The sequence below is a fragment of the Amycolatopsis sp. NPDC051716 genome, from assembly GCF_040681595.1.
GTDB lineage: Bacteria > Actinomycetota > Actinomycetes > Mycobacteriales > Pseudonocardiaceae > Amycolatopsis.
The window spans coordinates 164,589-279,931 of record NZ_JBFAZA010000009.1 but is presented as its reverse complement, the minus strand read 5'-3'; the positions used below and the strand labels follow the sequence as shown (position 1 = coordinate 279,931).

The 115,343-nt window shown below is 72.9% G+C and carries 76 protein-coding genes (2 of these 76 cut by a window edge); 32 read left to right on the top strand and 44 right to left on the bottom strand.

Features of this window, described 5'->3' with window-relative positions; all coding sequences use genetic code 11:
* The 4 genes from AB0M30_RS15295 to AB0M30_RS15280 all read left to right on the top strand — a co-directional run.
* Window positions 1-462 carry the 3' portion of a hypothetical protein gene (locus AB0M30_RS15295; protein ID WP_364584444.1) on the top strand. It extends 399 nt beyond the left edge of the window, so only the last 462 of its 861 coding nucleotides appear in the window; its start codon lies off the left edge, out of view; it ends in the stop codon at window positions 460-462.
* On the top strand, window positions 462-890 hold the full coding sequence (locus tag AB0M30_RS15290) for a phage holin family protein (protein WP_364584442.1): 429 nt from the start codon (window positions 462-464) through the stop codon (window positions 888-890). The genes AB0M30_RS15295 and AB0M30_RS15290 overlap by 1 nt, the downstream gene beginning before the upstream one ends.
* Window positions 887-1,498 (top strand): DUF3618 domain-containing protein, encoded by a 612-nt coding sequence (locus AB0M30_RS15285; protein WP_364584441.1) that lies wholly within the window; start codon window positions 887-889, stop codon window positions 1,496-1,498. The genes AB0M30_RS15290 and AB0M30_RS15285 overlap by 4 nt, the downstream gene beginning before the upstream one ends.
* Window positions 1,499-1,581: 83 nt before the next feature.
* Window positions 1,582-2,388 (top strand): MBL fold metallo-hydrolase, encoded by an 807-nt coding sequence (locus AB0M30_RS15280; RefSeq protein ID WP_364584439.1) that lies wholly within the window; start codon window positions 1,582-1,584, stop codon window positions 2,386-2,388.
* A gap of 229 nt (window positions 2,389-2,617) precedes the next feature.
* Here the strand turns inward: AB0M30_RS15280 and AB0M30_RS15275 are convergent, their stop codons facing one another.
* Window positions 2,618-2,920 carry a hypothetical protein gene (locus AB0M30_RS15275; protein WP_364584438.1) on the bottom strand — a complete coding sequence of 101 codons (303 nt, stop codon included), beginning with the start codon at window positions 2,918-2,920 and terminating at the stop codon, window positions 2,618-2,620.
* 394 nt (window positions 2,921-3,314) lie between these two features.
* Between AB0M30_RS15275 and AB0M30_RS15270 the strand changes: the two genes are divergently transcribed.
* The 3 genes from AB0M30_RS15270 to AB0M30_RS15260 all read left to right on the top strand — a co-directional run bounded on the left by AB0M30_RS15270 (window position 3,315) and on the right by AB0M30_RS15260 (window position 5,540).
* Window positions 3,315-3,974, top strand: a complete 660-nt coding sequence (locus tag AB0M30_RS15270; protein ID WP_364584436.1) for a lytic polysaccharide monooxygenase — start codon at window positions 3,315-3,317, stop codon at window positions 3,972-3,974.
* A 101-nt stretch (window positions 3,975-4,075) separates the two neighbouring features.
* Entirely contained in the window at window positions 4,076-4,666 is a 591-nt protein-coding gene (locus tag AB0M30_RS15265; RefSeq protein WP_364584435.1) for an HD domain-containing protein, read from the top strand.
* Window position 4,667: 1 nt separating this feature from the next.
* Window positions 4,668-5,540 (top strand): NADP-dependent oxidoreductase, encoded by an 873-nt coding sequence (locus tag AB0M30_RS15260; protein WP_364584433.1) that lies wholly within the window; start codon window positions 4,668-4,670, stop codon window positions 5,538-5,540.
* Here AB0M30_RS15260 and AB0M30_RS15255 read toward each other — a convergent pair.
* From AB0M30_RS15255 to AB0M30_RS15220, 8 genes are all read right to left on the bottom strand, one after another.
* A complete protein-coding gene (locus AB0M30_RS15255; protein ID WP_364584431.1) occupies window positions 5,524-6,300 on the bottom strand; it encodes a sugar phosphate isomerase/epimerase family protein in 777 nt (258 codons plus the stop codon). The two genes, AB0M30_RS15260 and AB0M30_RS15255, sit on opposite strands and share 17 nt — an antisense overlap.
* 420 nt (window positions 6,301-6,720) lie before the next feature.
* Entirely contained in the window at window positions 6,721-7,539 is an 819-nt protein-coding gene (locus AB0M30_RS15250; protein WP_364584429.1) for a hypothetical protein, read from the bottom strand.
* 116 nt (window positions 7,540-7,655) lie between these two features.
* Entirely contained in the window at window positions 7,656-8,861 is a 1,206-nt protein-coding gene (locus tag AB0M30_RS15245; RefSeq protein ID WP_364584427.1) for a cytochrome P450, read from the bottom strand.
* Complete coding sequence (locus tag AB0M30_RS15240; protein ID WP_364584425.1) at window positions 8,858-10,111, bottom strand: MFS transporter; 1,254 nt, start codon at window positions 10,109-10,111, stop codon at window positions 8,858-8,860. Before AB0M30_RS15240 ends, AB0M30_RS15245 begins: the two co-directional genes overlap by 4 nt.
* Window positions 10,108-30,066, bottom strand: a complete 19,959-nt coding sequence (locus tag AB0M30_RS15235) for a non-ribosomal peptide synthase/polyketide synthase (protein WP_364584423.1) — start codon at window positions 30,064-30,066, stop codon at window positions 10,108-10,110. Before AB0M30_RS15235 ends, AB0M30_RS15240 begins: the two co-directional genes overlap by 4 nt.
* A 145-nt stretch (window positions 30,067-30,211) precedes the next feature.
* Window positions 30,212-31,570: a serine hydrolase domain-containing protein gene (locus AB0M30_RS15230; protein ID WP_364584421.1), complete on the bottom strand. Its 1,359-nt coding sequence runs from the start codon at window positions 31,568-31,570 to the stop codon at window positions 30,212-30,214.
* Between the two features lie 49 nt (window positions 31,571-31,619).
* Entirely contained in the window at window positions 31,620-31,820 is a 201-nt protein-coding gene (locus tag AB0M30_RS15225) for an MbtH family NRPS accessory protein (RefSeq protein WP_013224966.1), read from the bottom strand.
* A 33-nt stretch (window positions 31,821-31,853) separates the two neighbouring features.
* Window positions 31,854-49,592: a non-ribosomal peptide synthase/polyketide synthase gene (locus AB0M30_RS15220; RefSeq protein ID WP_364584419.1), complete on the bottom strand. Its 17,739-nt coding sequence runs from the start codon at window positions 49,590-49,592 to the stop codon at window positions 31,854-31,856.
* Between the two features lie 2,696 nt (window positions 49,593-52,288).
* Here AB0M30_RS15220 and AB0M30_RS15215 point away from each other — a divergent pair.
* Window positions 52,289-52,687, top strand: coding sequence for an Lsr2 family protein (locus tag AB0M30_RS15215; protein ID WP_364584417.1), 399 nt, complete (start codon window positions 52,289-52,291; stop codon window positions 52,685-52,687).
* Window positions 52,688-52,963: 276 nt separating this feature from the next.
* Window positions 52,964-54,358 (top strand): alpha/beta hydrolase, encoded by a 1,395-nt coding sequence (locus tag AB0M30_RS15210; RefSeq protein ID WP_364584415.1) that lies wholly within the window; start codon window positions 52,964-52,966, stop codon window positions 54,356-54,358.
* Between the two features lie 25 nt (window positions 54,359-54,383).
* On the opposite strand, the gene AB0M30_RS15205 is transcribed toward AB0M30_RS15210, so the two are convergent.
* From AB0M30_RS15205 to AB0M30_RS15145, 13 genes are all read right to left on the bottom strand, one after another.
* Window positions 54,384-56,399 carry an AMP-binding protein gene (locus AB0M30_RS15205; RefSeq protein ID WP_364584413.1) on the bottom strand — a complete coding sequence of 672 codons (2,016 nt, stop codon included), beginning with the start codon at window positions 56,397-56,399 and terminating at the stop codon, window positions 54,384-54,386.
* A 204-nt stretch (window positions 56,400-56,603) separates the two neighbouring features.
* Window positions 56,604-57,500, bottom strand: coding sequence for a substrate-binding domain-containing protein (locus AB0M30_RS15200; RefSeq protein WP_364584411.1), 897 nt, complete (start codon window positions 57,498-57,500; stop codon window positions 56,604-56,606).
* Window positions 57,501-57,760: 260 nt separating this feature from the next.
* Window positions 57,761-58,783, bottom strand: a complete 1,023-nt coding sequence (locus tag AB0M30_RS15195; protein WP_364584409.1) for a LacI family DNA-binding transcriptional regulator — start codon at window positions 58,781-58,783, stop codon at window positions 57,761-57,763.
* 385 nt (window positions 58,784-59,168) lie between these two features.
* On the bottom strand, window positions 59,169-61,133 hold the full coding sequence (locus tag AB0M30_RS15190) for an RICIN domain-containing protein (protein ID WP_364584407.1): 1,965 nt from the start codon (window positions 61,131-61,133) through the stop codon (window positions 59,169-59,171).
* 10 nt (window positions 61,134-61,143) lie between these two features.
* Window positions 61,144-63,276 (bottom strand): beta-galactosidase, encoded by a 2,133-nt coding sequence (locus tag AB0M30_RS15185; protein WP_364584405.1) that lies wholly within the window; start codon window positions 63,274-63,276, stop codon window positions 61,144-61,146.
* Between the two features lie 26 nt (window positions 63,277-63,302).
* Window positions 63,303-64,169, bottom strand: a complete 867-nt coding sequence (locus AB0M30_RS15180) for a carbohydrate ABC transporter permease (RefSeq protein ID WP_364584403.1) — start codon at window positions 64,167-64,169, stop codon at window positions 63,303-63,305.
* Complete coding sequence (locus AB0M30_RS15175; RefSeq protein ID WP_364584401.1) at window positions 64,166-65,041, bottom strand: sugar ABC transporter permease; 876 nt, start codon at window positions 65,039-65,041, stop codon at window positions 64,166-64,168. Before AB0M30_RS15175 ends, AB0M30_RS15180 begins: the two co-directional genes overlap by 4 nt.
* Window positions 65,042-65,046: 5 nt before the next feature.
* On the bottom strand, window positions 65,047-66,426 hold the full coding sequence (locus tag AB0M30_RS15170; RefSeq protein ID WP_364584399.1) for an extracellular solute-binding protein: 1,380 nt from the start codon (window positions 66,424-66,426) through the stop codon (window positions 65,047-65,049).
* 75 nt (window positions 66,427-66,501) lie between these two features.
* Window positions 66,502-67,587 (bottom strand): LacI family DNA-binding transcriptional regulator, encoded by a 1,086-nt coding sequence (locus AB0M30_RS15165; protein WP_364584397.1) that lies wholly within the window; start codon window positions 67,585-67,587, stop codon window positions 66,502-66,504.
* Between the two features lie 239 nt (window positions 67,588-67,826).
* Window positions 67,827-68,699, bottom strand: coding sequence for a substrate-binding domain-containing protein (locus AB0M30_RS15160; protein WP_364584395.1), 873 nt, complete (start codon window positions 68,697-68,699; stop codon window positions 67,827-67,829).
* A 4-nt stretch (window positions 68,700-68,703) separates the two neighbouring features.
* Window positions 68,704-68,955, bottom strand: coding sequence for a hypothetical protein (locus AB0M30_RS15155; RefSeq protein ID WP_364584393.1), 252 nt, complete (start codon window positions 68,953-68,955; stop codon window positions 68,704-68,706).
* A gap of 315 nt (window positions 68,956-69,270) precedes the next feature.
* Window positions 69,271-69,822, bottom strand: a complete 552-nt coding sequence (locus AB0M30_RS15150; RefSeq protein ID WP_364584391.1) for a helix-turn-helix domain-containing protein — start codon at window positions 69,820-69,822, stop codon at window positions 69,271-69,273.
* Window positions 69,819-70,238 (bottom strand): nuclear transport factor 2 family protein, encoded by a 420-nt coding sequence (locus tag AB0M30_RS15145; protein ID WP_364584389.1) that lies wholly within the window; start codon window positions 70,236-70,238, stop codon window positions 69,819-69,821. Before AB0M30_RS15145 ends, AB0M30_RS15150 begins: the two co-directional genes overlap by 4 nt.
* Window positions 70,239-70,412: 174 nt before the next feature.
* Between AB0M30_RS15145 and AB0M30_RS15140 the strand changes: the two genes are divergently transcribed.
* Complete coding sequence (locus AB0M30_RS15140) at window positions 70,413-71,126, top strand: FadR/GntR family transcriptional regulator (protein ID WP_364584387.1); 714 nt, start codon at window positions 70,413-70,415, stop codon at window positions 71,124-71,126.
* Between the two features lie 46 nt (window positions 71,127-71,172).
* Here the strand turns inward: AB0M30_RS15140 and AB0M30_RS15135 are convergent, their stop codons facing one another.
* Genes AB0M30_RS15135 through AB0M30_RS15105 form a run of 7 tightly spaced genes read right to left on the bottom strand, consistent with a single transcriptional unit; the run spans window position 71,173 to window position 80,014 of the window.
* Entirely contained in the window at window positions 71,173-73,446 is a 2,274-nt protein-coding gene (locus AB0M30_RS15135; protein WP_364584385.1) for an alpha-L-fucosidase, read from the bottom strand.
* A gap of 26 nt (window positions 73,447-73,472) precedes the next feature.
* Window positions 73,473-74,330 (bottom strand): aldo/keto reductase, encoded by an 858-nt coding sequence (locus tag AB0M30_RS15130; RefSeq protein WP_364584383.1) that lies wholly within the window; start codon window positions 74,328-74,330, stop codon window positions 73,473-73,475.
* On the bottom strand, window positions 74,330-75,349 hold the full coding sequence (locus AB0M30_RS15125; protein ID WP_364584382.1) for an ABC transporter permease: 1,020 nt from the start codon (window positions 75,347-75,349) through the stop codon (window positions 74,330-74,332). The genes AB0M30_RS15130 and AB0M30_RS15125 overlap by 1 nt, the downstream gene beginning before the upstream one ends.
* Window positions 75,342-76,841 carry a sugar ABC transporter ATP-binding protein gene (locus tag AB0M30_RS15120; RefSeq protein ID WP_364584380.1) on the bottom strand — a complete coding sequence of 500 codons (1,500 nt, stop codon included), beginning with the start codon at window positions 76,839-76,841 and terminating at the stop codon, window positions 75,342-75,344. Before AB0M30_RS15120 ends, AB0M30_RS15125 begins: the two co-directional genes overlap by 8 nt.
* A 25-nt stretch (window positions 76,842-76,866) precedes the next feature.
* A complete protein-coding gene (locus AB0M30_RS15115) occupies window positions 76,867-77,934 on the bottom strand; it encodes a sugar ABC transporter substrate-binding protein (protein WP_364584378.1) in 1,068 nt (355 codons plus the stop codon).
* Window positions 77,931-78,704: an SDR family oxidoreductase gene (locus tag AB0M30_RS15110; RefSeq protein WP_364584376.1), complete on the bottom strand. Its 774-nt coding sequence runs from the start codon at window positions 78,702-78,704 to the stop codon at window positions 77,931-77,933. The genes AB0M30_RS15115 and AB0M30_RS15110 overlap by 4 nt, the downstream gene beginning before the upstream one ends.
* Entirely contained in the window at window positions 78,701-80,014 is a 1,314-nt protein-coding gene (locus AB0M30_RS15105; protein ID WP_364584374.1) for an enolase C-terminal domain-like protein, read from the bottom strand. The genes AB0M30_RS15110 and AB0M30_RS15105 overlap by 4 nt, the downstream gene beginning before the upstream one ends.
* A 191-nt stretch (window positions 80,015-80,205) precedes the next feature.
* Here AB0M30_RS15105 and AB0M30_RS15100 point away from each other — a divergent pair, with 191 nt between their 5' ends.
* The 6 genes from AB0M30_RS15100 to larE are packed head-to-tail and all read left to right on the top strand — an operon-like array spanning window position 80,206 to window position 85,786.
* A complete protein-coding gene (locus AB0M30_RS15100) occupies window positions 80,206-81,057 on the top strand; it encodes a fumarylacetoacetate hydrolase family protein (RefSeq protein ID WP_364584372.1) in 852 nt (283 codons plus the stop codon).
* The gene (locus AB0M30_RS15095; RefSeq protein WP_364584370.1) at window positions 81,054-81,896 is read left to right on the top strand and encodes an amidohydrolase family protein; all 843 of its coding nucleotides are present in this window, start codon (window positions 81,054-81,056) and stop codon (window positions 81,894-81,896) included. Before AB0M30_RS15100 ends, AB0M30_RS15095 begins: the two co-directional genes overlap by 4 nt.
* Window positions 81,893-83,170, top strand: a complete 1,278-nt coding sequence (larA, locus tag AB0M30_RS15090) for a nickel-dependent lactate racemase (RefSeq protein WP_364584368.1) — start codon at window positions 81,893-81,895, stop codon at window positions 83,168-83,170. The genes AB0M30_RS15095 and larA overlap by 4 nt, the downstream gene beginning before the upstream one ends.
* Window positions 83,167-83,853: a nickel pincer cofactor biosynthesis protein LarB gene (larB, locus tag AB0M30_RS15085; protein WP_364584367.1), complete on the top strand. Its 687-nt coding sequence runs from the start codon at window positions 83,167-83,169 to the stop codon at window positions 83,851-83,853. The genes larA and larB overlap by 4 nt, the downstream gene beginning before the upstream one ends.
* On the top strand, window positions 83,850-84,983 hold the full coding sequence (gene larC / locus AB0M30_RS15080) for a nickel pincer cofactor biosynthesis protein LarC (RefSeq protein ID WP_364584365.1): 1,134 nt from the start codon (window positions 83,850-83,852) through the stop codon (window positions 84,981-84,983). Before larB ends, larC begins: the two co-directional genes overlap by 4 nt.
* The gene (gene larE / locus AB0M30_RS15075; protein ID WP_364584363.1) at window positions 84,983-85,786 is read left to right on the top strand and encodes an ATP-dependent sacrificial sulfur transferase LarE; all 804 of its coding nucleotides are present in this window, start codon (window positions 84,983-84,985) and stop codon (window positions 85,784-85,786) included. The genes larC and larE overlap by 1 nt, the downstream gene beginning before the upstream one ends.
* Before the next feature lie 227 nt (window positions 85,787-86,013).
* Here larE and AB0M30_RS15070 read toward each other — a convergent pair whose 3' ends face one another.
* On the bottom strand, window positions 86,014-86,994 hold the full coding sequence (locus AB0M30_RS15070; RefSeq protein ID WP_364584361.1) for a WYL domain-containing protein: 981 nt from the start codon (window positions 86,992-86,994) through the stop codon (window positions 86,014-86,016).
* Between the two features lie 111 nt (window positions 86,995-87,105).
* On the opposite strand from AB0M30_RS15070, the gene AB0M30_RS15065 reads away from it, so the two are divergent.
* Window positions 87,106-87,570 carry a VOC family protein gene (locus tag AB0M30_RS15065; protein ID WP_364584359.1) on the top strand — a complete coding sequence of 155 codons (465 nt, stop codon included), beginning with the start codon at window positions 87,106-87,108 and terminating at the stop codon, window positions 87,568-87,570.
* 36 nt (window positions 87,571-87,606) lie between these two features.
* On the opposite strand, the gene AB0M30_RS15060 is transcribed toward AB0M30_RS15065, so the two are convergent.
* Both AB0M30_RS15060 and AB0M30_RS15055 read right to left on the bottom strand, forming a co-directional pair.
* The gene (locus AB0M30_RS15060) at window positions 87,607-88,548 is read right to left on the bottom strand and encodes a helix-turn-helix domain-containing protein (protein ID WP_364584357.1); all 942 of its coding nucleotides are present in this window, start codon (window positions 88,546-88,548) and stop codon (window positions 87,607-87,609) included.
* Between the two features lie 58 nt (window positions 88,549-88,606).
* Entirely contained in the window at window positions 88,607-89,503 is an 897-nt protein-coding gene (locus tag AB0M30_RS15055; protein WP_364584355.1) for an aldo/keto reductase, read from the bottom strand.
* 85 nt (window positions 89,504-89,588) lie between these two features.
* Here AB0M30_RS15055 and AB0M30_RS15050 point away from each other — a divergent pair, with 85 nt between their 5' ends.
* Window positions 89,589-90,161: a TetR/AcrR family transcriptional regulator gene (locus AB0M30_RS15050; protein WP_364584353.1), complete on the top strand. Its 573-nt coding sequence runs from the start codon at window positions 89,589-89,591 to the stop codon at window positions 90,159-90,161.
* 7 nt (window positions 90,162-90,168) lie between these two features.
* On the opposite strand, the gene AB0M30_RS15045 is transcribed toward AB0M30_RS15050, so the two are convergent.
* The 6 genes from AB0M30_RS15045 to AB0M30_RS15020 form a co-directional block, all read right to left on the bottom strand.
* Window positions 90,169-90,555 carry a hypothetical protein gene (locus AB0M30_RS15045; RefSeq protein ID WP_364584352.1) on the bottom strand — a complete coding sequence of 129 codons (387 nt, stop codon included), beginning with the start codon at window positions 90,553-90,555 and terminating at the stop codon, window positions 90,169-90,171.
* A gap of 91 nt (window positions 90,556-90,646) precedes the next feature.
* Complete coding sequence (locus AB0M30_RS15040; RefSeq protein ID WP_364584350.1) at window positions 90,647-91,339, bottom strand: hypothetical protein; 693 nt, start codon at window positions 91,337-91,339, stop codon at window positions 90,647-90,649.
* Between the two features lie 170 nt (window positions 91,340-91,509).
* On the bottom strand, window positions 91,510-93,216 hold the full coding sequence (locus AB0M30_RS15035; protein WP_364584348.1) for a trehalase family glycosidase: 1,707 nt from the start codon (window positions 93,214-93,216) through the stop codon (window positions 91,510-91,512).
* Between the two features lie 26 nt (window positions 93,217-93,242).
* On the bottom strand, window positions 93,243-94,052 hold the full coding sequence (locus AB0M30_RS15030) for a carbohydrate ABC transporter permease (protein WP_364584347.1): 810 nt from the start codon (window positions 94,050-94,052) through the stop codon (window positions 93,243-93,245).
* A complete protein-coding gene (locus AB0M30_RS15025; RefSeq protein ID WP_360176880.1) occupies window positions 94,049-94,993 on the bottom strand; it encodes a sugar ABC transporter permease in 945 nt (314 codons plus the stop codon). Before AB0M30_RS15025 ends, AB0M30_RS15030 begins: the two co-directional genes overlap by 4 nt.
* Window positions 94,994-95,001: 8 nt before the next feature.
* Complete coding sequence (locus tag AB0M30_RS15020; protein WP_364584345.1) at window positions 95,002-96,249, bottom strand: ABC transporter substrate-binding protein; 1,248 nt, start codon at window positions 96,247-96,249, stop codon at window positions 95,002-95,004.
* A 113-nt stretch (window positions 96,250-96,362) separates the two neighbouring features.
* Between AB0M30_RS15020 and AB0M30_RS15015 the strand changes: the two genes are divergently transcribed.
* Window positions 96,363-97,430 carry a LacI family DNA-binding transcriptional regulator gene (locus tag AB0M30_RS15015; protein ID WP_364584480.1) on the top strand — a complete coding sequence of 356 codons (1,068 nt, stop codon included), beginning with the start codon at window positions 96,363-96,365 and terminating at the stop codon, window positions 97,428-97,430.
* Between the two features lie 632 nt (window positions 97,431-98,062).
* Window positions 98,063-98,221 carry a hypothetical protein gene (locus AB0M30_RS15010; protein WP_364584343.1) on the top strand — a complete coding sequence of 53 codons (159 nt, stop codon included), beginning with the start codon at window positions 98,063-98,065 and terminating at the stop codon, window positions 98,219-98,221.
* A 14-nt stretch (window positions 98,222-98,235) separates the two neighbouring features.
* Here AB0M30_RS15010 and AB0M30_RS15005 read toward each other — a convergent pair whose 3' ends face one another.
* Window positions 98,236-99,474, bottom strand: coding sequence for a GDSL-type esterase/lipase family protein (locus AB0M30_RS15005; protein WP_364584341.1), 1,239 nt, complete (start codon window positions 99,472-99,474; stop codon window positions 98,236-98,238).
* A gap of 164 nt (window positions 99,475-99,638) precedes the next feature.
* On the bottom strand, window positions 99,639-101,195 hold the full coding sequence (locus AB0M30_RS15000; RefSeq protein ID WP_364584339.1) for an alpha-L-arabinofuranosidase B: 1,557 nt from the start codon (window positions 101,193-101,195) through the stop codon (window positions 99,639-99,641).
* Between the two features lie 863 nt (window positions 101,196-102,058).
* Here AB0M30_RS15000 and AB0M30_RS14995 point away from each other — a divergent pair.
* Complete coding sequence (locus AB0M30_RS14995) at window positions 102,059-102,646, top strand: hypothetical protein (RefSeq protein WP_364584338.1); 588 nt, start codon at window positions 102,059-102,061, stop codon at window positions 102,644-102,646.
* Window positions 102,647-102,653: 7 nt separating this feature from the next.
* Here the strand turns inward: AB0M30_RS14995 and AB0M30_RS14990 are convergent, their stop codons facing one another.
* On the bottom strand, window positions 102,654-103,046 hold the full coding sequence (locus AB0M30_RS14990; protein ID WP_364584478.1) for a helix-turn-helix domain-containing protein: 393 nt from the start codon (window positions 103,044-103,046) through the stop codon (window positions 102,654-102,656).
* Window positions 103,047-103,190: 144 nt separating this feature from the next.
* On the opposite strand from AB0M30_RS14990, the gene AB0M30_RS14985 reads away from it, so the two are divergent.
* Window positions 103,191-104,048, top strand: coding sequence for an SDR family oxidoreductase (locus AB0M30_RS14985; RefSeq protein ID WP_364584336.1), 858 nt, complete (start codon window positions 103,191-103,193; stop codon window positions 104,046-104,048).
* A 45-nt stretch (window positions 104,049-104,093) separates the two neighbouring features.
* Here the strand turns inward: AB0M30_RS14985 and AB0M30_RS14980 are convergent, their stop codons facing one another.
* Window positions 104,094-104,315 (bottom strand): hypothetical protein, encoded by a 222-nt coding sequence (locus tag AB0M30_RS14980; RefSeq protein ID WP_230468794.1) that lies wholly within the window; start codon window positions 104,313-104,315, stop codon window positions 104,094-104,096.
* Window positions 104,316-104,487: 172 nt separating this feature from the next.
* Here AB0M30_RS14980 and AB0M30_RS14975 point away from each other — a divergent pair, with 172 nt between their 5' ends.
* The 3 genes from AB0M30_RS14975 to ctaD all read left to right on the top strand — a co-directional run bounded on the left by AB0M30_RS14975 (window position 104,488) and on the right by ctaD (window position 109,628).
* Window positions 104,488-105,354 carry a manganese catalase family protein gene (locus tag AB0M30_RS14975; protein ID WP_364584334.1) on the top strand — a complete coding sequence of 289 codons (867 nt, stop codon included), beginning with the start codon at window positions 104,488-104,490 and terminating at the stop codon, window positions 105,352-105,354.
* Between the two features lie 146 nt (window positions 105,355-105,500).
* On the top strand, window positions 105,501-107,684 hold the full coding sequence (glgX, locus tag AB0M30_RS14970; RefSeq protein ID WP_364584332.1) for a glycogen debranching protein GlgX: 2,184 nt from the start codon (window positions 105,501-105,503) through the stop codon (window positions 107,682-107,684).
* 171 nt (window positions 107,685-107,855) lie between these two features.
* Complete coding sequence (gene ctaD / locus AB0M30_RS14965) at window positions 107,856-109,628, top strand: cytochrome c oxidase subunit I (protein ID WP_364584330.1); 1,773 nt, start codon at window positions 107,856-107,858, stop codon at window positions 109,626-109,628.
* A gap of 91 nt (window positions 109,629-109,719) precedes the next feature.
* On the opposite strand, the gene AB0M30_RS14960 is transcribed toward ctaD, so the two are convergent.
* Window positions 109,720-110,562, bottom strand: coding sequence for an SDR family oxidoreductase (locus tag AB0M30_RS14960; protein WP_364584328.1), 843 nt, complete (start codon window positions 110,560-110,562; stop codon window positions 109,720-109,722).
* A gap of 163 nt (window positions 110,563-110,725) precedes the next feature.
* On the opposite strand from AB0M30_RS14960, the gene AB0M30_RS14955 reads away from it, so the two are divergent.
* Together AB0M30_RS14955 and AB0M30_RS14950 are read left to right on the top strand one after the other, a co-directional pair.
* Complete coding sequence (locus AB0M30_RS14955; protein WP_364584326.1) at window positions 110,726-111,163, top strand: Hsp20/alpha crystallin family protein; 438 nt, start codon at window positions 110,726-110,728, stop codon at window positions 111,161-111,163.
* Window positions 111,164-111,174: 11 nt separating this feature from the next.
* Complete coding sequence (locus AB0M30_RS14950) at window positions 111,175-111,465, top strand: hypothetical protein (protein ID WP_364584325.1); 291 nt, start codon at window positions 111,175-111,177, stop codon at window positions 111,463-111,465.
* Between the two features lie 12 nt (window positions 111,466-111,477).
* Here the strand turns inward: AB0M30_RS14950 and AB0M30_RS14945 are convergent, their stop codons facing one another.
* The gene (locus AB0M30_RS14945) at window positions 111,478-112,695 is read right to left on the bottom strand and encodes a PP2C family protein-serine/threonine phosphatase (protein WP_364584323.1); all 1,218 of its coding nucleotides are present in this window, start codon (window positions 112,693-112,695) and stop codon (window positions 111,478-111,480) included.
* 185 nt (window positions 112,696-112,880) lie between these two features.
* Here AB0M30_RS14945 and AB0M30_RS14940 point away from each other — a divergent pair, with 185 nt between their 5' ends.
* The 5 genes from AB0M30_RS14940 to AB0M30_RS14920 form a co-directional block, all read left to right on the top strand.
* Window positions 112,881-113,306 carry a MarR family transcriptional regulator gene (locus tag AB0M30_RS14940; RefSeq protein ID WP_103339965.1) on the top strand — a complete coding sequence of 142 codons (426 nt, stop codon included), beginning with the start codon at window positions 112,881-112,883 and terminating at the stop codon, window positions 113,304-113,306.
* A gap of 74 nt (window positions 113,307-113,380) precedes the next feature.
* On the top strand, window positions 113,381-114,244 hold the full coding sequence (locus tag AB0M30_RS14935; RefSeq protein ID WP_364584321.1) for an STAS domain-containing protein: 864 nt from the start codon (window positions 113,381-113,383) through the stop codon (window positions 114,242-114,244).
* Window positions 114,241-114,624, top strand: coding sequence for an STAS domain-containing protein (locus tag AB0M30_RS14930; RefSeq protein WP_364584319.1), 384 nt, complete (start codon window positions 114,241-114,243; stop codon window positions 114,622-114,624). Before AB0M30_RS14935 ends, AB0M30_RS14930 begins: the two co-directional genes overlap by 4 nt.
* Window positions 114,614-115,036: an ATP-binding protein gene (locus AB0M30_RS14925; RefSeq protein ID WP_364584317.1), complete on the top strand. Its 423-nt coding sequence runs from the start codon at window positions 114,614-114,616 to the stop codon at window positions 115,034-115,036. Before AB0M30_RS14930 ends, AB0M30_RS14925 begins: the two co-directional genes overlap by 11 nt.
* Window positions 115,033-115,343: the beginning of a SpoIIE family protein phosphatase gene (locus AB0M30_RS14920; RefSeq protein WP_364584315.1), read on the top strand. The gene runs 682 nt beyond the window's last position; only the first 311 of its 993 coding nucleotides appear in the window; it begins with the start codon at window positions 115,033-115,035; the stop codon falls past the right edge of the window. The genes AB0M30_RS14925 and AB0M30_RS14920 overlap by 4 nt, the downstream gene beginning before the upstream one ends.

The window sequence follows — 115,343 nt, the reverse complement described above, 5'->3', positions numbered from 1 at the left end:
CTGGACGAGGTGCGGCGCTTCGCCCGCCGTCGTCCCGGCACGTTCCTGGTCGGCGCGGCCGTCGCCGGTGCCCTCGTCGGGCGGCTCACTCGCGGCGTCGTGGCGCAGCAGAAGGAAGAAAGCTCCCCGAACGGGCAGGCGGGCGCTCCGCAGCCGCCCGCCGCCCCCGCCGCGACCCCGCCCGTGCCGCGGCCGGACGACGCCGGATACACCGCACCGCAAGGCTTTCCGCAGCCGGGCAGTGCCGGGTACGCGGCTCCGGGCGGCTACCCCGCACCCCAGCCGGCCGGCGGTCTCCCGCAGCCGGGCCACCCGGGCGGGTACGCCGCACCGCAGCCGGGCGGCGGCCTCCCGCAGCCGAGCCGGCCGGGCGCGGGGCCCGGTGGGTACACCGCGCCGCAGCCGCCGGACGCCCTGCCGCAGCCGAGCCCGCGCTTCTCCGGGCCGGGGCAGGTGCCGTGATGACGCAGGCACCCGGGCCCGTGCCCCGCGCCGGTGAACCCGTCGACGTCGCCGACGCCTCGGTCGGCGAGCTGATGTCCAACGTCATGAAGGACCTCTCCACCCTGGTGCGGCAGGAAGTGGAGCTGGCGAAGGCCGAAGTGAAGGCCGAGGCGGGCAAGGCCGCGAAGGGCGCGGGCATGCTCGGCGGCGCCGGGTTCGCCGGCTACATGGTCGTGCTGTTCCTCTCGATCGCCCTGTGGCAGGGGCTGACGAACGTCATGGACGCGGGGTGGGCGGCGCTGATCGTCGCGGTCGTGTGGGTGATCGCCGGCGCCGTGCTCTACGCGACCGGCCGGCGCGAGGTCCGCCGGATCAACCCGAAACCCGAACGCACCGTCGAGACCCTGCAGCAGGTCCCCGACGCACTGAAAGGCGAACGACGATGACCGAACCGGAGCGCATCCGCCGCGAAATCGAAGGCACGCAACGCAGTCTCAGCACGGACGTGAACGCCCTCACCGAAAAGGTGACGCCGGGCCGGATCGTCGAACGCCGCATCGGCCGGATGCGCTCGGCGGTGGGCCACGCGCGCGACCGCGTCATGGGCACCGCGTCGGATCACGCGTCGACGGCGGGCGACAAGGTGGGTTCGGTCGCCTCGGCCGCCGGGGACAAGGTGAATTCCGCCGCCGGCGCCGTCAGCGAGGCGCCGCAGACGATCCGCCGCGGCACGCAGGGCAACCCGCTGGCCGCCGGCCTGATCGCCTTCGGCGCCGGCTGGCTCGTGTCGTCCCTGCTGCCCGCGAGCGAGCCGGAGCGCCGGCTCGCCGGCCAGGCGACCGACCTCGCCAAGGAGCACGTGGCGCCGGTGGCCCAGCACGCGGCGGAGGAACTGCAGGAGAACCTGCGCGAGCCCGCGCAGCACGCGGCCGAGTCGGTGCGGTCCGAAGCCGTCGACGCGGCGTCCACGGTCAAGGACGAAGCGCGGTCCGCGACCGGCGACGTCACCGACCGCGCCCAGGAAGCCCGGGAGAACGTGCGCTCGCAGGGCTGAGGCGGCGAGTGCCGGGGCGCGGCTTCACCCGGCCGCGCCCCGGCCCGTGTCATCCGGGCCCCGAAAAGCAGGGAAGGACTCCGATGCCCGCGTACGATCCGCCCGGTGGCGACTCCCTGATGTTCGTCGGGACCGCGACCACGGTGCTCCGGCTGGGCCCGTTCACCCTGCTCACCGACCCGAACTTCCTGCACCGCGGCCAGTGGTCGTACTTCGGGCAGGGCCTGTTTTCCCGGCGCCGCACCGAACCCGCGCTGCAGCCGGCGGACCTGCCGCCGCTGACCGCCGTCATCCTGTCCCACCTGCACGGCGACCACTTCGACCGGATCGCCGCGCGGGAACTCCCCCGCGACACCCCGATCCTCACCACCGGGCACGCCGCCACCCGCCTGCTGCGGCGGGGTTTCCACGCCCCGCTCCCGTTGCCGACGTGGACGACGGAGAACTTCTCGGACGGCGACGCGCGGCTGGCGGTGACGTCCGTCCCGGCGCGGCACGCCCCGGGCCCGGCCCGGCGGCTGCTCCCGCCGGTCATGGGCAGCGTCCTGGAGTACCGCGCGACGCCGGAGGCCGATCCGCTGCGGATCTACGTCAGCGGCGACACCGTGCCGCACGACGAACTCCGCGTCATCCGGGACCACTTCCCCGGCCTCGACCTCGCGGTGGTGCACCTCGGCGGCACGCGCGCGTTCGGCGTGCTGGTCACCCTCGACCATCGCGGCGGGGTGGACCTGCTGAACCTGCTGGAGCCCCGCCGCACGGTGCCGGTGCACTTCGACGACTACGGCCTGTTCCACTCGCCGGTGTCGAACTTCCTGGAGGAGGTCCGGCGTCGGCGGCCGCCGACGCGGGTGCACCTGCTGCAGCGGGGCGAATTCCTTTCCCTGTGATTCCGGCGCGGTCCCGGTGCCGGCGCGCGGCACCGGGACCCGCGGAGGAACCAGCGTGTCGAAACCGTTGTCCGTGTCCTGCGAACTCGACGGCGCCCGGCACGCCGGCGTCGCTGCCGCGGGGATGCGCCTGGAGGCGCGGTGGCCGGGTCCGCGGAGGTCTCACCGGCCGCTGCCGGGGCAGGCAGCGCACACCGGCGCCGGGGGAAACCCGGACGCCGTCACGGCATCACTCCCCTTTCCTCGGTGTCAGTGGGGTTCGGTCCGTGCGGTTCGCCGTCCGAAGCCGCGGAGGGGCTCGCTCCCGCCGTGGGCACTTCGCGGCGAGCAGGCGGACACCCGGTCGCCGCCGCGGCACGCCGAGGACGGCGACCGGCCGGGGCGCACCGGGACGGCGGCGGGTGGCGGGAACCGGTGGCGGCGGCTCGAAGTTCGCGGCCACGATCGCGTCGAACTCGGCCCGGACCCACGCGGGGTCGGCCAGCACCAGCTCGGCGAACCCGTCGGCCGCACGGGTGATCCTGTCCGGCATCGTCGTTCACTCCCCGGATCGTCTCGCGATGTCACCAGGTTCTGCGTTCCCTTATTCGTATAGCACCGGACGGAGATCGGTTCAAGTCCTCAAAGGACCTCCAGCCGGCGGCTCCGGCCGCCCTCCGGTGAGAATTTTTCCGGATGCACCCGTGCGGAGCAGCCGGCCGGTCCCGTGTTCACCGGGCGTCCCCGGCCCGGGACCGATCGGGCGGCCCAGGCCCGCGCCCCTTCCGCCGTTCAGTAATCGTTCAGTCCGGATCAGTTCCGGAAACCGATGCGCCACAACGGTTCCCGGAGGTCGGGCGGTGGCCGGTGGCGGGCGGCGCCGCGTATGGTCGTCCGGCGCCACCTTGGGAGCGCTCCCAAATCCGGCCCCGACGAAGGAGGACAGCGTGGTTCCCCGACGCAAGACCCTGCTTTCCCTGCTGGTGACGGTGGTGACCGCCGTGCTGCTGGGCGGCGTGCTCACCGGCGTCGCCGACGCCCACGGCTCCGCCACCGACCCGCCGTCGCGCAACTACGGCTGCTGGAACCGCTGGGGCAGCGACTTCCAGAATCCGGCCATGGCGACGAAGGACCCGATGTGCTGGCAGGCCTGGCAAGCCGACCCGAACGCGATGTGGAACTGGAACGGGCTCTACCGCGAAGGCGTCAAGGGCAACCACCAGGGGGCGATCCCCGACGGAACGCTGTGCAGCGGCGGCCGCACGCAGGCGCCCCGGTACAACGCCCTCGACACGGTCGGCGCGTGGCAGATGGCGAACAAGGACAACCGGTTCACCCTCACCATCACCGACCAGGCCCACCACGGCGCCGACTACCTGCTGGTGTACATCACCAAGCAGGGCTTCGACCCCGCCACGCAGCCGCTGGGCTGGGGCAACCTGGAACTGGTCGCCCAGACGGGCCGCTACGCCCAGGCCGGGCAGTACCAGGTCGCGGTGAACGCGGGCACCCGGACGGGGCGGCACATCGTCTACACCATCTGGCAGGCGAGCCACCTCGACCAGTCGTACTACTTCTGCAGTGACGTGAACTTCTCCGGCCGCTGACCGGGCTGCACGCACCGGGCCGCGGGGCATCCCCGCGGCCCGGCTCCGCGGGTAAGTTACGTTACATGCATTGGTCGTAATGCAAGGCGTACGCTCGGGGTATGGAACTCACCCTGCCCGGCGGCCCGGCGTGCGGGCACGCCACCGAGGTCGCGGCGGCCTACTCGGCGCCGGCCCTGCTCAACCATTCGATGCGGGTGTACGCCTGGGCGGTCGCGCTCGGCGGCGTCCACCACGTCGACTTCGATCCCGAGCTGCTGTTCGTCGCGGCCATGCTGCACGACGTCGGGCTCGCGCCGGAGTTCGACAGCCGCACCAAGCCGTTCGAGGTGGCCGGCGGCCACGTGGCGTGGGTGTTCGCCGCCGGCGCCGGCTGGCCGCCCGGGCGGCGCGCACGGCTGGCGGAGGTGATCGTCCGGCACATGCGGGCGGAGGTCGACCCGGCCGAGGACCCCGAGGGGTTCCTGCTGTCGCGGGCCGCCGCGGCCGACATCGCCGGGCGCGATGTCGCGGACCTGCCCGCGGACCTGCGCGCTGAGGTCCTCGAGCGCTATCCGCGGCTGGATCTGGTGGCGGAGTTCCTCCGCTGCTTCGGCGACCAGGCGGCCCGCAAGCCGGAGAGCTCCGCCGCGGCCGCGATGCGCAACGACCTCGCCACCCGCATGGCCCGCAACCCGCTCGAGGAGAGCTGACGTGCAAGCCATCACCGTCGCCGACCGGTCCGCCGACCCGGCCCTGACCGAACTGCCGTACCCCCACGCCGCCGAGAACGACGTCATCGTGCGGGTGCACGCGGCCGGGTTCACCCCCGGCGAGCTGACCTGGCCGGCCACCTGGACCGACCGCGCCGGCCGGGACCGGACCCCGAGCGTCCCGGGCCACGAACTGTCGGGCGTCGTCGCGGAGCTCGGCTACGGGACCACCGGCCTGACCGTCGGCCAGCGGGTCTTCGGCATGGCCGACTGGGCGCGGAACGGCTCACTGGCCGAATACACGGCGGTCGAAGCGCGCAACCTCGCACCGCTGCCGGCCGACGTCGACCACGTCACGGCCGCGGCCCTGCCGATCTCCGGGCTGACGGCGTGGCAGGCGCTGTTCGACCACGGCCGCCTCACCGCGGGCCGAACCGTCCTCGTCCACGGCGCGGCCGGCAGCGTCGGGTCGCTCGCGGTGCAGCTGGCACGGGAGGCGGGCGCCCGCGTGCTCGGCACCGGCCGGGCCGCCGACCGCGACACCGTGCTCGGGCTGGGAGCGGAAGCGTACTTCGACCCGCTCTCCCCGGACATCGGCCCGGTGGACGTGGTGCTCGACGTCCTCGGCGGCGAGGTCCTCGACCGTTCCGCCGAGCTGGTGCGCGACGGCGGCACGCTCGTCACGATCGCCGAGCCGCCCCGCGTCCGGCCCGGGATCTTCTTCGTCGTGGAGCCGGACCGGGCCCGCCTCGCGGACCTGGCCCAGCGGGTCCGGGACGGGCGTCTCCGCCCGCGGATCGACACGGTGCGCCCGCTGGCCGAAGCCCCGGCGGCGTTCGGCGCGCGGGGCCGGACGGTCATCCGGGTGGCGTGAGGTACCGGCCGTACCAGGCCGCGGCGGCCCGCAGCGGGACGTCGACGGGTGCGAGATCCGGGTACCAGGCTTTTTCCCATTCGAGTGACACCCAGCCGGACCACGAACGCAGCAGCTCACCGCAGTCATCGAGCGGCACGGCGCCCTCCCCCGGCGGGACGGGCGTCGGCGTTTCCCGGCTCGCCACGTCCTTGACCTGGAAGTAGCCGAGGTAGGGGCCGAGCACCGCCTTGGTGACGGCCGGTGCCTCACCGGCGCCCCAGGGGTGGACGGCGTCCCACAGCACGGCGGCCAGGCCCGGTTCCCCGAACCCGGCGACGAGGCTCAGGGCGGCGGCCCCGGTGGGGTGCGAATCGTGCGTCTCGACGAGCAACCGAACGCCGGCATCCCGCAGCTCCTCGAGAACGGCGGCGATGCGGGGCTGCGCGTCCCCGTCACCGCCGGGGAAGACGCGGATCGCGGGCGCACCGATGCGATGCGCGAGGGCGATCAGGGCGCGGAGTTCGTCGATCACGGGCCGGTCGTCGCCCGGGGAGGCGACTTTGGCGTACCCGGCGAGGCATGAGATGGCGAGGCCTTCGCTCTCCAGGAGCGCCCGGATGGAGCCGGTGGCCGTGGCGGGGAGTCCCAGGTGGACTTCTTCGTCGGGGTGCACGCGCAGTTCGAGGCCGGTGCAGCCGTGGGCGCGTGCGGTGCGGGCGGCTTCGCGGACCGGGATGCCCGGCATGCCCAGCGTGCTCACCGCGAACTGCCGGTCCATCGATGACCTCCCCGATTTGGTTCGGGGCGATTGTAAGCGCTTTCAGGGTGGGTGGGGATGGCGGCTGGGCGGCGGTGGCTCGCGGTCGCGGTGCCGGGCCGGTGGGCGCTTGCCCGCGGCGGGCGCAGGGGCAGGAAGCCTCGCTCTGTCTCGGCCCGCGGGCGGTGGTTCGCGGGGTCGGCAGGACGGGTACGCCGACTTCCGTGGGCCTGGCTCTGCTCTTCGCCCGCAGGCGGCCGTTCGCCCGGCCCGCCGCCTCAGCGCGCCCGCCCCTCACCCGCAGGCCGCTCGCCCGGCACGCCGACTCAGCGCGCCTTACTCCACCTTCACCCGCAAGCGCGGCCGTTCGCACCCCGCCGCTTCCGGGCATGCCGGTGCCCGCGCCCGTGATCACCTCGGGCGCGGGCACCGGCGCGGGGCCTAGTGGGCCTTGTTCTGGCCGCGCCCCGCGGGCGCACGGCCGTTCGCGCCGTCGGCGGCCTTGGCCGCCTGCTGCGCGGGCTTCTCACCCGGCGCCGGGGCCGGCTTGGCCGCCGGCTGCGAAGCCGGGGTCGCCGGCTTGGGTGCGGCCGCCGCCGGCTTGTCCGCCGCGGTCCCTGCGGTCCCGGCAGTCCCGGCCGGCTGGGTCGCCGGCTTGTCCGCCGTCGTTCCGGCCGGCTTGTCCGCCGTGGTCGCCGTCGGCTGCGGTGCCGGCTTCTGGGCCGGAGCGTTCTCGGCCAGCGGGTTCGGCCGCCGGACCTTGACCACCGCGACGACCGCCGCCGCCACCGCGCCCAGTGCCAGCAGCCACGGCCAGCGGGCGCGCTTGGTGCGCTCTCCGCGGGCCACGCTCTTGGCCTCCTGGAGCGCCACCGCCAAGTCGCGCTTCGCCGTGGCCACGGCCTTCCGCCGCTTCCGGCCGGACTCGCCCGCCGAACTCACCACCGTCGCCACCGCCTGGGCCGCCTTGCGGCCCGGGTCGCGCAGCTTCGTCGCGCGGGCCAGGACCTCGTCGCGGGCCGCGCCGGAGTTCGTCAGCACGTCACGGCGGGACGATCGGGTGCTCTTGTCGAGGTCCTTGGTCGCCGCACGACCGACCTTCGTCAATTCGTCCTTGCCTTCGGCCAGCTTCCGATCGGTGATTTCGACCGCCCGCGCGGCCGCGGCCGCCCCCACCCGCGCGGCCTCCGCGGCGAGATCCCGTACGCCGGCCGCCGCCGTCTTCACCGATCGCCCGACCGGGGCGTCGCCCTGGCTCATGTGATCACCTCTCACTCGTCGCAGCAGGCATCACCTGCTCAGCTCACACCTCTGGGCTACCCAGTGAAGGCCCATCCGGAACCTCGGACCACCCATCGGCGTCAGCCGAGGGCCGCTCAGGCCCGCTCCACGTCCAGCGGCAGGTGCCGGACGCTCACGATCACCGACGGGTTCTGGAACACCACCGGCGCGTCCGTCGCGACCGCCAGATCGCGGTAGCGCTCGAACAGCACCTCGAACGCGATCCGGCCCTCCAGCCGCGCCAGCGGCGCGCCGAAGCAGAAGTGGATGCCGTGGCCGAACGTCAGGTGCGGGTTGGGGGTCCGCGCCGGCTCGAACGCGTCCGGCCGGTCGAAGAACGCCGGATCCCGGTTGGCCGCCGCCAGGTCCGCCATCACGATCGAGTTCTCCGGGATGCGGTGGCCGCCCAGCTCGATCTCGCGGGTCGTGCGGCGGCCCAGCTCGGGGAACGGCGGCAGCAGCCGGAGCACTTCCTCCAGCGCCGCCGGCAGGCCGGCCGGCGAGGACCGCAGCGCCGCCGCCGCGGCCGGGTTGCGGTCGAACGTCACGATCGCGTTGCCCAGCAGCGCGGTCGTCGTGATGTGGCCCGCGATCAGCAGCAGCGCGACGAACCCCACGATCTCCTGGTCCTCGAGCCGCTCGCCGTTGAACTCCGCCTCCACCAGCCGGCTCGTCAGGCCCGGGCCCGGGTGGGCGCGGTGGTGCCGGATGTGGTCGAGGATGTAGGCGTTCATCTCGCGGATCGTCGGGGCGATCGCGTCGAGGGCCCGCTGGATGTCCGCCATGTCGGCCGACTCCCCCAGCTGGTCGCCGCTGAAGAGGACCTGGGCCCAGCGGGTGAACAGCGGACGGTCCGCCACCGGGACGCCGAGCAGCTCCGCGATCACGATGATCGGCAGCGGGTAGGCGAGCGCGTCGACGACGTCGAAGCGGGACGCCCCGCCGACCTCGTCGAGCAGCTCACCGGCGATCGTCCGGATCCTCGGCTCGAGGCCGGCCACCACCCGCGGGGTGAACGCCTGGCTGACCAGCGTGCGCAGCTTGCGGTGGTCCGGCGGGTCCATCCCGACGAAGTTGCCCTTGCGGAAGGTCTCGAAGTCCTCCTGGACCGGCGTGAGCCCGCTGAAGTCCGACGAGAACGCCGCCGGGTCGGACAGCACCCGGGAGACGCCCGGGTGGTCGAGCACCCGCCACAGCCCCCGCTCTTCGTCCTGGTGCACCGGGCCGCGCTCGCGCAGCTCCGCCGAGCGCGCCAGCAGGTCTTCGAAGGCGAACGCGAGGTCGGGTTCCTGGGTGGTCATGACGTCTTCTCCTCGGTGGTCGTCGGCTCGGGGGCGGGAACGAGGGTGTCGCTGCGGGGGAACCGGCGCAGGGTCGGGCTGACCGTGACGACCATGGTGACCAGGGCGATCCCGGCGGCGCACAGCACGACGGCGCCGGTGCCGGGGAACGCCTGCACCACCAGGCCGCCGAAGGCGGGCCCGGTCGCCGCGGACACCCCGCCGATCACGCCCATCACGCTGGTCAGCCGGCCGCGCAGCCGGTCCGGGGTGAGCAGCAGCTGGTAGGTCCCGATCGTCGTGTTGGCGGTCGGCGGGAGCAGGGCCATGGCGACGAACAGCGCGCCCAGCAGGTAGCCGTCGTGGATCACGGCCGCCAGCGGGGTCAGCAGGGTCAGCACCCAGAACACGCTCATGATCGACACGTACGGGCTGAGCCGCCGTTGCAGGTAGGGCGCGATCAGCGACCCCACGACCCCGCCGACGCCGAGCATCGCGGCCATCACGCCGATCTCGCCCGAGGTGACGCCCCGCTCCTTGGCCAGCACGATGATGACGATGTAGTAGGCGCTGAAGAAGAAGTTCAGGCTCACCGCGCACGCCACCGTGACGCGCACGTGCCGTTCGCTCCACACCCAGCGCAGCCCCTCGGCCATCTCCCGGCCGAGGTGCCCGCCCTCCAGCCGGGCGGCCTCGCGGCGCGGCGCCCGGACGAAGGTCAGCGCGACCAGCGAGATCAGGTGCACGAGCACGTCGAAGGCGAACGGGACGGCTCGCCCGATGCCGTAGAGGAACCCGCCGACCGCGGTGCCCGACAGCTGGCCGAGCGCGCCGCGCGCGGAGTTCATCGCCACCGCCGTGGGCAGCTGGGCCGGGGGCACCACCCCGGCCAGCATCGCGCCTTCGGCCGGGCCGAACAGCGACCGGCAGCAGCCCATGACCGCCGCCACCGCGATCAGGTGCGGGATGCTCACGCCGTCCCACCAGATCGCCGCCACCAGGCTCGCCACCGCCACCGCGTATGCCGCTTCGCAGCCGAGCAGGATCTTCTTGCGGTCCCACCGGTCGGCCAAAGCGCCGGCGGGCAGCCCGGCGACCAGCTGGGCCATCGCGTCGACGCCGAGCACCAGCCCGGACAGCGCCGGCGAGCCGGTCACCGCCAGCACCAGCAGCGGCAACGCGATCATCGACGCGCTGAACCCGGCCTCCGACAGCGCCTGGCTGCCCCACAGCAGCCCGTAGTTGCGGTTGCGCGAAAGCCGCGTGGTCACCGCCGCTCCTTCCGGCGGCCCGGGGCCTGGCAGTCGGCGGCGATCCGCCGCAGGGCACCCGCGAAGTCGCCGGCCACCGCTTCGACGGTCCGCCGGTCGTGCCGGCCGGGCTGGTAGATCAGCGAGAACACCAGCTCGCCGTCCTGGACCGCACCGACCAGGTCGAGCAGGTGCGGGTGGTGTTCGGCCGGGTCGTGGTCGAGGCCGAGCGAGCCGCAGGCGGCGGCGTAGAGGCTCTCGGACGCCGTCCCGGCGCCCCCGGAGCCGTCCCACTGGCCGAGGTAGTTGAACGAGATCTCCGGCTGCGGCCCGGTTTCCGCGAGCTGCTTCCGGACGTCCGGGTCGCCGAGGTGGCGGAGGGCACCGTAGCCGAACCCGTTGCCCGGCATGGCCCGCAGCTGCTTGCGGACGGACTTGACGAGCGTCCGCCAGTCCGGGGTGCCGGTGTCCTCGAGGGACAGCGCGACCGGGAACAGCGTGGTGAACCAGCCGACGGTCCGGTTGAGGTCGACGCCGTCGAGGATGTCCTCACGGCCGTGGCCCTCCAGGGCGATCGACACGTCCGGGCGGCCGGTCCACCGGGCCAGCGCCCAGGCCAGCGCGGCGAGGAGGACGTCGTTGACGCGCGTGCGGTAGGCCGACGGCGCCGACCGCAGCAGGGCGTCGGTGTCGGCGGCGTCCAGCGCCACGGTGACTTCTGCGGTACCCGTGTCGCCGTCGGTGCCGGTGGTGTCGTGGTCCACCGGCAGCGCGCCCGAGGCGGGCAGGCCGGTCCAGTACGCCAGTTCGTCGTCGAAGCCGCCGGCGCGGACGTGATCACGCAGGCGGTGCGCCCAGTCCCGGAACGACGTCGTCCGCGGCCCGAGGTCGACCGGGACGCCCCGGGCGGCCTGGCGGTAGGCGGTGTCGAGGTCGTCGAGCAGGATCCGCCAGGAGACGGCGTCGACGACGACGTGGTGCGCGGCCAGGAACAGCCGCGGCCGCCACGCCGGATCGGCGGTGACCAGAACGGCCGCCAGCAGCGGGCCTCGTGCGAGGTCGAACCCGGCGTGGACGCCGTCGGCGATCCGCTCCAGCGCGGCCGCCCGGCCGGGCGCGGGTACGGCGGTCAGGTCCTCGCGGCGCAGCCCGGGCACCGGCTCGACGTCGGCGTTGTGCTGGCGCCAGCCCGCTTCGGTGCGGATGAACCGCATGCGCAGGGCGTCGTGGTGGGTCCACACCGCGGCCAGGGCCCGCTCGAGCGCGCCGGCGTCGAAGCCGTCGGCGAGCTCGAGCAGCATCGACTGGTTGAAGTGGTGCGGGTTGACCGTGTGGGTGGCGAAGAACCAGTCCTGGATCGGGGTCAGCGGGACCTCGCCGACGACCGGCCCGTCCGCCGCCGCTTCCTCGGCCACCGCGCCGGCTTCGGGCGCCAGCGCGGCGACGGTCTGGTGCAGGAAGATGTCCTTTGTGGACACCCGCAGCCCGGCCTGCCGGGCCCGGGACACGACCTGCATGCTGAGGATGGAATCGCCGCCCAGCTCGAAGAAGTTGTCGGCGGTGCCGACCCGGTCCAGGCCGAGGACCTGGGCCCAGATCTCGCAGAGCGCGCGCTCGGCCGGGGTCACCGGCTCGACGTGGCGGGTGGCCGGCTCGGCCGCGGCGGCGACCGCGGGCAGGGCGCGGCGGTCGACCTTGCCGCTCGGCCCGAGCGGCAGCGCGGGCAGCTCCAGCAGTGCGGCGGGCACCAGGTGGCCCGGCACCGACCGGCTCAGGAACTCCCGCAGTTCGGCGGCGCCGACCGGGCCGGCGCCCGGTTCGGCGACGAAGCAGGCGACCAGGCGCTTGTGCCCCGACTCGTCCTGCTGGACGGCGGCCACGGCGGCGGCGACCCCGGGGTGGCGGGTCAGCGCCGCCTCGACTTCGCCGAGCTCGATGCGGAAGCCGCGGACCTTGACCTGGTCGTCGGCCCGGCCGGTGAACTCCAGCTGCCCGGCAGCGGTCCACCGGACGACGTCACCGGTGCGGTACATCCGCTCCCCCGGCGCGCCGAAGGGGTTGGCGGTGAACCGGTCGGCGGTCAGGCCCGGCCGGTCGAGGTAACCGCGGGCCAGGCTCGGCCCGGCGACGTACAGCTCGCCGGCCACGCCGACCGGCACCGGCTGGAGCGCGGCGTCGAGCACGTAGCCGCGGGTGTTCGGGATGGGCCGGCCGATGGGTGGCGGCGTGCCCGGTTCCAGGGGGTCGCTCCAGGTCGCGACGATCGTCGATTCGGTGGGGCCGTAGGCGTTGATCATCCGCCGGCCGGGCGCCCACCGGTCGACGAGCTCCGCCGGGCAGGCGTCGCCGCCGACGACGAGGGTGCGCAGGTCCGGCAGATCGGTGGCCGGAACGGTGGCCAGCGCGGCGGGCGGGATCAGGGTGTGGGTGATCCGGTGGGCGGTGAGGAACTCGGCGAGGGGTTCGCCGAGCAGCGGCTCGGGTGGCACCACGACGAGCGCGGCGCCGCTGGGCAGCGCCAGGCAGAGCTCCAGGATGGACGCGTCGAAGCTGGGCGAAGAGTAGGCCAGGACGCGGTCCCCTTCGGTGACCTGGAGGTGCTCGGCTTCGGCGGCGGCGAAGGAGGCCAGCCCGGCGTGGGTGACGACCACGCCCTTGGGACGGCCGGTGGAGCCGGAGGTGTAGATGACGTATGCGGGGTGCTCCGGCCGGACCGGGACGGGCGGGAACGGCTCGGCCGAAACGGCCGACGGCTCAGCCGATGCGGCGGCGGGACCGGCTGGCTCAGCCAAAGCGGCCGGCTCAGCCGATGCAGTGGCAGGAGTGGCCGGCTCAGCCGATGCGGGAGCGGGAGCGGCCGATGTTGCCGCCTCGGCGGCGGGCCGGGCCGAATCCTCGCCCCCGCCTCCCGGCACCGCGATGTCGAACAGCCCCGGGTCGTCGAGCGCCAGCACCTCCACTCCCTCCGGCGCCGGGGGTGCCAAGCCCTCCAGCGTCAGCACCAGGGCCGGGCGGGCGTCGGCGAGCATGAACGTGATGCGCTCGATCGGGTAAGTCGGGTCCACCGGCAGGAACGCTCCGCCCGCCTTCAGGACCGCGAGCTGCGCCACCACGATCTCCACCGACCGCGGCAGGGCCAGGGCCACGATCCGCTCCGGGCCGATGCCGTGCCCGGCCAGCACCCGGGCCAGCCGGGACGCGCGGCTCTCCAGCTCGGCGTAGGTGAGGGTCTCGCCCGCGATGACCGCCGGTGCGTCCGGCGTCCGCCGCGCGCGGGCCGACACCAGCTCGGGCAGCGTGCGCGGCTCCACCGGGACGGCCGTGTCGTTCCAGGCACCCAGGACCAGCTCGCGCTCGGCCGCGCCGATCAGCGGCAGCCGGGCCAGCGGCCGGTCCGGGTCGTCCGCGACGCCCGCCAGCAGGACACCCAGGTGGGTGGCCAGGCGGTCGATCGTGGCCGCGTCGAACAGGTCCGTGTTGTAGGTCAGCGCCGCGCGCAGGACTTCGCCGTCCGGCTGGAACTCCAGCGTCAGGTCGAAGTTCGCCGCCGTCGCCGGCTGCGGGAGCTCCTCGGTCTCCAGGCCCGGCAGCCGGGCCGCTTCGCGGGGGCTGTTCTGCAGCACCACCATCACCTGGAACAGCGGCGTGCGGCTCGGGTCGCGGCCGGGCTGCACCGCGTCGACGACCCGGTCGAACGGCAGGTCCTGGTGGTCGAACGCCGCGCGGACGCCGGTGGCGACCTCGTCGAGGAACGCCGTGAACGCCAGGTCCGGGCGGACCCGCGAGCGCAGCACCAGCGTGTTGACGAAGAACCCGACGAGCCCTTCGAGCTCGGGGCGCTCCCGGCCGGAGGTGACCGTGCCGACGGCCACGTCGTCCTGGCCGGCCCAGCGGCCGAGCAGCACCTGGCACGCGGCGACGAGCGTGGTGAACAGGGTCGTCTCACGCTGCCGGCTCACCTGCTCGAGCCGCGCGGTCACCGCCGCCGGGACGACGATCTCGCGCGTCGCCCCGCGGGTGGTGCGCACCGGCGGCCGGGGCCGGTCGGTGGGCAGCTCCAGCGGGGTGAGGTCGCGCAGGCGCCCGGCCCAGTAGTCGACCTGGCCGGCCAGGACCCGCTCGGCGAGCCGGCCGCGCTGCCAGGCCGCGAAGTCCGCGTACTGCACCGGCAGCGGCGGCAGGTCCGCCGGTTCGCCGCGCAGCGCCGCCGCGTAGAACGCGCCGACCTCCTCGGCGATGAGCCCGTTCGACCAGCCGTCGGTGACGATGTGGTGCACCGCCACGGTGAGCACGTGCTCCTCCGGCGCGAGCCGGATCAGCTTGGCCCGCAGCAGCGGCCCTTCGCCGAGGTCGAAGGGCTGTTCGCCGTCGGCCCGCAGGATGTTCGCGAGCTCCTCCTCGCGAGCGTCGACGACCGGCAGCGGAACCGGCGACGGCGGGTGCACGACCTGGACGCCGTGGCCGTCGGCCGAGCCGAACGTGGTGCGCAGCGGTTCGTGCCGGGCGACCAGCTCGGTGAACGCCTCGGCGAGCGCGCCGACGTCCAGCGCGCCGCGCAGGCGCACCGCGGAACTGGTGACGTACTCGGTGCCACCCGGCTCGAACTCGTCGAGGAACCACAGGCGCTGCTGGGCGAAGGACTGCGGCAGCTCGCCGTCCCGGGGCACGGCCGGGATCGGGTCCTGGGCGGTGGCCCCGACGGTTTCGATCGCGGCGGCGAGGCGGGAGACCGTCGGGTGCGCGAACACCGCCCGCGGCGACAGCGACACGCCGCATTCGGCCAGCAGCCGGGACACCAGCCGGATGCTGAGGATCGAGTCGCCGCCGAGCTCGAAGAAGTTGTCCTGCGCGCCGACCCGGTCGACCCCGAGCAGCCGCTGCCAGATGCCGGCGACGGCTCGCTGGGTCGTGGTGGCCGGCTCGGCGTAGGGCCGCCGGGACGCCACCGGGCCGTCCGGGGCGGGCAGCGCGCGACGGTCGACCTTCCCGTTGCGGTTCAACGGAAGCGCGGCCAGCACGAGTACGACGGCGGGCACCATGTACTCGGGCAGGGACGCGGCCGCGTGGCCGCGCAGCCCGGCGGGGTCCGCGGTCCGGCCGGCGGTGAGGACGACGTGCGCGATCAGCCGCCGCGTGCCGGCGGCGTCCGTGTGGACGGTCGCGACCGCCTGGGCGACCGCCGGGTGGGCGGCCAGCACGGCCTCGACCTCGGCGAGCTCGATCCGGAACCCGCGCAGCTTGACCTGGTCGTCGGAGCGGCCGAGGAACACCAGCTCGCCGTCCGCGCCGTGCCGGACGACGTCGCCGGTGCGGTACATCCGCTCCCCCGGCGCGCCGAACGGGTCGGGGACGAACCGCTCGGCGGTCAGGCCGGGCCGGCCGAGGTAGCCGCGGGCCAGGCCCGCACCGGCCAGGCAGAGTTCGCCGGGCGCCCCGGCGGGCAGCGGCCGCAGGTCGGCGTCCAGCACGTACGCGCGCATGCCGTCGAGCGGCCGGCCGATCGGCACGGGCTCGGGCACGCCCGCCTCGCCGGTCATCCGGAAGGACGTGGCGAAGGTGGTCGTTTCGGTGGGGCCGTAGCCGTCGACCACGACGAGGCCGGGGCAGGCGGCCTGGACCGCCCGGACCACGGCGGGCGGGACGACGTCGCCGCCGGTCCACACCTCGCGCAGGCCGCGCAGGCCGTCCGGGGCGTCCTGGGCGAGCAGCCGGAAGAGCCCGGCGGTCAGCCACGCCGCCGTCACCCCGTGCGCGGAAACCGCGCGCCGCAACGATTCCACGGTCAGGTCGGGCCCGTCGGGCAGGACCGCCGCGCCGCCGTTGAGCAGCGGGACCCACAGTTCGTAGGTGGAGGCGTCGAAGGCCAGCGGCGAGTGCGCGAGCACCCGGGTGTGGGCGCCGCCGGCGAACCGGCCGTCCTGGGCCAGCGCGGTGATGTCGCGGTGGCGCACGGCAACCCCCTTGGGGACGCCGGTGGAGCCGGAGGTGTACATGACGTAGGCGAGGTTTTCGGGCACCACGGCGGATTCCGGCGCGGTCCGCGAGTGCCGCTCGCCGACGGTCAGCACCGGTCCACTGTGGACGGCTTCGGCGGCCGGCACCCAGGTGTCGCCGGAAACCACGACCGAGACGCCGGCCTCGGCGAGCACGGCCCGCAGCCGCTCGTGCGGCGCCCGGGTGTCCAGCGGCACGTAGGCCGCGCCCGCCTTGAGCACGGCGAGTTCGGCGACGACGTGCTCGACCGAGGGCTCCAGCAGCAGCCCGACCCGGTCCTCGACGGCCACACCGAGGCCGGTCAGCCGCCCGGCCAGGTGGTTCGCCCGCTCGTCGAGTTCGGCGTAGGTCAGGGTCCGGTCGCCGGCGAGCACGGCGACGTCGTCCGGACGCCGCCGCACCTGGTCGGCGAACAGCGCGGGCACCGTGGACGGTGTCCCGGCGGCGCGCGGACCGTGGGCGTCGGCGAGCACCCGGGCGCGCTCGGCGGCGGCGACCCACGGCACCCGGGCCAGCGGCCGGTCCGGGTCCGCGGTGACGGCGTCGAGCAGCTGGACCAGCCGGTCGGTCAGGGCCGCGGTGGTGTCGCGGTCGAACAGCGCCGGGTCGTAGGCGAGGTCGAGGGCGAGGCCTTCGTCGAGGGACGCGCGCAGGCACAGCGGGAAGTTCGTGGCGTCGGCCGAGGCGACCTCGACGACCCGGGGCGCGCCCGCGGTCGCGGGTTCGCTGATCGGGTAGTTCTCGAACACGACCATGCTGTCGAACAGGTTCTGCCCCGCCGGAACGTCGCTGAGCGGGCGCAGCCGGGCCAGCGACACGAAGTCGTGGTCGCGAGCCTCGCTCTGCGCCGTCTGCAGCTGCCCGAGCCACTGCCCGACCGGCTGGGTGCCGTCCACGCGGACGCGGGTGGGGATGGTGTTGATGAACAGCCCGATCATCGTCTCGACGCCGGCCAAGTCCGCCGGGCGGCCGGAGACGGTGGTGCCGAAGACGACGTCACGGTCACCGGACAGCATCGCCAGCAGCAGCGCCCAGCCGCCCTGCACGACGGTGTTGACGGTGAGGCCGTGGGTCCGGGCGAACTCCCGCAGCCGCAACGTCGCGGCCGGCGGCAGCTCGATCCGGACCGAATCGGTGGAGCGGGACTGGTGGGCTTCGGCCGGCGGGCGGTCGTAGGGCAACGCGGTCGGCGCGTCGAAGCCGGCCAGGGTGTCCCGCCAGAACGCGTCGGCCGCGGCCTGGTCGCGCCCGGCCAGCCAGCCGAGGTAGTCGCGGTACGGGCGCCGGGTGACCAGGGCCGGGCGGACACCGGCGGTCGCGGCGGCGTACTGCTCGCAGGCTTCGGCGAAGACCTGCGCGGAGCTCCAGCCGTCGAACAGCACGTGGTGGGAGGTCCACACGAGGTCGACCTCGTCGCCGGGCAGCGCACCGATCGTCAGCCGGGTCAGCGGGGCCCGGGTCAGGTCGAACGGGACGGCCCGGTCGGCCGCCAGGGCCTCCCGCAGCGCGGTTTCGCGCTCTTCCGGACCGAGGTCGCGCCAGTCGTGGTGGGTGACCGGCAGGGTCGCGGCGCGGTCCACCACCTGCACGGGCTCTTCGACCCCCGTCCAGACGAGCCGGGTGCGCAGCACCGGGGTCCGGTCGACGACCCGCTGCCAGGCCGCGGCGAGCGCGGCGGGGTCGGTGACGCCGGCGAGGCGGATGCGGACCTGCTCGAAGTAGGCCGGGGAGCCGTCGTCGACCAGGGTGTGGAACACCATCCCGGCCTGCAGCGGCGTCAGCGGGTAGACGTCCTCGACCGCGCGGCCGTCGCCGGCCACCGTGTCCAGTTCGGCCGCGCTCAGCCGGGCCAGGGGGAAGTCCGACGGCGTGCGGCCGCCGGCGTCCGGGCCGGCGCAGTGCCCGGCGATCTCGCGCAGGGCCGTGAGGACCTGCTCGGCGAGGTCGCGCACGGTGTCCTCGTGGTGCACGCCGGGGGCGTAGGTCCAGGCGAGTTCGAGCCGGCCGCCGTCGACGATGCCGACGACGTCCAGCAGGGTCGTGCGCGGCCGCCCGGGGTCGATGTCGTCGCCGAGGTCGCCGCCCCAGCCGCGGTACAGCCCGTCGTCGTCGCCACCGGCGGTCCACTGTCCGTGGTAGTTCAGGGAAATCTGCGGCACGGGACCGTCGTGCAGGGGCGAGTCCGGCGTCAGCCAGCGCAGGGCGCCGTAGCCGAGGCCCTTGCCGGGGACGGCCCGCAGCTGTTCCTTGACGGCCTTCAGCGTCGATCCCCAGCCGTCCTCCGCGCCGACGGTGAGCGCGACCGGGAACTCGGCGGTGAACCAGCCGACCGTGCGGGAGAGGTCGAGGTCGTCGAAGATCTCTTCGCGGCCGTGCCCTTCCAGCGAGATCAGGACGCGCTCGCGGCCGGTCCAGCGGGCCAGCACCCGGCCGAGCGCGCTGAGCAGGACGTCGTTGATCTGCGTGCGGTAGACCTCGGGGACCTGGTGCAGCAGGGCGTCGGTGGTTTCGGGGTCCAGGCCGACCGTGACCGTGCGGGTGCTTCCGGCCGTGTTCTCCCCCGCCGCGTCGACGGGCAGGTCCGGGACGACGCCGTCGAGCACCTCGGTCCAGTACGGCAGCTCGGTTTCGAAGGCGTGCCCCGCGAGGCGGTCCGCCCAGCGGAGGTAGCTGACCGGGGCCGGGCCGAGCTCGGCGGGCCGGCCGGAGACCACCTGGCGGTAGGCGGTTTCCAGGTCGTCGAACAGGATCCGCCAGGACACGCCGTCGACCACGAGGTGGTGGACGACCAGCAGCAGCCGCGGCGGCCGCTCCGGCGACGTGATCAGCACCGCCGCGACGAGGGGGCCGTGCTCGACCCGCAGCCCGGCGCGCGTTTCGGCGGCCACCGCCGCGATGTCCACTGTGTCCGACTCGGACGCTTCGACGTGCCGCAGCGCCGGGATTTCCGCGTCGGGCCGGAACTCCTGCCGCCAGTCGTCGCCGGTGCGGGTGAACCGGGTGCGCAGGGCGTCGTGGCGGCCCAGCACCGCGGCCAGCGCGGTCTCGAGCGCGGGGAGCTCGACGTCCGGGTCGAGTTCGGCGAGCGTGGACATCGTGAAGTGGTCGTGGTGGCCGGTTTCGAAGAACCACCGCTGGATCGGGGTGAGGGGCGCCGAGCCGGTGAACCCGCCTTCGGGTTCGGCGGCCGCTTCGGCGCCGGCGACGAGCGCGAGCCCGGCGATGCTCTGGTGGCGGAAGACGTCCCGGGAGGTCAGGCGCAGGCCGTGGCGCCGGGCCCGCGAGACGACCTGGATGCTGAGGATGGAATCCCCGCCCAGGGCGAAGAAGTTGTCGTCCACGCCCGGGCCCGCGACGCCGAGGACGTCGGCCCAGATCTCGGCCAGCAGCCGTTCGGTGGCGGTGCGCGGCGCGGTCCGGCCCTCGGCCGGGGCCGGGTGGACGGCGGGCGCGGGCAGCGCGCGGCGGTCGACCTTGCCGCTGGTGGCCAGCGGCAGCCGGTCCACGGGAACGAACACCGACGGCACCAGGTGGTCGGGCAGGGTCGACTTCAGCGCCGTCCGCAGCCGTGCCGGGTCCGCGGCGGCCCCTTCCGCGGGGACGACGTAGGCGACCAGCCGGGCGTGGCCGTCGTCGCGGCGGGCGACGACGACCGTGTCGGCGACCTCGGGCAGGGCCCGCAGCGCCGCCTCGACCTCGCCGGGCTCGATCCGGAAGCCGCGGATCTTGACCTGGTCGTCGACGCGGCCGAGGTACTCCAGGTAGCCCTCGGCGGTCCAGCGGGCGCGGTCGCCGGTGGCGTACATCCGGCTGCCGGGCGGGCCGAACGGGTTGGCGCGGAAGCGGTCCGCCGTCAGCCCGGGCCGGTTCAGGTAGCCGCGGGCCAGCTGGACGCCGGCCAGGTGCAGTTCGCCGGGCACGCCGATCGGCGCCGGGCGCAGCCGGTCGTCCAGGACGTAGGTCCGCACGTTCCCGAGCGGGCGGCCGATCACCTCGCGCGCGGTCTCGCCGATCCGGCAGAAGGTGGCGTCGACGGTGCACTCGGTCGGGCCGTAGAGGTTGAACGCGGTGACGCCGTTGCGGTCGCTCAGGTCGCGCCACAATGCTTCGCCGACGGCTTCCCCGCCGACCAGCAGCACCGGCGGGCGGTGGTCCCCGGGCCCGGCGTCCAGCAGGTGCCGGACGAACGACGGCGTCGAGTTGACCAGGTCGATCCCGTGCTCGGCGACGTACCCCGCCAGCACGCCCGGATCGAGCCGGGTCTCGGCGTCGATCACGTGCAGCTCGTGCCCGGCCGTGAGCATCAGCAGCACGGTTTCCCAGGACGCGTCGAACGAGAAGGCCGCGGTCAGCGCCACCCGCAGCCGGTCCTTCCCGGCCGCGGCGGTGAACTGGCCGGCGTGGTCGACGGCGAAGTTGGCCAGCGCGCGGTGGCCGACGAGCACGCCCTTCGGGGTGCCGGTGGAGCCGGAGGTGTAGATCGCGTAGGCGGCGTGGTCCGGGGTGAGCGGCGCCGACCGGTCGGCGTCGGTGAGGTTCGTGTCCGCTTCTTCCGCGACGACCGGTTCGGTGAGCACCAGCACCGGCCGGGCGTCGGCCAGCAGCGCTTCGCGCCGGCGGCCGGGCAGCTCCGGGTCCAGGGGCAGGTGCACCGCGCCGGCCTTGAGGACGGCGAGGATCGCGACGACCAGGTCGGCCGAGCGCGGCAGCGCGACCGCCACCAGCCGCTCGGGCCCGGCACCGCGGGAGACGAGCACCCGCGCGGCCCGGTTGGCGCGCGCGTTCAGCTCCGCGAAGGTCAGCGTCGTGTCGCCGCAGACGAGCGCGGTCGCGTGCGGGGTCCGGGCCGCCTGGGCCTCGAACAGCTCGACGACGGTCGTGTCCGGCACCGGCCGATCGGTGGCGTTCCACGTCTCGACGACGAGGTCGCGTTCGGCGGCGGGCAGCAGCGGCAGCGCGTCGACCGGCCGGTCCGGGTCGGCCACGACGGCGGTGAGCAGCACCGTGAGGTGCTCGGCGAAGCGCCGCATCGTCGCCGCGTCGAACAGGTCGGTGTTGTAGTTCAGCAGGCCGCGCAGCCCGTCGGGCCCCTCCTCGAACTCGACGCTCAGGTCGAAGCCCGCGGTGGTCATCGGCAGCGTCAGTTCGCCGGCGGTGAGCCCGGCGAGGGCGGGCAGGCGGTTGCCGGCGTTCTGCAGGGTCACCAGAACCTCGAACAGCGGGGTGCGGCTGGGGTCCCGTTCGGGGCTCAGCTCGTCGACGATCCGCTCGAACGGCACTTCCTGGTGGGCGAAGGCGTCCAGGACCGTCCGGCGGACCGCGCCGAGCAGCTCGCCGAAGCCCCGCCGACCGTCCACTTGGGACCGCAGCACGACGGTGTTGACGAAGAGGCCGACGAGGTCCTGGACCTCCGGGTGGTCGCGGCCGGAGGTCACCGTGCCGACGGCGACGTCGTCCTGGCCGGACCAGCGGCGCAGCACCAGCTGGCAGGCCGCGACGAGCGCGGTGAACAGCGTCGTGTCGCGGTCGTGGCTCAGCCGGCGCAGCCCGGCGAGGGCCTCGGCGCCGAGGGCGAACTCGTGCTCGGCGCCGTTCGACGTCCGGGTGGCCGGGCGCGGGCGGTCGGCCGGCAGGTCCAGCGGGCGCAGGCCGTCGAGCTCGTGGCGCCAGAAACCGAGCTGCTCGTCGAGGAAGTCGCCGGTGAGGCGCTCGCGCTGCCACGCCGCGAAGTCCGCGTACTGGACCGGCAGCGCCGGCAGGTCGACCCGCTCGTCACCGTAGAGGGTGGCCAGCTCGCCGACGAGGACGCCCATCGACCAGCCGTCGGTGATGATGTGGTGCAGGGACAGCACGAGCGCGTGGTCGCCGGCGGCCAAGCGGACCAGCCGCGCCCGCAGCAGCGGGCCCCGGGCGAGGTCGAACGGCCGGGCGAGGTCCTCGGCCAGCAGCCGCCGCAGCTCCTCCTCCGCCGCCGGACCGGAGATATCGGTGACCGGCAGCGCGAGCTGCCACGGCTCCCCCACGACCTGGCGGGGCCGGCCGTCGACGGCCGGGAACGTGGTGCGCAGCGATTCGTGCCGGGCGATCAGCGTGGTGAGCGCGCGGCCGAGCGCGTCGGGCCGCAGGTCGCCGCGCAGCCGCACACCGAAGACCGTGACGTGGTCGGTGCTGCCGGGTGCGAAGTCGTCGAGGAACCACAGGCGCTGCTGGGCGAAGGACAGCGGCAGCTCGGCGTCGCGGGCCACCGGGGTGATCGCGGCCGTCAGCGGCGTGGCGGACGCGGCCGGCAGCGCGGCCGCCAGGCCGGCCACCGTCGGGTGGTCGAACACCGTGCGCGGGGACACTTCGACGCCGAAGGCCTCCCGCAGCGCGGAGGTGAACCGGATGCTGAGGATGGAATCCCCGCCCAGCTCGAAGAAGTTGCCGTCGGCCCCGACGCGCTCCAGGCCGAGCGTGGTGGCCAGCACGGCCGCGACCGTGCGCTCGGTTTCGGTGCGGGGTTCGGCGAACTCGGCGCTTTCCGGCGCCGCCGCGGCGGGGGCCGGCAGCGCGCGCTGGTCGAGCTTTCCGTTGCGGGTCAACGGCAGTTCGTCGAGCATGACGAACGCCGAGGGCACCATGTAGTCCGGCAGCGACCGGCCGAGGTGCTCCCGCAGCCGCGCGGTGCTCGGCGGCGTGGCCGGCGTCGCGGCGACGACGTAGGCGACCAGCCGCTTGCGCCCGGGCTCGTCTTCGCGGGCCAGTACCGCCGCCGAGCCGACTTCCGGGAGCGCGAGCAGGGTGGCTTCGATCTCGCCCGGCTCGATCCGGAAGCCGCGGATCTTCACCTGCTGGTCGGCGCGGCCGTGGTAGCGCAGGGCGCCCTCGCGGGTGCGGGACACCCGGTCGCCGGACCGGTACATCCGGGTGCCGGGCGCGCCGAACGGGTCGGCGACGAACCGGGCCGCGGTCAGCCCGGGGCGGCCGAGGTAGCCGCGGGCAAGGCCGTCGCCGGCGACGTAGAGCTCGCCGGGCACCCCGGCCGGGACCGGGTTCAGATCCGCGTCGAGGACGTACCCGCGCAGGTCGGGCAGGGCGGTGCCGATGATCCCCGGAGTGTCCACATCGGATGAAAGGTCGTGGTGGGTGACGTGCACGGTGGTTTCGGTGATGCCGTACATGTTCACCAGCCGCGGCGTGCGGTCGCCGTGTCGGGCGAACCAGCCGGCCAGCCGGCGCGTGTCCAGGGCCTCGCCGCCGAAGACCACGTACCGCAGCGCGAGCCGGGCGCCCACCTCCGGGTCGTCCTCGTCGGCCCGGACGAGCTGGTAGAACGCCGACGGCGTCTGGTTGAGCACGGTGACGCCTTCGTCGGCCAGCAGGCGCAGGAACTCCCGCGGCGACCGGGACACCGCGTGCGGGACGACGACGAGCCGGCCGCCGTGCAGCAGCGGGCCCCAGATCTCCCACACGGAGAAGTCGAAGGCGTAGGAGTGGAACAGCGTCCAGACGTCCTCGGCGCCGAAGCCGAACCGGGCGTCGGTCGCGGCGAACAGGCGGGTGACGTTGCGGTGCGGGATCACCACGCCCTTGGGCAGCCCGGTCGAGCCGGAGGTGTAGATGACGTAGGCGGGGTGGTCCGGAGTGCACCGCGGCGGCGGGTCGGTCTCGGGGCCCGTCTCGACGTCGACGTCTTCGGGAGCGAGGACGGCGACCGGATCGGTGTCGGCGAGCATCCGGTCGACGCGTTCGGCGGGCGTGGCCGGGTCGATCGGCAGGTAGGCGGCCCCGGCCTTGAGCACGGCGAGGATCGCGACGACCTGCTCCGGCGAGCGCGGCAGGCGCAGCGCGACGAACCGCTCGGGCCCGGCGCCGAGCTCGATCAGCCGGTGCGCCAGGCGGTTCGCCCGCGCGTTGAGCTCGGCGTAGGTCAGGGAGACGCCGTCGCCGGTGAGCGCGACCGCGTCCGGGTGCGCCGCGACCTGGGCGGCGAACAGCTCGGTGATGGTGGGGGCGGGCAGCGACGGGGGCCGGTCGGCGGTGAGCCCGGCGCGGTCCTCGGCCGACAGCCACGGCAGCCGCGCGATCGGGCGGTCCGGGTTCTCGGCCAGCCCGAGCAGCAGGGTCTCCAGCCGGGCCGCCATCGCGGCGGCGGTCTCCTCGTCGAAGAGGGCCGGGTCGGTACCCAGCTCGAAGCCCAGGCGCCGGTCGACGTAGGCGCGCAGGGTGACCGGGAACGTCGTGGCGTCGAGGGCGGTCACCTCCCGCAGGGTGACACCCGCCTGCGCGGCGGCGTTCTCGTCGAAGGGGTAGTTCTCGAACGCGACCATGCTGTCGAACAGGTTCTCCCCCGGCGGGACGTCGCTGAGGGCGCGCAGCTTCCCGAGCGCGAGGAAATCGTAGCGGCGGGCCTGGTTCTGCTCGTCCTGCAGCCGCTGCAGCCACGGCAGCACCCGCTCGCCGCCCTCGATCGACGTCCGGGTCGGGACGGTGTTGATGAACATCCCGATCATGGTTTCCACGCCCGGCAGGTCGTCGGGACGGCCGGAGACGGTGGTGCCGAACACGACGTCGGACTCGCCGCTGGAGTGGGCCAGCAGCAGCGCCCAGGCGCCCTGCACGAGCGTGTTGACGGTCAGGCCGTGGCGCCGGGCCACCTCCCGCAGCCGCGTTGTGTCCTCAGTGGACAACGACGTCCGGACCGTGCGCGACGAGCGCGTCCGGTGCGCCTGCGCCGGGGACCGGTCCCACGGCAGCGGGGTCGGGGCGGCGAAGCCGGACAGCACCCCGCGCCAGTGGTCTTCGGCCGCGGTGACGTCCTGCGCGGCGAGCCAGCCGAGGTAGTCGCGGAACGGCCGGTGCGCCGGCACCCGCGGGATCCGGTGCTCGGTGAGCGCGGCGTACTGCTCGCACACCTCGGTGAAGATCTGGGCCAGGCTCCAGCCGTCGAGCACGATGTGGTGGGAGGTCCACATCAGCAGCACGCGGTCGTGGGTCAGCGCGATGATCGCCAGCCGCATCAGCGGCGCGGTGGTGAGGTCCAGGCCCGTGGCGGCGTCGCCGGCCGAGAGCCGCTCCAGCTGGGCGCTCTGCTCGGCTTCGGACAGGCCACGCCAGTCATGGCGGGTGATCGGGACGACCGCCCGGTGCCGCACGACCTGCACCGGGTCCTCGACACCTTCCCAGACGAGTTCGGTCCGCAGGACCGGGGTGCGGTCGGCGACCTGCTGCCAGGCCTGCGCGAACGCGTCGGGGTCGCGAACCCCGTCCAGGAGCATCCGCGCCTGGTCGACGTAGGCGTCGGCGGCAGGGTCGAGCAGGCTGTGGAACAGCATGCCCGCCTGCAGCGGGGTGAGCGGGTAGATGTCGTCGACGGCGCGGCCGTCGCCGGCGATTCTGTCCACAGTGGATTGGTCGAGCCGGGCGAGCGGGAAGTCCGACGGCGTGCGGCCGCCGCTGCCGGGTCGCGCGCAGTGGGCGACGATCTCCCGCAGGCCCGCGAGCATCGCCTCGGCCAGCTCGCGGACGGTGCCGGAGTCGTTGACCTGGTCGGAGTAGGACCACGTCAGCGACAGCTCGCCGGATTCGACGACGCCGGTCACGTCCAGCTGGTAGGTGCTGGCCTCGTCCGGGGCGACGTCGGCGCCCGGGCTGTCGTGCCGGCCGCGGAACAGCCCGTCCGCGCCGGCCTGGGCGTCCCAGCGGCCGTGGTAGTTGAAGCAGATCTGCGGCAGCGGGAACGCCTGCAGCGCGTGTCCCGGCGCGCCGGGCTCACCGAGGTACCGCAGGGCTTCGTAGCTCAAGCCGCGGCGCGGGACGGCCCGCAGCTGCTCCTTGACCGCCTTGAGGGTGGCGCCCCAGTCCCCCGACGGCGGCAGGTCGAGCGCCACCGGGAACTGCGTGGTGAACCAGCCGACGGTGCGGGAAAGGTCGACGCCGTCGAGGAAGTCCTCGCGGCCGTGCCCTTCCAGGGCGATCAGGACGCCGTCTTCGCCCGTGCGGTCGGCCAAGGCCCGCCCGAGGGCGCTCAGCAGCACGTCGTTGACCTGGGTCCGGTAGGTGGCGGGGACGCGGTGCAGCAGCGCGTCGGTGTCCTCGGCGCCGAGGGTCACGGTCAGCGTGCGGGTGGAGCCGGTGGTGCCCGCGCCGGCGTGGTCGGCGGCCAGTGCCGCCGGGACCCGGCGCGCCACCCGCGTCCAGTGCTCGAGGTCGTCGTCGAAGCCGCCCGCGCGGACGTGCTGCTCCAGCAGGTGCGCCCACTGGGTGAACGGCGTGGCGGTGGCCGCGAGCCGGACCGGTGCCCCGGCCACGATCTGGCCGTAGGCGGTTTCGAGGTCGCCGAGCAGCAGCCGCAGCGAAACGCCGTCGGCCACCAGGTGGTGCACGGCCAGGAACAGCAGCGGCGGCCGGGTGCCGCGGGCGAGCAGCGCCGCGCCGGCCAGGGTGCCGGTCGCCGGGTCCAGGCCGGCGCGCACCTGCGCGGCCGCGGCCTCGATGCCGGCGCGCTGCCCGGCTTCGCCGAGCGAAGACAGGTCCCGGATCCGCAGGACGCCGGTCGGCGGCTCCGGCGTGATCTCCTGCCGCCACTGGCCGTCGACGGTGAAGAACCGGGTCCGCAGGGCGTCGTGGTGGGCGACGACCGCGTCGAGGGCGGTCCGCAGGGCCTGCTGGTCGACGCCGCCGGGCAGCTCGAGCAGCTGCGACATGGTGAAGTGGGCCAGCGGCCCGTGGGTGGCGAAGAACCAGTGCTGGATCGGGGTGAGCGGGGCCGGGCCGGCGACCGGGCCCGCCGCCGGGGTGTGGATCGCGGTGGTCTGCACCGCGGTCGCGAGTCCGGCGATGGTCTGGTGCAGGAAGATGTCCCGCGAGGTGAGCCGCAAGCCGGCTTGGCGGGCCTGGGCGACCACCTGGATGCTGAGGATCGAGTCGCCGCCGAGGCCGAAGAAGTTGTCCTCGACGCCGATGCGGTCGTTGCCGAGCACTTCGGACCAGATGGCCACCAGCTGGTGCTCGACGGCGGTGCGCGCGGGCACGTAAGCCTGGCCGCTGTCCGACGGCGCGTCGGGGGCGGGCAGCGCCCGCCGGTCGACTTTGCCCTGCGGGGTCAGCGGGATCGCGTCGATCGGGACGAACGCCGAGGGCACCAGGTAGTCCGGCAGCGTGGCCCGCAGGGCGGCGCGCAGCTCGTCGGCGGTGGGCGGCACCGGTCCGGCGCCGACGACGTAGGCGACCAGCCGGGCGTGGCCGCCGTCCGGCCGGTTGGCGACCACGACGGCCGCGGCGACCTCGGGCAGGCGGACCAGCGCGGCCTCGACTTCGCCCGGCTCGACCCGGAAGCCGCGGATCTTCACCTGGTCGTCGAGCCGGCCCAGGTACTCCAGCTGCCCGTCCGCGGTCCAGCGGACCCGGTCGCCGGTGCGGTACATCCGCTCCCCCGGCTCCCCGAACGGATTGGCGACGAAGCTCCCGGCCGTCCGGCCCGGGCGCCCGAGGTAGCCGCGCGCGAGCTGCGCCCCGGCGAGGCACAGCTCGCCGGGCACGCCGGCGGGCACCGGCCGCAGGGCCTGGTCGACGACGTAGGCGCGGGTGTTGGCCAGCGGCCGGCCCAGCACCGGGCGGCCCGTTTCGCCGACCCGGCACGACACCGCGTCCACGGTGTACTCGGTCGGGCCGTAGAAGTTGTGCGCCACGGTGACTTCGGCGCCGGCGAGTTCGCGCCACAGCGTGTCGTCGAGGGCTTCGCCGCCGAGCATGAGGATCTTCGGCCGGTGCCGCGGATCGGTCAGCAGCCCGGCGGGGATCAGCCGGCGCAGGTAGGTCGGGGTGAGGTCGAGGAAGTCGATCCGGCGCTCGGCGATGTGGTCGACCAGGGCGTGGGCGTCGAGCCGGACGTCGTCGCCGATCAGGTGCAGCTCGTGGCCGTCGGCCATGAGCAGCGGGCCTTCCAGGGACGTGTCGAACGACAGGGTGGCGGTCAGCGCGACCCGCAGCCGCCGTCCGGGCGGGGCGAAGTCGTGGCGGTGGTTGAAGAGCAGGTTGGTGAGGTTGCGGTGCGGGACCGCCACCCCCTTCGGGCGGCCGGTCGACCCGGACGTGTAGATGACGTAGGCCGTGTTGTCCGGCCGCAGCGGGGCGAGCCGGTCGGCGTCGGTGAGGTCCGCGCCGGAGTACTCCGGCGGTACGGCCGCGAGTTCGGCGGTCGTGAGGACCAGGGTGGCACCGGCGTCCCGCAGCAGCAGTTCCTTGCGGTCGGCGGGCAGGGCGGGGTCGATCGGCAGGTACACCGCTCCCGCCTTCAGCACCGCCAGGAAGGCCACGATCGCCTCGGCCGTCCGCGGCAGCTCGAGCGCCACCACCCGCTCGGGGCCGGCGCCCAGCGCGACGAGGTGGCGGGCCAGGCGGTTGGCGAGCGCGTTCAGCTCGGCGAAGCTCAGCGCGACGTGCCCGGCGACGAGCGCGGTCTCGTCCGGGCTGCGCTGGGCCTGTGACTCGAACAGCTCGGTGACGGTGGCCGCGGGCACGTCCAGCGCGGTTTCGTTCCACTCGGTGAGCAGCCGGTGGCGTTCGTCCCCGGTCAGCAGCGGCAGCTCGCCGACCGGGCGCGTCGCGTCGGCCGCGATCGCGGTCAGCAGCACGGTGAGGTGCTCGCCCAGCGCGACGGCGGTCCGCTCGTCGAACAGGTCGGTGTTGTACTCCAGCGAGCCTTCGAGGGCGTCCGTGGACGGCTGGAACTCGACGGTGAGGTCGAAGTTGGCGGCGCGGCGGGCCACCTCGACCGGCTCGGCGGTCAGCCCGGCGAAGTCGGCCGGCCCGCCTTGGCTCCCGTGCAGCAGCACCATCGCGTCGAACAGCGGGTTGCGGCTGGCGTCGCGGTCGAGGCGCAGCGCTTCGACGAGCTTTTCGAACGGGGCTTCGGCGTGCTCGAAGGACTCCAGCACGGTCGTGCGGACGGCGTCGAGGAGGGTCCCGAACGGCACGGTCTGGTCCACAGTGGACCGGATGACGACGGTGTCGACGAAGAAGCCGACCGTCCGCTGCAGTTCGGGCCGGTTCCGGCCGGAAACCACGGTGCCGACGGCGATGTCGCCGCGGCCGGTGTAGCGGGCGAACAGCACCTGGCAGGCCGCGACCAGCACGGTGTAGAGCGTGGTGTCGTGGACCCGGGCCAGCTCGGCCAGCCCGGCCGCGACCTCGCCCGGGACGCTGAAGCCGTGCACGGCACCGGCCGTCGTGCGCACGGCCGGGCGCGGCCGGTCGGACGGCAGGTCCAGGGGTTCGACGCCGGCCAGCTGGGTCGTCCAGTAGGCGAGGTGCCGGTCCAGCGCCGGCCCGGCGAGCCGGTTCCGCTGCCACACGGCGAAATCGGCGTACTGGACCGCCGGTTCGGTCAGCTCGGCGGCTTCGCCCCGGACGGCGGCCGCGTACAGCGTGCCGAGCTCGCCGACCAGGATGCCCATCGACTCGCCGTCGGTGACGACGTGGTGGGCGGTGATCAGCAGGACGTGGTGCCCCTCGGCGACCCGCACCAGCAGCAGCCGCACCAGCGGGCCGCGGCGCAGGTCGAACGACCGGCCGTACTCCGCCTCCAGCACCTCGTCCAGATCGGCCGGGCGCAACGCGGGGTCGGTGGTCAGGTCGACGGTCCGCACCGGGATCTCCGGGGCGCCGTGGACGACCTGCACCGGGGTGCCGCCGGCGTCGTCGATGGTGGTGCGCAGGGATTCGTGGCGAGCCACCAGCTGCGCGAGCGCGCCGGTGAGCGCGCTCGTGTCGAGCGGCCCGGTCAGCCGCAGCGCCACCGCGCTGTTGTACTCCGCGTCCCCCGGGCGGAACTCGTCGAGGAACCACAGGCGCTGCTGGGCGAACGACAGCGGCAGGGCGTTCTCCCGCGGCGCCCGGCCGATCACGTCGGACCGCTCCGCCCGCCCGGCCAGCCGGCGCTTGAGCGTCTCCCGCAGTTCCGCGGGCAGCGCGTCGATGCGGCTCTTCCTCGAGGTGGTCATCGCTTTCGTGTCCTCACAACGCAGTTCGGTGTTCCAGGGGCTTGGTTGCCTGGGGTTTCAGCGCCGCGAATGACTCATTCGGGGCGCTGGAGGTCCCCAATGACTCATTCGCGACACTCGCACCTCCGGCCGGCGGGGCGGGAGATCAGGAGGCGCGGCGGCGGCGGCGGGCGACGCGGCCCCCGGCCTGCATGGCGCTGACGGTGCCGGTGGCCGGGTCGGTCAGGAAGCGGCCGCCGATGATCCGCCGGCCGGTGCCGGGTTCGCGCACCGAGAACGACCCGTCGCGCAGCAGCGCCAGCTCCGGGTAGACCTCGCCGTCGACGACGAGCACGGCGCCGCCGTCCGCGCGGACGTCCACCTGGTACTCGAGGTCGCCGTTGGTGTAGCGGCCGGTCAGGTCGGCGGCCGGGCGCGCGGCCCGGTCCAGGTCGCGGGGCAGCTCGTAGTCGCCGACCGGCAGGCCTTCGGCGCGCAGCGCCGCGACCAGGTCCGTCCACAGCGCCGAGCCGGTGCTGCCGTTGGTGGTGAGCGCGACGACCCGGCCGTGCTCGGCGTCGATCCGCAGGTGGCAGGAGGTGCCGTCGGCGGTGCCGTCGTGGCCGGTCCAGTCCGCGTCGGCGCCGCGGTAGCCGGCCAGGCCGAGCCCCCAGCCGTCGGCCAGCCCGAACGGCTCCGCTCCCGGCACCGGGCGGCGCATCAGGTCGATCAGGTCCGCCGGCAGCGGGCCGTCGCCGCCGCAGCACATCAGGCCGAAGGCGGCCAGGTCCCCGGCGCTCAGCGCGAGCGCCCCGGCCGCGGCCTCGGCGGGGGTCAGGGTCTGTGCGACCGGCCGGGCGCGGCCGGTCGCCGCGTGCACGGCGTGCCCGCTGACGTGGGCGGCGGTCCGGCGTCGCGCCCCCGGCTCGACGACGAACGCGGCCTCGATGCCGAGTTCGCCGAGCAGCATCGTGTCCATCGCCTCCCACCAGCTCATCCCGGTGATGGCTTCGACCAGGTAGCCGGTGAGGACGTACCCGACGTTGGAGTAGGAGAAGCCCAGCCCGGGCGGCTGGACGAGCCCGGCGTCGCGGCAGGCCCGCAGGTACCGGCGGGCCGAGCCGCCCCCGTCCGCGTCGGCGCCGAGCGCGGCCGGCAACCCGCCGGTGTGGCTCAGCACCTGCCCGACGGTGGGTCTGCCGACCTGGGGGCCGAGGCCGTCCAGGTGCTCGCCGAGCGGGTCGTCCGGGTCGAGGTCGCCGTCGGCGACGAGCAGCATCGCCAGCGCCGCGGTGAACGCCTTGGTGATGGACCCGGCGGGGAACTTCGCCTCGGCGGTGATCTCGCCGGCCGTGGCCGACGCCGCCCGGCCGCCGTCGTGGACGACCAGCTGGGCGGCCGGGACGCCGTGTTTGTGGGCGAGCCCCGTGAGCAGCCGCTGGAGGCGGCCGTCGGCGGGCGACCGCGGGTCCGGGACGTCCCGGACCACGGGTATGGACTGGGAGAACGTCGAAGGAGAGGGCATCAGAAGGGACCTTCCGCGTGGGTTCGGTGGGCCGGGGAGCGCCGCCGGCTCAGCCGTCGGCGGCCATCTGCCGCTGCAGGCTCAGCGGCCGCATGTCGGTCCACACCTCGTCGACGTGGTCCATGCACTCCTGGCGGCCGCCGCGGAAGCCGTCGGCGCGCCAGCCCGCGGGGACCTCGTTGGCCACCGGCCACAGCGAGTACTGGCCCTCGTCGTTCACCAGCACCTGGAATTCGGCGTCGTCCTGCATGGGGTTTTCACCTTTCCTTTTGGGGGTTTCCGGTCAGTGGTCTTGGCCGGCGGCGAGCCGCTCGAGGTCCTGCAGGACCCGTTCTTCGACGAGCTCCGCCAGCGCCAGCACGGTGCCGGCGGTGAGCACGTCCCTGGGCGTGATTTCCACGTCGAAGGCGGACTTCGTCATCGACGTGATCTGCAGGCTGCGCAGTGAATCGCCGCCGAGGGCGAAGAAGTTGTCCTCGACGCCGACCCGGTCGAGGTCCAGCGCCTCGGCCCAGATGGCCGCGAGGACCTCTTCGGTCTCGGTTTCCGGGGCCGCGTACCCGGCGCTCTCTTCCGGCGCGGCCGGGGCGGGCAGCGCCCGCCGGTCCAGCTTCCCGTTGGCCGTCAACGGAAGGGCGTCGAGCCGGACGAACGCGGCGGGCACGAAGTGGGCCGGCAGGGCCGCGGCGACGTGCTCCCGCAGCCCGCTCCCCGGATCGGCGCTGCCCGGATCGCCCACGACGTAGGCGATCAGCCGCTGGCCGTCCGCGACCACGGCGGCGTCGCGGACTCCCGGGTGCTTGCGCAGCACCGCCACGATCTCTCCGGGCTCGATCCGGAAGCCGCGGATCTTCACCTGGTCGTCGGCGCGGCCCAGGAACTCGAGCGTGCCGCCGGCGCGCCACCGGACCAGGTCGCCGGTGCGGTACATCCGTGTCCCCGGCGCCCCGAACGGATCGGCGAGGAACCGCGTGGCGGTCAGCCCCGGCCGGTCGAGGTACCCGCGGGCGAGCCCGGCGCCGGAGACGTACAGCTCCCCCGCGACGCCGATCGGCACCGGGCGGAGGGCGGCGTCGAGGACGCGGACGCGGGTGTTGCGGATCGGGCGGCCGATCGGCGGGGTGGCCCCGGGTTCCAGGAGGTCGCTCCAGGTCGCCACCACCGTGGTTTCGGTGGGCCCGTAGGCGTTGATCATCCGGCGGCCCGGTGCCCAGCGGGCCACCAGGTCGGCGGGGCAGGCTTCGCCGCCGACGACCAGGGTGCGGAACGCGGGCAGCTCGACGTCGGGCACGCTCGCCATGGCGACCGGCGGGATCAGCGCGTGGGTGACGCCTTCGTCGCGCAGCACGGCGGCCAGGTGCTCGCCGAGCAGCGGCCCGGGCGGCGGCACGACGAGCGCGGCCCCGGCGGGCAGCGCCATGCACAGTTCCAGCACCGACGCGTCGAAGCTCGGCGAGGAGAACTGCAGCACGCGGTCGCCGGGCCGGACGTCGAAGTGGGCGATTTCGGCTCCGGAGAAGCTCGCCAGCCCGGCGTGGGTGACGACGACGCCCTTCGGGGTACCGGTCGAACCCGAGGTGTAGATGACGTACGCCGGTGCGGTCAACGGCACCGACCGGCTCAGTGGCGCGGCCGGGCCGTGCGCCTCCGAGCCGTCGAGGACGAGCACATTCTCCACCGGCAGCGGCGTCCCCGGCCGGGTCACCACGACGACCGGGTTCGCGTCGGCGAGCATGAACGCGATCCGCTCGGCCGGGTAGTCCGGGTCGACCGGCAGGTACGCGGCGCCGGTCTTCAGCACGGCCAGCTGCGCGACGACGATCTCCACCGACCGCGGCAAAGCGAGCGCGACGATCCGCTCCGGCCCGGCACCGCGCGCGGCCAGCAGCCGCGCCAGCCGGTCGGCACGGGCGTCGAGTTCGGCGAAGGTGAGCCGTTCGTCGCGGGACAGCACCGCGACGGCGTCCGGGGTGCGAGCCGCCTGGGCCTCGATCAGCTCGGTGAGGGTGACCGGCGGGACCTCGTGACCGGTATCGTTGAAGGCCACCAGGACCTCGTCGCGTTCGTCGGCACCGAGGACGTCGAACTCCCGCAGCGGCCGGGCCGGGTCTTCGGAGATCGCCGTCAAGAGGTGCTCGAGCCGCCGGGCCAGCCGCCGGACCGTCGTTTCGTCGAACAGCGCCGGGTCGTACCCCAGGCCGAGCGACAAGCGCGGGCCGGGCGCGGCCACGACGCTGAGCGGGTAGTTCGTCGTCTCCATCGCCTGCAGGTCCCGCAGCCGCACCCCGTGCGCGACAGCGCCGTCCACGTCCTCGGCGGTGACCGGATAGTTCTCGAACACCACCAGGCTGTCGAACAGGTTCCGGCCGCCCTCGACCCCGCTCCAGGCCTGCACCGCGGTCAGCGGCACGTGCTCGAACCGGCGCGATTCCGCCTGCGCGGTCTGCAGGCCGCGCAGCCAGCCGGCCACCGGGGCCGCCGGGTCGGCGGTCACCCGTACCGGCAGGGTGTTGATGAAGATGCCGGTGATGTCGTCGACGCCGGCCAGCCCGGCCGGGCGGCCGGACACGGTGGCGCCGAAGCAGACGTCGTCCTCGCCGCTGTGCCGGGCCAGCAGCAGCGCCCAGGCGCCCTGCACGACGGCGTTGACGGTGAGCCGCTCGCGCCGGGCGAACGCCGCCAGCCGGCCGGTCGCCGCTTCGTCCAGGTCGCGGCTGACCCAGGTCGACGAGCTGGATTCGTGCGCGAACGCGGGGACCCGGTCGTAGGGCAGCGGCGTCGGCTCGGTGACGTCGGCGAGCTCGCGGCGCCAGTACTCTTCGGCGCCCTCGGCGGTCTGGCCGCTCAGCCACGTGACGTAGTCCCCGAACGGACGGCGGTGCGGCAGGGCGGGCGGCGTGCCGTCGCGCAGGGCCGCGTAGGCGGTGCAGACGTCGGACAGCACCTGGAAAACGCTCCAGCCGTCCAGCAGGACGTGGTGGAACGTCCAGACGAGCTGGACGGCGTCGCCCGGCAGCCGGGCCAGCGTGACCCGCACCAGCGGCGCGGCCGCCAGGTCGAACGGCTTCGCCCGGTCGCTCGCGAGCAGCTCGCGCAAGGCTTCCTCGCGGTCGCGGTCCCGCCAGTCGAGCTCGGTGACCGGCACCCGCGCTTCACGGTGGACCACGAGCAGCGGCTCGGGGACGTCCTCCCACACGACGCTGCCGCGCAGGACCGGCGTCCGGTCGACGACGTGCTGCCACGCTTCGGCCAGGAACCGCGGCTCGGCCACGCCGTCGAGGACCGCGGTGACCTGTTCGAAGTAGACGCCCTGGGATTCCTGGGAAAGGCCGTGGAAGACCATGCCCGCCTGCATCGGCGTGAGCGGGTGGACGTCGGCCACGCCGCGGCCGTCGCCGGCGATCCGGTCCACCTGCCGCTGGCTCAGCTTCGCCAGCGGGAAATCGCTCGGGGTGCGGCCGCCCGCGCCAGGTTCGGCGCAGTGCGCCACGGCTTCGCCCAGCGCGGCCACCAGTTCGGCGGCCAGCCGCTCGACCGTGGCGGCGCTGTGCGTGTCGCGTGCGTAGTACCAGGTCAGTTCCAGGGCTTCCCGGTCCACCCGGCCGACGACGTCGAGCAGGTGCGCCCGGCCCGCCCCTTCGCCGACCGAAGAGTCGAGGCTGCCGGCGGCGCCGTCGAGCCGGCCCAGGTAGTTGAAGCTGATCTCGGGCCGCAGCGCGGGCGCGGTCCCGGTCAGGTACCGCAGCGCACCGAAGCCCACCCCGCGGCGGGGCACCGCGCGCAGCTGTTCCTTCACCGACTTGAGCAGCGCGCCCCAGCCGTCGTCGATCCGCAGCGCCACCGGGTAGAGCGTGGTGAACCAGCCGACCGTGCGGGACAGGTCGACGTCGTCGAACAGGTCCTCGCGGCCGTGGCCCTCCAGGTCGATCAGCACGCCGTCGCGGCCGGTCCAGCGGGCCAGCACTCGGCCCAGCGCGGCCAGCAGCACGTCGTTGACCTGCGTCCGGTAGGCAGCCGGGATGTCCTGCAGCAGCGCCCGCGTCAGGTCGGGGTCCAGGCGCGTGGTGACCGTGCCGGTGCCCTCGGCCGCATCTTCGGCGTCGACCGGCAAAGCCGTGTCGATCGGCAAGGCAGGGTCGACGGCGAGCGCTTCGCGCCAGTACGGCAGTTCGTCGTCGAAGCCGCCGGCCTCGGCGTGCGCGGCGAGCCGGTTGGCCCAGTCGCGGAAGGACGTCGTCTTCGGCGGCAGCGGGCCACCGCGGTAGGCGGTTTCCAGGTCCTCCAGGAGGATCCGCCACGAGACGCCGTCGACGACGAGGTGGTTGACCGTCAGCCGCAGGACGGCGGGCGCCAGGAGTTCGGCGGTGAGCAGCGGCCCGCTCGTCACGTCGATCCCGGCGCCGAGGATCTCGGCCGGTTCGGCCGGGGCGTTCTCCTGGCCGCCCCCGGTGAACCGCATGCGCAGGGCGTCGTGGTGCCCGGCCAGGGTGGCCAGTGCCGCGCGCATGGTGTCGACGTCGAACGGCTCGGCGCGTTCGATCCGGACCGACTGGGTGAACCCGTCGGGGTCACCGAAGTCCCCGGCGAAGAACCAGTGCTGGATCGGGGTCAGCGCGGCGGGGCCGGTGACCGGCCCCTGCTCGGCCACGGTGACCGCGGCCGAACCCGCCGCGACGGCCAGCGCGGCGACGGTCTGGTGGGCGAACAGGTCCCGCGGGGTGAGCGCGAGGCCGTGGCGCCGGGCCCGGGAGACGACCTGGATGCTGAGGATCGAGTCGCCGCCGAGCTCGAAGAAGTTGTCCTCGACGCCGACGCCGGGCACGCCGAGCACGTCGGTCCAGACCTCGGCGAGCACGCGTTCGGTGTCCGTGCGCGGTGGGACGTACCCGGCCACCGGCTCCGCCACGGGCTCCGGTAGCGCCCGGCGGTCGACCTTTCCGTTGGCGCTCAAGGGAAGCGCGTCGAGCTTCACGAAGGCCGGCGGCACCATGTAGTCGGGCAGGTCGCGTTGCAGCCACGCCCGGAGGTCGGCGGTGCCCGCGGTGGTGACGACGTAGGCGACGAGCCGCCGGTCCCGCGCGACGACGACCGCTTCGGCGACGTCGGGGTGGGCGGACAGGGCCGTCTCGATCTCGCCCAGCTCGATCCGGAAGCCGCGGATCTTCACCTGGTCGTCGGCGCGGCCGACGAACTCCAGCACGCCGTCGCCGGACCAGCGGACGACGTCGCCAGTGCGGTACATCCGCGCGCCCGGCTCGCCGAAGGGGTCGGCCACGAAGCGTTCCGCGGTCAGTGCCGGCCGGCCGAGGTAGCCGCGGGACACGCCGGCGCCGGCGATGAACAGCTCCCCCGTCACGCCCGGCGGGACCGGCCGCAGCCCGTCGTCCAGGACGTAGGCGGCCATGTTGTCCAGCGGCCGCCCGATCGGCATCGCGTCCGGGACCGCGTCTTCGGGAGCCAGGAAGAACCGGCTGGCGAAGGTGGTCGTCTCGGTGGGGCCGTAACCGTCGACGACGGTCAGCCCCGGGCAGGCCGCCCGCACCTGGCGGACGGCGGCGGCGGGGACGACGTCGCCGCCGGTCCACACCTCGCCGGCGCCCCGCAGGCAGCCGGGGTCCTCCTGCGCCAGCAGGCGGAACAGCCCGGCGGTCAGCCAGAGCGCGGTGACGCCCTGCCCGGCGACGACCTCGCGCACGACGTCGGCGTCCACGTCCCCCGGCGGCGCGACGACCACCCGGCCGCCGTTGAGCAGCGGCACCCACACCTCGTACGTCGAGGCGTCGAACGCCTGCGGCGAGTGCAGCAGCACGCTCCGGTGCGCCTCGCCCGCGAACGATCGGTCGGACGCGAGGGCCACGATGTCGCGGTGGGTCACCGCCACGCCCTTGGGCTGGCCCGTCGATCCGGACGTGTACATCACGTACGCCAGGTTCCCGGGCCGCACCACGGCTTCCGCCGCACCGGCCGGCCCGGTCTCGTCCACGCGAACGACATGTCCATCGTGGACGTCCACATCGGACCGATCGGTGACGACCACGGAAACGCCCGCTTCGGCCAGGACCAGCCGCATCCGGCTCGCCGGGGCGCGCAGGTCGACCGGCACGTACGCGGCCCCGGCCTTGAGCACCGCCAGCTCGGCGACGACGACGTCGGCCGACCGCTCCAGCAGCAGGCCCACCCGGTCCTCGGCGCCGACACCCAGCTCGGCCAGCCGGCCCGCGAGCCCGTCGGCCCGGGCGTCGAGCTCCGCGTAGGTCAGGTCGCCGACCGCCGGAGCGTCCGGCGTGCGGCGGACCTGCTCGGCGAACCGGCTCACCACGGTGGCCTCGGCCACCGGGTGCGCGGTGTCGTTGAACGTCCGCAGCACGCGCTCGCGGTCGCCGTCGGTCAGCAGGTCCAGCTCGCCGACCCGCAGGCCGGGGCCCGCGGCGATGCGCTCCAAGGCGAGCAGCAGCTGCCCGGCCAGCCGGTCGATGGTGGCCCGGTCGAACAGGTCCGGGTCGTGGTCGAAGGTCACCGTCAGCCGCTCGCCCGGCGCGACGACGACGCTGAGCGGGTAGTTGGTCGGCTGCAGCTCGCCTTCCTCGTGCAGGCCGATCCCGTGGGCGGCCACGGCCTCGGTGTCGAACGGGTAGTTCTCGAAGACGAGGATGCTGTCGAACAGCGTGGTGCCGCCGGCCCAGGTCTGCAGCTGGGCCAGGGACACGAAGTCGAACCGGCGCGAGCGCGCTTGGCCCGCCTGCAGCTCGCGCAGCCAGTCCGCCACGGTCTGTCCGTCGTGGACGGTCACCGGGGCGGGCAGGGTGTTGATGAACAGCCCGGCCATCGACTCGACCCCGGGCAGGTCGGCCGGCCGGCCGGACACGGTGGTGCCGAAGACGACGTCGGATTCCCCGCTGTAGCGGGAAAGCACGAGGCCCCAGGCGCCCTGCACGATCGTGTTGAGCGTCAGGCCGGCGCGGCGGGCCAGCTCGCGCAGCCCGTCGGCGGGCGCCGACACCCGGACCGACGCGGCGGACCGGGCGCGGTGGGCCTCGACCGGGCGGCGGTCGAACAGCAGCGGCGTCGGCGTCCGCAGACCGTCGAGCTGCTCGCGCCAGTGCGTTTCGGCGGCCGCGGTGTCCTGCTCACCGAGCCAGCGCAGGTACTCGCGGAACGGCGGGCGGTGCCCCGGCGTCGCGGCGCCCGCGTACCGGGCGCACACCTCGCCGAACACCTGCGCGGCGCTCCAGCCGTCGAGCAGCACGTGGTGGAACGTCCACACCAGCAGGACGTCGCCGCCGGGCAGCCGGGCGAACGCCAGCCGCAGCAGCGGCGCGGCCGTCAGGTCGAAGCCCTGCTCCCGGTCGGCTTCGAGGAACCGCTCCTGCTCGCGGGCCCGCTCGTCGTCGTCCAGTGCCGTCCAGTCGAGCTGGACGACCGGGACCGTGACGGCCCGCTCGACGACCTGCACGGGCTCGTCGAGGCCGTCCCAGACGACGCGGGTCCGCAGCACCGGCGTGTCGGCGACGACCGACTGCCACGCCCGGGCGAGGCGCTCGGGGTCGGTGACGCCGGTCAGCCGCAGCCGCACCTGGTTGAGGTAGGTCCCCGCCGCCCCGTCGACGAGGCTGTGGAAGACCATGCCCGACTGCATCGGGGTCAGCGGGTAGATGTCCTCGACCGTCCGGCCGGTGCCGGCGAGGCGGTCCACCGCGGCCTGGTCGAGGCGGGCCAGCGGGAAGTCCGACGGCGTGCGGCCGCCGGCGTCCGGCCGGGCGCAGTGCCCGGCGATCCCGGTGAGCGCGTCGAGGAGCGCGTCGGCCAGCCGGCGGACGGTGGCCTCGGTGTGCACGCCTGCCGAGTACTGCCAGGTCAGTTCCAGCTCGTCGCCGACGACCGCGCCGATGACGTCGAGCTGGTGCGCGCGGGTCTGCTCGGGGTGCGCGGCGCCGCCCAGCCCGCCGCCGTGATCGAAGCGGCCCAGGTAGTTGAAGCTGATCCGCGGGTCGAGGTGCGGGGCGGTGCCGGCGAGGTGGCGCAGGGCGCCGTAGCCGATCCCCCGGCGGGGAATCGCGCGGAGCCGTTCCTTCGTCGTCTTCAGGGCTTCGCCCCAGTCCGCCCCGGACGACGTCAGCTCGACCGGGAAGATCGAGGTGAACCAGCCGACCGTGCGGGAGAGGTCGATCCCGGGGAACAGGTCTTCGCGGCCGTGGCCTTCGAGGTCGACCAGGACGCGGTCGCGGCCGGTCCAGTCGCGCAGGACGCGGCCGAGCGCGGTCAGCAGGACGTCGTTGACCTGCGTCCGGTAGGCCCCCGGCACGTCGTGCAGCACCGACCGGGTGACGTCCGCGGGCAGCCGCACGACCACCGAGCGGGCCGAGCCGTAGGTGTTTTCGCCGGTCGCGTCGACCGGCAGGGCCGGGTCGGCGTCGATCGCCGCCCAATGGGCGAGTTCGCCGTCGAAGAAGCCGTCGGCCGTGTGGCGGGACAGGGTGCGGGCCCAGTCGCGGAAGGACGTCGTCTTGGCCGGCAGTTCGCCGCCGTCCAGCAGGGTTTTCAGGTCCTCCAGGAGGATCCGCCAGGAGACGCCGTCGACCACCAGGTGGTGGGCGGCGAGCGTCAGCGTCGTGCCGGACAGCTCGGCGCGCAGCAGCGGCCCGTGCTCGAGGTCGATCGTGGCGCCGAGGACGTCTCCGGCGTCCGGGGCGTGGTGCGGGCCGTCGGCGGTGAACCGCAGCCGGAGGGCGTCGTGGTGCAGCTGGAGCTCACGCAGCGCGCGGCGCAGCACCGCCGGGTCCGGCGCGGCGGGCAGTTCCACCGAGACGGACTGCACGAACTGTTCGGGGTGCACCGGCCGCGGGTCGAGGTACCAGTGCTGCACCGGCGTGAGCGGCATCCCGCCGGTCACCGGTTCGGCGTCGGCGACGGCCGCGGCGGGCGCGGCCGGGGTGGCGGCGAGGGCGAGCGCGGCGACGGTCGGGTGGTCGAACACCTGGCCGGGCATCAGGTCGAGGCCGGCCCGGCGGGCCCGGGAGACCACCTGGATGCTCAGGATCGAGTCGCCGCCGAGCTCGAAGAAGTTGTCGTCGGCGCCGACCCGCGCCACCCGCAGCACCTCGGCCCAGATGCCGGCGAGCAGCCGCTCGGCGTCCGTGGCGGGCTCGCGGTAGCCGAGCCCGGACACGAAGTCGGGCGCGGGCAGCGCCCGGCGGTCGACCTTCCCGTTTTCGTTCAGCGGCAAGGCTTCGAGCGGCACGAAGACGGCCGGGACGAGGTAGTCCGGCAGCGAGCGCAGCAGGAATTCGCGCAGGTCCGGCGTCCCGGTCGCGACGACGTAGGCCACCAGCCGTTTGGACCCGCCGTGCTCGGCCGCGACGACAACCGCTTCGGCCACGCCCGCGTGGGCGGTCAGCGCGGTCTCGATCTCGCCGAGCTCGACGCGGAAGCCGCGGATCTTCACCTGGTCGTCGGCGCGGCCGACGAACTCCAGCACGCCGGACCGGGTCCACCGCACGAGGTCTCCGGTGCGGTACATCCGCGCCCCCGGCACCCCGAAGGGGTCGGCCAGGAACCGCTCCGCCGTCAGCGCCGGCTGCCCGAGGTAGCCGCGGGCCAGGCCGGTGCCGGCCAGGTACAGCTCGCCGACGGCGCCCGGCGGCACCGGCCGCAGCCCGTGGTCGAGCACGTACGCCGCCGTGTCGTCCAGCGGCCGTCCGATCGGCAGCACGTCCGGCACCGGCTCGCCCGGCGGCAGCGGGTACCGGGTGGCGAAGGTCGTGGTCTCGGTGGGGCCGTAGACGTCCACCACGGTCAGCCCGGGGCACGCGTCCGACACCTGCTGCACCGCGGCGGGGCGCACCACCTCGCCGCCCGTCCACACCTCGCGGACGCCGCGCAGGCAGCCGGGATCCTCCTGCGCCAGCACGCGGAACAGCCCCGCGGTGATGAACAGCCCGGTCACGCCGTGCGTGGTGATCACGCGGCGCAGCACGTCGGCGTCGATGTCCCCCGGCGGCGCGACGACCACGCGGCCGCCGCTGAGCAACGGCACCCACATCTCATACGTCGACGCGTCGAAGGCCAGCGCCGAGTGCAGGAGCACCGTCTGGTGGGCGGGGACGGCGAAGGACCGCTCCCGGGCCAGTGCGACGATGGCCCGGTGACTGACGGCCACGCCCTTGGGCGTCCCCGTCGACCCCGAGGTGTACATGACGTACGCCAGGTTTTCCGGCCGCAGCACGACATCCGGCGTCTCGGACGGTTCGTCGCCGGTTTCGCCGATGGTCACCACCGGTCCACTGTGGACGTCCTGGGCGAGTGCCCGGCCGGCGTCGTCGGTCACCAGCACGCGGACCCCGTCGAGCAGCGCCGTCAGCCGGCTGCGGGGCGCACGGGCGTCCAGCGGCAGGTACGCGCCGCCGGCCTTGAGCACGGCCAGTTCGGCGACGACGACGTCGGCCGAGCGGCCGAGCAGCAGCCCGACCAGGCCGTCGCGCCGCGCCCCGAGGTCGAGCAGGCGGTGGGCCAGCCGGTTCGCGCGAGCGTCCAGTTCCGCGTAGGTCAGGGTTTCTTCGCCCGTGACGGCGACCGCGTCGGGGGTGCGGCGGACCTGCTCGGCGAACAGGGCGGGCACGGTCGTTTCCGGGTACTCCTGCGTGGCACCGTTCCCTTGCGACAGAACGGCTTGCCGCTCGGCGTCGGCGAGCATGCGCAGCCGGGCGAGCGGCTCGTGCGGGCGGGTCGCGAGCTCGGACAGCAGGGTCTCGAGGTGCCCGGCGAACCCGGCGACCGTCTCGGCGTCGAACAGCTCGGGGTCGTAGCCGAACAGGAACTCCAGGCGCTCCTCGCCGGGATAGGCGACGACGCTGAGCGGGTAGTTGGTCGTCTCCACGCCCCGCAGGTCGCGCAGCCCGAGCTCCGCGGTGACCGGGTAGTTCTCGAACACGAGCAGGCTGTCGAACTCCCCGCCCCAGCTCTGCAGGCGCGCCAGGGAAAGGTGGTCGAACCGCCGGGCTTCGGCCTGGGTCTCCTGGAGACCGCGCAGCCAGTCCACGGCGGCCGCCCGCTCGTCGACGTCGGCGACGACCGGCAGCGTGGTGATGAACATGCCGGTGATCTCCCCGGCCCCGGGCAGTTCGGCGGGCCGCCCGGCGACCGTGGTGCCGAAGCAGACCTCCGGCCGGCCGGTGTGGCGGGCCAGCAGCACCGCCCAGGCGCCCTGGACGAGCGTGTTGAGGGTCAGCCCGTGGCGCTGCGCGGCGGTGCGCAGCGGCCCGGCGGGCAGCTCGATCCGCAGCGAGGCCGTCGACTCGACCGGGTGCCCGTCGGCGACGCGGTCGGTACGCAGGCGGGCCTGCTCGGGCCGCCCGGAAAGCCGGGCACGCCAATAGCTTTCCGCTGCCGGCTGGTCCTGTTCGGACAGCCACCGGACGTGGTCGCGGAAGGGCCGGCGGGCCGGCAGCGGGCGCCCGGCGTGCGCCGCCGCGACGTCGGAGAGCACCTGGAAGAGGCTCCAGCCGTCCAGCAGCAGGTGGTGGAACGTCCAGACCACGCGGACCTCGGTTGCCGAGACGCGCGCGAGCAGCAGCCGCATCAGCGGCAGCGCGCCCAGGTCCAGGCCGGCGTCCCGGCCGGCCGCCAGCACGGTGTCCAGGTCCTCCGGGGCGGACGTCCAGTCCCGGAGCTCGACGGGCAGGGTGACCTGCCGGTGGACCACCTGCACCGGGGCGTCGAGGCCGTCCCAGACGACCCGGGTGCGCAGGACGGGCGTCCGGTCCACCACCCGCTGCCAGGCGCGGGCGAGTGCCTCCGGGTCGGGGACGTCGCTCATCACGAACGTCACCTGCTGGAGGTAGGCGTGCCGCCCGCCACCGGTGAGCCGGTGGAACAGCATGCCGGCCTGGGCCGGGGTGAGCGGGTAGATGTCCTCGACGTCGCGGCCGTCGCCGGCGAGCCGGTCCACCGTGGCCTGGTCGAGCCCGGCCAGGGGGAAGTCCGACGGCGTGCGGCCGCCGGCGCCCGGCTCGGTGCAGTGCGTGACGATCCCGGCCAGCCGGCGGACGAGGTCGTCGGCGACCGTGCGGACGGTGGCCTCCTCGTGGAGCTGGTCCGAGTAGAACCAGGTGATCTCCAGGCGGCCCTCGGCGACCCGGGCGACGACGTCGACAGCGTGCGCACGGACGTCGGCGGGGTGCTGCGAGAGCTCGAGTTCCCGCTCGATCCCTTGGTACAGCTCGCCTTCGACCTCGAAGCGGCCGAGGTAGTTGAAGCTGAGCCGGGGCGTCACCGCCGGCGCGGTCCCGGCGAGGTGGCGCAGCACGCCGTAGGACAGGCCGCGGGCCGGGATCGCACGCAGCTGCTCCTTGACGGACTTGAGCAGGGTCGCGATGTCACGGTCCGGGACGTCGAGCGCCACCGGGAACATCGAGGTGAACCAGCCGACCGTGCGGGACAGGTCGACGTCGTCGAACAGGTCCTCGCGGCCGTGGCCTTCGAGGTCGACCAGCACCCGGTCGGCGCCGCTCCAGCGGCGTAAGGCCCCGCCGAGCGCGGCCAGCAGCACGTCGTTGACCTGGGTGCGGTAGGTGCCCGGGACGTCCTGCAGCAGCGCCCGGGTCAGCTCGGCGTCCAGCCGAGTGGTGACCGTGCGGGTGCTCGCCACCGTGTTGGCGCCGTCGGTGTCCAGCGGGATCTGGGTACCGTCGACCGCCCGCCAGTACGGGAGGTCGCCGGCGAAGTCGTGCTCGGCGAGCCGGTTCGCCCAGTCCTGGAAGGACGTGGTCCGGGCACTCAGCTCGCGCCCGTGGTAGGCGTGGCCGATGTCCTCCAGCAGGATCCGCCAGGAGACGCCGTCCACCACCAGGTGGTGCACGGCCAGGCGCAAGGTCGTGCCCTCCAGGTCCGCACGCACCAGCGGGCCGTGCTCGATGTCGATCTCCGCGCCGAAAACGTCGACCTCGGCGGGCTCGGCGTGGAACTGCGTCCAGCCTTCGGTCGTCTTGCGGAAGCGCAGCCGCAGGGCGTCGTGGTGGGCGACGACGGTGTTCACCGCCGCGCGCAGCCGGTCTCCGTCGACGTCGTCGGCGAGCCGGACGCTCAGCTGCTGGACGAAGTGGTCCGGGTCGGCCGGATCGGTGTCGAGGAACCAGTGCTGGATCGGCGTGACGACGACGTCTCCGGTGGCCGCGGGGCGCTCGGCCACCGGCTCGGCCACCCCGGCCGCCGCGGCGAGCGCGGCGATCGTCTGGTGCCGGAAGACGTCCTTGGTGGTGATCCGCAGGCCGGCCTTGGCCGCCTCGGACACCAGCCGGATGCTGAGGATCGAATCGCCGCCCAGCTCGAAGAAGTTGTCCTCGACGCCGACCTCGGGCAGCCCGAGGGCATCGGCCCAGATGGCGGCGAGGAGCCGTTCGGTCTCGGTGCGCGGCGCGACGCGGGTGGTGCCGCCCGTCCAGTCGGGGGCGGGCAGGGCGCGCCGGTCGAGCTTGCCGCTGGGGTTGAGCGGCAGGCGGTCGAGCGGGACGAACGCCGACGGCACGAGGTGCGCGGGCAGCGACGCGCCGAGGAACTCGCGCAGGCCGGCGGGCGCCCCGGGCACGACGTAGGCGACCAGCCGCTGGTGCCCGCCGTCGGTGCGCGCGACCACCACCGCTTCGGTGACGTCCGGGTGCTGCCGCAGCGCGGCCTCGACCTCGCCGGGCTCGATCCGGAACCCGCGGATCTTGACCTGGTCGTCGGCGCGGCCCAGGTACTCCAGCTCACCGCGGGTGGTCCAGCGCACGACGTCGCCGGTCCGGTACATCCGGGCCCCCGGCTCGCCGAAGGGGTCGGCCACGAACCGGCCGGCGGTCAGGCCCGGCCGGCCGAGGTAGCCGCGGGCCACCCCGGCGCCGCCGAGGTGCAGTTCGCCGGGCACGCCGACCGGAACGGGCCGCATGCCGCGGTCCAGGACACAGGCGCGGATGCCGGCGATCGGGCGGCCGATCGGCGGGGTGCGGTCGGTGTCGTGGTACCACGCGGTGGCGTACACGGTGGACTCGGTGGGCCCGTAGATGTTGGCGATCCGGCTGCCGGGCAACGCTTTCCGGATGTCGAGCAGCGCGTGCCGCGTCAGCGCTTCACCGGCCAGGACCACAGTGGACGGCCGCACCGACACCGCGCCCTGGGCCAGCAGCTGGGCGAACGCCGAGGGCACGCCGCTGACCAGGCCGACCGGCCGGCCGGTGTGCTCGCCTTCGCCCAGGGCCAGCACGTCCCGCACGATTTCGACGGTGGCGCCGGTCATCAGCGGCGCGAAGATCTCGAACACCGAGACGTCGAAGTTGAGCGACGTCGAAGCGACCACGGTGGACCCGGGGCGGAAGACGTCTTCGAAGTCGGTTCCGGCCCACGCCATCAGGTTCGCGGCGCTGCGGTGGGCGACCACGACGCCCTTGGGACGGCCGGTCGAGCCGGAGGTGTGGATCACGTAGGCGGGGTGGTCCGGGTTCGTGGCGCGGCCGAGCGGCGCGGCGGAGGCGCCGTCGAACAGGGCCGGGTCGTCGAACGCGAGGGCGGGGACGGCGCCGGGGCCCCGGCCGTCCGGGGTGAGCAGCAGCGCCGGGCCGGCGTCGTCGAGGATCAGTTCCTGGCGGTCGGCCGGGTAGGCCGGATCGACCGGGAGGTAGGCGGCGCCGGACTTGAGCACGCCGAGCAGCGCCACCAGGATCCGTTCGGTGCGCGGCAGGGAGACGGCAACGAACCGCTCGGGCCCGGCGCCCCGCCCAGCCAGCACCCGGGCCAGCCGGTTGGCCTGCTCGTCGAGCTCCCGGTAAGTGAGCGAGCGGTCCTCGCAGACGACCGCGACCGCGTCCGGCGTGCGGGCCGCCTGGGCCTCGAACAGCTGCGGCAGCGTGGCTTCCGGCGCTTCGAGCACCGGCCCGCGGGACAGCCCGGCCAGCTGCGCCAGCTCGGCGTCACCCATCAGCGGCAGCTCGGCCACCGGCCGGTGCGGCTCGGCGACCACCGCTTCGGCCAGCACCCGCAGGTGCCCGGCGAAGCGGTCGATCGTCTCGGCGTCGAAGAGCGCGGTGTCGTACTCGATGGCGACACTGCGGCCCTGCGGCTGGAACTCCAGCACCAGGTCGAACCGGGCCCGGGGGCGGGGCAGATCGTGCTCGCCCAGGCGGAGGGCGCCCGCCTCCCGGGGCCGGACGAGGTCCTGCTGCAGCACCAGCAAGACCTGCACCAGCGGGGTCCGGCTCGGGTCACGGGCCGGCCGCAGGTCGTCGACGACCTGGTCGAAGGGCACTTCGGCGGCGGCGAAGGCCGCCAGTGTCGTTTCCTTGACCCGGCCGAGGAAGGCGTCGAACGGCTGGGCCGGATCGACCGCGGACCGCAGGACAAGCGTGTTGACGAAGAACCCGGCGAGCCGCTCGAGCTGATCGTGGTCACGGCCGGACACCGCGGTGCCGATGGCGACGTCGTCCTGCCCGGTGTAGCGGGACAGCAGCACCTGGACGAGCGCGGTCAGCGTGGTGAACAGCGTCGCGCCGGTGTCGTGGCCCAGTTCGGCGAGGTTTCCGGCCAGCTCCGCGGGCAGCGCGTACCGGCGGATGGCGCCCTCGCCGGCGCGGACGGGCGGCCGGGGCCGGTCGGTGGGCAGGTCCAGCGGTTCGAGACCGGCGAGCTGCTCGCGCCAGTACGCCAGCTGCCGCTCGCGCAGCGGCCCGGCCAGCCGGTCGTGGTGCCAGCGGGAGTAGTCGCGGTAGCCGATGTCCAGAGGTGCGGGCTTCTCCCCCGCGTAGAGCGTGGCGAATTCGTCGACGAGCAGGCCGACGGACCAGCCGTCGGTGATGATGTGGTGCTGGCAGAGCAGGAGCAGGTGGTCGTCCGGGCCACGGCGGATCAGCGTGGCCCGCGTGAGCGGCCCGGCGGCCAGGTCGAAGGGACGGTCCAGTTCGGCCGCGAGCTGCGCGTCCAGGTCCGCTTCGGCGTCGGCTTCGCGCAGCGGGATGGTGCCTTCTTCGGCGACGACCTGGACGCCCTCGCCGTCGACCGTCCGGAACGTCGTCCGCAGCGACTCGTGGCGCGCGGCCAGCCCGTCCAGCGCGGCGAGCAGGGCGTCGCGGTCCAGCGGGCCGGAGAGGGTGAGGCCGACCCCGGCGTTGTATTCGGTGCTGCCGGGGTTCTGCTGGTCGAGCACCCAGAGGCGGCGCTGGACCGGCGAGAGCGGCACCACGGCGTCGTGGGGCACGGGCTCGATCCGGCCGGCCGGGGCACTGGATCGAGCCGGCAGCAGCTCGGCGAGCTTCGCGATGGTGCGGGCGTCGAACACGACCCGCGGGGACAGCTCGGCGCCGAAGCGGGCGCGGATCCGGGCGAGCGCCCGCGCCCCGAGGATGGAGTCGCCGCCGAGTTCGAAGAAGTCCGCGTCGACGCCGATGTCCGGTACGCCCAGGACGTCGGCCCAGATCTCGGCGAGGGCCCGCTCGGCCGGGGTGCGGGGCGCGGTGTGCGCGGCGCGGACCTGGGCCTGCCAATCGGGTTCGGGCAGCGCGTCGCGGTCGAGCTTGCCGTGGTGGGTCAGCGGCATCGCCTCGAGCACGACGAACGCGGCCGGGACCATGTACGGCGGCAGCCGGTCCGCCGCGGCGGACCGCAGCTGCGCGGGATCGGCGTCCCCGGCGACGTAGGCCACCAGGCGTTTCACGCCGGGCTGGTCCTCGCGGGCGACGACGACCGCCTCGCGGACCCCGTCCTGCTCGCGCAGCAGCGCTTCGATTTCGCCCGGTTCGATCCGGAACCCGCGGATCTTGACCTGGTGGTCGGCCCGGCCGACGAACTCGAGCTCGCCGTCGCCCTCGCCCTCGCCGGTCCGGCGGACGACGTCACCGGTCCGGTACATCCGCGCACCCGGCTCGCCGAACGGGTCGGCCACGAACCGGCTCGCGGTCAGCCCCGGCCGGTCGAGGTACCCGCGGGCGAGTTCCGGGCCGGCGAGGTAGAGCTCGCCGGTGGCCGCCGGGCGCAGCGCCTCGTCGAGCACGTACGCGGTGGCCTCCGGCAGCGGGTGGCCGATCGGCGGCGTGCCTCCGGGGACGAGGGGGTCGCTCCAGGTGGCCACGACGGTGAATTCGGTGGGACCGTAGGAGTTGATCATCCGGCGGCCGGGCGCCCAGGTCCGGACCAGTTCGGGCGGGCAGGCGTCCCCGCCGACGATCACCGTGCGGAAGTCCGGCAGCGCGGCCGCGTGCCCGGCGGACAGCGTGGCCAGCGCGACGGGCGGGATGAGCGCGTGGGTGATTCCGTGCTCGGCCAGGACGTCCGCGAGCCGGTCGCCCAGCAGCGGCCCGGGCGGCGGCACGACCAGCGCCGCCCCGTGCGGCAGCGCCATGCCGAGCTCGAGGATCGAGGCGTCGAAACTCGGTGAGGAGAACTCCAGGACCCGGTCGCCGGGCCGCACGTCGTACTGCTCCCGCATCGCGGCGAAGAAGCCGGCCAGGCCGCGGTGGGTGACGAGCACGCCCTTGGGGACGCCGGTCGATCCGGACGTGTAGATGAGGTAGGCCGGGTGGTCGACGTGCAGCGGGCGCGTCCGGTCGGCGTCGGCCGGGTCGGTGTCGGGCAGGCCGTCCAGCAGACCGGGTTCGCCGAGGTCGAGGGTGGTGGCTTCGGTGCTCACTTCCCCGCGGGTCAGGACGAGCACGGGGTCGGCATCGGCGAGCACGAAGGCGAGCCGTTCGGCGGGCTGGTCGGGGTCGACGGGCAGGAAGGCGGCACCGGCCTTGGCCGCGGCGAGCTGCGCGACGACGAGGTCGGCCGACCGCGGCAGCACGAGCGCGACGACCGTTTCCGGGCCGGCGCCGTGCCGGATCAGCAGCCGCGCCAGCCGGTTCGCCCGGGCGTTGACGGCAGCGTAGGTCAGCGTGCCATCGGCGCCGGTCAGCGCCGGTTCCGCCGGGGTGCGGGCGGCTTGGGCCTGGAACAGTCCGGCGAGGGTGCGCGGGGGGACCGATCTGTCGTCGTCAGCGGCAGGAACCGAGACGTCGTATCGCGGCATTGCTGGGAACCTTTCGAGCACGGGTGAGGTCAGCGCAGGGCCATCCGGGCGCTGGGAGATGACACGCAGGTGGGGCCCGCGACCAGGGAAATCGCGATAAAAGGCGGCCGGAACCGGGCGTTCCACCCACCTCGGCCACCGGCTTTTTGCCACTCGTTCAACAGATCGCCCTGGCGTGCCACACACCGGGCGAACCCGCAGGAACGAGGGCGAGACACATTGATCCTTTCCAGCGTGCGGCCACGCGGCAACGTCCGGAAACAGTTCCGATTTCGACGGCACCCCCGCTGAGCCGATTAGGCACCAGCGACCGTCGAACGCGCGCGACAACCAGCGTTCTTCGTGCAACAGGTCCGGTCATCCGGCAGTCAAGTACCCCCAAGACCAGCCGGATTGGCATCACGCTACCTAGTGAACGCGTAGCTCGTACCGCCGAACGGAGCATTACCGAAAATTGCCAAAAATCGCCTCGGTTTACCCGGACAGCGAGTAGTACGGCGTCGATTTCTGTTCACTCTTCTGCCGGAAAATGTTACCTCGATTGGGAGGTTTGACTTTACGGCAGAGCGCTCACCTGGGAAGACGCAGCGTCACTCGGGTGACGATCGGGGCGCGAGGGCCGAAGTAAGCGACTTTCCAAGATGTGCTTCAGCTTACGGGACGTCACCCGATTGGCGGGTAACACGGAAGAGGCGGCCGCATCGGTGAAATGATCGATCACACAGATCCTTCACGAGTCCCGGCAACCGGGGCAAAGTCGACTTGGAATGCGATGGTGCCTGATTGCCCCGGGGGTGAACAGCGTTCAACTGGGGTGGGGTGTCGGTCGGGGTCGGCTGGGGGAAGTTAGGCCGGGGCCGGGGAGGGTGAGGGCGGTGACATGGGGCTGGGGACGGGCCGGCGGCCGCGGCGATGGCGATGGGCACGGCCGCGGGTCACCGGCAGCCGCAGCGATGGCCATGGGCGCGACCGCGGATCATCGGCAGCCGCGGCGATGGTCATGGACGCGACTGCGGGTCCACCGACAGCCGCGGCGATGGCCATGGGCGCGGCCGCGGGTCAACCCATGGCACCGCCTCGACCATCCCGGCCGTGGGTTCGGTCCGGCTCGGCCGGGCTTGGCTGCTTCGGGCGCGACCGGGGCCGCGCTGACGGAGACGCTCGGCCAGACCCGCCGACAGATGCGGTCCGGCTCAGCCGCCCCTGCCGCTTCGGGCGCGACCGGGACCCGCTCTGCCGGAGACCACCCGATCAGACCCACCGGCAGAGCCGATCCAACTCGACCGCCCCTGCCATTTCGAGCGCGACCGGAACCCGCGCCGACGGAGACCACCCCGACCGGACCCGCCAGCGAATCCAATCCCAGCTCAATCGGCCCCGCCGCTTCAAGCGCGATCGGTAGCCGCCCTGCCGGAGACCAGCCCGACCAGCGCCGCCGGCGGACCCGGTCCAGCTCAGCCGGTCTCCCGTCCGCCCGCATGGCAGCGAGCCGCTGCCGCCGCCGACTCGTGAGCCCAGCCCAGCGCGGCGAGCAGCGCCACCGCCGCCCGGCGGCCTCGGTCGCCCGCCTGCCGCCCGCGCCATGATCAACACCGGTCGGCACCGGCGAGCGGCGGCCTCGGTCGCTCCCCCACGGCCCGCGCCATGATCGACACCGGCCGACCCCGCGAGCACCGGCGAGCAGCGGCACCCTCCGGCAGCCTCGGTCGCTCGCCCACCGCCCCGCCATGACCGACCCCAGCCGACACCGCGGACACCGGCGAGCGGCGGCCTCGGTCCCTCGGTCCCTCGCCCACCGCCCACCGCCCACCGCCCACCGTCCCCGCCATGATCGACCCCGGCCGACCCCGCAAACACCGGCAAGCGGCGGCAGCCTCCGGCGGCGGCAAGTGCACCAGCCACCCCCATCCCCGCCGCCGGCCACGAACCCGGCGAGCCGCAGCAGCCACCAGCACCATCCCACCTCAGCGAGGCAAGCCGCCCACAGCCGTCCCGACAGGGCGAGCCCGCACCACCCCTGCCCGGCCCTCGGCGACCTCCGCCGCTCGCCGCCGCCCCCATGATCAACCCCGGCCGGCACCGGCAGGCGCCGCGCCCCCGGCCCGGCCCGGCCACAGGCGGCCGACGTCACCCATCCGACCGTGTCACCCACCCCGATCGGCGCCGGAGCGAGCACGGAACGGCACCGCCCGGCAGCGGCCACCCACCCGTCCCAGCCGACCCGCCGCGGCCCCCACCTTTCCCGAATCCCGGGTTCCGAACCCACCCGCCACCGCCCACCCCCCGGCGAGCATTTCGGGAACACCTTCCCCACCGAACCGAAAACCGCCAGGACAGCCACGACCACCACCCGTAGCCCGGCAAGACCGCACCTGTCCGGAAAGGACGTCCACAATAGACCGAAGGCTACCCGCGCCAGGATCGCCGCCGCGGTGTCACGCCCGACCCGTCGGTAACCCGACCGAAGTCGTTCTTCACCCATTGAGGCGACACCTCCCCCATTTCCGAACCCCCGCCGGCCTTGCGCCAACCACCCGCTTCCTGCCCCGATGCGGGCAATTACGCCGAACGGACCCCGGGCCGTTTACCCGCGAGTTGAATTCCCTTTCGGGCCGGTTGTGGATACACTTCGCGGCGAACGCTGCGCATTGTGCTGTTCGCGTTCTCGAGCGCACATCCACCGGAGGAGCACCCAAGTGGCCCAGAAAGTCTCCGTCGAGATCCTCGACGACATCGACGGCAGCACCGCCGCCCAGACCGTCCAGTTCAGCCTCGACGGCGTCACCTTCGAAATCGACCTTTCCGACCGGAACGCCACCGCCCTCCGGCACGAACTGGCCCGGTACATCGGCGCCGGCCGGCGGGTGGGCGGGCGCAAGGTCCGGGTGGCCGGCGGCCAGTCGACCACCGCCTCCGATCGCGAACGCAACCAGCGGATCCGGGCCTGGGCGAACGCGAACGGCTACGACGTCTCCGAGCGGGGCCGCCTCTCCTCCGAAGTCGTCGCCGCCTACGAGCAGGCGCACGACGCCGACACGGAATCGTCAGTGTCGTCGCCGCGAAAGCGCGCTCCGCGCAGGAAAGTCGCCGCCTGACTCCCGATTACCGCAGGTTTTGCCGCCCGGAAGACGTGCGGAAGACTCGCGGAAGACTCTTTCTCCGCCGAATCGGCGCACCGTCGAACTCGGGCGCCGAACAGGAATGTCCGAGCACCCGGACCGGCGATGCGGCCGGCGCCGGGTGCTGCGATCGCAGGTGGACTGTCGTCGGCTGTCCGCTTCCGGGAGCGCAGCGCCTGATCGGCTCTTGTGGTCCAGACCCCGGCGCCCTACGGTCGGCGGGGTCCGGGTCGTCGCGGGGAGGAGCCTCGGGTGCTGGGAACCGTTCTCGCGAGCGCACTTCTGCTGACCGGCGCCGCACCGGCCGTGGCCGACGCCGGGTGGACGCCGTCGCCGATCGTCTGGGCCGCCTGCCCGGATGACCCCGACAGCCCCACTCCGCCGGACGGCGAGTGCGGCACGGTCCGGGTGCCGCTGGACTGGAACTCCCCGGGCGGGCCGACGATCACCCTCGCGGTCGCCCGGCACCGCGCCACGGATACCGCACACCGCCTCGGCGTGCTGCTGGCCGATTTCGGCGGTCCCGGCTCGTCGAATGCGGAACTGGCCGTGACCCCGGGTGTGTTCAGCCCGGAGGTCGAGGCCCGGTTCGACGTCGTGGGCTTCGACGTGCGCGGAACCGGCCGCAGCGAATTCATCGAATGCCCTGACACGGGCCGGCCGCCGGGCGACGAGCCTGCCGGCCCGGCCGAGTTCGCCGCGCTGCTGAAGTACCGCGAGCAAGCGGTTTCCGCCTGCCGCGCCCGCAACCTCCCCGTCTTCGACCACGCCGACACCGGCGCCAACGCCCGGGACATGGACGCGGTCCGCCGCGCGCTGGGCGAAGCGCGGATCAGCTTCTTCGGCATCTCCTACGGCACGCTGCTCGGCCAGCAGTACGCCGAACAGCACGGGGACCGTCTGCGGGCCATGGTGCTCGACAGCTCCATCGACCACAGCGCCGGGATCGAGCGGTTCCTCGGCGACCGGGCCGCCGCCGCGGACGACGCGTTCCGCCAGTTCGCCGCGTGGTGCGACCGGACGACGACGTGCGCGTTGCACGGCCAGGACGTCTACGCCGTCTGGCAGAAAGCTCTCGCGGTGACCGCCGGAACGCCGGCGCAGAGCGAGCTGCGCGGCCGGGTGCTGCAGGACATGTACCGCCCGGTCTGGGACGACCTCGGCCAGGCGATCGCCGACGCCGCCGCCGGCAATCCGCCGATGACCGCCCAGTTCTCCTACAACTACGACTCGATCCGCCTGGCCGTCGTCTGCCAGGACTTCGACCTCCGGATCCGGAGTTTCGCGCAGTACTCGGTGTTGCACGCCGAAGAGCTGCGCCGCGGGCCGCTCATGCGCGGCAGCACGTTGAGCCACGGCGAAACGATGGCGTGCCTGGGCATCCAGGGGCCGCCGTCGAACCCGCCGCACCGGCTGAGCATCCCGCGAGCGCCGCGGATCCTCCTGCTGAACTCCCGCCACGACCCGGCGACCCCGTACGCCTGGGCCCTCGCCATCCACCGCCAGGCCCCGGCGAACACGACGTTGCTGACGTACGAGGGCTCGGGCCACGGGGTCTTCGAGAAGAACGCCTGCACCCGGTCGGCGGTGGACCGCTACCTGCTGGCCCTGGCGGCACCGGAGCACGACGTCAGCTGCCCGGCCTGACCGCTCGCAGGTGGAGCGGATCCGGTCACCAGTGGTAGTTGCGGCGCAGAGCGCGCTTCACGACCTTCCCCGTCGCGTTGCGCGGCAGCTCGTCGACGAACACGACGTCCCGCGGCACCGCGAAACGCGCGAGGCGTTCACGCACGTGGGACCGCACCGTGTCCGCGTCCAGGCGGGCACCCGGCACCAGCACGAGGTACGCCGCCAGGCGCTGGCCGTACTTGGGGTCGCGGACGCCGACCACCGCCGCTTCGCGGACCTCCGGCAAGGCGAGCAGGACTTCCTCCACCGAGGCCGGGGCCACGTTTTCACCGCCGGACACGATCATCTCGTCCTCGCGGCCCTGGACGAACAACAGGCCGTTCGCGTCGACGTACCCGCGGTCCCCGGTGTCCATCAGGCCGTCGCGGACGTCGAGCTGCTCGCCGTCGGTGTAGCCGTCGAACAGCAGGCGGTTGCCGACGTAGAGCCGGCCGGTCGTGCCGGGTGGCACCGGGGTGCCCGCGCGGTCCAGGACGCGGATCGCCGTGCCGATCGGCGGGCGGCCCGCCGTGCCGCGGGCCGCGCGGAGGTCGCGAGGCCCGGCGATCGCCGCCCACGACACCTCCGTCGAGCCGTACAGGTTGTAGAGGATGTCGCCGAACGCGTCCATGAACTCCTCGCCCAGCCGGCCCGGCAGGCCGGCGCCGGAGCTGGCCACCACGCGCAGCGAGGACAGGTCGTAGCGGGCCCGCGTCCGCTCCGGCAGGTCCAGCAGCCGCCGCAGCATCGTCGGCACCGCGAACAACGCCGTGCACCGCTGCCGTTCGATCATCGACAGCGTCGCTTCCGGGTCGAAGCGGCGGGGCAGCACCAGCCCCGCCCGCAGCGCCATGCCGAGCTGGAGCGCGGCCAGGCCCCAGGTGTGGAACAGCGGGGCGGCGACCAGGATCGGTTCGCCCGCCCGCAGCGGGATTTCCGACAGCACCGCGGCGGCGTCGGCGACGCTGTGCGGGGTCGGGCGGCGCGCGCCCTTCGGCGGACCGGACGTGCCCGAGGTGAGCACGACCAGCCGGCCGGGCTTGCCCGGCGGGGCGATCCGGGCAGGTGACTGCGCCTCGATCAGGTCTTCGATGGTCGTCCCGTGCCACCCGTCGCCGGGCGGCCACGTCCACAGCTGCGGGATCCCGGCCGGCAGCTGCCGGCCCAGTGCGGCGAACTCGGCGTCGGCGAGCACGAGCTGGGAGCCGTGCCGCAGGGCGAACTCGGCGACCTGGCCCAGGGCCAGCCCGGTGTTCATCAGGGCCACGTCCGCGCCCAGCTTGCTGCAGGCGATCATCGCCTCGACCATCGCGTTGTGGTTGCGGCACATCAGCAGCACCCGCGACCCCTCGGTGATGTCGTGGCGCTTCAGCACCGCGGCCAGCCGGGTCGTGCGGTCGTCGAGTTCGCCGAAGCTCCGCTCGGACCGCTCGTCGCACAGCGCGAGCGACTCCGGTGCGCGGCGCGCCACCGCCTCGTAGCCGCCGGCCAGGGTCGAGCCCCAGCGGCCCACCGACCTCAGCTGCCGCAGCGTCCCGGTGGGCTGGGCCGGGGTGAGGACGCCGGCCTTGACCAGAATCCGCGCGAACTCGCGCTTCGACGGGCGGGGCGGCAGCGAGTCCGTGCCGGGGACGCCGCCGAGGTGGTCGCTGATCGCCGCGACCGCGTCCAGGATCCGCTGGCGGATCCGCGGCACCGCCGGCGACCGGCCGTCGAGCAGCGTGAGCAGGACGGTGATCGCGCAGCCTCCGGACGTCGGACGCAGCACGACGGACATCCGGTGCTGCCGGCCGGACCAGGCCAGGTGCTCGTCCCGGCGGTGGACGAAGATCTCGGCCTCGCCCTCGTCCCCGGCGCGGTACCGGTAGCGGGCGCCCCGGCCGATCACCTCGGAAACCGGCTCGCACGAGGTGATCCCCCGGACGAACCGCGGGTAGAGGTGCGGGCTGCCCACGATCGTCCACACCGCCGCGGGCGGGTGCGGCACGGTGACGGTGATCTCGATGAGTTCCGGTTCCATCAGGACACAACGGGAGGTTTCGCCGGCACGGTGGTCATGACTCGGCTTTCTCCCTTTGTCGGTCCGGGGGTTCGGCCTTTCGGCCGGTACGCCGAGCATCCGTTTGCGCCGACCGCCGTGTCAACACACGGTCGCACGATTCGATGTATTCAATCCCGAAGAGCGAGCGAAATCCAGCGAACCGCGAAACTCTTCACGCCGTCCTCACGCCGGCGCGGACCACCACGACGGCGGGCCGGTGCTGCCCCGGACCACCAGCGACACCGGCACCCGTTCGAGCGTCGCCGTCCGCACCCCGGACCCGAGCTCGCCGAGCAGGGTCCGCACCACCTGGGCGCCCAGTTCGGCGAAGGGCTGGCGGATCGTGGTCAGCGGCGGCCAGAAACTCGCCGCCTCCGCCATGTCGTCGAACCCGACCACACTGACCTCGCCCGGCACCGAACGGCCGGATTCGTGCAGCGCCCGCAGCAAGCCGAGCGCCATCTGGTCGTTCGCCGCGAACACCGCCGTCACCGTGGGATCGTGCGCCAGCACCCGGCCGAGCGTGTAGCCGGATCCGGCGGTCCAGTCCCCCACCACCGGCAACGGGACCCGCCGGTCGAACCGCGTCAACGTCCGCCGCCAAGCCAGTTCCCGGCGCTCGGCCGCGCACGAGTCCGACGGTCCCGCGATGTGCCACACCGTCTCGTGGCCGAGCTTGAGCAGGTGCTCGGTCGCCAGCACCGCGCCCTGCGTTTGATCGGCGTCCACCGTCGGATACCCGGCGCGGGCGTTCGAATCGACGACCACCACCGGGACGGCCTGCGGGAAAACGATTCCCGGCCAATCCAGGGCGTATTCCTCGACCAGGACGACGAGGCCGGCGACGTCGTGCGTCCCCAGTTCCCGGAACGCGTCGGTCACCGCGTCGCGGGTCGGTTTGCCCACGGACAGCAATTTGATCGCGTACCCCTCGGCCGCGGCCGCCTGCGCGACGGCGTCGAACGTGCGGCTGTTCCCGAGCGTGGCCAGCGTCGAAGTGAGCACGCCGATCGAGCGCCCCGGGTCCGGCAGCACGACCGCGGTGCCGCCGCGGAGCTGCCCGCTGGTCTGCTCTCGCACGCTGCCCACCCTCATCGGTAACTCCCGCGAAGACTTCGCGTCACATGCAGGTCACCACAGTCAGGGACGATGTTCACCTTGACGTCGGCAACACGACCGTTCGCGACGCTCGTCAGCCACCCGCCATCCCCCGGCGGAAGCGGCTTCCACCAGGGCACCCGCGGCCGCGGACGGGCGCGCCGGGCGACCACCCCGCGGCCGGCTCGTGAACAAGGTCACTAAGCGCCCGCTCAGCGCGGTGCGGCCGGCCCGGCGCGCGCTCACCCCGATTGCCGCACCACCAGCGTCGTCCCCAGCACCACGCGGCGCGGCTGCCCGGCCGTTCCGTCGATCACCGCGAGCAGCTCGGCCGCCGACCGGGCACCGAGCGCCTCGATCGGCTGGCTCACCGTCGTCAACGGCGGATCGGTGGTCCGAGAGACCGGCGAGTTGTCGAAGCCGATGACCGCGACGTCGTCGGGGACCCGGCGCCCGGCGCGGCGGAGGGCGCGCAGCACGCCCAGCGCCATCACGTCGGACGCCACGAACACCGCGTCCAGGTCCGGCCGCCGGTCGAGCAGCCGCCGCATCGCGTGCTCGCCGGAGGCCTGGCCGAAGTCGCCGCGGACCACCGACCCCGGGTCGACGACGCCCGCGCCGCCCATCGCGGCGACGTAGCCGGCGAGCCGGTCCCGCCCCGGCGCCATGTCCTTCGGGCCGGCGACCGTCGTGATCCGCCGCCGGCCGGCGGCCTGGAGGTGCCGGACGGCCGCCACGGCGCCCCCGCGGTTGTCCACGTCCACGTAGGTGTACCGGGCCGGGTCGGGGACCATCGGCCGGCCGGCGCTGACGACCGGGAGCTCCGCCCGCGACAACTCCGTGGTGTACCGGGTGTGCGTACTCACGAACAGGGCCCCGTCGACGTGCCCGCCGCCCAGGTACCGGAAGGTGGTGGCCTGGTCCGCCGCCGGCATCATCAGCACCACGACGTGCACGCCGGCCGCGGTGAACTCGTGGTGGATGCCCCCCATGACCCGGCCGAAGAACGGGTCGGAGAACAGCCGCGGGCCGTCCTCGCACAGCACGACGGCGACCGTGCCCGTCCGCGGCTCCTCACCCGCCCGGGCCGCGCGCTGCCGGACGTAGCCGAGGGAGCGCACGGCCTGTTCGACCTGGCGCCGGGTCTGCGCACGCACTTGCGGGAATCCGTTGAGCACCCGGGACGCCGTCGCCGACGAGACACCGGCGGCCCGGGCCACGTCGGCCAGGGTCGGCCGCGGATGGGGAAAGTCGAGAACGGTCATGGTCACCTCCGTGGGACAGCACGCACCAAGGCAGTGTTAGCGCTAACACTTCACCGGAAAGCGAGCCGGACCGCCGATCGGACCGCCGACGGCCGCCGCGTTCACCACGGACTAGGGGGGATCGGCGCACTGGGCGCCGGGAAACCGGTTCTCGGTCACGTCCGCACATCCTTGGGCGAGAGTGGTTCGAACGGGTGAGCCGCGGCCGTCGTCACGCATCCGGTGATCTTTTGACCGCTGGCTCGGCAGCATTGATGCTGGAACCAGGCGCCCGATGTGTCAACCGGATGACGGAAAGTACCTGAAAATTTGTCACGATCGCCGCGGTGGGTGGCCACTCACCGGTACCGCGGGCCGATTCCGGCGGCGGCGCCCCACCCTCGGCTCAGTTGACCCGGCTCACCGTCCAGAGCTGGTCCGGCGTGTCGATCCGCGTCCAGGAAACCGCCTTCGCCAGGTTCGCCGGCGACCCGTTCGTGATCGTGACGAACCGGCCGCTGCCCCCGTTCTTGATCAGCGTGCGGTCCCCGCTCGACACCAGCGACCACACCTGCCGCGCGTTGCCGGGGTCGACGGCGGTCTGGGTGATCGCCTCGCTGCCCGAGGGGTGCGTGTCGGTGAGCGCCAGGCCCGACTTCGCGTTCACGATCCGGTAGCCGCCGTCCGCCGCCGTGAAGTGCCACAGGTGCCACCGCTGGTTCGCGTACCACCACTGGTCGGCCTGGGTTCCCGGAGCCGTGGAAGCACCCGGGATCTCCAGGTAGCCGCCCAGCTGGTTCCGGATCGTGAAGTCACCGGTAGTCAGGGTCGACGGGGCCGTCTGGTGCAGGGTCCACCGCTGGTTGCGGCCATCGGCGTCCGACCACTGGTCCATCGGCGCTCCCGGCGAAGTGGACCAGGCGAGGTCCTCCAGCAGCTTGCCGCTCTTGCGGTTCGCCAGCTCGTACGTCCCGTCCGTCTGCTGGACGACCGCCCATTCCTGGGTCGCCGAGCCCGGCGAAGGCGTGCGCACCTCCAGGCGCGCGCCGTCCACTGTGGACCCGCCGGCGACCGACAGGACGCGGCCTCCGGTGGCCACCGTGAAGTACCCGCTCGGCCGGCGGGTGAGCACCCACGGCGCGGCGCCGGGCTGCTGGACCACCGACGTGCCGCCGACGCCGAGGTTCAGGCCGGAGTGGTCGTTCGTCAGCGTGTACGTCGCTTCGGTCGAAAGGCCCGGTGCGACGTGGTCGAGGGCGAACTCGGCGGTGTTGAGGGAGGTGCTGTCGTGGTACCCGCCGGTGACGGACATGACCGTGTTGCCGTCCGGCATCACCATCAGGCCGCGGCTGTACCCGCCGGGCGCGTTGGACGCCTGCGACCGCCACTGGGCCGGGTCACCGCCCGCGGTGTTGACGGCGAGCGCGGTCTGCCCGCCGTCGCTGACCACGATCGTGCCCTGCGGGCCGCCCGCGGGCGTCCAGACGACGAACGGCTGGCAGCACGGCTTGGTGCCGTCGTCGAGGATGATCTGGTGGTCGCCGGCCTGGAGGAACTTCTCCGGGTCGGTCGCGATCCGGTAGTAGACCGGGCAGCTGCCCTGCGGGGCGCCGCAGTACTCGTAGGTCATGATCCACCGGCCGCCGGGCAGCCGGGCGACCGTCGCCATGCCGGGGCGGGCGGACTGCGCCGGGTAGACGACGTCGTCGACGACCGGTCCCCACGTCCGGCCGTCCGTGGTGACCTGGTGGACGAGCTCCTGCGAGTGGTGCGCGTTGTCCCGCTGGTCCGAGTAGTACACGATCAGCTTGCCGTCGCGCATCAGCAGCACCGGTTCCCACACCGGCGTGTTCGGGTCCTGCACCTTGGCCGCGCCGCCCTTGGCGACCGAGCTCAGCAGCTTCCACGTCTTCCCGATGTCCGTGCTGGCGTAGAGCAGGATCTCGGTGGAGCTCATGTCCGCGGGCACCGACAGCCCCGAGACGAGCAGGGTGCCCGCCGGGAGCGTGCCGAGCGGTGCCGGGAGTTCGTAGATCTCCGGGTTCCAGCGGAGGCCGTAACCGTTGACCGTGTCGGTGACCTGCGAGACGTACGTCCAGTTCGTCCCGGCGTCGCCGCTGCGGTACACCGGGAACACCGGGGCGCCCGCGTTCCGGTAGACCTCGAACGTCGAGACCAGCGTCCCGTTGGCTTCCCCGTTGTGGTGCAGGGTGATCGACCGCGCGTACATGACACCCGGATCGACGTACCCCGCGGCGGTCGTCGGCTTGAAGATCGTCGTCGGGCCGCTCGTCTGCGCGGTGGCCGCCGGGCTCACGCCCAGCAGCGCCGCGACGGCGACGAGCAGCACCACCTTGAAGGATCGGGCCATCGGTTCCTCGCTACTTCTTCGCAGGGGGTCGTTCGACGAAGACGCGGACGTCCCACGGGCCGAGGCTCAGGGCCATCCCCGTCGGCACACTGGTGCCGTCGAGCAGGTCGGACAGCGGCGCGGGCGCGGTCACGGTGGTGGGATTCCAGTTCCAGTTGTGGATCACGTGCACCCGCCGGCCGTCCGGCGCGGTCCCGGTGGTCGCGGTGACGGACTCGGGGAGGTTCGGCCACGCGTGCGCGGGCAACGGCACCAGCCAGCGGGCCAGCGCCCGGCCGGACGCGGCGTCCGGGACCGTGCCGACGCAGGTCACCCGGCCGTCACCCGCGGTCCGGGTGGTGACCGCCGGCCAGCGGCCGAAGTGCGGGTGGTCGTACTCGGCGAGCACCTGCGCGTCGACGACCGTCAGCCCGTCGGCCCAGCGCGTCGCCGCCGCGTCCGGCGGCAGTTCCAGGGGGCTGCCCGGGACCGCCTTGAGCGGGATGTCGGCGCCGAGGTTGCTGAACTCGTCGTACCGGACACCGGCGACGTCGGCGAGCCGTCCGGGCGCCGGTTCGTGCCGCGCCCGCCCTTCGTGGTCGGCGTAGCCGGTGCGGGGGCCGAGGACGAGGTGGCCGCCGGCGCGGGCGTATTCGGCGAGCCAGTCCAGGGTGCTGTCACCGGCGAGGTACAGCGCGGGCACGACCAGGACGGGGTGGCGGCGCGCGGCTTCCTCCGGCGAAACGCCTTCGCGCTCGCCTCGCTCGTCGTGCAGCTGTCTGATGTGGACGATCCGGACCTGGCGGCCCGCGTCGAAGGCGCCTCGGTAGAACGGGTCGAAGAACCGGTGGTAGGACGTCGGGTCCGGCTCGCCGTCCGGAGTGGACAGTGCCGGGTACTTCTGCATGAGCCACTTGCTCGGCGTCGAGTACACCATCGTGAGGTCCTCGTCCGGTTCGAGCCCGGCGACGGTGGCTCCGGCGAGCTCGAACTCCTCGCCGAGGCGGGCCAGCTCGGCGTAGGTGCGGCCGGGCCGCCCGCTGTGCGGCAGGATGCCGCCCCAGTAGGTCTCGGCGCCGAAGTGCAGCGTGTGCCAGTGCCAGTACTCGATCATCCGGGCGCCGCGCGCGACCAGCGCCCAGGCGGCCTGACGCCACTGGCCGTCGAACGCGGGCCGGTTGTCCCACGTCGGGCCGATGTGCATGGCGTTGGTTTCGGTGACCAGGAAGGGGGCCTGGCGCGAGGAGAACATCCAGTCCGCGGTCTGGTACAGCGACCAGACGCCGGCGGTGTTCCACTTCTGCTCGTGGTCCGCCGGGGTCGGGTCCGGCAGCGCGAGGCCGTCCTGCATCACGTAGTACGGGTTGCCCGAGGCGATGTCGAGGCTGTCGGTGAGCTCGTCGTCCTCGACCGCCGGCCGCGTGTAGGAGATGCAGGTGGTGACGAACTGCTCGGGACGTGAGTACTGGCGAACGATCTCCGCCTGCCACGCGATGAACTCGGTGGTCTGGCGGGCCTGGAACTCGCGCCAGGCGACGTCGTACTGCGGCTGGGCGTTGCCGTCCGGGGTCCACAGGTCGGCCCACGTCGAGAGCCGGTGCGACCAGTAGACCAGGCCCCACTCGCGGTTGAGCGTCTCGACGTCGCCGTACTTCGCGCGCAGGTGGTCGGCGAACCGCTGGAAGACGCCGTGGTTGTGGAGCAGCTCTAGCCCCGGCTCGTTGTCCACCTGGAACCCGATGATGGCCGGGTGTTCCGCGTAGCGGGCGAGGATCCGGTGGATCACGCGCTCGGCGTGGAACCGGAACGCCGGGTGGGTGAAGTCGACCTCCTGGCGGGCGCCCCAGCCGATGCGCTGCCCGGTGGCGCGTTCGCCGGCGATCTCCGGGTACTGCCGGGCCAGCCAGGGTGGCACGGCGTACGTCGGTGTCCCGAGGACCACGGAGATCCCGCGCTCGTGGGCCCCGTCGAGGACCGGCTGCAGCCAGTCGAGGTCGAAGCGGCCGTTCTCGGGCTCCCAGGTGGACCAGACCGACTCGCCGACGCGGATCACGGTGAACTTCGCCTCGGCCATCAGGTCGAGGTCGGTCTTGAGCCGTTCGCAGGGCTGGTACTCGTGGTAGTAGGCGGCACCGAACAGGACGCGGGCGGGCAGGACCGCCATGGGGGTACCTCCAGGAAGGGTCGATGTCACTGCTTGACGGCGCCGGCGGCGAGCCCGCTCTGCCAGTACCGCTGCAGGAACAGGAAAGCCACGACGAGGGGGATGATCGAGAGCAGCGATCCGGTCAGCACCAGCGGCAGCATCTCGCCGCTGGCGCCGGCGCCGCCGTTCTGGGCCTGCTCCGCCCAGAAGGCGAGCCCGAGGGTGACCGGGTACAGGCGCTGGTCGTTGAGCATGATCAGCGGCAGGAAGTAGTTGTTCCAGGTGGCCACCAGCGTGAAGAGCACGACGGTGACCAGCCCCGGCGCCAGCATCCGCAACCCGATGCGGAAGAAGATCCGGGCCTCCCCCGCGCCGTCGATCCGGGCGGCTTCGATGATGCTGTCCGGGACCGCGTCCTGGGCGTAGATCCGCATCAGGTACAGCCCGAACGGGTTGACCAGCGACGGCAGGATCACCGCCCACGGCGTGTTGACCAGGCCCACCTGGGAGAACAGCAGGTAGGTCGGGATCGCCAGCGCCGTCGCCGGCACCATCACCGCGCCGAGCACGAGGTTGAACCCGGCGCCGTGGCCGCGGAAGCGGTACTTCGCGAACCCGTAGCCGGCGGCCGCCGCGAGCAGCGCGGCCCCGAGCGCGCTGACCACGGCGTAGCCGATCGTGTTCAGCAGCCAGCGGCCGAAGATGCCGTCCTGGTGCGTCAGCGTGTCCCCGATGTTGGTGAGCAGCTGCGGCACCTTGGAGAACCACAGCCCGAACGTCGTGAACAGGTCCTGGGTGCTCTTGGTCGAGGCGACGACCAGCCAGAACAGCGGCAGCAGGAAGTAGGCCAGCGCGGCCAGCATGGCGACGGTCAGCGGGACGCTGTGCCGGCGGGTCATGCGGTGGGTCATGCGGCGGCCCTCCGGCTCCGGCGGTTGGCGGTGATCAGGATCGTGTAGGAGATGACGACGATGATCAGGCCCAGCAGGAACGACACGGTGGCCGCGTAGTTGACCTGCTGACCCGTGAAGGCCAGCGAATACGCGTACAGGTTCGCCGTGTACCCGCTGTCGATGACGTTGGGCGCGATGGTCTTCAGCAGCTTGGGTTCGTTGAACAGCTGGAAACTGCCGATCACGGAGAACAGCAGGGTCAGCAGCAGCGCCGGGCGCAGGGCCGGGAGCTTGATCGACCAGGCCGTGCGCCAGGCACCGGCACCGTCCACTTCGGCCGCTTCGTAGAGCTCGGCCGGAATGGTCCGCAGGGCGGCGTAGAGGATGATCATGTTGTAGCCGACGAACTCCCACGTGACGACGTTCGCGAGGCTGCCGAGCATCCAGCTGTCGCTGAGGAACTTCGGCACCGGCAGCCCGAAGAACCGGCTCAGCTGGGCGAACGGCCCGTAGTCCTGGCCGTAGAGGTAGCCCCACATCAGCGTCGCGACCACGCTGGGCACGGCGTACGGGACGAAGACACCCAGGCGGACCACCTTCGAGAGCCACATCAGCCCGCTGTCCAGCGCGAGCGCGAACAGCAGCGCCAGCAACAGCATGACCGGCACCTGGATGACGAAGAACGTCGCCACCCGCAGCACGCCGCGGAGGAACTGGGGGTCGGCGACGGCCTTGGCGTAGTTGTCCAGCCCGACGAAGACCGTGCCGCCGATCAGCTTGTGCTGGAAGAAGCTGAGGTAGGCGGCGTAGCCCAGCGGGGTGACGAAGAACAGCACGAACAGGACGAGGAACGGGGCGACGAACCACGGCCCCGCGGAACGGTGCTTCACCGCGCTCACCCGCCCTGGACCGTGAAGCCCTGGTTCTTGGCGAACGTCGTGATCCGCGTCTGCCACTGGTCGAGCGCGGCGACCGTGTCGGTCTTGTCGGCCAGCGACTTGCCGACGGTCTCGGTCCAGTCGGTCACCGCCTGGTCCAGGAACGGCGGCCACTGGAACGACGGCGAAACGGTCTCGCCGATCGCGCTGAAGACCTCGTTGACCTTCTGGCCGCCGTAGAACGACGGGGTGTCACCGGCGAAGGACGGGTCGGCGAGCAGCGCCTTGGTCGCCGGGAAGAAGAGCTGCTTGGTGGCGAACATCTTCGCCGATCCGGGGTCGCTGTTGAGGAACTGCGCGAACATCGCCGCGGCGATCGGGTTCTTCGTGCTCTTCAGCACCGCGGTCGTCGAGCCGCCCCAGTTGCCGGAGCTCGGCTTGGCCGCGTCCCACTGCGGGAGCGGCGCGGCCCGCCACTTGCCCGCGGTGGCCTTGGCCGAGCCGGACAGGAAGGCCGGGCCCCACGCCGCGGTGATCCAGGTGGCGTACTTCCCGTTGTTGAGCGAGGCGTACCAGGAGTCGGTGAAGTCCGTCTCGGTCGCGATGACGCCTTCCTTGGCCAGCCCGCCCCAGTAGCCGGCGAGCTTCTTGGCGGCCGGGCTGTTGACGGCGACCGTGATGTCGCTCTTGCCCGACAGCGTGTACGGCTTGTCCCCGGCCTGCCAGAGCAGGCCGTGCCAGGCCGCGGCCTGGTTCGCGGCGAGGTTGGTCAGGTAGACGTCCGGGGCGGCGGCGTGCAGCTTCCGCGCCGCGGCCGCGAATTCGTCCCACGTCTTCGGCACGGTGATGCCGTGGGCGTCGAAGATGTCCTGCCGGTACAGCAGTCCCATCGGGCCGGTGTCCTGCGGGATCGCGAAGACCTCCCCGTTCGGTCCGCTGACCTGGCCCCACGTCCAGTCGACGAACTTCGCCTTCAGCGCGTCGGCGCCGTAGGGCCGCAGGTCGAGCAGGCTGTCGAGAACGGTGAAGGTCGGGAGGTACTGGAACTCGACCTGCGCCACGTCGGGTGCGCCGGTGCCGGCCTGCAACGCGGTCCGCAGCTTGGTGTACTGCGGTGTCCCCTGGCCGGCGTTCTGCACCGTGACCTTGATCGCCGGGTACTTCTTCGTGAACAGGGCGACTTCCTGCTCGATTTCCGGGGCCCAGCTCCAGAAGACCAGTTCGGTGGGCGTCGACATCGCCTTGTCGACGTCGGCTTGGCTCACCGGCGCGGCGGCGGGCGCGGCGGTGCTTCCGCCGCCGGTGCACGCGGCCAGTGCGGCGCCGAGCGAGACCGCGCCGGCCGCGGCGAGGAAGGACCGGCGGCTGAGGGCGTGGTTCGGGACGAATTCGGGCATGACGGAACTCCTGCCGGAGGATGGAGGCGTGCCGGGCACGCCGGTGCTGGGGAAGGGAGCGCGGATTCCGGGCGGTCAGCCCGGATTTCCGCCGGAACGGGAGATCGCCGGCCGCCCGCTCCCGGAGGTCTTCCGGGACGACGGCGGAGCGGTCGAGGCGCGGACGACGAGTTCGAGCGGCGGGTCCTCCGGATCGAGGTCGCCCGCCTGCGGCTGTTCGACGGCGTGCACGAGCAGGCGCAGGCCCGCGGCCGCCATCGCGTCGAACGGCTGCCGCACGGTGGTCAGGGGCGGGGTCACGTACGCGGAGATGGGCGTGTCGTCGAAGCCGACGACGCTCACGTCTTCGGGAACCCGTTTGCCCGCTTCGAGCAGCGCGCGGATCAGCCCGATGGCCATGTCGTCGTTGGCCGCGAAGACCGCGGTGACGTCGCCGGCGGCCAGCGCCCGCCCGGCGGCGTAGCCGGACCGGGCCGACCAGTCGCCGTCGACGACCGGGGGCTCGGCCGCGCCGCGTGCCCGCACCGCCTTGCGCCAGCCCTCGGTCCGGTCCCGGGCCGCGTACCAGCGCCGGGGACCCGCGATGTGGTGGACGGTCCGGTGCCCGAGGTCGAGCAGGTGCTCCGTGGCGAGCCGGGCCAGCTCTTCCGAGACCACGCCCGCGGTGATCAGCCGGGGCGCGGTGAAGGACGGCGGTGCGCCGAACACCAGGACCGGGACGTCCACCTGCAGGGCCAGCGGGCCCTCGTCGATCGGTTCGGAGATGACGATCCCGTCGACGCCCTGCTCGAGCAGCGACTCGACGGCACCGGCGACGCCCGACGGATCGCCCTCGAGGGTGCTGACCACGCGCAGCGCGTAGCCGGCGTTCTGCACCGCGCGTTCGATGCCCACGAGCAGGGACGCGGGTCCGTAGAGCCCGGTCCCCAGCGTGACGACCCCGATCGAGCGGGTCCGCCCGGACGCGAGCGCCCGAGCGGCGTTGTTCGGCCGGTACCCGATCTCTTCGGCGGCCGCCAGCACCCGGCGGCGCACGTCGGCGGAGACGTACTGCTCGTTGTTGAAGACCCGGGAGACGGTCTTTTGCGAGACACCGGCGGCCAGCGCCACGTCCTTGCTGCTGGGTGCGGGCGAATTCCCGCCCCGGCCCGATCGCGTCATTGCTCTCTCCCGGTCTCCGCTCACCATCGTGCCTGGTGAGCCGTGTGACTGCGCTGACATGTCTACGCAGTCATGCCGGTTGTCGTCAAGAGTCGAGTTGCCGGGCCGGGTAACGAATCAGCCTGTTCGACGGATTCGACGGCCGATGCGCGCGGCGGAATCCGCCTGGCGTGGCAGCGGTCCGGCGGGTGGAGAACTCGCCGAAGCGGGCCGGTGCGCCGAGCCCGGGCGGGTCCGGATCACCAGGGCGGCGGGCCGGTGCTCGCCCGGACGACGAGCGTCACCGGCACGCTCTCGGGGGTCGCGATCCGCACCCCGGACCGCAGCTCGCCCAGCACCGTCTGCACCACCCGGGCGCCCAGCTCGGCGAAGGGCTGGCGGATCGTGGTCAGCGGCGGCCAGAAACTCGCCGCCTCCGCCATGTCGTCGAACCCGACCACACTGACCTCACCCGGCACCGAACGACCGGCCTCGTGCAGCGCCCGCAACAACCCCAGCGCCATCTGATCGTTCGCCGCGAACACCGCCGTCACCGCGGGATCGTGCGCCAGCACCCGGCCCAGCGTGTAGCCCGACTCGGCCGTCCAGTCCCCCACCACCGGCAACGGGACCCGCCGGTCGAACCGCGTCAACGTCCGCCGCCAAGCCCGCTCGCGGTGGTCCGCCGCGCACGAATCCGACGGGCCCGCGATGTGCCACACCGTCTCGTGGCCGAGCTTGAGCAGGTGCTCGGTCGCCAGCACCGCACCCTGCGCCTGATCCGTGTCCACCGTCGGATATCCGGCACGGGCGTTCGAATCGACGACCACCACCGGAACATCCTCCGGGAAAACAATTCCGGGCCAATCCAGGGCGTATTCCTCGACCAGCACCACCAAACCGTCGACGTCGTGCTTCGCGAGCTCCCGGAACGCGTCGGTCACCGCCGGCCGGGACGGCCGGCCCAGCGATATCAGCTTGACCGCGTACTCCTCGGCCGCGGCCGCCTGCGCGATGGCGTCGAACGTCCGGCTGTTGCCGAGGGTCGCCAGCGTCGAGGTCACCACCCCGATCGAACGTCCCGGGTCCGGCAGCACGACGGCCGAGCCGGTGGCTTGCCTGCTGGGCAGCACCGGCTCACCGCCCGGCGGCGGTCGCCGGCGCGGACGGCGGCCGGACGTCCGGCGGCAGCGGCGTTTCGGCGGCCCGGCCGCACGAGGCCAGGAAAACCACGACGACACCGAAGGCGACGACGGCCCCGGAAGCGCTCAACCGGCACCTGCGCCGTCGCGGCGCCCCGCGCCGGGACAGCTCCCCTTCGGCCTGGACCCGGCGCACCAGCTCGTCGACCGAGAGCCGCTCCCGCCGTACCCGCGTCACGTACGCCACGCGGCCACCTCCCGAACACCCCCGCGCGAAGGATTCGCGCGGCCCCAGTCCGCGTGGAGACTAAGCCGCGCGCGGCCGATTTGTAAATCTCATGATCGCCATCCGGTCGTGACCTTTCCGAAACAACCGGATCGGCCGTTCCGCCGTATCGGCTCCCATTGTCGAAACACTCGAATTTGCAACCCGCTTGACCAGGGGCAGGAGGAGCACTACCGTCGGATTTCGCATTTTATGCCACCGGTCACTCGACCCGGACAACGAACCGGACAATCGCGCGGTCCGGAAGGTCATCGGCGGTGGAGAAATCCGGCGCCGTCACGAGTCGCCGGCCGGGTCGGCGCGGTCGAGGATCCAGGCACTCCAAGCCGTGTCGGCGCGCGGCTCGGGCAGCTCGAGCGCCGTCGACACCGTCTGGACGAGGCCCGTGGCGAAGAACGTCCGCACCCGCAACGCGTCCGCGCCCGTCAACCGGGCGATCGAGTCCATCAGAGCGAGGTGCCGCCGGCGGACCGCCTCGCGGACCGGCTCGTCCGCCGCCGCCGCGTAGCCCTGCAGCACCACCAGGCCGACCGTCGGATCGCCCTGCAGGAGCCGCACGTAGGCGACGCCCAGCGCGGCCAGCTCCGGCTCGGCGCCTTCGAACGCCGCCTCGATGCGGTCGAAGGCGGCGTGCACGACTTCGAGGAACAGCTTCCGCTTGGAGCCGAACATCTGCACGATCCGCGGGTGCGAGATGCCGGCCCGGCCGGCGATGGCCTCCAGCCGGGTGCCCGCCAGCCCGTGCGCGGCGAACTCGGCGTCGGCCGCTTCGATGATCCCCGCCCGGCGCGCCGCGGCGGGCAGGCGGGCCGGGCCCGCGTCGCTCACCGGTCCCCCGCGCCACCGCCGAGCTGACCGAGCACGAACTTGTTGTCGTACAGGCACCGGTACGCGTGGATCAGCCCGTCCTCGCCCAGCTCCAGCCGGTCGTCGCCGTGGAACTCGACGCGGCTGCCGGTCTTGGCGAACGTGCCGGTGAAGCGCCACGCGACGAGCACGGCGCGGCGGGTCACCTCGGTGTAGAGCCCCATGCGCGCGAACGAGTAGTCCGGGTAGGCCCGCGCCATGTGCGTCACGAACTCGCGGATCGAGCCGGGCCCATGCGCGGTCCGCCCCAGCGCCGGTTCGTCGTAGACGAGGTCGTCCGCGCACATCGCGGCGACCGCGCCGGCGTCATGGCCGTTCCACGCCTTCTCCCACTGGTCGCACAGCGTCTCGGCCTCGTCGATAGTGAAAGTCGTCATGTCTGCTAACTTACAAGTAAGTAAGCACGCGGTACAGACATCACATGTCTTAAGGCGCAGTCGTCATCGAAACTGGCGAATCAGCCAACCTGACGGAACACCGATGCCTCCTCAGCAGACATACATCATACGAATGTTAGACTGATTCCCCAGGTGAGCTGTCCGAGGAGGACCATGGCGAGGTCGTTGACCGACGAAGCGATCGACCGGATCCGGGAGTTCGTCCGGTCCGGCCGGTTCCCGGCGGGCGCCAAGCTGCCCCCCGAGCACGAACTGGCCACCGAGCTGGGGATTTCCCGCAGTCCCACGCGGGAGGCCGTGAAGGCGCTCGCGCTGGCCAGGGTGCTCGAAGTCCGCCGTGGCGACGGCACGTACGTCACCAGTCTCGCGCCGAGCCTGCTCCTGGAAGGCCTCGGCAACGCCGTGGCGCTCATGCAGGACGGCAGCATCCTCGAGCTCACCGAGGTGCGCCGGCTCCTCGAGCCCGCGGCGACCGGCCTGGCCGCCACCCGGATCACCGACGCCCAGCTGCGCGCGGTCGGCGAGCTGCTCGACGCGATGCACGACGCGGTCGAGGACGTCGAACGCCTCACCGTGCTCGACGCCGCCTTCCACCGGGCGGTCGTCACCGCGGCGGGCAACGAGACCCTCACCGCGCTGCTGGACGGGATCTCCTCGCGCACCCTGCGCGCGCGGGTCTGGCGCGGCACGGTCGAGCGGGGCGCGACGCACGTGACGCTGGCGCAGCACAAGGCCATCTACGACGCGCTCGCCGACCGGGATCCCGCGGTGGCCACCGCCGCCGCGCTGATGCACGTCGACACGTCCGAACGCTGGCTGCGCGCGCACCTGGCCGAAATCCGGGAGCTCGACGGCCGGGTGCCGTGACCGGCGACCGGTCACGGCACCCGGAAGTACCTCAGACAGAAGTACCTCAGACAACGGAGAACAGCCACCGGAGGTTGGAACTGCCGTCGTCGGACCACACCTTGAGCGGGGAGCCCGAGGGCACGCTCCCGCCGCCGTCGAGGACCAGCCCGCTCGCCCGGTTCGCGATCACGCAGACACCGCCGCCGGTGTCGGTGATCGACCACTGCTGGCTCGCCGCGCCGGTGTAGGCCGACTGCACCGGATTGCCGCCCGCGGTGGTCGCGCCCGCGCCGTCGATCACCAGGCCGTCGGTGCGGTTGGTCAGCTTGACGAACCCGTCGCCGGCGTCCTCGACGCGGAACTGGAGGTTCGTGCTGCCGTCCGGGGTCCAGACCTTGAGCGGGCTGCCCGCCGCGACCGCGCCACCGCCGTCCACGGCCAGGCCGCTGGTGACGTTGACGATGCGGAACCACCGGGCGGGGTCGAACGCGATGCGCAGCGAAACGATCGTGTCGTTGAACCCGGAGGTGCGCAGGTCCGGCGTCGCCGTCACGTACTTGCCCGGGGTGCCGGCGAGGTCGTCCCCGGGATAGCCGAGGGCCTGGTAACCGTCTCCCGGCCAGATCGAGGAAATGGTCCGGGGCCGGATGTTCCTGGCCTGCAACTGGGCCGCTGTGTAGCTGCCGACCCCCAGCGCCGCGCTCGCGCCACGGTAACCGACGTCGGCGAACACGGTCGCGCCGGACGCCGGGCCCACCGCCGGGATCGGGCCGTCGAACGTCAGCTTCAGCACGTAGGCGGGTGATTCGTACGGCTTCGCCGCCGGCAGGGTGACGTGCAGCGCGCTCGCGTCCTGGGTGTACTTCAGCGCGCCGGGAGCACCGAGCAGTTCGACGCGCCGCAGGCTGTTCAGGTCGATCCGCTTGCCGGACAGCGTGGTGAGGTCCGCCGTGGCCCCGGGCCAGGCCAGCACGGTCGCGTAGAGCACGCGGGCCGCCTTGTCGCGGGTGAACCGGAAGTCCTTGGCCGTGCCCACCTTCGGCGAAACGAACGAACCGCCGCCCATCTTGGTCGGGCCCTCGCCGTAGACGTCCCAGGCGCGCGTGGCGTAGATCGACTCGCCGACACGGCCGAGGTAGGTGCCGAAGTCGGCGAGCACGGCCCGCTGCTCGGCCGGGATGGTGCCTTCGAGCGTCGGGGAGATGTTGAGCAGCATATTGCCGCCCTTGCTGACCCGGTCGATCAGCGCGTGGATCATCTGGGTGCTCGAGTAGTAGCCGATGCCCCGGGTGTAGCTCCAGCTGCTGCTGCTGATCGCGTCGTCGGTGAGCCAGTACGGCGTGACGATGTCGGCCGGGCCGCCGCGCTCGTAGTCGGCGACCTCGCCGTTGGTGGTGAACCCGTGGTCGAAGTGCTTGAACGTCGAGACGACGTCCTTGCCCCACTTTTCGGCCTGGTTGTAGTAGTAGGCCAGGAATTCGAGGCGCTGCCGCTCCCCCACCGCGCACGGGCCGCTGTTGATGCAGTAGCCGGGCGAGTTCAGCGAGAAGTCCTGCCAGAGGACGTCCGGCTGCGCGCGGTCGATCACTTCCTTGAGCTTGGCCAGCCAGAGCGCGTCCTCGTCGGCGCGCGGCAGCTGGCCGTACAGCTTGCGCAGGCTCGGGGTGGGCTGCGGCGGGGCGAAGTCGTAGAAACCGTTGTAGTTGAACGCGTGGTGCATCGCGACCAGCAGCTTGAGCCCCTGCCCGCGGATGGCCTTGCCGAACAGGTCCAGCAGGTTCAGCCGCGGCCCGCGCGCCACCGAGTTCCACTCGTTGACCTTGCTGTCCCACATCGAGAACCCGTCGTGGTGCTCGGCGACCGGGCCGGCGAACTTCGCCCCGGACGCCTTGACCACCCGCGCCCAGTCCTCCGGGTCGAACCGGCCGCCCTGGGAAACCGGCTTCGGCGCGAACTGCACGGGGTTGCCGGCCACGTCGGTGCCGCCGTCGATGAACCGGTCGTAGCCCCACACCGCCGGGTCGCCGTAGGTCGCCTTGTGGTGCTTGTTCTCGCCGCTGTCCGGGATGTACATGTTCCGGCCGTACCACTCGCTGCCGAACTCCGGGGTGGTGAACGCGCCCCAGTGCCAGTAGATGCCGAACTTGGCGTCCTGGAACCATTCCGGCGCGGGCGGGTGCCGGTCGACCGACGGCCAGGTGGGCTGGTACGGCTCGGCCGCCGTGGCGGCGGCCGCCGGGCCGGCCAGCGCGGGCGGCACGGCCGCGGCGGCGAGCCCGGCGGCCGCGAGGGCGCCGAACTGCCGGCGGGAGAACGGGTTCTGGGCAGGGGGCGTCATCGCACTCTCCAGAGGGTGATGGGGAGCTAGCAGGAAACCAGCCGGTGCAGCAGATCCGGCGGCACCGCGTGGCGGAAGGCCTCGGCGTTCGCCCGCACCTGCTCGGCGCTCGTGGCACCGACCAGGACCGAGGTGACGGCGGGGTGCGCGGCGGCGAACGCGAGTGCGCACGCGGCCAGGTCGTACCCCGCCGAAGCGGCGACCTCGCGCATGCGCTGCGCGCGGGCCAGCAGGTCCGCCGACGCGGGGGCGTAGTCGAACCAGGCGCCCGGCCGGGGGTCGATGAGCAGGCCGGAGTTGAACACCCCGCCGAGCACGACGTCGACCCCGCGCTCGCCGCACAAGTCGAGCAACCGCGCACCGCTGCGGTCGAGCAGCGTGTACCGGCCGGCGAGCAGGACGACGTCGACGTCGAGCCGTTCGACGAACCGGGCGGGCATCTCCCACTGGTTCATCCCGACGCCGATCGCGGAGACCACGCCTTCGTCGCGCAGCCGGCGCAGTTCCGGCCACGCCTCGGAAGCGGCTTGCTCTTCGTGGTCGTCGGGATCGTGCAGGTACACGATGTCGACGCGGTCGAGGCCCAGCCGGTCGAGGCTGCCTTCGATCCCCCGGCGGACGGCGGCCGCGGAGAAGTCGAAGAAGCAGCCGCCGTCGGTGAGCGTCCGGCCCACCTTCGTCGACACCGCGAACGAACCCGCGGGCAGCCGCGCCAGCGCCGGGCCGAGCCGGCGTTCGGCCAGCCCGAAACCGTAGTAGGGCGCGGTGTCGAAGTACCGCACCCCGGCACCGGCCGCCGCGGCGACGACCTCCGCGGCGGCCTCGTCGTCGACGTCGCCGAAGACGTTGCCCAGGCCCGCGGTGCCCAGGCCGAGGTCCGCCATCAGGTCTGCCGCTTGCCGCTGGTGATGCGGGACATCACCAGCGCGATGAGGATGATCGCGCCGTTGAGCGCACCGATCCACTGGGCCGGCACCCCGGCCAGGGTCAGCACGTTCTGGATCATGTACAGCAGCAGGATGCCGGTGAAGGCACCGAAGAGCGTGCCGCGGCCGCCGTTCAGGCTGACCCCGCCGATCACGGCGGCGGCGAACACCGTGAAGATGTAGCCGTTGCCCTGCGCCGCGGCCACGGACGCGAGCCGCCCCGAGAGCAGCAGCCCGCCGAGCGCGGCCAGGACGCTGGCCCCGATCAGCACGATCCACACGATGCGGTCGGTCCGGATGCCCGCGGCCTTCGCCGCGTCCTCGTTGCCGCCGATCGCGTAGAGGCTGCGGCCGAACCGGGTGTAGCCGAGCAGCACGATCCCGCCGGCGAACAGCAGGACGCAGATCCAGATCGACGCCGGGATCCCGGCCCACAACGTGGTGCCGAGGTAGAGCAGCGAATCGGGCAGGCCGAAGAAGGTCTGGCCGCCGGAGATCCCGGTCAGCAGGCCGCGCAGCACGATCAGCATGCCGAGGGTGACGACGAACCCGCTCAGCCCGAACCGGACGATCAGCAGGGCGTTGAGCGCCCCCACCACCGCGCCGACCAGGAGCACCACGGGCACGGCGGTCCACGACGGCAGCAGCCCGAGCGAATGGCCGCCGCCGATCGTCAGCCACGCCGCGACGCCCGGCGCGAGCCCGAAGGTCGATTCCAGCGAGAGGTCCATCTTGCCGACGACCAGGACCATCGTCTGGGCGAGCACCAGCAGGGCGATCTCCGACATCGTCTGCAGGATGTTGATCACGTTGTCGTACTGGAGGAACACCGGGTTCACCAGCTGGCCGACGACGGCGATCGCGATGATCCCGGGCACCAGCGCGAAGTCGCGCAGCCGGGCCAGTGCGATGCGCCGGGGCGCGGGGCCGGATCCGGTCCGTGGCGGGGCGCCCACCGCGGCGGGGCTTTCAGGCATCGAGGTCGACTCCTTCCATGGCGGCCACGACCTCGCGGTCCTGCCAGCCTGCGGGGATTTCGGTGGTGAGCCGGCCGTGCACCACGACCAGCAGCCGGTCGCACAGGCGCAGGTCGTCCAGTTCGTCCGAGGCGATCAGCACCGCGGTGCCCGCCGCGGCGGCCTCCGCGACCTTGCCCTGGAGGAACTCCTTCGACCGCACGTCGACCCCGGCGGTGGGGGTGATCAGCACGAGCAGGCGGGGGTCGCCGGCCAGCGCCCGGGCCATGACGACCTTCTGCTGGTTGCCGCCGGACAGCGCGGACACCGGCAGCTCCGGGCCGGGGGTCTTCACCGCCAGGCGCGTGATCAGCTGCCCGGCGAGCCGGTCGCGCAGGCCCGACCGGACGAAGATGCCGGGACCGAGCCGGTCCATGACGCTCATCGTGGAGTTGTCCGCAATGGACATCTCCGGCACGAAACCCTGGTGGTGGCGGTCTTCCGGGACGAAGCCCACCCCCGCGGCCAGCGCGGCCGGGACGTCGCCGGGCCGGGGGCGGGAGTCCCCGACGAAGACCGTGCCGGCGGTGGGCTTGCGCAGCCCAGCCAGTGCCTCGGCGAGCTCGGTCTTGCCGCTGCCGCCCGACCCGGCCAGCCCGACGATCTCCCCGGGCGCGACGTCGAACGACACGTCCTCGAAGTACGGGGCGAGGCTCAGGTCGTCCACGCGCAGCACGGGTTCGGCGCCGTGGCGGGCCGACGACGTCCGCTCCTGGGCGATGACGGCGTTCTCGCCGGTCATCGCGGCCACGAGGTCGGCCTTCGGCAGCTCGGCGACCGGCGCGGTGAGGACGTGCCGGGCGTCCCGGTACACCGTCACCGTGTCGCAGATTTCGTACACCTCCTGGAGGTGGTGGCTGATGAACAGGAAGGTGACGCCTTGGCGCTGCAGCTCGGCGATGTGGCCGAACAGCCGGGTGATCGCGGCCCCGTCGAGCTGCGCGGTCGGTTCGTCGAGGATGACGAACCGGGCGCCGAACGACAGGGCCCGCGCGATCTCGACGAACTGCCGCTGCTCGACGCTCAGCTCCCGGGCCGGGCGGTGCACGTCGACGTCCACCGACCAGCGCTCGAGCAGCTCGGTGGCCGAGCGGCGCAGCGCGGCCCAGCGGACGAACCCGCCGCGGGTCTCCTGCCGGTTGAGGAACAGGTTCTCCGCCACCGACAGCTCGGGGATGATCGTCGACCGCTGGTACACGCAGGCCACCCGGGAGCGCCAGCCGTCCCGGTCGGCCAGGGCCGGCGCCGGTTCCCCGTCCAGCCGCACGGTTCCGGCGTCCGGCTCGGTCAGTCCGGTGAGGACGGACACCAGGGTCGACTTGCCGGCCCCGTTGCGGCCGACGAGCGCGTGCGTCTGTCCGGGTAGGACGGTCAGGTCGGCGTGGTCCAGTGCGACCGTGGCGCCGTAGCGCTTGACCACCTGACGGGCCTCGACGACCGGCACGGTGTTCATGTTCGGTTCCTCTCCGGAAAGCGCCTCAGCTCTTGCTGTTGCCCCACAGGGACTGGTCGTCGACCTTGACGCTGCTCACCGGCCCGAACTTGGCGCCGTCCGCGGTGACCAGCGGCGCGGCCAGCTGGTCCTCCATCAGGCCGTCGCGGACCTGGATGACGGTGCTGTCGTGGTCGGTCTTGCCCGGGGCCGGCGTCTTGCCGGCGATCGCGTCCTTGACGTACTGCAGGGCGTACTTGGCGAACAGGTCCGCGGGCTGGGACACGGTCGCGTCCATTTCCCCGGCCCGGATCTTGGCGAGTTCCTCGGGGATGCCGTCGTTGGACACGATGAACACGTGCTTCGGGTCGCTCGCCGGGACCGCCAGGCCGCGCTGCTTGAGCAGCTGCAGCGTGCCGGCCAGGGCGAAGCTGGACTGCATGTAGACGCCCTTGATGTCCGGGTTCGCCGTCAGCCGGGTCTGCAGCTTCTGGGCCGCGGTGTTGGCGTCCCAGTTGGTGGCCTCGCCGAAGACCGTGATGCCCGGGAAGGTCTTCTTCATGCAGTCGTTGAAGGCTTCGGTGCGGTCCCGGCCGTTGATCGAGGCGAGGTCGCCCTGCAGCATGACGACCTTGCCCTGGCCGCCGAGCTTGGTGCCGAGGAACTGGCAGGCCTTCTCGCCGTAGGCGCGGTTGTCGGCCCGCACGACCATGTAGACGTTGCCCTGGTCGGGCCGGGTGTCGACGGACACGACCGGGATCTTCTTGCTCGCGAGCTGCTGCAGCGTCGGGATGATCGCCGCGGTGTCCTGCGGCGCCATCACCACGCCCTTGACGCCCTGGCTGATCATCGTCTGCACGTTCGCCGTCAGGTTCGCGACGTCGTTCTGCGAGTTCGTGGTCTTGAGGTCGAGCCCGAACTGGCCGGCGAACTGGGGCACGTACTTGATGTAGGCGTTCCAGAAGTCGGTGTCCGAGCGCGGGTAGTCGACCCCCACGACGGTTTTGCCCCCCGAAGCGGCGGTCGAGCCGCCGCCGCTGCAGCCGGCCAGTGCGGCCGCGGACAGGACACCGGCTGTGACGACAGCGGCGGCGCGCAGGTGCTGGAACTTCATGACCTCTCCTCGTTGACAGGTTTCGGGCGGAGCCGCAGGCCGGACATTCCGCCGTCCACGGCGAGATCGGTGCCGGTGGTGGCGCCGGCGTCCGGGCCGGCCAGGTAGCAGATCGCCGCGGCGACCTCGTCGGCGGTGACGAGCCGCCCGGTGGGCTGGCGCGCGGCGAGCGCGGCCAGCTCGGCGTCGGGATCGTCGGCCGTGGCCAGCAGCCGGTCGATCCACGGGGTGTGCGCGGTGCCGGGATTCACGCAGCACACGCGGATCCCCTCGGCCAGGTGGTCGGCGGCCATCGCGCGGGTGAGCGCGAGGACCGCGCCCTTGGTGGCGCTGTAGAGCGCTCGTTGCGGCAGCCCGGCGGTGGCCGCGATCGAGCAGGTGTTCACGATCGCCGCGGCGGGCGACTCCCTCAGGTGCGGCAGGGCCGCCCGGCTCACCCGGACCATGCCCACGACGTTGACGTCGAACACGCGGTGCCACTCGGCGTCGTCGTTGCCCTCGACGGTTCCTTGCGCGCCGATCCCGGCGTTGTTGACCAGGACGTCCAGGCCGCCGAGGTGGTCCACCGCGGCGGCGACCGCGGCTCGCACCGAGTCGTCGTCCGAGACGTCGGCCCGCACCCCGGTCAGGGGTTCCTCGACCTTCTCGTTCAGGTCGAGGCAGACGACCTGGGCGCCCCGCCGGGACAGCATCCGCGCGGTGGCGAGCCCGATCCCGGAGGCGCCGCCCGTCACGATCGCCCGGAAGCCGTCGAACTCCCCGCCGGTCACGCGACCACCACCGCGTCCCGCTGCCAGACCGGTCCGTCGGGGAACCGGTACCGGGCCACGGATTCGGTGTGCAGCCGCGCTCCGAGTCCCGGCTCGACCGGGGCCAGGTAGCGGCCGCGCTCGATCCGCACCGGGTCGACGAAGTGCTCGTGCAGGTGGTCGACGTACTCGATGACGCGGTCGGTCTGGGTGCCGCTCACCGCGACGAAGTCGAACATCGACAGGTGCTGCACCATTTCGCACAGCCCGACCCCGCCGGCGTGCGGGCACACCGGGACGCCGAACTTCGCGGCCAGCAACAGGATCGCGATGTTCTCGGTCACCCCGGCGACGCGGCTCGCGTCGAGCTGGAGGACGTCGATCGCCTCGGCCTGCAGGAGTTGCTTGAACATGACCGCGTTGTGGGTGTGCTCGCCGGTGGCCACCTTGATCGGCGCGACCGCCCGGCGGATCGCCGCGTGGCCGAGCACGTCGTCGGGCGAGGTCGGCTCCTCGATCCAGTACGGGTCGAACTCCGCGAGCGGGCGCAGCCATTCGATGGCCTGGCCGACGCCCCAGGCTTGGTTGGCGTCGATGGCGATCCGGATGTCCGGCCCGACGACGTCCCGGGCCAGGCGCAGCCGGCGGATGTCTTCGTCGAGATCGGCGCCGACCTTGAGCTTGATCTGGGTGAACCCGTCCTCGACCGCCTCCTTCGCGAGCGCCGCCAGCTTCTCGGGCGAGTACCCAAGCCAGCCGGGAGTGGTGGTGTAGGCGGGAAACCCGGTTTCCAGGAGTTCGGCCTGGCGGGCCGCGCGGCCCGGTTCGGCGCGGCGGAGGATGTCGAGGGCTTCGTCGCGGGTCAGCGCGTCCCGCAGGTACCGGAAGTCGACCAGGTCGACCAGTTCCTCCGGCGGCAGTTCGGCCAGCAGCCGCCAGACCGGCTTTCCTTCGCGGCGGGCCCGCAGGTCCCAGGCCGCGTTGACGATGGCGGCGGCGGCCATGTGGATCGCGCCTTTGTCCGGGCCCAGCCACCGGAGCTGGCTGTCCCCGGTCAGCCGGCGGGAAAAGGCGCCGAGGTCGCCGAGCGCGTCGGCCACCGGCATTCCGACGACCAGGGGTACCAGCGCCCGGACCGCGGCGACCTCGACGTCGTTGCCGCGGCCCACGGTGAAGGCGAGCCCGTAGCCCTCGTCGCCGTCGCTCGTGCGGATCGTCACGTAGGCCGCCGAGTAGTCGGGTTCCGGGTTCATCGCGTCCGACCCGTCCAGGCTCAGCGAAGTCGGGAAGCGCACGTCCACGGCGTCGATCGCGCTGATCACTTCGGCCAACGGGGCCACCTCTCATTCGGCGCAGACAACATATGTATGGCTACGCGCTGGCTCATGGATTGTCCAGAGTTGGTCCGTAACACGGCAATAACTTGGACTTACAGTGATTGGCTACTACGCAACGTGGTTTAACATATGATGACTCGGCGAACCTTTGAAAGAGACATCATACGTCTGCTACGGTCCCCGCCATGCGCTTCCAACGCCTCGGCGATCGCGGCCACGAGATCCCCGTCGTCCTCGACGAAACCGGTGCGGCGCGGGACCTGCGGTCGCTGACCCCGGACATCGACGGCGCCTTCTTCACCGCCGGCGGCGTCGCGCGGGCGCGGGCGGCGCTGCGCGAGGGCACGCTGCCCGTCCTGGACGTCACCGGCTTGCGCGTCGGCGCCCCGGTGGCCCGGCCCGGCCTGCTCGCCTGCATCGGGCTGAACTACTCCGACCACGCGGCGGAAACCGGCGCGCAGCCGCCCGCCGAGCCGGTGGTGTTCCTCAAGGCCACCAACACGATCGTCGGCCCGGACGACACCGTGCTCATCCCGCGGACCAGTACCCGGACCGACTACGAGGTCGAACTCGCCGTGGTGCTCGGCGGGCGGGCGCGGTACCTCGCGACGCCGGAAGACGCCGACGCGGTCATCGCCGGGTACACGGTCTCGGACGACGTCAGCGAGCGCGACTTCCAGCACGAACGCGGCGGCCAGTGGACCAAGGGCAAGTCCTGCGAAACGTTCAACCCGCTCGGGCCTTGGCTGGTCACCCCGGACGAGGCCGGCGACCCGCAGGACCTCCGCCTGCGGCTGGCCGTCAACGGGCAGCCGCGCCAGGACGGCACCACGCGGAACATGCTCTTCGGGGTCCGGCACATCGTCTGGTACCTCAGCCAGTTCATGGTTCTCGAACCGGGCGACGTCGTGAACACCGGCACGCCGGCCGGCGTTGCCTTCGGCGCCAACGACTTCCCCTATCTGTCCGAAGGGGACGAAGTGACGGTGGAGGTCGGCGGCCTCGGCCGCCAGCACCACCGGATCGGCCGGGCGTGACCGGCCGGCGCGTCGACGCGCACCACCACCTGTGGCAGACCTCCGTCCGCCGCCACGCGTGGCTGGACGGCGACGAAACCGCCGCGATCCGGCGCGACTTCACCCCGGACGACCTGCGGGCGGCCGCCCTGGGGATCGACGCGACCGTGCTCGTCCAGGTTCTGCCGGACTTCGAGGAGTCGGTCGAGTTCCTCGCGACGGCGGCCGCGGAGCCGCTCATCGCCGGCGTGGTCGGCTGGATCGACCTCACCGGCTCCCCGTCGGAGGACCTCGGCCGGCTGCGTTCGGCGCCGGGCGGCGAACTGCTGGCCGGCATCCGGCACCTCGTCCAGGCCGAGCCCGATCCCCGCTGGCTGGAACGGGAAGACGTGCTGGCCGGGCTCGCGGCGGTGCGCGACGCCGGGCTGGTGTACGACCTGCTCGTGCTGCCGCACCAGCTCCCGGCGGCCACCGCGGCGGTCCGGGCGCTGCCGGAGCTCACCTTCGTCCTCGATCACCTCGCGAAACCGCCGATCGCGAGCGGGCAGCTCGAGCCCTGGGCGACCGAACTCGCCACCTTGGCCACGGAACCCAACGTCGTCGCCAAGCTGTCCGGCCTGGTGACGGAAGCCGGCCGGCCTTGGCGGGCCGAGGATCTGCGGCCCTACGCGGAAACCGCGCTGACCGCGTTCGGCCCGGACCGGCTGATGCTCGGCTCCGACTGGCCGGTGTGCCTGCTCGCGGGGACGTACGCGGAAGTCATGGACGCCGCCGACAGCCTCCTGGCCGGGCTGACGCCGGCCGAACGCGACGCCGTCCGCGGCGGGACCGCGAGCCGCGTCTACGGGCTGGCGCCGTGACGGCCCGGACCGTCCGGCTCGCGTACGGCGAGACCGGTCTCGAGCTCGCCATCGACCCGGCGGTCACCACCGTGGTGACGCCGGTGCACCACCCGGTCACCGAACCCGCGGACGTGCTGCTGCGCCGGGCGTTGCGGGCACCGGTCGCCGGGCCGCCGCTGCGCGAGCGGGTGCGGCCGGGGCAGACGGTCGCGATCTCGGCGTGCGACGGAACCCGGCCCCAGCCGCGCGAACTGATGATCCCGGCGATCCTCGCCGAACTCGATGGCGTCGTCCGCCTCGAAGACGTCGTCATCCTGGTCGCCACCGGCACCCACCGCGGCAACTCCGGCGCCGAGCTGCGCGCGATGTTCGGCGACGAAGTCGCCGACACCGTCCGGATCGTCAACCACGACGCCCGCGACCGCGCGAGCCTCACCTGGCTGGGCCGCCACGGCGACGACGTCCCGGTGTGGCTGAACAGCGAATGGGTGAACGCGGACGTGCGGATCACCACCGGGTTCGTCGAACCGCACTTCTTCGCGGGCTTTTCGGGCGGCCCCAAGCTCGTCGCGCCCGGGCTGGCGGCCCTGGAAACCGTGCTGGTGCTGCACGACGCCCGCCGGATCGGGCACCGCGACGCCACCTGGGGGATCACCGAAGGCAATCCCGTGCACGACGACGTCCGCGCGATCGCCGCGGCCACCGGCGTCACCTTCGCCCTCGACGTCATCCTCAACCGCGACAAGGCCGTCATCGGGGCCTTCGGCGGCGACCTGCTCGCCATGCACGCGGCCGCGGTCCGCGCCGCCCGCGACGTCGCCATGCGGCCGGTGCCGGTGCCGTTCGACGTGGTGGTGACGACCAATTCCGGCTATCCCCTCGACCAGAACCTCTACCAGTCGGTCAAAGGGATGTCGGCGGCGCACCGGATCACCAAGCCGGGCGGGACGATCGTCTGCGCCGCGGAGTGCCGGGACGGGTTCCCCGACCACGGGTCCTACCGGGAAGTCCTCGCCTCGGCGAGTTCGCCGGCGGCCCTGCTCGCGGAGATCGCGGCCCGGCCGGTGACCGTGCCCGACCAGTGGCAGGTCCAGATCCAGGCGAAGATCCAGGACGACTGCCGGGTCGTCATGCACACCGGCACGCTGACCGAGGCCGACCTCGCGACGGCCCACCTGACCCGGACCACCGACATCGCGGCCACCGTGGCCGAGGCCCTCGACCGCGCCGGGCCGGGCGCGCGGGCCTGTGTCCTCCCCGAAGGTCCCCTGACGATCCCGTACGTGGCATGAGCACCGCCGACCTCGGTTTCGCGCGCGTCGACCTGGACCGCGAAGACCGGCAGGGACTTCCGGAAGTCGTTTACGGGCCGGGGAAAACTCCCGCGCAGATCGCGGCCATCGTGCGGACGCTGCTCGCGCACAACACCGGGCCGGTGCTGGTCACCCGGGTCGACGCCGAGCCGGCTCATGCGGTGCTGGCCGAGGTTCCCGGCGGCCGCCACGCCCCCGGCGCGCGGCTGCTGGTCTGGCGCCCGGCCCCGGCGACCGCCTTCACGGTCGCGGTGGCCGCGGCCGGGACGTCCGACGGCCCGGTCGCCGAGGAAGCCGCGGAAGTCGCCGCGGCCATCGGCCTCGCGGTGCGGACGGTCACCGACGTCGGCGTCGCCGGGATCCACCGGCTGCTGGCCGAGGCGGACCGGCTGCGCGAGGCCGACACGGTCATCGTCGTCGCGGGTATGGAGGGCGCGCTGGCCTCGGCCGTCGGCGGGCTGGTCGCCGGCCCGGTGATCGCCGTGCCCACCTCCACCGGGTACGGCGCGGGCCTCGAAGGCGTCACCGCGCTGCTGGCGATGCACGCCTCCTGCGCGGCCGGCATCACCGTCGTCAACATCGACTCCGGGTTCGGCGCCGCGATGGCCGCGTTCCGGCTCGCCCAGGTCCTGCGGAGGCCGGTCCCGGGGAGTGCACCGTGACGATCTGCGTCATCACGCCGTTCACCGGCCTGGCCGGGGACATGCTGCTGGCCGCCCTCGTCGCCGCCGGCGCGCCCCTGGAGCGCATCCGCTCCGCCGTCGCCGCCAGCGGGCTGACGGGGTGGGACCTGCGCGTGGAATCCTTGCTCACCCACGGGTTGACGGCGGCTCGCGCGCTCGTGGACGTCACCGACGAAGCCACCAGCCGTCCCGCGGCCGAGCTGATCGCCATGGCCGGGCGGGTGCGGCCCGCGCCGGTCGCGGACCGGGCGGTCGCCGCGCTCCGCGCGATCGCCGAGGTGGAAGCCAGGCTCCACGGGGAAGCGCCCGAGCGCGTCCACCTCCACGAACTCGGCGGCCACGACACGCTCGTCGACGTCATCGGCGTCTGCGCCGCGCTGGACGCCCTGGAAGTGTCCACTGTGTACTGTGGCGCGCTGCCCCTCGGCACCGGCACCGTCCGCACCGCGCACGGGATTCTCCCCTGCCCCGCCCCCGCGACCGCCGCGCTGCTGCAGGGCGCGCGGACGATCGGGAGCGACCTGGTGGGCGAGACGGTCACGCCCACCGCGGCCGCGCTGCTGAAGGCCACCGGCGCCCGGTTCGAGCCGCCGCCGGAGTTCCGCCTGCTGGCCACCGGCTACGGCGCGGGCACCCGGACCCTGCCGGACCGGCCGAACATCACCGTCGTGCACCTCGGCGAGCCGGTGGACGCCGGGCACCGCACGCTGGTCGTGCTGGAAACGAACCTCGACGACGTCACCGGCGAAGTCCTCGGGCACGTCGTCGCCGAGCTGCTGGCGGCCGGCGCGCTCGACGCGTGGATCAGCCCGGTGACGATGAAGAAGGGCCGGCCGGCCCACGTCCTGCACGTGCTCGCCGAGCCGGAACACGCCGCCCGGCTCGGGGCCCTGGTCCTCGCCGAAACCGGCAGTCTCGGCTTCCGCGAGTACCCGGTCCGCCGGACCGCGCTCCCCCGGGAGACCGAAACGGTCGACGTCCTCGGCATGCCGGTGCGGCGCAAGCGCGGGCCGCACGGCGCGAAACCCGAGCACGCCGACGTCGTGGCCGCCGCGCGCGCGCTCGGCCTGCCGGCGCGTGTCGTCGCGACGATCGCCGCGGGGCGCTGATGGACTCCACGAGGCTCGTCGCCTACCTCGCCGGTGTCGGCCGGCTCGCGGTGGCGTTCTCCGGCGGCGCCGATTCGGCGCTGGTGCTCGCGGCCGCCGTCCGCGCCCTCGGCCCGGCGGACGTGCTCGCCGTGACGGCGAACTCGGCCAGCCTGGCCGCGGTGGAATTGGCCGGCGCGCGGAAGATCGCGGCGGACCTCGGGGTCCGCCATCTCACCCCGTCGACCGGCGAGCTGGCCGAGCCCGGGTACGCGGCCAACGGCCGTCAGCGCTGTTACTTCTGCAAGACCACGGTGCTCACGACGATCGCGGAAGTGGCCGTCGCCCAGGGTTTTCCGGCGCTGGCCACCGGCACGAACGCCGACGACGCCGCCGACCCGTTCCGGCCGGGCATCCGCGCCGGGGACGAACTCGGCGTGCACACCCCGCTGCGGACGCTCGGCCTGTCCAAAGAGGACGTCCGAGCCATTGCCCGGCGGTGGGGCCTGGCCTGGGCGGACAAACCGGCGGCGCCCTGCCTGGCGAGCCGGGTCCGGTACGGCATCCCGATCACGACGGCCACGCTGGCCCGGATCGAACAGGCCGAAGCGGCGGTACGCGCGGTCCTCGACGACCGCGGCCTGCGCTACCGCGACGTGCGGGTCCGCGACCTCGGCGGCACGGCCCGCATCGAGCTCGACGCCACCGTGGCCGCCGCACTCCACGACGACCCACGGCTGCTCGATGCCGTGCGAGCAATCGGGTTCACCGACGCCGCCATCTCGCCCTTCCGCTCCGGCGCCCTCAACCACGAACCGGGCTGACCTCCCGGACGCGAACGCTCAGCGGTCGTTCGCCGCACGGGTCGCCCGGCCGGCCAGCTCGGCGAAGGCGGCCCGCCTCGCAGTCGAAGCGCTCGACGTGCGGGTCCGCGACCTCGGCCGCACGGCCCGGATCGAACTCGACGCCACCGTATCCGCCGCACTCCACGACGCCCCACGGCTGCTCGATGCCGTGCGGGCGACCGGGCTGACCTCCCGGACGCGGACGCTCAGCGGTCGTTCCCCGCACGGGTCGCCCGGCCCGCCAGCTCGGCGAAGGCGTCCCGCAGCTCCGGCGGCCCGACCACTTCGATCTCGCAGTCGAACCGCAGCAGGCCGGCCGCGAGCGCCGGCCAGGACCAGGATCCGGTCAGCAGCCGGGTCCTGCCGGGAGCGACCTCTTCGACGATCCCGTCGCCGGCGAACGGTGCCACGTCGGCCGGAGGACGGCCGAGGACCACTTCGCCCCGGCACGGCCAGACGTCGGCGGTGGCGGAACCCTTGAACCGGGCGGCGAGGAACGTCGCGACGTCACCGCCCGGCACCTCCCGCGGGGTGAACCGCGGCCCGTTCGGCACGCGCGGGCGCAGCCGGTCCACGCGGTAGGTCCGCCAGTCCTCCCGGACGGCGTCCCAGCCGATCAGGTACCACCGGCCGTTCCGGACGACGAGGTGGTGCGGCTGCACCCGTCGCGGCGGCCGGGGCCCGCCGTCCGCCGACGGTGCCTCGTAGTCGAACCGCACTTCCTCGGTGGCCCGGATCGCCGAGCTCAGCGCGAGCAGGACGTCCGTGGCGACCTGGACCGCGGGACCGCCGGCCGCGGCGATCTCGAGCACGTCGACGCGCTGCCGCAGCCGCGACGGCATCACCTGGCGCACGGTGGCCAGCGCGCGCAGCGCGGCTTCCTCGATGCCCGCGCCGGTCCCGGCGGCGATCCGCAGCGCCACGGCGAGCGCGACCGCCTGCTCCTCGTCGAACAACAGGGGCGGCATCCGGCCCCCGGCTTCGAGCCGGTAGCCACCCTCCGGCCCCTTGACCGCCTGGACGGGATAGCCGAGCTCCCGCAGCCGGTCGACGTCCCGGCGCACGGTCCGGTCGCTGACGCCCAGCCGGTCGGCGAGCAGCGCGCCCGGCCAGTCCCGGCGCGCCTGCAGCAGGGACAGCAGCGAGAGCAGGCGACCCGAGGTCGCCGTCGAGGAAGCGACCGGCATGACTTCCATGGTGCCACGAGAAGCGGACGTTCCCTGGCCGCTACTGCTGCGATCGTCGCTTCACCGCCGGAACCCTTCCGGCGGTGAACCCCTCGAGAAAGACCGGAACACATGTCCCTCACCGCTGTCGCCCACCTCAACTTCACCGGCCAGGCCCGCGAGGCGCTCGCCTTCTACCAGTCGGTCTTCGGCGGCCAGGCCACGGTCGTCACCTACGGCGACTTCGGGCTGCCCGCCGGGCTCCCCGACGCGGACAAGGTGGTGTTCGGCCAGGTCACCGCGGACAACGGCTTCAGCGTGATGGCCTACGACGTCCCCGGCACCGACGGCCCGGCCACCCCGGCGGCCCCCAGCACCCGCCGCGAAAACGGCACGACGATCACCCGGGAGCCGTTCTTCCTGTCGGTCCGCGGCGCCACCGTCGACGAGGTCACGCCGGTGTGGAAGGGCCTCGCCGAGGGCGCGACCGTCATCGAAGAGTTCGGGCCGGCCCGGTGGGCCCCGGCGTTCGGCATGCTGACCGACCGCTTCGGCGTCACCTGGATCATCGACGTCGCGGCCGAATACCGGGGCTGACCGGGCCGGGCGGGGTGCGGCCGCACACCCCGTCCGTCACCGCGGCCGGAACGTCTTGCGGTACGCGCTCGGGCTGACCCGCACGGTCTGGGCGAACTGGACCCGGAAGTTGCTCGGCGACGGAAACCCGACCTGGCCGGCGATCCGGTCGATCGTGTGGTCGGTGAGCTCCAGCAGCTCCTGGGCGTGCCGGATGCGCACCCCGGTCAGCCACTGGATCGGGCTCTGCCCGGTCTCGGCGTGGAAGTGCCGGGTCAGCGTGCGGGTGCTCATGCCCGCCGCGTCCGCGATGTCGGCCAGGGTGAGCGGGCGGTGGGCGTTCTCCTCGATCCACGCGAGCGCCTTCTCCAGCGTCGCGGTCTGGTACGTCGGGCGGTTGCGGAGGATGTACTGGCCCTGGCCGCCGGTGCGCTGCAGCGGCGCGACGGCGAGCCGCGCGGCGTCGGCGGCGACCGCGGCGCCGTAGTCGCGCTCCACGATGTGCAGGCACATGTCCAGCCCCGCCGACGCACCGGCGGAGGTCAGGATCTGCCCGTTGTCGACGTACAGCGCGTCCGGCTCGACCCGCACGGCCGGGTACCGGCGGGCCAGCTCGTCGGTGGCGAGCCAGTGCGTGGTCGCCCGCCGCCCGTCGAGCAGGCCGGCCTCGGCGAGGGTGAACGCGCCGACGCAGATCGAGGCGACCCGCGTTCCGCGCGCGACCGAGGCCCGCAGGAACTCGGCCACGCCGTCCGGGGTCGGCCGGTCCGGGTCGTTCCGGCCGGGGACGACGACGAGATCGGCGTGGGCGACCTCGTCCAGCCCCACCTCGACGGCGAGCCGCAGCGGACCGGCGTCGACCACCGGCTCCGGCCCGGCGACGACGATCCGGTAGCCGCCGCGGCCGTCCGGCAGCCGGACCCGCCCGAGCGTCTCGATCGGGGTGGCCAGATCGAAGGCGATCACATCGTCGAGAGCCAGCACCGCCACCGTGTACATGCCGCAAAACTACGCCGCCGGCCCGGTGGCTGGATACCGGCGTCCCGTACTGATCTGGTCAACCCAGGCTGACGTCCATCGAGCGGGCCGGGATTGCGTCCAGCGCGGCCAGCGTCTCGCCGTCGAGCTCGATGTCCGAGGTGGCGAGGTTGGCTTCGAGGTGCGCCGCGCTCGCGGTGCCGGGGATGAGGTGGACGTTCGGGGCGCGGTGCAGCAGCCAGGCCAGGCCGATCTGCGCCGGGCTGTGGCCGAGGGCCTGCGCGGCGGCCCGGACCGCGGGCTCGTCGGTCACCTTCGGCATCCCGGGGAAATCGCCGCCCAGCGGGAAGAACGGCACCCAGGCGATGCCCTCCGCGAGACACAGCTCGAGCATGTCGTCGTCGGCCCGGCCGACGAGGCTGTAGGCGTTCTGCACGCAGGCGATCCCCGCCGGGAGCGCCCGGCGCAGGACGTCGAGGGTGACGGCGCTGAGCCCGATCGCGCCGATCTTGCCCTCGTCGCGCAGGGCGGTCAGCACCGCGAGCTGGTCGTCGAGGTCGACGAGCTGCTCCCCCTCGGCCAGCACGCCGGGCCGCCGGTCCGCGCGACGCAGGTTGACCAGCGCGAGCCGGTCGACCCCGAGTGCCCGCAGGTTGTCCTCGACGCTCGCGCGCAGCTCTTCGGGCCGTTGCGCCATGCGGAGCGGGATCGGGGCGCCGGGGTCGGGGTCGGCGCCGACCTTGGTGGCGACCAGGAGGTCTTCGCCGGACCGGAGGACGTCGCGGATGACTCCGTTGACGAAGCCGTTGCCGTAGAACTGGGCGGTGTCGACGTGGTCGACGCCGAGCTCGACCGCGCGGTGCAGGAGGGCGACGGCCGCGGCGCGGTCGTCGTGCAGGCGCTCGAGCTGCATCGCGCCGTAGCCGACGCGGGAGACGGTGCGGCCGGCGAGCGCGGCTCGTGCGGTGGAAGGCATGGGGATCCCCGTCCTCGTGCGATGATGGCGAAGCGGAGGAGCCTCCGCTCGAGCCGACCGTAGCACAACCGGAGGTGCCTCCGCTTTGCCTTCGCCCGAACCCGCCCGGCCGGTGCGCTCGGACGCGCGCCGCAACCGGGACAAGCTCGTCGCGGTGGCGCGCGCCGCGTTCGCCACCGCCGACGGCCCCGTCGCGCTCGAAGCCGTCGCCCGCGAGGCCGGCGTCGGGATCGGCACGCTCTACCGGCACTTCCCGACCCGCGAGGCGCTCGTCGAAGCCGTCTACGCGGCGGAACTCGACGATGTCACCGGCAACGCGGCGGCTCTGCTCGCCGAACTCCCGCCGGAGCAGGCCCTCCGCGCGTGGATGGACCGCTACGCGGCGTTCGTGGCGACCAAGCGCGGAATGGGGGACGTGCTGCGCGCGAGCGTGGCGTCGGGCCGCATCGCGACACCGGCGACGCGACAGCGCATCACCGCCGCGATCGGGACGATCCTCGACGCCGGCGCGAAGGCGGGCACGCTGCGCGCTGCCGACCCGGAGGACGTGACCCTGCTCCTGCTGGGTGTGTTCCTGTCCACGGTGGATGAACGTGATCCCGAACGGGCCGGCCGGATGCTCGACCTGATCCTCGACGCACTGCGCGTAGACCGCTGAGCCGCTCTCAGCCGCGCGGCTTGGCGGCCGCGAGCGAGATCACCGCCAGCACCGTGTTGACAGCGGAGATCGCGACGGTGAACTTGGCGGCCTTGCCCGCGAGTTCACCACGGGCACCGGCGTACACGGCGGCCGCGGTGTCCGTCGCGTGGATCAGGACGGCCTGCTGCAGGATCCGGCGGGCCGAGGGGTCATCGGCCTTCAGCAGCAGCAGGTCCGTCCCGAGGACCAGGGTGCGGATCCCGAACATCCGAGCGGGGTAGCCGAACCGCCGGTCCTCCCCCGGCGTGCTGCCCAGGCTCGCCGCCATCCGGGCCGGGGCGAGCAGCCCGGCCGCGCCGTTGAAGATCCGCACGCAAGCCAGGGTCTTTCGTGCCATTTCGCCCGGTTCCATCGGTCCCACCTTCTGTCGGGTGCTCGACGCCTTCGAGACGTTTCGCACGACGTGAAGGTACCGCGACCCACGATGACTTACCGGGCAGCTCCTAGGACGCGGAAACGGAATAGCTGTTCGAGGTGAAGTTCAACCCGCCCGAAGAGGACGTGATTTCGAAGCCGAACTGGACTTCGCCGAGGGTCACGTCCCCGAACCAGCCGCGGGCCTTGATCCAGTTCATGACCGCGAGGACGTCGACGGTGCCGGCGTCGGTGTTCGACGTCCTCAGGAACGAAAACACCGCGTTCGACCCGTTCGATCCCTTGTAGACGTCCCAGGTGTGGCCACCGACGCTCACCGTCGTCTGCTTGCTGCCCAGCGGGCCGACCGCGCCCTGCTTGTTGACCCACAACATGATTTCGTAGGCGTTGTTGTTCGCCCAGATGTCATAGGCGGTCTCGTAGGCGCCACTGCCCGGGCGGCTCACGTTGAAACTGCTGGAAACCTGCCGCAACGAGCTGAGCGTCCGGCCGACGTTCTTCGCCGAGTGCGGGTACGACTTGATGCCGCCGGTGTTCGGGTGGCTCGCCCAGACTCCCCAGTTGCTGTAGGAATTCGCCCAGATCGTCTGGGGACCGGCGCCACTGCCCCAGACGTCGTTGCGGACGGTGTACCCGCCGTTGGACCAGGTCGCCCATTTGTCCGAAGACGACCAGGTGGCCGCTTCGGCCACTCCGGCGGTGGTCGCCACCACGGCGGCCGCGGTCAGCGAGACGAACAGGGAACGCACGACGTTGTGCATGGCAATCGTCCTTTACCGGTGATCGAACGGGAGGCCTTTATGACTATTACAGGCCACTTGTCCACCGGTCAAGATTCTGTCCGTGATTTGCCGACACACCACCCACCCGAACAATGGCATCGATGATTTCAATACCGGCGCTCGTCGATTTGGTCGAATAAACCGCCGTATTACCCGGCCTGCGCGAGCCGGTGTTCGGCGTCGCCGGCGAGCACGAGGTAGGCGGCGGCCGTCCACGTGTAGGCGCGATCGCGCAGCCCGTCGCCGGTCAGCGCGTCGAAGTTCTCGGCGAACCCGGACTTTTCGCACACCGCGCGGAACCGGGCACTGACGCGGTCGGCGAGGTCGGTCGCGCCGGCGCGGCGGAGGCCGTCTTCGATCAGCACGGTGACGGGCGCCCACACCGGCCCGCGCCAGTAGCCGTCCGGCTCGTAGAACGCCGACTCCGGCCGCTCGGTCGCGAGGCCGACGCCGGTGAGGTGCGCCTCCAGCCCGGCCACGACCTTGTCCCGGACCTCCGGCGGCAGGTGCTCGCCGAGCACGATCGGCATCAGGTCCAGCAGGCTCGCCCCGGCGTGCACCGCCCCGGTCGCGGCCGAGCGGCTGACGAACTTCGTGCCGTCCCACAGCTCGCCGAGCAGCGCCGCCAGCATGCTGTCCGCTTCGGCGTCCCACCGGGCGGCCGCGCCGGGATCGCCCTCCCCGGCGGCGAGCACGGCCAGTTCCTTCAGCTGCAGCACCAGGAACGCCGCGAGGTCGGGCGTCTGCACGAGCCGCCGTTCGGCGAACGGCGTCGCGTTGTCCCAGCCGCTGTCGTTGCCGTGCTCGTAGTGGGCGAGCGGTCCGCCGGGCACGCGGCGGTGCTCGAGCCAGAAGGTCGTCCACGCCGCCAGCTGCCGGTAGGCGAGCCCGGTTTCGGGCAGGCCACTCCGAAGGCGGCCGCGCAGGCGGCCCAGCGCCCAGCCGTGGATGGGCGGTTTGACGAAGTTGCGCAGCACCTCGGCGTGGGTGATCGAGTCGGGCAGCGCGCCCCGGTCGTCCTGGTGGTCGAAGACGACCTGGACCTGGTCCCAGGCCAGCTCCGGCCGGCCCCCGGCCAGCGCGAGCGCGTTGAAGCAGTGGTCCCAGCTCCACACCTTGTCCATCCAGTGCTTCGACATCAGCACGGCCGGGCGGCCGACGAACCCGGCCGGGGCCACGATGGCCGACCAGAGCACGTAACAGGCGAGCTCGGCCGCCGGCGTGCGCTCGCCGCGCCACGGCGCGACCGCGTCGGCGAAGGTGGCGAAGCCGGTCCGGGCGGCCGTGACCACGTCGTCGAACGCCGGTGCCGGCGAGTACGGCTCGCGGGCGCCGGGGAGTTCCTCGATCGCCACCTCCCAGGCGTCGCCGCTCACCACGACGGCCCGCTCGGCCGTGCCGAGCGCTTCGGCGCCGACGTGCCGCACCTGTCCGGAAAGGACGGTGACGCGGTAGCGGTGCCCGGTTTCGTAGGAGGTGAACACGGCCGAGCCGTCGACCGGATCGGCGAAGAAGTAGGTGCCGGTGAACGGGGTCAGCGTGGGCTCCGCCGCGCGGATCCGCAAGGCCAGGCCACGCCCGGCGATCCGGAGCGCGTCCGGCGTCGCGAACGCCGCCGTGATCCGCTCCTCGCCGGCTTCCCAGGTGAGCGCGGACGGCGTCGCGGCGGCCGAGACCGCCGCCCGCTCGCCGTCGCGTTCGGGGACCAGCGCCAGCACGGCGTGCATGCCGTGGCGGTGGGACACCAGGTGCAGGTCGTCGGCGTAGGTGGCCTGGGCCACCACCGGGGAGACGTCGAACCACGATCCCGGGTAGCTGAACGGGATTTCCCGCAGCGAAAATTCGCCCGTGGGCACAGGGGTCGTCCTTTCGGAAGAGGGGCTCAGTCCTTGACGGCGCCCGCGGTGACGCCGGCGGCGACGAACCGTTGCGCCAGCACGAGGAGCACGGCGGCCGGCACGGAGGCGACCACCGCCGTCGCCATGATGGAGTTCCACTCCTGGTTGTTGTTGCCGATGTAGCGGTAGATACCCAGGGTCAGCGGCCGCAGCGAGCCGCCGCCGTCGAGCGTCGCCGCGAAGACGAAGTCCGACCAGGCCCAAAGGAACGAGAACAGCCCCGCCGTGACGACCCCGTTGCGGCTCGCGGGCAGCACCACCGACCAGAACGCGCGCACCGGGCCCGCGCCGTCGATGGTGGCCGCCTGGACGAGCTCGTCCGGCACCGATGCCATGAAGGAGGTGAGGATCAGCACGGCGAACGGCACCGCGATCGTCGAATCGGCGAGGACCAGGCCCCAGGCGGTGTTGGTGATGCCCAGCGAGACGTAGATGCCGTAGAAGCCCAGCGCCATGATGATGCCGGGGATCATCTGGGCGACGAGCAGCACGAACCCGAGCGCCCGGTGCCCGCGCGGGCGCAGCTTGGCCAGCGCGTACGCCGAAGGTGCGGCCAGGGCCAGCGTCAGCGCCACGGTGCCGAGCGCGACGACCAGGCTGGTGGCGAAGTACGGGAGCTGCTCGCGCAGGACCCGCTCGTAGCCTTCGAACGTCGGCGCGGCGGGGAACCAGTCGGGCGGCGACTTGCGCATCCGCCCGGCCGGGGTCAGCGACACGTTGACCATCCAGTAGACCGGGAACAGCATCACGGCGGTGAGGACCAGCCCCACCGCGGTGCGCCAGTGCCGGATCACGGTGCCTCCTGCCTGCGCTGCGCGCGGATGTAGAGCAGCCCCGCGACCAGGGCCAGCAGGATGAGCACGTTGCCCACGGCCGCGCTGGGCCCGAACCGCGGCAGCATGCTGCCGAACCCGAGCTGGTAGGACCAGGTGGCGAGGGTGGTCGACGACCCGCCGGGCCCGCCCTTGGTCATGATCCAGATGACGTCGAACACCTTCAGCGTGTAGACCAGCCCCAGCAGCAGGGTGATCGCCGAAACCGGCCGCAGCAGCGGGAAGGTGACGTGCCGGAACCGCTGCCACGCCCCGGCGCCGTCGAGCGACGCCGCCTCGTACACCTCGGCCGGGATGTTCTGCAGGCCGCTGTGCAGCACGACGAGGTTGAACGGCACGCCGATCCAGATGTTGGCGATGATCACCGAGACCAGCGACCACGACGGCGACGTCAGCCAGTCGATCCGGCCGGCGCCGAACCAGCCCAGCACGGAGTTGACCACCCCGGACTCGCTGTTGAGCAGCCACGCCCAGGTCGACCCCGAGACGATCAGCGGCAGCAGCCACGGCACGAGGAACAGCGCGCGCAACGTCGGGCCCAAGCGGAAGTGGCGGGCGAAGAACACCGCCATCGCCAGGCCGATCCCGTACTGGAAGAGCAGCGACGCGGCCGTGAAGACGAGCGTGTCGAGCAACGCGGTGCGGAAGGTCGGATCGGTGAACACCGCCGCGTAGTTGTCGAACCAGACCAGCGGCGCCCCGCCGTGGACGAAGGTGCGGACGGTGTAGTTGCGCAGGCTCAGATCGACGTTCGTGACGAGCGGATAGCCGTAGCACAGCACGAGGTAGGCGACGAGCGGTGCGAGGAACGCCCACGCGAGCAGCTGCGGCCGCCGGCGCCCCGTCCGTCCGGGCGCGGGCGCGGCCGGACGGACGGTGACCGGTTCACGGATGTCCTGCACGAGCGGGCCTACTTCGCCGACGCGGCGGTCGCCTGCGCGGCCGCGAGCGCGGCGTCCGGGGCCTTCGCGCCGGTGAGCGCGGCCTGCACGGCACCCCAGAGCGGTTCGGAGATCCGCGGGTATCGGGTGCCGAGGTTGTCGCCGGTGCGGCCCTTCGCGACCTTGACCGCGTCGACCCAGACCTTCAGCTCCGGCTGGGCGGCGACCTGCTTCTCCTGCACGGACGGCACGGCGGAGACGTAGGTCAAGGCGGTGTCGGAGTCTCCGACGTTGGCCGGGCTGGTCAGGCAGGACGCGATCTTGCCCGCGGTCTTCTCGGCGTCCGGGCTGCTCTGGGCGGGCACGGTGACGAATTCGCCGCCGGTCGGCGCCGGGGCCGCTCCCCCGGCCCGCGCCGGGATCGGGAGGACGCCGTAGTCGAAGCCGGCCTTCTTCGCGTTCTGCAGCTGCCAGGTGCCGTTCTCGGCGAAGGCGTAGTCGCCGGTCGCGAACTCCTGCCAGCTGGTGGTCTGCGTGTTGCCGACCACCGAATTCGGGGCGTACCCCTTGTCCAGCCACGACTTCCACTGCGCGAGCGCCGAGACGGCGCCGGCCGAGGCGAGGTCGGTCAGGTTCGCGCCCGAGCCCCAGAACCACGGCAGGAACTGGAAGCTGCCCTCTTCGGTGCCGATGGCGGAGAAGGTGATGCCCTTCTTGCCCGCGGTGTGCACCTTGGCCAGCGCGGCGTCGAGACTCGCCCAGTCCTTCACCGACGCCGGGTCGACGCCGGCCGCGGTGAGCACGGCCTTGTTGTAGTAGAGGGCGAGCGTGTTCGCCCCGATCGGGACGCCGTACACCTGGCCCTTGACGTCGGCGGCGGCGAGCAGGTTCGGGGCGACCTGCGCACCGTCCAGCCCGGTGTCCGCATTGGACTTGAGCACACCGCCTTCGGCCAGGGTGGAGACGACGGGGTTGTCGACCACGAGGACGTTTGGCGCGGTGTTCTGCTGGGCGGCGAGCAGCACCTTGTTGGTGAGATCGGTCGTGTCGAAGGCCTGCCGCGCGATCTTGACCCCGGCGTCGGCACCGCACTTGTCGACGACCTTCGCCCAGGCGGAGCTCGCGTCGAACTGGGGGTAGGGGTCCCAGACGGTGAAGGCGCCGCCGGCACCCGTCCCGCCCGTTCCCCCGCTGGGGGCTGTCCCGGAGGAGCAGGCGGCCAGCGTCGTCGCGGCGACGGCCACCGACAGCAACCGGATGATCGGGTGACGCTTCATGGAGGGGTCCTTCCTGTCGGCACCAGCGACGACCTGGAGGCGGTCGGTCCATCATCGAACCGGTTCGATGATGGAGGCCGCGTCACCGTAAACCCCGCGAGCACTCCTGCGCAATACTGCGTGTACTACGATCGAACCGGTTCTGGAAAATGGTCAGGAGTGGCATGAACATCGGGGAGATCGCGCGCCGCGCCGGGGTTTCGCGCAGCACCGTGTCGTACGCGCTGAGCGGCAAGCGCCCGGTGTCGGCGGCCACCGTGCAGCGCATCAACGACGTCATCGCCGAACTCGGCTACCGGCCCAACGCCAGCGCCCGGGCCCTGGCCGAAGGCCGCACGCGCACCCTGGGTCTGGTGGTGCCGCCCGCCAGCCGCCGGCTGACCGACGTCCAGCTGGGGTTCGTCGGCAGCGTCGTCGACGCGGCCGCCGCCCACGACCTCGACGTCCTGCTCTCCCCCAGCGGCGGCGACCACGACCGGTCGTTCGAGCGCATCGTGACCGGCCGGCGGGTCGACGGCGTGATCCTGATGGAGATCCTCCTCGAAGACCCGCGGGTCGAGCGCCTGAGCCAGGCGAGCCTGCCGTTCGTGACGATCGGCCACGTCGAGCACCCGGGGGCGTCCTGGTGGGTCGACGTCGATTACGGCGCCCTGATCACCCGCTGCGTGCACCACCTGGCGGACCTCGGCCACGAAGAGGTGGTGCTCATCAACCGTTCGGCCGAGCTCGTCGCGGCGGGCTACGGCCCCGCCCTGCGCTCGGCGACGGGGTTCCTCGACGCCACCGCGGCGCGGGGCCTGACGGCCCGAACGGTGTGCTGCGCGGACGAAGCGGCCGCGGGCCTGGCCTGCTTCGAGCAGATCCGGACGCAGTGGCCTTCGGTGACGGCGGCGGTGACGATCAACGAAGCGGCCCTGCCGGGCGTCCAGCGCGCGCTGCACCGGGCCGGCCTCGAGGTCCCTCGCGACTTTTCGCTGACGGGGGTGATCGCGGAGCGCCTGGCGGAGGACTTCCACCCCCCGCTGACGGCGGCGGACGTGCCCGCGGTCGAACTGGGCCGGCTGGCGGTGGACCTGCTGCTGGCACAGATCGCGGACGCGGGCGCGGAGCCGCGGCACGCGCTGCTGGAGCCGCCGATCTCGCTGCGGTCGAGCACGGGCGCCCGGCGCCGCCACGGCTGATCCGGCCGCCGGAACCGGCCGACCGGGCACTACCCGGACACCACGCTCGCCTGGCCGACCCGCCCACTCGCTCGCCCGGCCGACCCGCCCCCACCCGCCCCACTCGCTCGCCCGGCCGACCCGCCCCATTCGATCGCCCGGCCGCCCACCCAGCCGAACCGCCCCACCGGCCGACCCATCCCACCCAGCCGACCCGCTCGCCCAGCCGACCGCCCCACCCAGCCGAGCCGCTCACCCAGCCGACCCGCCCCACCCAGCCGAGCCGCTCACCCGACCGCCCCACCCGGCCGACCCGCCTCATCCAGCCGACCCGCCCCACCGGCCGACCCGCCGCACCCAGCCGACCCGCCCCACCGGCCGACCGCCCCACCCAGCCGACCTGCTCGCCCGACCGGCCCCACCCAGCCGAGCCGCTGGCCTGGCCGGTGCCTCGCCGCGGCACGGCCGAGTCGTCGTTTCGCGGTAGTACACTCCGATCGAACCGGTTCGACGGTCCCCTGACCTGCCCTCGACCCGCACGGAGGCCTCACAGTTCACCGGCCGGCTGAGCGTCACCCCTCCGGGTTTCGGGCCGCCGTACGGCGGGAAGCCCGGAATCCGGAGGGGGACGCCCGAGTTGCGGAGAGACCTCGATGTCACCCATCGACCACTTGATCGTCACCGTCATCGGCCGCCACCGGGCCCAGGCCCAGGAGCCGGGCCCCGCTCCGGCACCGGCCGTCGGCGGCCCCCGCCGGCAGCCCCCGCAGCCTCCACCCGGCCGGCGCCCGGCGGCCTCCGGCAAGACGTAGCCGCGGCCGCGGGGTCAGCGGGCGAACACCTTCAGGTCGATCGAATCGCCGAGGAGCCGGTCGCCTGCCGCGTTGGGGTGGTAGCAGTCGGTGCGCCGGTCCGCGAGGATGACCGTCGGGTCCGCCGGGTCGCGCAGCACGGCGTCGAAGTCGAGCACCGCGTCGAACGTGCCGGACGTGCGGATCCACGCGTTGACCGCGAGCCGCGCCTGTTCCTTCGGGCTGCCGGCGGCGTTGCACATCGGCAGGATCGTCGCGCCGACGATCCGGCGGCCCGCCGCGTGCACCCGCCCGGCGATGGTGCGCATGGCCCCGATGACCTGCGCGGCCGGGGCCGGTGGGGCGTTGTCGCCGCCGCCGAGGTCGTTCGTTCCCTCCAGGAGCAGGACGTACCGCACGCCGGGCAGCGAAAGCACGTCCCGGTCGAGCCGGGCCGGCGCGGGCGGGCCGCAGCACTGGCCGGTGGGGTCGTACGGGTTCGGCTGGACGCTGACGGTGTTGCCGCTGATCCCCGCGTTGGCCACCGACAGCCGCCGTGCCGGCGGGAGCGTCCCGAGGCGCTCGGCGAGCACGTCGGTCCAGCGCGGACCGCCGCCGAAAGCGTTGTAGCCGTCGGTGATCGAGTCACCGAGGGCGACGATCGTGCCGCGGACGGGCGACACCGCGCTGATCGCGTCCGCCCACCACAGGACGCCGGGAGCGAAGGGCCCATAGGCACTCCCCGACTCGTCCGCCCCGGCGTCGCCGGGCCCGGCCGAGGTGAACGACCCCGGCGTGAACGTCTCCGGCGGCGGGAACGTGTGGTCGTTGATCGGCGCACCCGGCGCGTACACGCTCACCGCGACGTGGTCGCCGCGCCGGACCGCCAGCGGCAGCGGGTCCGTCCACGCACTGGCACCGGGCGGAATCGTCACCGCGTGCCGGAAGCCGAAGGTGGCCCGGTGGTTCGATCCCGGCACCAGCGCGGGCGAATTCGTCGACGGCTGCCGGCCGACCCAGACCGACCGCACGGTCATCGGGGTGCTGCCGAACGGGTTGCTCAGCCGCACCCGCAGCGCCACCCCGGTGGCGGTCACGGTGAGCACGTTGCGGATGGTGGCGTCGGGGGCGGTGCCGTGCACGCCTTCGAGCGAGGATTCCGTCAGGGTCACCGAACCCGGTGGCGCCCAGCCCGAGGGCGCGGCCTCCGCCGGCGCGGGACTCAGCAGCGACGCGGAAACGACCAGGACCACAGCGGTTCGGCGGATACGCATTCCGAGGCGTCCTTTCGACGAGGGCCGCGGAGAAAGGAAACACTTCCGCTGGAGCACTCCGCGCCGAGCGTAACGCAGCATTCACAGTCCGGGCAAGACAACCGGGAAAGCGCTATCACGCGCCCTGCCCGTCGACCGGGCAGGGCGCGTGAAAACGGTTCCGATCAGGACGACCACGGTGCGCTGACGAGCCAGCTCACGTCGTCGCTGTAGGCGTTGGCGCTGTCGAAGGTGTTCGAACCGCCGTTGGCGGCGATGTAGACGAGGTTGTCGTAGTGGCGGACGTACCGGTCGGCGAAGTTGAGCGATCTGAGTGAGGCACCTTGGCCGTTGCGGCCGGCCTCCGGGCAGAAGGTCGCGTCCTGGGCGAACAGCGAGCTCCCGTCGTTGGCCTGCAAGGACAACTTGTAGTTCTGGTGCCGCAGGTACTGCCCGGCGACGTTCTTCGACTCGAACGACACGCACGAGCCGCTGCCGAGCCCGGTCCGGACGGTCCAGGACGCGTTGCCCTTCTCCGTGGCCGAGCTGCCGCTGCCGATCACCGCGGTGTCCACAGTGGACCCGTTGTGGTGGATGTAGCGGTCGGTGCAGCAGGCGGTGGTGGCGCGCAGCGAGACGGACGTGCCCGGCGTCAGCCCGGTGTTCGCGGAACCCGTGGCGTAGCCGGCCGCGGTGATGTTGGCCTGCACCGCGTTTTCGGTGGCTTCCGACGGATAGCCGGACGTCATCACGCCTTCGTAGAAGGTGCCGCGGGCGCCGACGCTGTTGTCACCGCCGATACCCAGGATGATGGCGCCTTCCTTCTTCATCGGGTTGTAGCCCGAGACGTTCGGGCGCACGCCGTCGTAGAAGGTGGACACGCCGCCGGACTGGGCGTTGCCGCCGCGGATGGCCCACCGGTTCGGGCCACCCTTGACGATGGCGGTCAGGAAGCGGTGGTTGACGGTGGGATCGTTGGCGTTGTAGTGCTGGTTGACCCCGGAGAACAGGCCGTTTTCCAGGTCGGCCATGATCCACGGGCCGTTGCCGGCGCCGTAGCCCCAGACCTTGATGTTGCCGAAGTAGATGGCTTCCATCGTGCCGTTGCCGTTGTCGCGGCTGTTGCGTTCGGCGTTGCCGTAGTCGAAGCAGCAGCCGCCGTTGTAGTGCGTGCCATCGAAGATCGCGTACATGCCTTCCGGCTGGTCACCGGTCGCGATCCCGTTGGTGTTGTTGTTGCGGTAACCCGTTCCCGGGGCCACGTAGACGCCGTAGGCCTTGTGGCCGCCGACGGTGACCGGTGCCGCGGTGGCGTTGGCGAGGTTGTCGTACCCGCCCGCGGCCGGCCCCTGGAACCCGCCCGGTGGCGCCTGCGTGAGGCGGTTGTTCCGGCCGGACTGGTCGTAGATGACGGTGATCAGGCAGGTGGTTCCCGCGCAGAACGAATCCTGCGTCGAGGCGTTGGCCACGCCGCCCGCGGCCAATGGCGCGATGTCGCGCGTGGCGCTGTCCGACGCGCGCCGGACCTGGTACAGCGGACCGGTGTAGGCGCCGTACAGGGCCCGGGTCGTGGAATGCGCGGCCACACAGGGCGTGCCGCCGGCGGCGTAGATGTCGCACGGCCCTTGGGTGGCCGCCTGGGACGTACCGCCGCTGACGAGAAGGCCGGTGACGAGCGTGCCGGCGACGATCAGGGCGGATGCGATGCGGTGCTTACGGACGTGTCTCGGCTGTCGTGACATGAATGATCTCCCGCTGGAGTACGGAAATCGTCGAATCGACAGATGCGCGGGCCGGCGTCATTGCCAACCTCCTCCTTGATCACCGACACGCAGGAACGGCACAAGCGGAGCGATTGTGAGCGCTAACATAACCCTCGGGCCGACGGAGTGCAATGGCCGGTTTTCCCGCCGCGGACCGACGCGAGGGCATCGGATCCGTTGGCGCCCTTGCCCTCCACACCGGTCGTCGCCGCCGGGGGCACGTCTGACGACGAGCGCGGTGAGTGGCCGGGTCGCTCTCGGATGTCCGGTGGCGGTGGTCGAAGATCTGCCGCCGGGTCGCTCTCGGATGCCCAGTGGGCGTTGACCGAGGATCTGCGGCCGGTCAGCGCGATCGGCCCTGTTCCGATGCGGGGTTCGCGCCGCCGCAGACCGACGCGGGGGCATCGGATCCGTTGGCGCGCTTGCCCTCCGCGTCGGTCGCCGCCGCCAGGGGCACGTCTGACGAGGAGCGCGGTGAGTGGCTGGGTCGCTCTCGGATGCCCGGCGGTCGAAGATCTGCCGCCGGTCCGCCCCGATCAGCGGGATCGACCCGTTTCCGATGCGCGGGGTCGCGCCGCCGCGGACCAACCCGGGGCATCGGATCCGTTGCGCCCCTGCCCTCCGCACCGGTCGTCACCGCCAGGGGTACCTCTAACGAGGAGCGTGGTGAGTGGCCGGGTCGCTCTCGGATGCCCAGTGGGCGTTGACCGAGGATCTGCGGCCGGTCAGCGGGGTCGGCCCATTCCCGATGCGCGGGTTCGCGCCGACCGAGAACCCCGGCGGGCGGCGCGGTAAGAGTTCGGTAATCGCCGCACGACCCGGATCGCCGATACCGTCAGCCGATGCTTCGCTCTCGATGGTCGCGTGCCGCGGGGTACGCCGCGCCCGGGCTCCTGCTGGCCGGAGCCGGTCTGGCGCACCCGCTCGCGCTGAGCCCGGCGAGTGCCCCGTGGTGGACCAGCCTGCACGTCGTCCTGCTGCCGGTGTTCCCCCTGCTCGCGGTGGCCCAGTGGCTGCTGCTCTCTCCCGCACCGGCAGTGCTCCGCCGTCCGGGCCGGCTCGCCGCGTTCGGATTCGCCGCCTTCTACGGCGGGCTCGACGCCGTGGCCGGCATCGCCGCCGGAACCGTGGTGCACGCCGAGCACGCGGTCACCCCGGTCACCGGCGCGGTGTTCGGCATCGGCGACAGCCTCGGCTACACCGGCGCGCTGTGCTTTCTCGCGGCGAATGTCCTGATCGTCGCGGCCGTCGCGCGGGAAGCCGCGTGGCGGGCGGCCCCGGGGGCCGTGGTGCTGCTGGCCGCGAGCGTGTCCTTCTTCGACAGCCACATCTTCTGGCCGCGGGGCGTGCTGACGATGCTCGGCGTCGCGGCGGGGATGTTCCTGCTCGCCGCGGTCCGGGAACCGTTGCCCGCACGGACATCCGGCTAGGCCGGCCTCACGCGCCCGCTGCCTTCGCCGCGTCGTAGCGGGCCTGAGCCGCCATCACGTCGGGCACGCTCGCCTCGAGGACTTCGATCAGCCCCATCAGCCGCCGCGCGACCTCCTGCCCGGCGGGCGTGAGGCTGTACTCGACGTGCGGCGGGATCGTCGGACGCGCCTCCCGGTGCACGAAGCCGTCGCGCTCGAGGGCCTGCAGCGTCTGGGCGAGCATCTTCTCGCTGACCCCCTGCACCCGGCGGCGCAGCGCGTTGAACCGGAACACACCTTCGTGGAGCGCGACGAGGGCGAGCGCTCCCCACCGGCCCGTGACGTGGTCCAGCACCGCCCGGGACGTACACGCGGCACTGAACACGTCGGCCACCAGCGCCTCGTGCTCGGCGTCGGTCACCTCGTCACCTCGTCGTTCATCCACGCCTCGATACTACCTAAGAGTTTGCACGATGGATGTGACAGCACTAACAATGAGTTGGTACTTTCTAAAAGTTAGTACATGCTCCAGGAGACCAGGTACTTGAACCTTCAAGGAGTCGTCATGATCGTCGTCACCGGTGCCACCGGCCACCTCGGCCGCCTCGTCGTCAAAGGCCTGCTCGAGAAGCTGCCCGCCGACCAGGTCGTCGCCGCGGTCCGCACCCCGGAGAAGGCCGCCGACCTGGCCGAACGCGGCGTCGACGTCCGGCACGCGGACTACACCGACCCCGAAAGCCTGGTCGCCGCGTTCAAGGACGCCGACAAGGTGCTGCTGGTCTCCAGCAGCGAGGTCGGCCGGCGCGTCGCGCAGCACCAGGCGGTCATCGAAGCGGCGAAGCAGGCCGGTGTCCGCCACCTCGTCTACACCAGCGCATCCCGGGCGACGACGTCGAAGCTCGCGGTGAACCCGGAGCACAAGGCGACCGAGGAACTCATCGAGGCCTCCGGCCTGACCGCCACGATCCTGCGCAACAACTGGTACAACGAGAACTACGCCGACACGATCAAGCAGGCCGCCCGGACCGGCAGCTTCGTGGGCAGCGCCGGTGACGGCCGCGTGGCCAGCGCCACCCGGGCCGACTACGCCGCGGCCGCGGTCGCGGTGCTGACCGGCGAGGGCCACGAGGGCAAGATCTACGAGCTCGCCGGCGACGTCACCTGGACGAACGCGGACCTCGCCGCCGAGATCGGCAAGGCCGCCGGCCGCGAGGTCACCTACACCGACCTGCCGGCCGACGAGCACGCCAAGGTCCTCACCCAGGCCGGCCTGCCGGAGCCGCTCGTCGGCTTCATCGTGGCGATCGACGGCGACATCAAGGACGGCTTGCTCGCCGAGACCACGACCGACCTGCGCACCCTGACCGGCCGCCCCAGCACGCCGATCGGCGTGACCGTGGCCGAGGTCGTCGGCACGCTCTGACCCACGCCGCGGTGGGGAGCCTCCTGGCGAGGCTCCCCACCGGCGTCACCCGGGCCGGCCGGGTTTCCGCTGCGAAACGCTGTTCTCCCGCAACGGCGGCTGCCACACCCGGGGAGCCGGCGACTCGCCGTCGTCGCCCGGCTGGTCGAGCGGGTCGGTCCCGTTCTGCCAGCGAGCCCAGTGAGCCGCGCACATCCTCCGCCAGAGGGCCGGCTCGTCGCACTGGTACCGCCGGCAGGCCGGCACCCGCTCCTGGTGATCGCTCACGTATCGCTCCACTCGCCATCGAACGTTCCGCGTTCAACTACCACAGCGACGGTGGCGTTGTCGATCCTCACCGGGCTTCGGTGATCGACGTGGTTAACCCTCCGCTAACCGGGAAAGCCCCCTGGACCGCCGGCCCCCGCCGGTGCGACCCCGGACGACGGAGGGAATTCTCGTGTTCCGTCACACGAAGTTGCTGCAGTTCGAAGCCAAGCCCGAAAAGCCCGATGCCGTCTACGCTCACAAGCTCCAGGAGCTGATCGGCGGCGCGTTCGGTGAGATGACCGTGACGATGCAGTACCTGTTCCAGGGCTGGAACTGCCGCATCGAAGGCAAGTACAAAGACCTGATCATGGACACCGCGACCGAAGAAATCGGCCACGTCGAAATGCTCGCCACCATGGTCGCCCGGTTGCTCGAAGGCGCTCCGGCCACCGCCACCGCCGAAGCGGTGAAGGACCCGGTGATGGCCGCCACCCTCGGCGGCATGGACGTCCAGCAGGCCATCGTCGCCGGCGGCGGAGCCCTCCCCGCCGACAGCAACGGCTACCCCTGGAACGGCCGGTACATCATCGCCTCCGGCAACCTCCTCGCCGACTTCCGCGCCAACGCAGCCGCCGAAGCCCAGGGCCGGCTGCAGACCGCCCGGCTCTACAACATGACCGATGACCCCGGCGTCAAGGCGATGCTCCAGTTCAACCTCGCCCGCGACACCGTCCACCAGAAGCAGTGGCTGGCCGCCATCGAAGAGCTCAAGGCCGACGGGCTCGAAGGCGACATCGTCCCCGACGCCTTGCTCGACGAAGAGGACCAGACGCACAACCACACGATCTGGCACCTGTCCGACGGCCCCGACGGAGCCAAGGGCGCCAGCTGGACCACCGACGCCGGCATCGAATACCTCATGGACCCCGAACCGCTCGGCGGGCCGGGCACCGCACCGAAGCCCGACCCGGCGCTCTTCGGCACCTACGCGCCCTTGCAGGACGCCAAGGGCACGGCCAAGGGCAAGGCCAAGGAAGTCAAGAACAAGCTGACCTGACCCACCGTCGGATCGGCGCGGACCGTTGAACAGACAGCGGTCCTGCGCCGGGGTGGTGCGTCCGGGTGAGGAGGGCGACGTCACGGTGTCCGGGGCTCTCCGGCTGGGTATTCCTGCCGGAGATCACTCGCACCTGTGGAGGCCCAGTGCAGCCTTGGCCCGGTTCCCCCTACCCGCTCGGGGCCGATTACGACGGCGTCGGCACCAATTTCGCGCTCTTCTCCGAGGTCGCCGACCGCGTCGACCTGTGCCTGTTCGCCCCGGACGGAACCGAGACCCGGATCCGGCTGCCGGAGGTCGATGGCTTCGTCCACCACGGCTACGTGACCGGCGTCGGTCCCGGCCAGGAATACGGCTTCCGGGTCCACGGTCCGCACGACCCCGCCGCCGGGCTGCGGTGCAACCCCGCCAAGCTGCTGCTCGACCCGTACGCCAAGGCCGTCACCGGCCGGGTGGACTGGGACGAGTCCGTGTTCGGCTACCGCTTCGGCCGGCCCGAGGAGCGCAACGACGACGACTCGGCGGCGCACACCGTCCGCGCGGTCGTCGTCAACCCGTACTTCGACTGGGCCAACGACCGGCCGCCGAAGGTCCCGTACAACGAGAGCGTCGTCTACGAGGCCCACGTCCGCGGGCTGACGAAGCTCCACCCGGACATCCCGGAGGAGCTGCGGGGGACGTACTCCGGGCTGGCGCACCCGGTGATGATCGAGTACCTCAAGACCCTCGGCGTCACGGCCGTCGAGCTGATGCCGGTCCACCAGTTCCTGCACGACCACGCCCTCACCGAGCGCGGCCTCGCCAACTACTGGGGCTACAACACCATCGCCTACCTGGCGCCGCACAACGGGTACGCCGCCTCGATCATGCCCGAAACCCCGGGCAGTGAAGTGCACGAATTCAAGGCGATGGTGCGGACGCTGCACGAGGCGGGCATCGAGGTCATCCTCGACGTCGTCTACAACCACACGGCCGAGGGCAACCACCTCGGGCCCACGCTGTCCATGCGCGGTATCGACAACCAGGCCTACTACCGGCTGGTCGAGAACGACCCGCAGTACTACATGGACTACACCGGCACCGGGAACTCGCTCAACGTGCGCCAGCCGCACACCCTGCAGCTGATCATGGACTCGCTGCGCTACTGGGTGACGGAGATGCACGTCGACGGCTTCCGGTTCGACCTCGCCGCCACCCTCGCCCGCGAGTTCTACGACGTCGACCGGCTGGCCACGTTCTTCGACCTGGTGCAGCAGGACCCCGTGGTGAGCCAGGTGAAGCTGATCGCCGAGCCGTGGGACGTCGGTCCGGGTGGCTACCAGGTCGGCAACTTCCCGCCGCTGTGGACCGAGTGGAACGGCGCCTACCGGGACACCGTCCGCGACTTCTGGCGCGGCGAGCCGGCGACGCTGGGCGAGTTCGCCTCCCGGATCACCGGCTCGTCGGACCTCTACCAGAACGACGGCCGCCGCCCGTTCGCGTCGATCAACTTCGTCACCGCGCACGACGGCTTCACGCTGAACGACCTGGTGTCCTACAACGAAAAGCACAACGAGGCCAACGGCGAAGACGGCCGCGACGGCGCCGACGACAACCGGTCGTGGAACTGCGGCGCGGAAGGCCCGACCGAGGACGAGAAGGTCCTCGACCTGCGCGCCCGCCAGCGCCGGAACCTGATCGCCACCCTGCTGCTGTCGCAGGGCGTGCCGATGCTCCTGCACGGCGACGAGTTCGGCCGCACCCAGCAGGGCAACAACAACGCCTACTGCCAGGACAACGAGCTGTCCTGGGTGGACTGGTCACTGCTGGAGCGCAACCGGGAGTTGTTCGAGTTCACCTCGGCGGTGGTGGATCTGCGCCACCAGCACCCGGTGTTCCGCCGCCGCCGCTTCTTCGCCGGCCGCCCGATCCGCCGCGGCGACGAGCTGCGCGACATCGCCTGGTTCACCCCGGCGGGCGAGGAGATGACCGACCAGGACTGGGAGGCGGGCTTCGGCCGCAGCATCATGGTCTTCCTCAACGGAACGGCGATCCCCGACCTCGACGCCCGCGGAGAGCGCGTGGTGGACGACTCGTTCCTGCTCTGCTTCAACGCCCACGACGACGACATCACGATGACGGTCCCGGACGGCGAGTACGGCGAGGAGTGGGCGATCGTGCTGGACTCGGCCACGGGCGAGGTGTTCCACCGGTCCGTGGGCGGCGTCCTGGTCGGCGGCGTGGCGGGCGACCAGCTCGCGACCCCGCGCACGATCCCGGGCCACGGCGAGCTGGTCGTCGCCGGCCGGTCGCTGACCGTTCTGCTGCGCACGAAGGACCAGGAGGCGTAACCCCGGCACGCGGGTAGCCGGATCGCGGCGGTCGGCGATCCGGCTACCCGGCGTGCACCGAAGGGGACGGCCGGCCCCGAAAACAGGTACCGCTCCCGTGTGTATCTCCGCCCGGACCGGGGTACGCGCGCGTGAACAGCACGTTCCCCGGCCGCAGCAGGTGGGAGTCCGATGACCGACACGGTGACGCGCCCGGCTCCGATCCCCCACCGGCCGGTGTGGCGGGGTGCCAAGGGCGCGACCCTCCTCAAGACCATCCGCACCACCGATCACAAGACGATCGGCGTGCTGTACCTGACGACGTCGTTCGGGTTCTTCCTGATCGGCGGCCTGACCGCCCTGCTGATGCGCGGCGAGCTGGCCCGGCCCGGGCTGCAGTTCCTGTCGCCGGAGCAGTACAACCAGCTCTTCACCATGCACGGCACGATCATGCTGCTGCTCTACGCCACGCCGAACCTGTTCGGGTTCGCCAACTTCGTCCTGCCGCTGCAGATCGGCTCGCCGGACGTGGCGTTCCCGCGGCTCAACGCGTTCTCCTACTGGCTGTACCTGTTCGGCGGCACGATCGTGCTCTCCGCCTACGCCACGCCCGGCGGCCCGCCCGACTTCGGCTGGACCGCCTACACGCCGCTGTCCAGCGCCATCCACTCCCCCGGCGTCGGCGGGGACCTGTGGATCACCGGGCTGATCGTCACCGGTCTCGGCACCATCCTCGGCGCGGTCAACATGATCACGACCGTGGTGTGCCTGCGCTGTCCCGGGATGCTCATGTGGCGGATGCCGATCTTCACCTGGAACATCCTGTTCACCTCGATCCTCATCCTGCTCGCGTTCCCCATCCTCACCGCGGCGCTGTTCGCGCTCCTGGCCGACCGGCACCTCGGCGCGCACGTGTTCGACCCGGAGAACGGCGGCGCGGTCCTGTGGCAGCACCTCTTCTGGTTCTTCGGCCATCCCGAGGTGTACGTGGTCGCGTTGCCCTACTTCGGGATCGTCACCGAGATCATCCCGGTGTTCAGCCGGAAACCGCTGTTCGGCTACAAGCTCATGGTGTTCGCGACCATCGGCATCACCGGGCTGTCGGCGGTGGTCTGGGCGCACCACATGTTCGCCACCGGCGCCGTGCTGCTGCCGTTCTTCTCGATCATGACGTTCCTCATCGCGGTACCCACCGGGATCAAGTTCTTCAACTGGATCGGCACGATGTGGAAGGGCGCGATCACGTTCGAGTCGCCGATGCTGTGGTCGGTCGGCTTCATGGTGACCTTCCTGCTCGGCGGCCTGACCGGGGTCATCCTCGCGTCCCCGCCGCTGGACTTCCACATCCACGACAGCTACTTCGTCGTCGCCCACTTCCACTACGTGCTCTTCGGCACGATCGTCTTCGCGACCTTCGCCGGCATCTACTTCTGGTTCCCCAAGATCACCGGCCGGATGCTCGACGAGAGGCTGGCGAAGTGGCACTTCTGGACGACCTTCATCGGCTTCCACACGACGTTCCTCATCCAGCACTGGCTCGGCGACGCGGGCATGCCGCGTCGCTACGCCGACTACCTCTCCAGCGACGGCTTCACCTGGATGCACATGGTGTCCACGATCGGCGCGTTCGTGCTGGGCCTTTCGGTGCTGCCGTTCATCTGGAACGTCTTCAAGAGCTACCGCTACGGGGAACCGATCGCGGTCGACGACCCGTGGGGCTACGGCAACTCGCTCGAGTGGGCGACGACCAGCCCGCCACCCCGGCACAACTTCCTCGCGCTGCCCCGCATCCGGTCCGAGCGCCCGGCGTTCGAGCTGCACTACCCGCACATGGTCGAGCGGATGCGCGCGGAAGGCCACGTGACCCGGGGTCACCCCGGTGACAAGGCGTCGCCGGCGGAGGTCGTCGCCGCCGCCACCCAGCCCGACGAGCAGGGCGAAAGTGACGACCCCCGCGGCCGCTGACCCCGGGCCCGCCGGTCACCTCCGGCCGCGCTGAGCACCGGAAAGCCGCCGGGGCCGGGGGGCTCCGGCGGCTTTCCGGCCCGTCCGGAACTCAGAGGATCGGCACGCCACCCGTCACCGCGACGCGGGCCCCGGACACGTAACTGCCGTCGTCGGAGGCCAGCAGCACGTACACCGGCGCCAGCTCGGCCGGCTGGCCGGCGCGGCCCAGCGGCACCTGCTCGCCGAAGGACTTCACCTGCTCCTCCGGCATGGTGGCCGGGATCAGCGGCGTCCAGATCGGCCCCGGCGCGACGCTGTTGGCCCGGATCCCCCTCGGCCCGAGCAGCTGCGCCAGGGCCGCGGTCATGTTGGCGATGCCCGCCTTCGTCACGTCGTAGGGCAGCAGCTGCGGGGTCGGGTTGTCGGAGTTCACCGAAGAGCTGCCGATGATCGACGCCCCCGGCTTCATGTGCGGCACCGCCGCCTTGGCGAGGTGGAAGAACGCGCTCAGGTTGATGGCGAGGGTGCGGTCCCACTCCTCGTCCGGGATCTCTTCCAGGGTTTCGTGGCTCATCTGGAAGGCGGCGTTGTTCACCAGGACGTCGAGCCGGCCGAACTCCTCCACCGCGCGGGCGACCAGGGCCCGGCAGTGTGCCGGGTCGGCGACGTCACCGGGCACGACGACGGCCTTGCGCCCGGCCTCTTCGACCCAGCGCCGCGTCTCTTCGGCGTCTTCGTGCTCGTCGAGGTAGGAGATCAGCACGTCGGCACCTTCGCGCGCGTACGCGATCGCGACCGCGCGGCCGATGCCGCTGTCCGCCCCGGTGATGAGCGCCGCCTTGCCGGTCAGCTTGCCGGAGCCGCGGTAGGAGTGTTCGCCGTGGTCGGGCCGCGGCGTCATCGCGGCGGTCGTCCCGGGCGGGGTCTGCTGCTGAGCGGGCTGCTCGGACACGGTGGCTCCTCGGATGCGGGAAGGGATCTCCCTCCCGTGTTCCCAGCGCCACGCGGATCATTCTGTCATCTTGATGATGACTTAGGACTTGTCATCGTTTGGATGACATGTTAGAACAGTAGTGCGTGTTGACACCCACCGTCGAAGCCAGAAGGAGGACACGATGTTGATGCGCACCGACCCGTTCCGTGAGCTGGACCGCCTCACCCAGCAGGTCCTCGGCACCGCCGGAACCTGGTCGAAGCCGGCCGCGATGCCGATGGACGCCTACCGCGCCGGCGACGAGTTCGTGGTCTGCTTCGATCTGCCCGGCGTCGCCCCGGACGCCATCGACCTCGACATCGAGCGCAACGTGCTGACGGTCAAGGCCGAGCGCCGCCCGCTCCCCGGCGGGGACGACGTCGAGATGCACGTCTCCGAACGGCCGCTGGGCGTCTTCTCCCGCCAGCTGTTCCTCGGCGACGGCCTCGACACCGACCACATTGCCGCCGACTACGAGGCCGGCGTGCTGACGCTGCGCATCCCGGTCGCCGAGAAGGCCAAGCCGCGGCGCATCGAGATCGGCGGCGACCGGTCCGACCGCAGGGAAATCCAGGCCTGACGGGCGGCCCGATGAACGACCAGGCGCGCGCCGCGGCGGAGCGCATCTTCGCCGCGGCCGCGGAACTCGGCACCACCCGCCAGGAGGCGATCCTCGTGACCCGGGCGGTCCACGCGGTCAAGAAGGGCCGCCCTACCGAGGTCGCCCTCACCGACACCCCGCAGCACCGGCGGCGCAAGCTGGCCCACGTCGTCGGCTGCGCGCTGTGGGACCCGGCCCTCGACGCGGACGAAGTGCTCGCCGCCGTCACCACCGCGGGCCGGACGGTCCCCCGCGAGCGGCAGCCCTCGGTGGCCGCCTGACCCGAGCTGCCGCTACCGGTCCGCGTCGGTGCGCCGTACCGTCACCGCGGGCCCGATCCCGGTGCCGGACAACGGCGTCGAGCCGAACCAGTCGAGGCACACCACCATCGCGTCGTCCTCGGCCTGGCTGCCGTGGCGGCGGGTGGACAGCTCCCGCAGCACCGCCCCCGGCACGTGGGCCGCCGGCAGTTCCGCCGTCGCCGTCACCGCTTCGGCGAGCTCGCGATCCCCGTAGCGCTCGCCGTGCGGGCCGAGCGCGTTGTAGACGCCGTCGCTGACGAAGACGAACCGGTCGCCGTCGGCCGCCTGGAAGCCCTCCACCGTGTAGATCGTGCCGTCGAAGGTGCCGAGCGGGAGCTGTTCGTCGAACAGGATCCGCTCGGCCTTCCCGTCCCGCAGCCGCCAGAGCCGGGGCGAGCCGGCGTCGACCACGGCGACCGCACCGGTGCCGAGGTCGAACTCCAGCAGCAGCGCGGCCACGTGCTCGGCGCCGCGATAGTGCGCGTAGAGCGCCTGGTCGGCGAGTTCGGCCTGCGCGTCGAGCGGGATCCCGGCGCGCCGGGCGTTGCGCAGCGCGTTCACCGCGAGATTCGTCAGCAGCGCCGCTTCGCTGCCCTCCCCCATGCCGTTGATCAGCGTGACGGCGAGCTTCCGGGCGGACGCCGACCAGTCGAAGCAGTCCCCGTAGATGGCGTAGGCGGGCTCCAGCTGGCCGCCGAGCGCGAATTCGGCGCGGGTGCAGGCCCGCCCGGGCAGCAGCTGCCACTGCATTTCCGCGGCCAGCGTCAGCCGCGAAGACCGCCGCGCCTGGATGTAGAGGTCGGTGTCCCGGTCGGCGACGAACAGTTCGTGGGCCACCGCTTCGGCGAACCGCTGGAGCTCGGCCCACACCGGCGGTTCGGGTTCGCCGGGCAGGGTGACGGCCAGGACGCCGAGCCGGTCGCCGCGGACGCTGACCGGCAGGAAGCCGGTGACCTGGTCGCCGTCGTGGGTGAACGTCGCCGTCTGGGCGAGGAACGCCGCCCCCGGGGTCGTGCCCTCGACCGGAATCGGCTCCGCCGTGTAGGGCTGCTCGCCCACCTGGCAGAGTTCCGTCAGTGCGTAGTCGGCCATCAGCAGCTCGACCGCCAGCGTGCCGAAGTGCTCGCCGAGACCCGAGCGCAGGGCACGGGGCAGGTCGTGCGGCGGTACGTCACGGAGGAGACGTTCCACCGCCAGGGATCTGTCCAACGCCTGCCTCCTGCTCACGGGCCCGCCCGCGCCGGCGCCGGGTCGGTTCTGTCGAGTCTGCGCCGCTCCGGCGCGCCGATCCACGGCGAGTCGCGTGAGCTGTGCTGCCGGTTCAGCATAGGGATGCCAGAGTGGACGCCGTGGATCGATCCCGCGAGCAGCCCGGCCCGGACGGGACGGCTGCCGTGTCGGAACTCGCCCGCCTCCTGGAGGCGGTGGTCGAGGGCGAGCGGGACGTGTCGCCGCGTCCGCTGTCGGTTTCGCAGCTGCGCGCGGTCGTCGCGCTGGATCGCCACGACGGGGTCAACCTGCGGCAGCTGGCCGAGCAGCTGGGCTCGACGCCGCCGCTGGTCAGCAGGCTCTGCGACCGGCTGGAGGCGGTCGGGTTCCTCGAACGCCTGCCCAGCGCGCGCAGCCGGCGGGAGCTGACGCTGCGGCTGTCCGACCGCGGGCGCGCCTACCTGCAGGACCTGCGGGCGCGGCGGCGGGACCGGGTCGAGGCGCTGGTGGCGAAGATGAGCCCGGCCGGCCGGACCGCGCTGGCCGCCGGGCTGCAGGAGTACCGGGCCCTGGCGGAGGCGGCCGGGGACCCCCCGGATTTGCATTCCTGATACAACTGTTGTTATATGGCAATAATCAGGCCGGCGTACAGCAGAGCGCGCCCCGAACACCGAAGGAGAAGTCGGTGCTGGGCACGGACGACAGCCAGGTCCGCACGGTCTTGGCGCGCATGCTGGAAGAAGACCGGGCCACGCTGGCCCGCGACTGGGCGGGGCAGGAGCCGCGCGAAGGCGACCGAAGCGGGCAGGAGCTGCGGCGCGAGGCCGTCGAACTGCTGGAGGCCCTCCGGGCCGCGCTGGGCGGCACGCTCCCGGTGTCCCGGATCGTCGACCAGGATCCCGCGGTGCGGGACGCGCTGACGTCGCTGTCGGAGCGCCGGGCCCGCGCGGGCGCCCAGCCGTCGGCCACCGCCATGGCGATCCTCGCGCTCAAGCGCACGATGCTGAGCGCGATCGAGCGGCACACCGACGATTCCGCGCTGCGCTACCGGGCCGCGCTGCTGGTGAACGAACTGCTCGACAGCGCGGGTGTGCTGACGTTCGAGGTCTACTCCGCCGGTCGCGAGCGGATCATCCGCGAGCAGCACAGCCAGATGCTCGAGCTGTCCACGCCCGTCGTGCGGCTGTGGCGTCACGTCCTCGCGGTGCCGCTGATCGGCACGCTCGACAGCGCCCGGACCCAGGTCGTGATGAACAACCTCCTGGAGTCGATCCAGGCCAACGAAGCCCGGGTGGCGATCATCGACATCACCGGCGTCCCGACCGTCGACACCGCGGTGGCGCAGCACCTGCTGCAGACCGTCAGCGCGGTCCGGCTGATGGGCGCGGAGTGCGTGATCAGCGGCATCCGGCCGTCGATCGCCCAGACCATCACCCAGCTGGGCATCGACCTCTCGCACATCGTCACCCGCGGCTCGCTGGCCGACGCGCTGGCGACCGCGATGCAGTTGCTCGGCGACAACGGCCGCCCGGGTGCGGTGACCGGGTGAACACCGGCGTGCCGATCCTGCGGCTCGGCGACATCCTGCTCGGCGGCCTGCTGAGCGACCTGGACGACAAGACCGCGCTCGCGTTCACCGACGAGCTGACCACGCGAATCGCGAACGAGAGCATCCGCGGCGTCATCGTCGACATCTCCCGGCTGGAGATCATCGACTCGTTCATCGCCCGGGTGCTCATGCAGCTGGCCGGCACCGGGCGGCTGCTCGGCACGCGGATGATCGTGGCGGGGATGCGCCCGGCCGTCGCGCTGACGCTGACCGAGCTCGGGCTGCAGCTGACCGGCGTGCAGACCGCCCTCAACGCGGAACAGGCGATGGAGCTGCTGGGCTGGCGCCGTCCCGCCGGAGAAGCGCCCCATGCTTTCTGACGAACGGACCGTCCCCTCCGGCGAGCACCCGGTCCGGGTGGAGGAGGACCTCCTCGCGGCCCGGCACGCCGTGCGGGCGGCCGCGGTCGCCGCCGGGTTCACCATCGTCGACCAGACGAAGATCGTGACCGCGGCCAGCGAGCTGGTCCGCAACGCCTACATCCACGGCGGGGGCGGCACCATGACCGTCGAGGCCGTGCGGGACCCGGGCGGGCGGCTCGGGCTCCGGCTCCGGGTACGCGACGAGGGGCCCGGGATCGCCGACGTCGACCAGGCGATGACCGACGGCTTCAGCACCGGCGCGGGGCTCGGGCACGGCCTCGGCGGCACCCGGCGGCTGGTCGACGAGTTCGACCTCGACACCGCGCCCGGCCGGGGCACCACCGTCACCGTCGTGCGCTGGAAGCCATGACCGCGACCATCGCCGGCCTGACGCGCCAGATCCGCGTCGACCACCCGAGCGCCGGGTACGCCGCCGCCCGCGTCGCCCGCGAAGCCGCGCACGAAGCCGGCTTCGCGGGCGTGCTCGCCGACCGCGCCGCGGTGGTGGCGGCCGAGCTCGCGGGCAACATCGACAAGCACACCCGGGGCGGCTCGGTATTCGTGCAGCGCTCGCTCGTCGGCCGCGGCGTCGACGTGCTGGCCGCCGACGACGGCCCCGGCATGACCGACCTCGACCACTGGCTGCTCGACGGCAACACGACCACCGCCACGATGGG

What these genes read in the sequence shown, in the direction of transcription:
- AB0M30_RS15185 (WP_364584405.1), bottom strand. Translation starts at nt 63,276, where the DNA reads ATGGCGGTCCTGCCCGCCCGCGTCCTGTTCGGTGCCGCCTACTACCAC.
- AB0M30_RS15280 (WP_364584439.1), top strand. Translation starts at nt 1,582, where the DNA reads ATGCCCGCGTACGATCCGCCCGGTGGCGACTCCCTGATGTTCGTCGGG.
- AB0M30_RS15250 (WP_364584429.1), bottom strand. Translation starts at nt 7,539, where the DNA reads ATGAGCCAGGGCGACGCCCCGGTCGGGCGATCGGTGAAGACGGCGGCG.
- larB (WP_364584367.1), top strand. Translation starts at nt 83,167, where the DNA reads ATGAGCACCGCCGACCTCGGTTTCGCGCGCGTCGACCTGGACCGCGAA.
- AB0M30_RS14955 (WP_364584326.1), top strand. Translation starts at nt 110,726, where the DNA reads ATGTTGATGCGCACCGACCCGTTCCGTGAGCTGGACCGCCTCACCCAG.
- AB0M30_RS15220 (WP_364584419.1), bottom strand. Translation starts at nt 49,592, where the DNA reads ATGCCGCGATACGACGTCTCGGTTCCTGCCGCTGACGACGACAGATCG.
- AB0M30_RS15055 (WP_364584355.1), bottom strand. Translation starts at nt 89,503, where the DNA reads ATGCCTTCCACCGCACGAGCCGCGCTCGCCGGCCGCACCGTCTCCCGC.
- AB0M30_RS15145 (WP_364584389.1), bottom strand. Translation starts at nt 70,238, where the DNA reads ATGACGACTTTCACTATCGACGAGGCCGAGACGCTGTGCGACCAGTGG.
- AB0M30_RS14925 (WP_364584317.1), top strand. Translation starts at nt 114,614, where the DNA reads ATGCTTTCTGACGAACGGACCGTCCCCTCCGGCGAGCACCCGGTCCGG.
- AB0M30_RS15125 (WP_364584382.1), bottom strand. Translation starts at nt 75,349, where the DNA reads ATGCCTGAAAGCCCCGCCGCGGTGGGCGCCCCGCCACGGACCGGATCC.
- AB0M30_RS15045 (WP_364584352.1), bottom strand. Translation starts at nt 90,555, where the DNA reads ATGGAACCGGGCGAAATGGCACGAAAGACCCTGGCTTGCGTGCGGATC.
- AB0M30_RS15020 (WP_364584345.1), bottom strand. Translation starts at nt 96,249, where the DNA reads ATGAAGCGTCACCCGATCATCCGGTTGCTGTCGGTGGCCGTCGCCGCG.
- AB0M30_RS15140 (WP_364584387.1), top strand. Translation starts at nt 70,413, where the DNA reads ATGGCGAGGTCGTTGACCGACGAAGCGATCGACCGGATCCGGGAGTTC.
- AB0M30_RS14985 (WP_364584336.1), top strand. Translation starts at nt 103,191, where the DNA reads ATGATCGTCGTCACCGGTGCCACCGGCCACCTCGGCCGCCTCGTCGTC.
- AB0M30_RS15205 (WP_364584413.1), bottom strand. Translation starts at nt 56,399, where the DNA reads ATGGAACCGGAACTCATCGAGATCACCGTCACCGTGCCGCACCCGCCC.
- AB0M30_RS15285 (WP_364584441.1), top strand. Translation starts at nt 887, where the DNA reads ATGACCGAACCGGAGCGCATCCGCCGCGAAATCGAAGGCACGCAACGC.
- AB0M30_RS15235 (WP_364584423.1), bottom strand. Translation starts at nt 30,066, where the DNA reads ATGACCACCTCGAGGAAGAGCCGCATCGACGCGCTGCCCGCGGAACTG.
- AB0M30_RS15070 (WP_364584361.1), bottom strand. Translation starts at nt 86,994, where the DNA reads ATGCCGGTCGCTTCCTCGACGGCGACCTCGGGTCGCCTGCTCTCGCTG.
- AB0M30_RS14950 (WP_364584325.1), top strand. Translation starts at nt 111,175, where the DNA reads ATGAACGACCAGGCGCGCGCCGCGGCGGAGCGCATCTTCGCCGCGGCC.
- AB0M30_RS15290 (WP_364584442.1), top strand. Translation starts at nt 462, where the DNA reads ATGACGCAGGCACCCGGGCCCGTGCCCCGCGCCGGTGAACCCGTCGAC.
- AB0M30_RS15060 (WP_364584357.1), bottom strand. Translation starts at nt 88,548, where the DNA reads ATGTACACGGTGGCGGTGCTGGCTCTCGACGATGTGATCGCCTTCGAT.
- AB0M30_RS15040 (WP_364584350.1), bottom strand. Translation starts at nt 91,339, where the DNA reads ATGCACAACGTCGTGCGTTCCCTGTTCGTCTCGCTGACCGCGGCCGCC.
- AB0M30_RS15135 (WP_364584385.1), bottom strand. Translation starts at nt 73,446, where the DNA reads ATGACGCCCCCTGCCCAGAACCCGTTCTCCCGCCGGCAGTTCGGCGCC.
- AB0M30_RS15165 (WP_364584397.1), bottom strand. Translation starts at nt 67,587, where the DNA reads ATGACGCGATCGGGCCGGGGCGGGAATTCGCCCGCACCCAGCAGCAAG.
- AB0M30_RS15010 (WP_364584343.1), top strand. Translation starts at nt 98,063, where the DNA reads ATGTCACCCATCGACCACTTGATCGTCACCGTCATCGGCCGCCACCGG.
- AB0M30_RS15005 (WP_364584341.1), bottom strand. Translation starts at nt 99,474, where the DNA reads ATGCGTATCCGCCGAACCGCTGTGGTCCTGGTCGTTTCCGCGTCGCTG.
- AB0M30_RS15065 (WP_364584359.1), top strand. Translation starts at nt 87,106, where the DNA reads ATGTCCCTCACCGCTGTCGCCCACCTCAACTTCACCGGCCAGGCCCGC.
- AB0M30_RS15115 (WP_364584378.1), bottom strand. Translation starts at nt 77,934, where the DNA reads ATGAAGTTCCAGCACCTGCGCGCCGCCGCTGTCGTCACAGCCGGTGTC.
- AB0M30_RS15170 (WP_364584399.1), bottom strand. Translation starts at nt 66,426, where the DNA reads ATGCCCGAATTCGTCCCGAACCACGCCCTCAGCCGCCGGTCCTTCCTC.
- AB0M30_RS15265 (WP_364584435.1), top strand. Translation starts at nt 4,076, where the DNA reads ATGGAACTCACCCTGCCCGGCGGCCCGGCGTGCGGGCACGCCACCGAG.
- AB0M30_RS15275 (WP_364584438.1), bottom strand. Translation starts at nt 2,920, where the DNA reads ATGCCGGACAGGATCACCCGTGCGGCCGACGGGTTCGCCGAGCTGGTG.
- AB0M30_RS15195 (WP_364584409.1), bottom strand. Translation starts at nt 58,783, where the DNA reads ATGACCGTTCTCGACTTTCCCCATCCGCGGCCGACCCTGGCCGACGTG.
- AB0M30_RS15000 (WP_364584339.1), bottom strand. Translation starts at nt 101,195, where the DNA reads ATGTCACGACAGCCGAGACACGTCCGTAAGCACCGCATCGCATCCGCC.
- AB0M30_RS15190 (WP_364584407.1), bottom strand. Translation starts at nt 61,133, where the DNA reads ATGGCCCGATCCTTCAAGGTGGTGCTGCTCGTCGCCGTCGCGGCGCTG.
- AB0M30_RS15180 (WP_364584403.1), bottom strand. Translation starts at nt 64,169, where the DNA reads ATGACCCACCGCATGACCCGCCGGCACAGCGTCCCGCTGACCGTCGCC.
- AB0M30_RS15100 (WP_364584372.1), top strand. Translation starts at nt 80,206, where the DNA reads ATGCGCTTCCAACGCCTCGGCGATCGCGGCCACGAGATCCCCGTCGTC.
- AB0M30_RS14995 (WP_364584338.1), top strand. Translation starts at nt 102,059, where the DNA reads ATGCTTCGCTCTCGATGGTCGCGTGCCGCGGGGTACGCCGCGCCCGGG.
- larE (WP_364584363.1), top strand. Translation starts at nt 84,983, where the DNA reads ATGGACTCCACGAGGCTCGTCGCCTACCTCGCCGGTGTCGGCCGGCTC.
- AB0M30_RS15230 (WP_364584421.1), bottom strand. Translation starts at nt 31,570, where the DNA reads ATGCCCTCTCCTTCGACGTTCTCCCAGTCCATACCCGTGGTCCGGGAC.
- AB0M30_RS15255 (WP_364584431.1), bottom strand. Translation starts at nt 6,300, where the DNA reads ATGGACCGGCAGTTCGCGGTGAGCACGCTGGGCATGCCGGGCATCCCG.
- AB0M30_RS15225 (WP_013224966.1), bottom strand. Translation starts at nt 31,820, where the DNA reads ATGCAGGACGACGCCGAATTCCAGGTGCTGGTGAACGACGAGGGCCAG.
- ctaD (WP_364584330.1), top strand. Translation starts at nt 107,856, where the DNA reads ATGACCGACACGGTGACGCGCCCGGCTCCGATCCCCCACCGGCCGGTG.
- AB0M30_RS15130 (WP_364584383.1), bottom strand. Translation starts at nt 74,330, where the DNA reads ATGGCGGACCTCGGCCTGGGCACCGCGGGCCTGGGCAACGTCTTCGGC.
- AB0M30_RS15120 (WP_364584380.1), bottom strand. Translation starts at nt 76,841, where the DNA reads ATGAACACCGTGCCGGTCGTCGAGGCCCGTCAGGTGGTCAAGCGCTAC.
- AB0M30_RS15245 (WP_364584427.1), bottom strand. Translation starts at nt 8,861, where the DNA reads ATGACCACCCAGGAACCCGACCTCGCGTTCGCCTTCGAAGACCTGCTG.